Here is a 113,717-nt window from a genome sequence, read left to right on the forward strand (position 1 = left end):
CATGAACCGTGAGCCGAGAGTGACGGATGCCCGTGAAGCGCAAGGAGCAGGGCTGGCCAGCGACGCAGTCGTGTCGGTGACACGTCGAGGAAGCTGGCCAGCCCTGCGACGCAGCGATTCGCGGGCATCCGTCACTTGCAGGCCACGGGCTCGTGAATAGGTCGGGCGAGCCTGTCCGGTTCGCGAAGGGGCGCCGGCCCTCGAGGACCGGCGCCCCTTCGCAGGCCGTCTTCAGGCCGGAGGGTTCAGTGGACGATCACGATCCGGCTCGAGGCGCTCACGCCGCCCTGCCGGGCGTGCACGAGGTAGACGCCGGGCGAAAGCCCCGCCGGGTCGAGCGGGACCGAGGATCTGCCCCGGGCGTCGGCCGCGAGCAGGGTGCGCACGCGCCGGCCGGAAAGATCCAGCAGCTCGACCCGGGCGTTTCCGGCTCCCGGCCAGTCCACCTGCAGGGCGGTGACGCCGCGCACCGGATTCGCCGCGAGCGAGAGGCGGGGGACGCGCGGCGCCGCCGGAGTCCCGACCGCCAGGGTGCTGGACGGTTCGAGGGTCAGGCGCGAGCCATTCGGCACGACGGGCACGGCCGGCACGGTGAGCAGGAACAGGTCGTCGGCCTCGAGGCTGCCGCTCTGCAGGATTTCACCGGTCCCGTAGTCCGAAACGGAATACCGGTAGGTCGTGCGGTTCGAAACGAGGAAGTTCTGCAGCCGCCGCGGCGTCACGTCCACGCGGATGGGCCCGCTGGCGGTCAGGTCGCCGTTGCGCGTGTGCAGCGTGCGCGGGCGCAGCACGATCTGCCAGAGGTCGCGCGTGTCCAGCAGGCTCGAATCGTCCCAGTCCACGAAGCCGTTGATCGTGCCGACCGAGTCGCCGACCGCGGGGTCGCCATCACCCGGATCCGAGTCGGCGCTGCAGTTCGACAGGGCCGGGAAGCTGCGGTCGAGCCGGAAGCGGTAGAGCCGCTTCCAGTCGAGCTGCTCGGGCGACCAGGTCGTCAGGTTCTGGTTGTCGGTGTGGGTCCGCTCGTCCCAGAACCAGGCGCCGCCCGCGCGGTGCGTCTCGAGGGCCTGGAAGAGGGGAATCTTCTCCTGCCACCCGACGACGTGATCGTTCTTGCCCACGAAGCCGAAGACCGGCGAAGCGCCGCGACCCTCGTAGCGCTGGGCAAGGTATCGGCCGTCCATGTACTCGTAGACGGGGGTGCCGTCCACGACCGGCAGGTTGACCGAGATCGGCGACCACATGCGCTCGAACGAGGTGACGAGCGTCGGCTGCGTGTCCTCGGTGAGCCCCGTGCAGGTCTTGGGGATGTTGGCCAGCGAGGCGGCGATCCGGTCGGGATGGTGCCAGGCGAGGAAGAAGGCGAAGGAGCCGCCCATCGAGGACCCCATCGCGTAAACCCGCTCGCGATCGGCACCGAAGTTGGCCAGCCCCCAGTCGAGCAGGTACATGACGAAGCGGTCGGTGTAGTCGAAGACGAAACCGCCGCTCGCGGGCCGGTTGTAGCCCTGGCTCGGGTCGTAGGATCCGTTGAAGCCGAGGTAGAAGGACGAAGCGTCCCATGAGGGCAGGTAGTCGTCGGGGGCGATGACGGTCTCGCCCGGCGTGCTGGTTCCGACCATGGAGTTGAAGTAGCTGCCGCCGTGCCCGTGACCGTGCAGAACGAGCCCACCGCCCGGGGCGCCCGGGATGACGCCGAAATGGCGGGCGTGGCCGTCGGACTCCCAGGTCGCGGGGAACCCGGGGACGTCGTTGCACGACGTGAAGATCACGTAGTCCTCGCAGCGCGGCGCCGCGATCGAGCGCTGCCAGACCGGCCTCGGCACTCCGAGCACCTCCCAGACCGGCAGCACGGTGGTGTTCTGGCCGGGGAAGAAGCTGTAATCGATCGGGAAGATCGAGTTCTCGGCGAGGATGACGTAGTGCGTCAGTCCGGTCTGGGTGGGGGTCGTCACGAACAGACCGCGGGTCAGCGAAAGCTCCGGGCCGGCGCTGTCGGTGTGGAAGGCGAGCGTCTGGCCGAGCAGCGAGGAGATGCGTCGGTCCACGGCGCTCGAGTCGCCGACCGAACCGATCTCCCACGCGTAGCTGAAGAAGTCCGAGGTGGTCCGCACCGCGCCGGCACTGGCGTACACGTGGTACGTCCAGCCGGTGCCCGGCAGGTTGTTCCACGAGACGAAGGTCTGTCCCCGGCGGTTTTCAGCGGAGATGCCGGTGACCTGCAGCGCGTGGGCGGCGCCGGCCATCGTCAGCAGGAGCGAGAGAACCGTGAGCGAGAATGCACGAGCTGGATAGGTTCGCGGCATGGGGGGATCTCGCGGGGGGTTGAGGTGGTGGCGCGATTGTACGCATCTCTGGTCATTCTCCAAACGATTTCTTCACCCGCGCCGGACGAAAACCGGCGACTCGCGGTCCGCGGACTTGTTTCAACGGTTTCATGCCAGTGCCCACTCTTCAGCAGGAGCAATCGCGCCCGACCCGCGCACGCGGGTGCGCCGTCGCTTCGCCCGGCGGGCCGGCGGCGGACCGCCGCGTGCGGGCGGCACGCCTCGTTGCGCCGGCTCCCGCCGCTGAAGCGCATCGCCCCCGCGGGCCGTGGCCGGCGGGGGCGAGGCAAGAAGCGTTCGGGCGCCGCGTCGCGGCGGCGCGATCGCGGAGGTCAGCGCTCGGCGATGCGCATGCCGTAGAACGAGCGCCAGACGAAGAACAGCGCCACCAGCATGGCGACGGCCGAGACGATCGGCGCGATGCCGGGGTTCGACACGCCCATCTCGACGGCGAGCAGGCCGAAGAGGGTGGTGAACTTGATGATCGGGTTCAGCGCGACCGAGGAGGTGTCCTTGTACGGGTCGCCCACCGTGTCGCCCACGACCGTCGCCGCGTGCAGCTCGGTGCCCTTCGCGTCCAGCTCGACCTCGACGACCTTCTTGGCGTTGTCCCACGCGCCACCGGCGTTCGCCATGTACACGGCCTGGAACAGTCCGACGATGGCGATCGAGACGAGGTAGGAGATGAAGAACGTCGGGTTGAAGAACGCGTAGGCGATCGTGATCGAGAAGATCACGATGAAGATGTTGAACATGCCCTTCTGGGCGTACTCGGTGCAGATCCGCACCACCGTCTTGGAGGCTTCGATGTCGGCGGCCTCGGCGGTGTCCAGCTTCATGTTGCGCTTGATGAACTCGACCGCGCGGTAGGCGCCGGTCGTCACGGCCTGCATCGAGGCGCCGGTGAACCAGTACACCGTGGCGCCGCCCAGGATCAGTCCGAGCAGCACGTACGGGTCCAGCAGGTCGAGCGAGAACGTCTGGCCGAGGTCGGCGTAGTGCTTCTGCAGCACGAGGATGATCGAGAACACCATGGTCGTCGCGCCGGCGACGGCCGTGGCGATGAGCACCGGCTTGGCGGTCGCCTTGAACGTGTTGCCGGCGCCGTCGTTGTCCTCGAGGTAGTGCTTGCCCTTGGCGAAGTCGGGCTTGAAGCCGAACTGCTTCTCGATTTCGCCCGCCGCACCCGGCGTGGTCTCGACCTGCGAGAGCTCGAAGATGGACTGGGCGTTGTCGGTGACCGGTCCGTAGCTGTCCACCGCGATCGTCACCGGGCCCATGCCGAGGAGGCCGAACGCGACGAGACCGAACGCGAACACGGCCGGGTAGCTCATGTACGCCGACAGGCCCTGCATCGAGTAGTGGTAGCTCACGTACAGCAGGATCGCGATCGTGAGGCCTTTCCAGAACACCGAGAAGTTGCCCGCGACCATGCCCGACAGGATGTTGAGCGAGGCGCCGCCTTCCTTCGAAGCCGCGACGACTTCCTTGACGTGACGCGAGTGCGAACTGGTGAAGACCTTGGTGAACTCGGGAATAACCGCCGCGGCGATGGTGCCGCAGGAGATGATGATGGACAGCGTCAGCCACAGGTTGCCGCCGAGCCCGCCGAGCATCCACTTCGAAACGGCGAACGTGACGAGGATGGAGACGATCGAGCAGATCCACACGAGGCTCGTGAGCGGCGCCTCGAAGTCCATCTTGTCCTTGCCGGTGTTCTGCGCGCGCGCCACCGCCGCGTTCACGACGTAGGAGGCGACCGAGGTCACGATCATCAGGATCCGCATGACGAAGATCCAGACCAGGAAGAGCGCCTTGTATTCCGGGAGCACCGCCAGGGCGATGAACGAGATGAGCGCGACGCCGGTGACGCCGTAGGTCTCGAACCCGTCCGCGGTCGGGCCCACCGAGTCGCCGGCGTTGTCGCCCGTGCAGTCCGCGATGACGCCGGGGTTGCGCGGGTCGTCCTCCTTGACCTTGAAGACGACCTTCATCAGGTCCGAGCCGATGTCCGCGATCTTGGTGAAGATGCCGCCCGCGATGCGGAGCGCGGCGGCGCCGAGCGACTCGCCGATCGCGAAGCCGAGGAAGCAGGCGCCTGCCATCTCGGCCGGCACGAACAGCAGGATGGCCAGCATCATGATGAGTTCGACGCAGATCAGCATGACGCCGATGCTCATGCCCGACTGGAGCGGAATCTCGTAGACCGGGAGCGGCTTGCCCTTGAGCGAGGCGAACGCGGCGCGGCTGTTCGCGTAGGTGTTCATGCGGATGCCGAACCAGGCGACGCCGTAGGAACCGAGGATGCCCAGGATCGAGAAGGCGATGATGGTCAGCACCTTCGCGGCCTCGAGATGCTGCAGGACGCCGAAGTAGTAGATGATGCAGGCGCCGATGAAGACCTCGAGCACCAGCAGCAGTTGGCCCTGCTTGAGCAGGTACGCCTTGCACGTTTCGTAGATCGTGTGCGAGACGTCGAGCATGAGCTTGTGGGCCGGCATGTTTTTGACCTGCACGAACATCGCCATGCCGAAGGCCATGCCGGCGATGCACACCCCGATGCCGTAGAACAGCAGCGTGCGCTGGCCGGGCTCGAGGTTCGGCAGCTGCAGGTCGAGTTCGCTGGCGAACGCCAGGACGGGGAGAAGCATTCCCGCGAGGAACGCGAGCAGGCCGGGCAGGATCGGTTTCCGCAGGGCGGATCCCGCGGTGCGGAACAGCTTCATCGGATGTGCTCCTCGGGTATTGGTGGGGCTGGCGGCGGGCAGCGCCGCGGGCACCCGCCGCGCCGGGCTTCCGCAAGGGTGCGAATCGGGGAGCGGCCCGCTCGACGGGGGGAATGGTGCAACCGGAGCCCGACGCCGGGTCCGGAAGGCGCGGAAGGATATCCGAAGGCGCGCGCCTGAAACAAGCCGCAAGCCGTGCCTAACGGGTGACAGCCAGCCGTCGAACGAGGTGTTCCCCGCCACGGGCCGCGCGCACGAAGTAAAGCCCCGCACGAACCCGCGACCCGGAGTCGTCGCGCAGGTCCCACGAGAACTCGTGGGTGCCCGCGCCAAGGGGGCGGTGCGCGAGTCCGCGGATGCGCCGTCCGTCGAGTCCGAACACCGCGACGCTGACGGGCGGGCCCTCGCCCGCGGGCACCATGAGGGTGAGTCGCGCGGCGTTCGCGACCGGGTTCGGAACGGGCGGGGAAAGCGCGAATGCGGCTCCGAGATCGCCGACGCCGGCGGTCGAGCGCACGCGCAGCAGGCCCGGCGTGACAGCGACGCTCGGCGAGCCCTCGTTGCACAGGACGTGCTGCAGCGTCAGAGGCATGTCGGTGCCCGGGGTGGCCGAGGGGGATACGGTCAACTCGAGCGTGTTGACCCGCGTGCCGGCCGAGGCGATGGCCGGGAAGCCCGCATTCGCCACGGCGATGAACGACGCGTTGCCGTTCACGAACGGTGCGCCCCAGTAGGGCATCCAGCCATCGGCCCACGATGCCGAGCCGCTGATCACGCCCGGCGTGAAGTCCATGCGGAACTCGATGGCCAGGATTCCGAGTCCGTCCGGCGGCGTGCTCGACTCGATCGGAACGACGACCGTGGCTCCCGGAGGCGCGGTCACCGTGGGCAGCGTGAACTGCAGATCCGCGGCCGCCGCGGGCCCGCGGACCGCGGCGGCGAGGGACAGGGCCATGGCGATGCCCACCGCGAGCCCGCGGTGACCGTTAGCGGCGCACCCGCCGGTGCGGATCGGCGGCAGGCCGGCACCGTTCGTTCCCGGACAGGCGACGCCTGTGCCGCCGGCACAGTTCATCGCACCACCCCGACTTTCCGCGTCAGGCTCCTGCCCGCCGCTTCGAGTCGCAGGAAGTAGAGTCCGGGTCCGACCGCGCGGCCGAGGTCGTCGCGCACGTCCCAGCGCGCCTCGTGCGCGCCCGCCGGCAGGGCCCCGTTCACGAGCGTGCGTATGCGCGCGCCGCCCAGATCGAACACCTCGAGCCGGACGGGCGAGCCGTATCCGGCCGGGGAGGGCAGTGTGAACGGCACGCGGGTGGAGCCGCGCGCCGGATTCGGCACCGGCGCCCCGAGCGCAAAGGCGACCTGCGCCGGGCCGGCGTCGGTCGTGTTGCGCACCTGGATCACGCCGTTCGCCAATTGCGGGCTGGGGTCGCCCTCGTTGCACGTCAGCCCCGAGAGCGTCAGCGCGACGTTCGTGCCCGGCGTCGCCGACGGCGAGATGTCGAACTCGAACGCCGCCAGCGTCGTGCCGGCGTCGTCGAGCGTCGCCGTGCCCGCCGCGGCCGCGGTGATCGAGTTCGGGGTGGAACTCCAGGCCAGCGAGCCGAATCCCCACTCGGACCACAGCGCCGAACTCACCGGCCGCGCCGCGGTGAGCGCCGCGCCCGCCCAGGAAAGCGTCATCTGCTCCGACCAGATGCCCAGCGACCCGACCAGCCGGTCCGAAGTCAGGGGCACCCGGACGGTGGTGCCGGGCGCGCCGGTCACGGTGCCCAGCGTCGCGCGCAGGTCGTACACGCGCAGCATCGTGTTCAGGTCCGCCGAACCAAGCGCATCCTCGGCGCGGACCTGCGTCACGCCGCCGTGCAGCGCGGTGAGCAGGCCGGAGCCGTCAATGCTCGCGACCAGTGGATCCAGCACCGACCACGTCACGGGCGGTGTCGGGGTGCCGCCCAGCGTCATCTGCTGGGTGGCGCCGGCCAGCAGCGTGACCTGATCCGGGTAGACGTAGATCGGCGGCAGCGTCGTGAGCTGGATGTTTCCGTTCGTGGTCTTCGCGGGAAGCGTCTCGTTGAAGATCGCGTCCGAGACGGTGAGCGTGCTGTTCCCGGTCTTGTCGGGCAGGCCGGAGAACTGGACGTAGCACAGGACTCCCGAGCCGCCGAGATCGCTGGTGCCGGCGAAGTCCACGGTGCAGAAGTTGGGGCTCGCACCGAGCACGGGCGTGCCCCAACCGTTCAACAGCGTGCCCGGGGGAGCGCTCACCCCGGTGGCGGCGACGAACGATCCGGTCCACGAGAGCCGGAACTGGCCCGAGCGGATTCCGAGCCCGGCGAGCGAGGTCACCGTGATCGGCACGGACACCGACTGGTTTTCCGGAGCGACGCCGGCCCCCGCCGTGAGCCCCATCCCGCGGATCAGGATGTCGCCCGTGGTCTGGCTCGAATGCAACGCGGCGTCCGTGCCGGTGACCCGCACCGCTCCGGGCGCGACCCCGGTCAACAGGCCGGCGGGGGAGATGGTCGCGACCAGCGGATCCGTGGTCGTCCACGACATGGGATTCGTGACGCTGCCGGAGACGAGGAACTGAAGGGTCTGTCCGCGGACGATCTCGCCGTTGTCGGGAGAGACGTTGATCTGCGGTGTGGCGTTCACGGTCAGCGTGCCGTTCGTCGTGGTCGCCGGCGGCGTGCCCTCGTTGAAGAGCACGTTCGACAGCGTGAGCGCGCTGCCCCCGCCATTGATGAGCGCCGGGTTGATCGTGAAGCGGACGATGACGAGCGTGCCGGCGCCCGCGAGCGGCGCCGTGCCCGCGTCGCTCACCATGATCTTCCCGGTGCCCGCCACGTTCGTGACGTTCCACGCGGGCGCGGTCCAGCCGGCCGCGGACGGCAGCGTGCCGGTCGTGAGTACGTTCACGGCGGTCACGACCGTGTTGTTGTAGCTGAGCGAGAATTGCAGCGAGACGACGCCGAGACCGGTCAGGTCCGCCGTGCTGATGGCGATGTCCACGTTGTCGCCGGCCAGGCCGCTGCCGCTGCCCGCCGTGACGAGCGCCGCGCGGGCGGGGCCGGCGCCGACGGCCAGGGCCGCCAGCGCCAGCGCCGCCGCCAGCGTGAAGACGCGAGTTCGGAGCATGGGATCGATCTCCTCAGGTTCGCGCCGGTCAGCGGACCACGATGAGACGCTGCGTGAAGACGCCTCCCCGGAGGTTCGCGCGGACGAAGTAGAGTCCGGCGGGCACGGCCCGCCCGGCATCGGAGGTGAGGTCCCAGGTCAGCGGGTGGACTCCGGCGGCGAGCGGCCCGTCGTGGAGCGTGCGCACCGCCCGGCCCGTGACGTCCATGACGCGCACCCGCGCCGGCGCGCCGGCGTCGGACGGGGCGATGGCGAGCCGCAGCACGGAGGACTCGCGCACCGGGTTCGGCGACGGCCGCCCGAGGAAGCTGAGCGCCGGCGCCGCCGGCGCGACCGACAGCGTCACGGCGTTCTCGTTGACACGCGCGAACGCGAGCCGCGGCGCCTGAAAGTCCGCCGCTGCGGCCGGGAAGCGCAGCACGGCCACCTCGCCCGCGGTCAGCGGTTCGAGGGCCGCGAGCGCCGCCGCCGCGGCACCCTCGCCGGGCCGCGCCGCCCGCAGCACGCGCTCGCCGTCGGAGGCCGTCACGTCCGCGAGCGAGCCGGCGTCGCCGCCGGCCAGCCGCAGCTCGAGCGCCCAGATCGGCGCGTCGCCGGTCACGGTCACCGGCACGAGCCATTCGTCGCCCTCGCGGCGGGCGTCGCCGAGGGTCACCTCGAAGCGTCCCTGCGCGCGGCGCGCGAACTCGCGGGCCGCCACCACGTCCGCGGCGCGCTGCGCGCCGTTCGCCGCGGCGGGGAACGCCGGGATGACCCCGGCCACGTACTGGAGGATCAGCGAAGCATCGAACGCGGTGACGCCGGCCGCGCCGCTCACGTCGCCGACGAGCAGTTGGAGCGGACTCAGGCTGATGGCGGAAACGGCGTACTGCAGCACGAGCGAGGCGTCGTAGGCGAGCACCTGCCCGTTCAGCGACACGTCGCCGAGCAGCGCGTTCTGGATGCCGCTGGTCGCGAACGGCAGGTAGTCCACGTTGTTGCTGACGATGTCGCCCGTGCCCGCGTTCGTGCCGAGCCCGCACAGATCGGCGGTCGCCGAAGCGTCGTTCGGGCCCGAAGGGGCGCCCCACCAGTTGCCCTCGGCGTTCACGCAGAACGCGGCGCCGGTGTTGTTGATGCCGTAGTAGGTGTTGCCGTAGATCGAACAGCCGTGCACGACCGGATTGCTGGAGCCCTCGACCGAGATGCCCACCTGGTTGTAGGCGAAAAGCGTCGAATCGATCGTCGGCGAGGAATTCACGCAGCGAAGCGCGCCGTAGCTCGAGCCGCTGCCGCCGTAGCGGAAGACGCAGTTGCGGAAGACGACCTGCGGGTCGATCGCGGTGCCGTCGATGGTCGCGTAGTACCAGTCGCCCGGGGCGGGAGCGGTCAGCGAGCCGTCGTTGTTCGAGTCTCCGCCGTAGAAGTCGTCACGGTACGAGGTGAACACGATCAGGCTCTCGGGATCGGTCCGGCCCACGGCGCTGATCGCGCGTTGCACCAGAACGGAGCCGCCGCCGCTCAGCTTCACCTGCACGCCCGGCTGGATCGACAGCGTCGCGCCGAGACCGATGGTCAGCTGGGAATTGAGGAAGTAGGGCATGTTCTCGCGGCCGGCGACCGGGCGGATCTTCCAGAGCACGTCCTGGGCCACGCTCTCGCCGATGACGCCGAGGGCGGTGTACCAGTTGCCCACGAAGGTGCAGTTGTTGAACACCGGGTCGCTGACGATGGACATGAACACCGGCAGCCCGATGCCCGCCGCCCGGGTCGAATCGAAATCGCAGTTGTTGAAGACCGGTGTGGAGGCGCCCTCGATGTAGACGGGTGCCGCCCAGTTCTCGCTGAACTGGCAGTTCGAAAGCGTCGGACCGGCGCTGACGAAGCTGAGGACACCGCCGCTGTAGCTGCCATAGCGGAAGCGGCAATGCTGGAAGCTGTTGGCGACGTCGCTGCTGACCGCCTCCAGCTGGATGCCGTACCACTGGCCGGGTTGCGGCGTGGACGCGGCGCCGTCGTTCATCACGTCCTGCCCGAACGCGTCGTCGGCGAGCGAGGTGAAGACGATCAGGCTGTCGGGCTTGCCGACGGCCGAGATGGCGCCCGAGACGTCGATGTACGTTCCGACCGGGTCGTTGAAGACGCGCCCGAACTTGAGCACCACGCCCGGGTCGATCGTCCACTTCGCGCCGAACGCGATCGTCAGGTTGCCGGCGGGCGCGTAGTTGAGATTCGAGTAGGGGCCGATCTTCGCGACCCTCGTGCGGACGTCCTGGGCGATCGTCTCGGACAGAATGCCGAGCGCGAGGTAGGCGTTGTTCGCGAACGTGATGTGCTGCCCGTACGTCGGGTTGCTGATCAACGACGAGACGATCGGAAGCTGCGTGCAGTTGAGGATCGTCAGCGAGTCCAGCGAGGGCTGCGACGTCCCGGTGAACGTGAACGCCGTGCGGTTCTGGAAGAACTCGAGGCGCGCGAAACGCGGGCCGGCGCTGTTCGTGGTCAGCACGCCGGAGGTCTGCGCGGGGCCGCCGAACTGGAACAGGCAGTAGCGCACGACGCACGACGCGTCCACGGCCGTGTCGTCGAACTGAATGCTGCCCCAGTCACCGGCCTGCGGGGTCGAGGCGTCGGTGGGGGTGGTGTCGCCCGCGATCGCGTCGTCGCGCCTCGAGGTGAAGAAGATGCGGCCCGTCGTCCCGTTCGATCCGACCAAATTGAGCGAACCGTCCACGTCGAACACGACGAACGAACTGGTGGGCTTGAGAACGACCTGCGGATCCACGGTCAGCGTGACCCCGCTGGCCACGGTGATGGTGCCGGTCGGCAGGTACGCGAACGTGGGGCTGGCCGCGTTTCCCACGTTCGGCCGGTACCGGATGCGCGCGTTCTGCGACAGCGTTTCGGACAACAGCGCCAGCGCGTTGTAGCCGTTCGTCGTGTAGGTGTTGTTCGTGCTGATCTGCGGGTCCGACAGCACGCTCATCGCGATCGGCGCGTAGGTGAGGTTGTCGAAGGTGTTCCCGTCGATGATCGGGGCGCCGTCGCCGTCCACGCGGATGCCGTAGGGGCACTTGAAGAAGGAGCTGTTCGTGATTCGCGGGCTGGCGCTGGTCGTCCACACGCCGGGCGGCCAGCCGTCGCCCGTGTAGTAGCCGCCGTACGAAATCCGGCAGAAGTCCAGCACGCAGGTCGCGTCGTTCGACGTGCCGGTGAAGCGGAGGTACTGCCAGTTGCCGGACGACGGCGTCGTCGTCGCGCCATCGCCGTTCGTGTCGGCGGGGTTGCCGTACTGGTCGTCGTACAGCGAGGTGAACACGATGGGCGCGACCGACGTGCCGTCGGCCACCAGCGCGCCATCGCAGACGATGCCGCCGCCGCCGCCCTGATTCTTGATGACGACGCCCGGGCTGATCGTCAGGGTCACTCCGCTCAGGACGTGCAGCGCGCCGTTCATCAGGTAGTACGTGATGTTGGCGAAGCCACCGGTGTTGCGCTGCGGGATCACCGAGTTGACGGCGACGTCCTCGCCGTGGAGTCCGATCGCGGTGATCGCGTTGGCGAGGAAGCTGACGTTCGTGAGCGTCGGGTTCGCCGCGACCGACATCAGGATCGGCGTGGACGAGCAGTTGTTGATCGCCACGTCGCTGATCGCCGGGTTCGAGGTGCCGAAGAGCGCGAGCCCGTGCCCGGCCTCCGAGAGCAGCGTGTTGGAGACGCCGATGTTGTTGTTGGTCATCTGCACCATGCCGCCGGCGTTATTCGTGGTCCCGAACTTGAGCCGGCAGCGCTGGATCGAGCCGGTCGCGCCCTGCGCGAACACGATCTGGCCCCAGTCGCCGCGCGAGGGCGCGGTGATCGAGCCGTTGTTGTTGGTGTCGTTCGGCGAGCCGAAGTTGTCGTCGTGGATCGAGGTGATCGTGATCGTGTCCCCGGCGGCCGCCGTGCCGTTCATCGTCAGGTTGCCACCGCTGCCGACGAGGAACGAGTACGCGGCGATCGGCTTGATGACGACGCCCGGCGCGATCGTCAGGCTGCCGCCCGCATTAATCGTCAGCGAGCCGAGCAGGACGTAGGTGACGTTCGTGATCGGATTCACGCCGACCGTGGCGCCGCGCTTCGTGAGTGAGGTGGCGGTCGCCAGTGTGCCGCCGCGAATGCCAATCGCGTCGTAGCCGTTGTTCGCGGTCGAGAACGCGAGGCTCGAGAACGCGGGGTTGGCCGTGAAGTCGATCACGACCGGCGTGTAGGTCGAGGCTTCGATGCTGGTGCTGTTCAGCGTCGGCGCCGCGGATCCGCCGCAATCAATGCCGTAGGTGGACTTGCGGATCACGCAGTTCGTCACCGGATGGCTGCAGTTGTTGAAGTCGAGTGCGCCGTAGTTCGACGAGCCCGCGTAGCGGATGTCGCAGTAGGTCAGCGCCGAGCTTCCGTCCACGGTCCCGTCCGCGAACACGATGCTGTTCCAGTCGGCGGTCGCCGGCGTCGTGGCGTTGCCGTCGGCGTTCGTGTCGCCGGCCGGGTTGTTGTCGTCCTTGATGGAGGTGAAGTAGATGTTGCTGCCCGCCGTACCCACGGCCTGCAGGGCGCCGTTCACCGCGAGCTGGGCCCCGCCGTTGAACTTCACGACCACCCCGGGCTGGATGGTGAGCGTGACGCCCGCGCCGATCGAGATGTTGTTCATGATGCGGAAGGTCGTGCCGACGACGGTGCCCGTCGGCCCCCAGGTCGTGTTCGCGTTGACGTTCGTGGAGACCTGGACGACCTGGGCGGACGCGGAGGACGCGAGCAACGCGGACGCCGCGGCGAGCATGAGAACGCGAGTGTGGCGCATGACGACTCCGGTTTCGTGGGATCGGGACGAAACGCGCCCCGCAGGATCGGCGTGGATGAGCCCCTGCGGGGAGGGTCTGGGGAAAGCTCCTCGGCATCGGCAGGTGGGAAACGTCATCCGGCCTCTGCGCCTTGCAAGAATCTAACGCCGCGCGCCCGTACTTCATCACAGGGTTTTTTGCGCGATCCGATAATCTGGCCCCTTGAAACCGGCACGCGGTGGCGCGCACGAGGGGCGCAGCGGATTCCAGGGGGAGGGCAGTTGCGCCCGTGGCGGCGGCCCCGATTCGGGCGCGATTGCGGGACGCGATGCGCCGATGAAGACCGGGTCCCCGCCGTTTGGTGGGCGAGCGGTGGCGCGTTAGGCTGCGCGCGACTGTTGCACGACATCACGACGCCGGGTTGAACTCCCGAGGTCCGGCCGCACGGGCGGCCGGCCGAACCCGAACCGGGGCCACGCCATGAGCGAAGCCAAGCCGCAGGTCAGCGAGCAGGAGGCCCGCGCCGTCGCCGAAGGCGCGCGCGAGAGCTCCTGGGAAGCGCCGTCGTTCGTCCGCGAACTGTTCCTGGGCCGGCTCGATCTGGGCCTGGTCCACCCGTGGCCGGAGCCGGATGCCGACGAGCAGAAGCGCGCGGCCGAGTTCCTGGCCGTGCTCGGGCGCTTCGCGCGGGAGCGGATCGACGGCGAGCAGATCGAGCGCGACGCGAAGATCCCCGAGTCGGTAGTTCAGGGCCTGCGCGACATCGGCGCGTTCGGAATCAAGATCCCGCGCGAGTACGGCGGGCTCGGCCTTTCGCAGTTCACCTACTGCCGGGCCATGTCGCTGCTCTCGACCGTCAACTCCTCGGTCGTCGCGCTGCTGTCGGCGCACCAGTCCATCGGCGTTCCCGGTCCGGTCAAGATGTTCGGAACCGAGGAGCAGAAGAAGCGCTTCCTGCCCCGGCTCGCGAAGGGCGCCATCTCGGCGTTCGCGCTCACCGAGGAGGAGGTCGGCTCGGATCCCGCGCGCATGACGACCACGGCGGTGCCGACGCCCGACGGCAGCGCGTGGATCCTGAACGGCAACAAGCTGTGGATCACGAACGGCACGGTCGCGGAGCTGATGGTCGTGATGGCGCGCACGCCCGGCAAGGACGGCCGGCCGGGCCCGATCACCGCGTTCGTCGTCGAGTCGAACAGCCCCGGCTTCGAGGTCACGCACCGGCTCGGCTTCATGGGTCTGCGCGGCATCGAGAACGCGACGCTCAAGTTCACCAACGTGCGCGTGCCGAAGGAGAACCTGCTGTGGGGCGAGGGCAAGGGCCTCAAGCTGGCGCTCATCACGCTCAACACCGGCCGGCTGACGCTGCCCGCGACCATGGCCGCGCTCGGCAAGTGGTGCCTGGGCATCTGCCGCCAGTTCGGCAACGAGCGGGCGCAGTGGGGAAAGCCGGTGGGAAAGCACGACGCCGTCGCGCAGATGCTGGCGAAGATGGCGTCCGACACCTACGCGATGGAGGCGGTCGCGGACCTGGGCTGCCTTCTGGCCGACCGCGGACGAAGCGACATCCGGCTCGAGGCGGCGATCGGCAAGCTGTGGAACACCGACCTCGCCTGGGCGCTGTGCGATGACGCGATGCAGATTCGCGGCGGCCGCGGCTACGAGACCGCGCCGAGCCTCGCCTCGCGCGGCGAGGCTCCGGTGCCGCTCGAGCGGGCGATGCGCGACCTGCGCATCAACCGCATCTTCGAAGGCTCGAACCAGGTCATGCGGCTGTTCATCGCCCGCGAGGCGCTGGACCTCCACCTCACGGTGGCGGGTGACGTCGTGATGCCGAACGTGCCCCTGGGCCGGCGGCTCGCGGGGCTCGTCCGATCGGCGGTCTTCTATCTCGGCTGGTATCCGTCGCGCTGGCTCGGCTGGGGGCGCTGGCCGCAGTACGCGGAGTTCGGGCCGCTCGCGGACCACGTCCGCTGGGTCGAACGCACCGCGCGGCGGCTCGCACGGCAGGTCTTCCACCTGATGGTCGTGCACGGCCCGGCGCTCGAGCGCCGTCAGATGCTGCTCTTCCGCGCCGTGGACGTGGGCGCCGAACTGTTCGCGATGGTGGCGGTGTGCTCGCGCGCCCTCCGCGACACGCGTCGCGGCGTGGGCGCGGGCGGCGCGATGGAACTGGCCGACGTGTTCTGCCGCGCGGCACGGCGGCGTGTCGAGTCGCTGTTCGCGGCCATCGCGGCGAACGACGACGAGCGCAACTACCGCACCGCCCGCGGCGTGCTCGAGTCGCGCTTCGACTGGCTCGAGGAAGGCATCGTCGCCGCGCCGGCGTCCGGGCCCGCGGCCGACCGGCGGGGCACCGCGGCGAGCTGACGGCCGGGGGCGCCGCTCGCGGACGCCGGCGGAGGGCGCCTATGGCGAGGCGGGCCCGGAAATTCCCGCCATTGCCCCGACCGCGCGGGTTGTGCACAATGCCGCCGCACTCGCCAGGGAGGCGGGTGGCTGGGCGGGCCCGCCCCGGGTTCCGCCCGCGCTGGCGCGGCGGCCAGGCTCCGGCTCCAAGCCCAAGGATTTCACGGGACTTAAGGTCGCGACCTCCAGTGGCTTCTTCAATCTCGGACAAACGACAACGCCAGATGCTCGCGGTGCTCCTCGGGGCGTTCGCCGTCCTCGCGACCGCCAGCATCGCCACCTTCCATGTCCCGCTCGAGGGCGAGGCCCCGTGGCGGACCGCGAACGCCTGCGGTCCGGTGGGCGCGGCGCTCGCCTACGGGCTCGTCTGGATCTTCGGGCGCGCCGCGGCGTTCGGAGTGCCGCTGCTCGCGCTGGTGTGGAGCTGGAACCGGCTTCGCAACCGGCCCGCGCCGCCGCTCGTCGCCACGAGCGCGATGGGCGTGCTGCTGGTCTTCGAGATCTGCGCTCTCTTCGGCCTCGCCGGGCTCGACCGCTGGACCTGGGCGGGAGCGTGGGGGCTCGCGGGGGCGCTCGCGCTGCAGGCTTCGCTCGGGCACATGGGCTCCTGGATCACGGCCGGCGCGTTGCTCCTGCTCTCCGTGCTGGCGGCGAGCGAGATGGGCTTTCACTGGATCGGGCGGCTCGCGCACGGACTGGTGCTGAGCCCGGCCCGCGGCCTCGCCGGCGGGATCGGCGGCGCATTCACCCGCTGGCGCGACGCCCGCGCCGAGTCCGCGCGCCGCGCCGCGAAGAGCGGCGCCCGGGAGGCGCGCGGCCGCAGGTCGAAGACGGCCGGCGGCGCCGAGGTCACCGCCTCGTCCGCGCCCGCGCCGAAGATCGACACGCCCGCGTCCGCGCCTGCGGTGCCGGCTGCCGCCGCGACGCAGCTCGAGCTTCCTGCACCGCCGCCCGTCATCAAGAAGGCGGTGGCGCCCAGGCCGCGGCCGCTCGAGGCCGAGCGCCCGACCGGACCCGCGCCGACCGAGGCGCTGCCGCCGCTCAGCCTGCTCGAGCTGCCGAAGCAGCCCGAGGATCTGGTGACGGCCGCCGACCTGACCGCGCAGGCCAACCTGCTCGTCTCCAAGCTCGGGGACTTCGGCATCCAGGGCCGCGTGACCGAGATCCATCCGGGTCCGGTCGTGACGATGTTCGAGTTCGAACCCGCGGCGGGCGTCAAGGTGAACTCGATCGTGGCGCTCGAGGACGACCTGGCGCTGGCGCTGCGGGCCAGCCGCATTCGCGTCATCGCCCCGCTCCCGGGCAAGGGCACCGTCGGGGTGGAAATCCCGAACCCGAGGCGGCGGACGGTGTATCTGCGCGAGGTGCTCTCCTCGCAGGCGTACGACCAGAGCGACGCGGCGCTCAAGGTGCCGCTGGGCGTGGATGTGAACGGTCAGCCGTTCGTGGCCGACCTGACCCGGATGCCGCACGTGCTGGTCGCGGGCTCGACCGGCGCGGGCAAGAGCGTGTGCCTGAACTCGGTCATCACCGGCCTGCTCTTCCAGCACGACCCGTCGTCGCTGCAACTGGTGATGATCGACCCGAAGATGGTCGAGCTGTCCATGTTCAACGGCGTGCCGCACCTGGTCTGGCCGGTCGTGACCGACGCGAAGGTGGCCTCGAAGACGCTGCGCAAGATGGTCGGCGAGATGGAGACGCGCTACAAGCTGCTGGCGGGCTGCGGCGCGCGGAACATCGACACCTACAACGAGCGCGTCGCCGAGGGAAAGCTGCCGCCGCCCGAGAACGGGCAGCGCCCGCCGCAGCGGCTCGGCTACGTGGTCGTCATCATCGACGAGCTGGCCGACCTGATGCTCACCGCCCCGGCCGAGATCGAGGAGCCGATCGCGCGGCTCGCGCAGATGGCCCGCGCCGTCGGCATCCACCTCGTGCTCGCCACGCAGCGCCCCTCGGTGGACGTCATCACCGGCGTCATCAAGGCGAACTTCCCGTCGCGCATCGCCTTCCGCGTCGCCTCGAAGACCGATTCGCGGACCGTGCTCGACATGAACGGCGCCGAGAACCTGCTCGGCATGGGGGACATGCTGTTCCTGCCGATGGGCAAGTCCGAGCCCGTGCGCGTGCACGGCGGTTTCGTTTCCGAGGAGGAGACGGCGCGCGTCGTGGATTTCTGGAGGGCCAAGGCCGCCGCGCTCGCAGCCCCGCCACCCCCGCCGCTGGCGACCGACGTGAACGCGCCGCTGGACGAGGAGGAGGAGGAGGAAGGCGACGGATTCATGGACGACGAGCTCGTGCCCGAGGCGGCGCGCCTCGTGGTCATGCACAACCAGGGTTCCACCTCGCTGCTGCAGCGGCGCCTCAAGGTGGGCTACTCGCGCGCGGGCCGGCTGATGGACCAGCTCGAGCAGCTCGGGGTGGTGGGACCGTTCAACGGCAGCAAGGCGCGCGACGTGCTGGTGGACCAGCACTGGCTGCAGCAGAAGGGGTTCGAGTGACGAAGTCCGGCCGCGCCGGAGCGCCGGCGCTCGCGTTCGTGACCCTGGGCTGCCCGAAGAACACGGTGGACTCCGAACACATGCTCGGCGCGCTCGTGCAGGACGGCTTCCGCACCGTCGCCGACGTGGCCGAGGCCGACGTCGCGGTCGTCAACACCTGCGCGTTCCTGCAGAGCGCGGTTCGCGAATCGAAGGACGCGATCGCCCGCGTGGCCGAGCTCAAGGCGTCCGGGCGGCTGCGGGCGCTGATCGTCACCGGCTGCCTCGCCCAGCGCGCGGGCGCTTCGCTGCTCGAGGAGTTCCCCGGAGTGGACGCGGTGCTCGGCACCGGCCACTGGAAGGACATCGTCTCGGCGGCGCGCCATTGCCTGAGCGGCTCGCGCGAGCGGATCGTCGACACCTCGTATCCGGGCGGCGCCGTGGACCAGCTGACGCCGCGGGCGCTCAGCACCCCGCGCCACATCGCCTACCTCAAGATCAGCGAGGGCTGCGACCACCGCTGCACGTTCTGCATCATCCCGCGCCTGCGCGGAGACCAGAAGAGCCGCACGATCGAGTCGCTGGTCGCCGAAGCGGAACAACTCGCCGCCCTCGGCGTCCGGGAGCTGAACCTGATCGGCCAGGACACGACCGGTTACGGCACCGACCTGCCCGGCCGGCCGGCGCTCGCCGAACTGCTCGCCGCCCTCGACGCGGTGGAGGGGCTCCACTGGATCCGGGTCCAGTACACCTACCCGCGGCTCTGGGACGACCGGCTGATCTCGACCTGGGCGAACGCGCGGCGGGTCGTGCCGTACGTGGACATGCCGCTCCAGCACATCGCGCAGGACCTGCTGCGCCGGATGGGCCGCGCCATGACCGAAACCCAGACCCGCGAGCTGGTGCGGAGGATCAAGCGGGGCATTCCGGGCGTGGCGTTCCGCACCAACTTCATCGTAGGCTTCCCCGGCGAAACGACCGAGCACTTCGAGACCCTCCTGCGCTACGTCGAGGAGGAGCCGTTCGACAACCTCGTGGTGTTCGGCTACGAACGCGAGCCGGAAACGCCCTCGCACGCCATGGAACCGCGCGTCCCGTACGCGACCCGGCGCTCGCGGCGGGCGCGGCTGCTCGCGCTGCAGCAGCGCCTTTCGCACGACCGGCTGACGCGCCGCATCGGCGAGCGGCTGACGGTGATGGTGGACGGTCCCGCGCCCGGGACCGGGCGCGGGGGGCCTTCGCAGTGGGCCGCCCGCACGGCGGGCTCGGCCTTCGAAGTGGACGGTGGAGTGGTGGTGGAGGGGGAGAACCTCGTTCCAGGGCAGCTCGCGACGGTGCGCGTCACCGGGGCGGCCGCCTACGATCTGTTCGCGCGGGTGGAGCGGCCTGCCGAGCCCGCGCTCAACATCCTGCCGTGCTGAAGGGGACCTTCCGGATGCGTGCACGCCTGGCTGCCCTGCTGTTCGCGGCGCTGGCTCTCGGGGCCGTCGCGACGGCCGCCGATGCGAAGCGGTTCCGGTACGCCAGCGGGCCCAAGGCGCCCGCGGACTCCGCGCTCGCGGTCGCGAACCCGTACCTCGATCCCGTGGTGCGCTCGCGCGGCCCGCGTGTGCCGTACACGAACCTGCAGCTCGCCGGCTTCGTCGCCGACAGCGCCATCTCGGCGGGTCTCGCGGGCGCCCCGCTCGAGTCCGGCGTGCGCGTCGTCGTCGCGCCCACGCACGACCACTCGCTGAACTTCCTGATCGAGGACGCACTCGTCGAGCAGCTCACGCGCCGCGGGCTGCAGGTCGTGATCCGCCGCACGCCGATCCCCGACGACAGCCTCGCGACGCTTTTCGCCGGAGCGGGCGACCCGATCGTCGAGTACACGCTCGCCTCGGTGAAGGTCACCTACCTGCGGCTCGTGGGCTTCCTGCCGGGACGGGTGAAGATCGAGCGGCAGGTGCTGGTGCAGGGCACGCTCGGCCTGCGGGAGCCCGTGGGCTCGCGCGTGCTGTGGAGCAACCGTTTCGCGCAGAACTTCGTGGACCGCTTCAGCCGCTCGCAGGTCGCGCTGGTCGAGGACCCGCAGCGCCCCGAACTCAAGGACACGCCGCCGTCGCGGAACGTGGACAAGGTGTTCGAACCGGTGCTGGTCGTGGCGGTCGTCGGCGGGCTGGTCGCCTTGTTCTTCCAGAACCGGCCGTGAGCGGCGGTTCGCTTCGCTCCCCGGAGGGAGGTCGGGTGTTTCGTTCCGTTCGCACCGCGCTCGCGGGGGCCGTGTTCGCGGCGCTGCTGGCCGGCTGCGGCGCCGCTGTCGTGCCGCAGATCATGAACGACGCGAGCCGCCTGCCGCTGGCACGCCAGCTCTACGACAAGGGCGACTACACGCTCGCCGCCCAGGTGCTCTCGTCCTACGCGCAGTCCGGCGCCGGCAACGCGGACATCGACGAGGCGGTCTACCTGCTCGGCCTGACCTACCTGCGCCAGCGGGACTGGGCGAACGCGCAGGTCCAGTTCGAGCGCGTGCTGCGTGAGTACCCCGAAAGCGACAGCGCGTCGTCGGCCTCCTACCAGCTCGGCGAGGCGCTGTTCGGCCAGTCGCGCAAGTCGGACTTCGACCAGGAGTTCACGCTCAAGGCGCTCGGGCAGTGGCAGGAGTTCGAGAAGAGCTGGCCGGCGAGCCCGTACACGTCCCTCGCGCGCGAACGCATCGGCGAATGCCGCGCGCGACTCGCGCGCAAGCTGTGGCGAACCGGCGACCTGTACCTCAAGCAGGCGTACTACGCGCCGGCCAAGCTGTACTTCCGCAGCGTCATCGAGCAGTACTCGGACACCCCCCTGTACGGCGACGCGCTCATCGGCCTCGCGCTCGCCGACGCGCGGCTCGGCCAGAAGGACAGCGCGCTGACCGTGCTGCGCGGCCTCGTCACCGACTTCGCCGGCAAGCCGCTCGGCGAGCAGGCCGGCAAGGCGCTGCGCAAGGTCGAGAAGTGGCCCGCCGAGGGCGATCGGCGGGGGAAGCGGCACCGGATGATCGAGCCCTCGCAGACCCCGGCGCCCGTGACGCCCAGCTCGACCGGCGGGATCTCGGGAACGCCGTGACCGCGGCGCGACGCCCGCGGCTCGCCGGAGTCCGCCGGCTGGGAGTGTTCGGCGGAACCTTCGATCCCCCGCACGTCGGCCACCTCGCGCTCGCCGAACGGGCCCGCGAGGAGTTGCGGCTCGATCGCGTGCTGTTCGTTCCCGCCGGCACGCCGCCGCACAAGTCGGCCGCGCGCGCGAGCGTCGCGCATCGCCTCGCCATGACGCGCGCCGCCGTGCGCGGCAACCCGGCATTCGCGCTGTCCACGATCGAGACCCGGCGCGCGGGCCCGTCGTACACCGCCGACACCCTTGCGGCGATCGCGCGCGCGCACCCGCGCGCCCGGCTGTTCCTGCTGATGGGCGCCGACATGTACGCGACGTTCGACTCGTGGGCGCGGCCGGACGAGATCGCGGCCCTCGCGACCCTGGTGGTGGCGCTGCGGCCCGGCGTGAAGCCGCCGCGGGACTCGCGCGCCGCGACGCGCGGGCGGGGAGTGCGCCGGCTCTCGAACCCGGCCCTCGAGGTGTCCTCGAGCGCCCTGCGGACCGTGGCCGCGCGCGGCCGGTCGCTGCGCTACCTCGTGCCCGACGCGGTCGCGCGCTACGTCGCGAAGCACCGCCTGTACCGGCGGAGCCGATGACCTACCGGCCGGCCGAGTACTGGGAGCGGACGCTCGCGGAGCAGTTCGACCTGCGCGGCACCGGCGAGCCCGGGCTGTCGCTCGCCTACAACCGCGCCTGCTACGCGCTGCGCCGCCAGGTGCTCGACGGCGCGCTCGCCGGCGCCGGGCTCGATCCGAGAGGGAAGCGGGTGCTCGACGTCGGCTGCGGCACCGGCTTCTGGACCGCCTACTACACCGGCCGCGGCGCGAACTACACGGGGCTCGACATCGCGCCGACCAGCATCGCGAAGCTGCGAGCGGCCTACCCGGACGCGCGCTTCGTGCTCGCGGACGTCGGTGAAGCCGAGATCGAGGGCACCTACGACCTCGTCAACGTCTTCGACGTGCTCTATCACGTCACCGACGACGCGAGGTGGGAGTCCGCGTTGACCCGCCTCGCGCGCGCGGTGGCTTCCGGCGGAGCGCTGCTCGTCACCGATCTCTTCAGCGCGCCGGCGGGCCTCGCCGAGCACAACAAGATGCGGCCGCTCGAACGCTACCGCGCCGTGCTCGATGCGAGCGGCGCGCGCTTCGAGCTCGCGCCGCTCGTGCCCACCCACGTGCTGCTGAACCGCCACCTCGGCTTCTGGCGGTTCCTGAACCGGTTCCCCGGCCTGCTGCTGGCCATGGACCGGACGCTGCTCGCGCTGGGCGCGAGACCCGGGCGCGGCACGAACCGCCTGCTGGTGGCGAAGCGCCTCGGGTAGTACCGCCGCGCCCGCGGTGCCGGCGCGGCGCGCACCGCCGCCTCGCCTCCGGGGACCGGGCGCGCCGGGGGGCGGCCCGGCCGACCGCGAACGCGGCCGGTTGACGCCCCGCCATCCCGGCGGCGAGAGTCCCACGCCATGCCCCGCCTCGTCGTCCTCGACGCGCTCGGTCTCGTCTACCGTGCCTACTACGCGTTCATCGGCCGGCCGCTGCGCAACAGCCGCGGCGAAAACACGTCGGCCATCTTCGGCTTCGCGAACACCGCGCTCAAGCTCCGGCGCGAGCTGAGCCCCGACCTGTGGGCGCTCGCGTGGGACGGTCCCGGCCCCACGTTCCGCCACGAGCTCTACCCGGAGTACAAGGCCCACCGGCCGCCCATGCCGGACGATCTGCACTCGCAGCTCGACCCGATCGAACATCTCGCGCGGGCCATCGGCCTGCCGGTGATCGAGCAGTCGGGCATGGAGGCGGACGACGTGATGGGGACGCTCGCGCGCGCCGGCGCGGCGGCCGGTTACGACGTGGTGCTCGTGACGGGCGACAAGGACATGCTGCAGCTCGTGAACGACCGCGTGCTCGTGCTCGCGCCCCAGGGCAAGGGCGACGACCTGAAGGCGATGACGGCCGACGAGGTGCGGGCCCGGTGGGGGGTGGGTCCCGAGCGCATTCGCGACGTGCTCGCGCTGATGGGCGACTCGTCGGACAACATCCCGGGCGTGCCCGGCGTCGGCGAGAAGACCGCGGTGGAGCTGCTGGGCCGCTTCGGTTCGCTCGAGGAACTCTACGGGCGGCTCGCCGAGGTGACGAAGCCGGCGCTCAAGGCCCGGCTCGAGGCGAACCGCGAGCTGGCGCTGCTGTCGCGCGAACTCGCGACCATCCGCACGGACCTCGACCTCGGCCTCACGCTCGACGAGCTCGCCGTCGCGCCCATCCGGCGCGACGAGCTGCTGGCGTTCGCGCAGCACTGGGAGGTGCGCCGGCTCGAGGCGGTCGCGCGCGAGCAGGGGGTCGCGGACGGGGAGGCGGGGGCGCCGGTCGCGGCGCGTCCGGCCGGGCGACGCGGCACGGCCGCCGAGCAGCGCGAGGAGCCGCCGCCGGGGCCGGCTTCGCTCGCCGCGGAGTTCGGCCGTCCCGGCATCGCGCCGCCCGCGACGCCGCTGCCGGCGGTGCTTGTGCGCGCCGCGCAGGGCGACCTGTTCACCGCCGCCGCCGAGGCGGACGGCGGTGTCTCGCTCGCCGCCCTCGAGGCGAAGGTGCACGAAGTCCGCGCGCGCGGGCTGCACGGCGTCGCGGTCGTACCGGTCTTCACCGGCGACGCCGCGCGACACGCCGCCCTGGTCGGAATCGCGCTCGCTTCGCGCGACGGCCGGACGGCCTACCTGCCGCTCGCGCACGAGGCCGGCCCCAACTTCACGCTCGCGCAGGCCCGGTCGTGGCTGGGGATGCTGTTCGCCGACGCCACGGCCGGCAAGGTCGCGCACGACCTGAAGCGCGACACGCACGTGCTGGCCGCCCACCAGCTGCCGCTCGCGGGCGGGGTGTTCGATCTGCACCTCGGCTCGTTCCTTTGCGACCCGGCGCGCGAGCACTCGCTCGAGGCGCTGGCGCGCGACGTGCTCGGCGTCGAGCTGGCGCCGCTCGAACCGGCGGCGCGCGGGCGCGCCCGCACCGGGCCGGGGGCGCTGCCGGTCGGCGTCGTCGCGGACGCAGCCGAACGCCGCGCGGCCGCCTGCTTCCCGCTCGCCGACGCGCTGCGCGCCCAGCTCGAGGCCCGCGAGCAGTGGTCGCTCTACGAGAAGCTCGAGCACCCGCTCATCGAGGTTCTGGTGGCGATGGAGAGCGCCGGCATCGCACTCGACGCCGGCGTGCTCGCCACGCAGTCGGCTTCCGCCGCGGCCGGGATCGCGGAGCTGGAGGCGAAACTGCACGAGCTGGCCGGTGAGCCCATCAACCTCGCGAGCGGGCCGCAGCTCGGCCGGCTGCTGTTCGAGAAGCTGAAGCTGCCGGCGAGCAAGCGGACCAAGACCGGCTGGTCCACGGACTCCGAAGTGCTCGAGGGCCTGGCGGCGAGCCACGACTTTCCGCGCCTGCTGCTCGAGTGGCGCGCGCTCGCCAAGCTCAAGTCCACCTATCTCGACGCCCTGCCGCTGGCGGTGGACCCGGCCGACGGTCGCGTGCACACGACCTTCGAGCAGACCGGCGCCGCCACCGGGCGGCTCGCTTCGCTCGACCCGAATCTGCAGAACATTCCCATCCGCACGCCCCTCGGCCGCGCGATCCGGCGCGCGTTCGTCGCGGCGCCCGGTTGCGAGCTCGTCGGCGCCGACTATTCGCAGATCGAGCTGCGCGTCATGGCGCATCTCTCGGGTGATCCCGGCCTGCTCGAGGCGTTCCGCGCCGGCGAGGACGTGCACGCCGCGACCGCCCGCCGCATCTTCAAGGTCGCCGGCGAAGTTCCGGCGGAGCTGCGCTCGCGCGCCAAGGTCGTCAACTTCGGCGTCATGTACGGCATGGGCTCGCGCAGCCTCGCGCAGCAGATGGGCATCGAGCTCAAGGAGGCGAAGGAATTCATCGACGGCTACTTCACCGCCTACGCGGGCGTGCGCCGCTACCTCGACCGCACGCTCGAGGAGGCGCGCGAGCGGGGCTATGTCCAGACGCTGCTGGGCCGCCGCCGCTGGCTGCCGCAGTTGCGCGGCGGCGGCATGGAGCGCTCGATGGCCGAGCGCGTCGCCATCAACACGCCGATCCAGGGATCGGCGGCCGACCTCGTCAAGCTGGCGATGCTGCGCGTGCACGCCGCGCTCGGCCGCAGCGGCACGGGCGCCCGGCTGCTGCTGCAGGTGCACGACGAGCTGCTGATCGAAGCGCCGGCCGCCGCGGCCGAGCGCGTCGGGGCGCTGGTCCGGCGCGAAATGGAAGGCTGCTTCGAGCTCTCGGTGCCGCTCACGGTTTCGCTCGGGCGGGGTGCGACGTGGTACGACGTGCACTGACCGCGGACGCCGCCCCGTCGGGCCGTGGCGGTCGCGGTCCCGCGAACGCCCCGGCCCGGGGAACGGGGACGCCATGACGCACGCCCCGGAGTCCCGGCAACCCGGGCGGCCCCGCCGCGCGCCGGCTTCCGACGGACTGCTCATCGTCGGCCTCGTCGGCCGCGCCGGCAGCGGCAAGAGCACCGTCGCCGCGGCGCTCGCGGCGCGCGGCGCGCTCGTGCTCGACGCCGACCGCATCGGGCACGAGGTCACCGATACCGATCCGGCGGTGCGCGAGGAAATGCTGAGCGAGTTCGGCCCGGCGGTCTACCTCGACGACGGCCGGCTCAATCGCCGCCTCGTCGCCGCACGCGTGTTCGCCGACGCGCGCGCGCTCGAGTGGCTGAACGGCCTCGTGCACCCGCGCATCCTGCGCCGGCTGCGCGATCGGCTCGCGGCCCTGCCCGCCGAGGGTCACCGCGGGCCGGTCGTGATCGACGCCGCGCTGATGCTCGACTGGGCGTTCGAGCGCGAGTGCGACGCGGTGATCGCGGTCGTCGCGCCCGAGGAGGCGCAGGTCGAGCGGCTGGTGCGCGCACGCGGCTGGAGCGAGGCCGAAGCCAGGCGCCGGCTCGCGGCCCAGCGGACGAACGCGTCCTTCGCGGCCGCCGCCGACGAGGTGATCGACAACCGCGGCAGCGAGTCCGCGCTGGCGACCGCGGCGGCCGAGGCCCTCGAGCGGCTCCGGCAGGCGCGGTCGGGCCGCCTCAATTAGAAGAGGGCGCCGGCCGGGGGTTTCGCCGCCCCCGGGGGTGGTGAGAAGATTGAGCCATGCACGAGCCCGCGACCCGCTCCGGCCCCCTCGCCCGCCTGCGCGCGCGCCTGAGCGCGTGGGCCCGGCGCGCGTTCGGCCGGCCGGCGCCCGGCGGGCCGCGGCCCGCCGGGGCGGAGGATGGGCCCGCGCAGGACGCCGCGTCCGCCCTGGCGCTCGCGCTGGCGGAGCGTTCTCCGGAGGTGCGGCTCGGCAAGCTGCGCGCGGCGCTGGCGCTCTGCGAACGGCTGCCCGGGGCGGCGGGCGACGTCATGGTGATGGAGGCGTCCCTGCACCTGGGCGAGCGGCTGCGCGCGATCGGCGAGAGCGACGAGGCCGCGGCCCACCTGCGCCGGGCGATCGAGCGATCGTTCCGCGTGCCGGATCCGACCGGGCGCCAGCGCCGGGCCGGCGCGCTTTCGCGCCTCGCGATCCTCGATCAGGAATCGGGCGACCTGGCGGGGGCGCGCCGACGCTACGAGGAGGCGCTCTCGCTCGGAGGGGACGCGGAGGGACCGCTGCTGCTGGGCATGCTGACGCAGGCGGCCTTCAACCTCGGGCTGCTGCACAGCGAAACCGGCGACGACGAGGGCGCGGCGCTCGTCTGGGAGCGCGCGATCGAACTGGGTTCCCGCGCGGCGCACCCGAGCGGCTGGGATCCCGCCGGACTCGCCGCCTTCAACCTCGGCCACCTCTACGCACGCCGCGGGGACGCGGCGCGTGCGCGCGAGCGGCTCGAGGACGTCGGCCGCATCACCGAGCCCGGCGGCACGCCGCTCGGGCTCATGGCGTCGGCCAAGGCGGCGCTCGCCCTGGCCTCGATGGCCGAGCGCGAGGGGCTGCTCGGGGAATCGGACGCCGCGCGCCACTACCGACGCGCGATCGAACTCGGCCGCGCCTGCGGGCTCGCCGACGGCGCGCTCGCCGCGGCGCAGGCGGCCATCGGCCTCGGCGAGCAGGCGCTCGCCGCGGGCCGGCACGCCGAGTCGCTTCCGCACTACCGCGAGGCGCAGGCGCTGGCGGCGGACTGCGAGCCGGACGCGCGGGAACGTTTCGAAGTGCTGGCCGGCATGCGCATCGGACAGTCGCTGGGCGAAGCCGGCGAGCGCGAGGCCGCCGCGCAGCATCTCGCGGCCGCGTTCGCGCGGGGCCGCGGGCATGCCGAGGCGTCGGTGCGCGAGCTTGCGGCGCAGGCCGCGTGCACGCTGCACCGGGTGCTGTGCGGACTCGATCGCTGGGAGGAGGCGGGCCGGCTCGCGGCCGAAGCCGAGGCCTTCAGCGCGACCATCGCCACCCCGACGGGCAGGGCGCTGTCGGCCGCGGCGGCCTACGCGCGCGCCTTCGGGCGACTGCACGCGGGCGATGCGAAGGGGGCTCGCGGCGAGCTGGAGGGAATCGCGGCGACCGCCTTCTCGAGCGGCACGCCGGTGGGCGAGCGAATCGGACTCGACGCGTTGCTGCTCGCCGGCCACCTCGACCGGCAGGCCGGCCGGCACGAACGCGCGCTGGAACGATTCCGCGAGGCGGGCGCGAGACTGCGCGAGCGTCACGACCCGGAAGCGGACGCGATGGCGGCGATGGCCCTGGCCAGCGCCGGGCACTGCCTGCTCGCGCTCGAGCGGGAGTTCGAAGCGGGGAACACCTACGAGCGCGCGCTCGCCCGGGGCCGCTCGAGCGGACTCGGGGCCGGACGTGCGGCCGCGGCCAACGCCGCGCTCAACCTCGCCTCGCTCGCGGAAGGCGCGCGGCGGCGGGAACTGTTCGAGGTGGCGGGAGCGCTCGGGCGCTCGAGCGGCACTCCGCTCGGTCGCGAGTGCGCGAAGGCGGCCGAGCGGGGCCTGCGCGAGGGCGAAGGCGGCGGCGGGGACGACAGCGGGGACTGAGCCGCCGCGTGCGGTCCGCTTTTCGCGGCGCGGGTTCTTCGCTAAGGTGCATCGCCCGCGACACCCGCGCACTCCTTCCCGGACCCACGAGCCATGCTGACCTCCGCCGAACTGCGCAAGCGCCTCGAGCAGACCCGCGACCGTCTCGCGGGGCTGCGGAGGTACCTTTGACGTCGAGGGCTGCGCGCGCGACGTGACCGCCTTCGAGGCGAAGATGGCCGAGCCCGGCTTCTGGGACCGGCCCGAGGACGCGCAGAAGGTCGTCGCGCGCCTCAAGACGGCCAAGCGCACGCTGGACGACTGGGGCGGGCGCGATTCGGCGCAACGCAATCTCTCCGAGTTGCTGGAACTGGCCGAGGCCGAGGGCGACGAGGCGATGCTCGGCGAGGTCGAGAAGGAACTCGGGGCGCTCGAGGCGCAGGTCGCGGACCTCGAAACCCGCAGCCTGCTCTCGGGCCCGCACGACCAGCTCGGCGCGATCGTGATCATCCATCCCGGCGCCGGCGGCACCGAGTCGCAGGACTGGGCCGAAATGCTCATGCGCATGTACCAGCGCTGGGCCGAGCGTCGGGGCTACCCGGTCTCGATCCTCGACTACCAGGCCGGTGACGAGGCGGGCATCAAGGACGCGACACTCGCGATCGACGGCGAATACGCCTACGGCTATCTCAAGGCCGAGTCGGGCGTGCACCGTCTGGTCCGCATCTCGCCCTACGACGCGAACGCGCGCCGGCACACCTCGTTCTCCAGCATTTCGGTGCTGCCGATGCTGGACGACACCATCAAGGTCGAGATCGCGCCCGGCGATTTGCGCATCGACACCATGCGCGCCGGCGGCGCGGGCGGCCAGCACGTCAACAAGACGGAGTCCGCGGTCCGCATCACGCACCTGCCGAGCGGGATCGTCGTCCAGTCGCAGGCCGAACGCAGCCAGCACCGCAACAAGGACGCGGCCATGAAGATCCTCATGGCGCGCCTGTTCGTGCTGAAGGAGCAGGAGGCCCGGGCCAAGACCGACGCGCTCGCCGGCCCGAAGAAGGACATCGACTTCGGCAGCCAGATCCGTTCGTACGTGCTGCAGCCCTACACGATGGCGAACGATCACCGCACCGAGACGAAGATCGGCGACGTGCACGGGGTGCTGGACGGCGGCATCGATCCGTTCATCGACGCGTGGCTCAAGGCCCAGCAGCCGAGCAAGGAGAACGCATGATCCCCGGCCACATCTTCCGCGAGTACGACATTCGAGGACTGCACGCGACCGAGCTGACGGACGAGACGGCGGAAGCCGTGGGGCGGGCCTTCGCGACGATTCTGCGCCGCGAAGGCGGCGCACGCGCCGCCCTCGGCCGCGACGTGCGGCCGAGCAGCGTGCGGCTCGCCGCCGCGGCCGAGAGGGGCATGCTCGCCGCCGGGCTGCACGTCGAGCGCGTCGGCACGGTGCCGACGCCGGCGCTCTATTACGCCGTCGCCGCCCGCGGCCTTGACGGAGGCATGCAGATCACCGGCAGCCACAATCCGCCGGAGTTCAACGGCTTCAAGATGACGAAGCGGAAGCTGCCGCTCTACGGCGCCGAGATCCAGCAGATGCGGGAGAGGATCGCTTCGGGCGATCTCGACTTGGGGCAGGGAGGCTGGTCGGACCGGCCGATCCTCGACGAGTACCGCGCGATGCTGATCGAGCGCTGCCGCAGCCCGCGGGGGCTGCGCGTGGTCATGGATTGCGGCAACGGCTGCGCGGGCACCGTGGTGCCGCAGGTGTTCGAGCGCATGGGTCACACGGTGCACCCGCTGTTCGCCGAGCTGGACGGCACGTTTCCCAACCACCTGCCCGACCCGACGGTCCCGGCGCTGCTCGTGGACCTGCAGAAGAAGGTGGCGGAAACGGGCGCCGACTTCGGCATCGGATTCGACGGCGATGCCGATCGCATCGGAGCGGTCACCGGCTCGGGACGCATCGTCTGGGGCGACCAGCTGCTGGCGCTGTTCGCGCGCGACGTGCTCGCCCGCGTGCCCGGGGCCGAGATCATCTTCGACGTGAAGTGCTCGCAGGCGCTGGCGGAGGACATCGCCGCGCACGGCGGCCGGCCCGTGATGTGGAAGACCGGCCATTCGCTGATCAAGAAGCGGCTGCACGAGACCGGCGCCCCGATCGCGGGCGAGATGAGCGGGCACATGTTCTTCAACGAGGGCTTCTTCGGCTTCGACGACGCGCTGTTCGCGGCGGGGCGGCTGCTGCGCTACGTCGCCTCGACCGGCCGGAGCCTCGACGAGCTGGTCGCCAGCCTGCCGCAGTACTGCTCCACGCCCGAGACCCGGCTCGAGTGCCCCGAGGAGCGGAAGTTCCAGATCCCCGAGGAGATGAAGCGGGAGTTCGCCGGCCGCTACCGGGTGATCGACATTGACGGCGCGCGCGTCGAGTTCGGCGACGGCTGGGGCCTGGTGCGCGCGTCCAACACGCAGCCGGTCGTCGTCGTGCGCTTCGAGGCGCGGACTCCGGAACGCCTCGCCGAGATCCAGGCGTCCATGATGGAGCCGCTGCGCCGCCTCGGCGTCGGCGCCGAGAAGGCGCACTGACGTCGCGGCGCGCGTCCCGGCCGCTGCCGCGCGCGTTCTACGCCCGCGATCCGGTGGTCGTGGCGCGCGCGCTGCTCGGCCGGGTGCTCGAGTGTGATCTCGGGCGCGAGCGCGTCGCCGGCCGGATCGTCGAGGTCGAGGCGTATCGCGGCGAAAGCGACCCGGCGAGCCACGCCTTTCGGGGCGAGACGCCGCGCACCCGGGTGATGTTCGGGCCCGCGGGCCACGCGTATGTCTACTTCACCTACGGAATGCACCACTGCCTGAACATCGTCTGCGGACGAACGGGCACGGCGGCCGCGGTCCTGGTGCGGGCGCTGGAACCGCTCGAAGGGCTGGCTCTGGCCCGGGAGCGGCGCGGAATCCGGGAAACCGAACGTCTCATGCGCGGCCCGGGCTGCGTCGCGAAGGCGCTCGGGCTGACGCGCGAGCACAGCGGTCTCGACCTGGTGCACGGCCCCCTGCGCGTGACCGCGGCCGCGCCCGTGCGCACGGGCAGGCGGGTGGTCGCGGGCGTGCGCGTCGGGATCCGGGTCGGGCTCGATCGTCGCTGGCGTTTCTGGCTCGAAGGCCATCCCTGTGTCTCTGGCCCGGGGCGTCCGCGTCGCGGGCGACGGGGTCGCGCGACTCCACCGTTGACACCCTCGCGCGCGCGTCCCTAGTATCCCGCTCCCTGTTCCGCACCGTTCGTTGACCGTGCGTGACCCTCACCGGATGGTGGGCCCGTCCACCGTCCGCACGGTGACGTCCGTCCTCGCGTCCATCGGTTGAAAGGAGTGCCATGAGCCCGTCACGCAGGGTTCTGACGAAAGCGCTTGCCCTCGGCCTCGCTGCCGCCGCCCTCGTGGCCGGAGCCGCGAGGGCCCAGTTCTACGATCCGGCGCTTCGCTCGCTCGACCTCGTGACGGACGTGGCCCGCAGCCCGCGCCTGCAGGGCATGGGCGGACTTTCGCTGGTGATTCCCGATCGCGACAACCGGATCACGCTCTGGGACTTCGCGAACAGCCCGCTCGGCGCCTTCGGCCAGGACTCGACCGGAAGCATGGAGATCCGGCCGTCGGCCGGCTCCGCTTCGGACGTGCACGGCATGCCCACGGGTTTCGGTGAGCGCCAGCATCTCGCCGGCCGCACGACCAGCCTGCAGTTCGAGTCCTTCTACAGGGACCACAAAGCCTCGGCCTACGGCGCGGTGGGCGTGCTGAACTCGCTTCGCAGGGACGCGCCGTATTCCGACGGACTCGAACAGCGGCGGGCCGTGGGCCTGCCGGAGATCATGCCGATCTTCAACGGCGCGTTTCCCTACTTCGGCGGGGGCAGGCTGCGCTACGCGCTGCGTCTTCGCTTCGGCGGCGAGCATCAGCTCGACCAGTACCGCACGATCACGACGAACCCGAACGGCCAGTTCCTGTCCCTGGATGGCACGACCGTGCCCACGCCGGTCTTCTTCGTCCCCGACGAGTACCGCGTGAACACGTCGGGAATCGGAGCAGGGCTCTCGTACGCGCTCGGGACCGGCACCGTGCTGGCCCTGGGGATGGACGCCGTGGATCAGCGGATCAAAGGCTCGAACAACTCCGACCGCTACTCGGCCGAGCGGCGCGAGAAGCGTCCCTACACGATCGGCCAGGCCTCGATCATCGGCCGGCTCGGCGAGGCGATCGAATACGGCGTGGACGGACGCGCCTGGCGGGCGAACTCCGAGGAGAGCTGGTATTTCACGATCTCCGCTGGCGTCGGCGCCGACCCGCTCGTCGGCCGCGGCAAGCTGCTCGAGCGCGAGGAGGAGGGATCCGCGCTCAGGAGCCGCGTGCGCGTCACCGCGGGCAATCTCGAACTGGGCGGCGGCTTCTGGACTCGCGCGAGCAAGGTCGGGATCACCCCGCCGGACAACAGCGATCCGACTTCCTTCAACCGGTTCCTCAACCAGGTCTACTACCGGCAGAACGCCGACTCGCTGGCGATGCCCGACAGCGTCGTCGCCAACGAAATCCGCGAGTACGCCTGGGGATATGGCGTCGGCGCCTCGCTGCGGGGAAGGAAGACCCTCCTGGGCGCCGAGTTCCACTGGTCCAGGGACCTGTACGACGAATGGATTTCCGGACTCGGGCCCAGGTCGCTCGCCTGGGACGTTCGGGCGGGGCTGGAGTACGCGTGCACGAGCATGCTGACGGGCCGGTTGGGCTACGGCTACCGCTGGTGGGACCGGGACGACTTCGTGCGCCAGAACGAGTTCAAGGGAAACTCCGCGAGCATGGGGCTGGGCGTGCACCCGAGCGGCACCTCGTGGAGCTTCGAAGGCGCGTGGACCTTCGCCTGGCACCAGAGCGATTTCGGCGACCCGACCCTGGCGCACGGCACGCGGCAGCGGGTCTCGAGTCAGGTGCGCTGGGACTTCTGATCCGGCGGAACGGGCGCCGGCAGACCCGACGAAAAAACTCGTTGACGTTTGGCCGGGGCTTCTCGATAGTACGTGGCGACCGGGCGGTGGGCACCGCCGCGAACGGTAAACGTTCGTGTCCCCAGGGTGCCCCGATCGCAGGCAGGAGATGGACCGCCGCGACCCTACTTACCGCGCCGACGTCACTCAATGGCTCCGCCGGCCTCGAACGTGGTTCCCGCTCCGCGTGTGGAACCCGCGGCTCGCGAACGAGTTGAACCCGGGAAATGCGTTGACACATTCTTTCGGAGTTGGCACCTTGTGGCGGATTTTTCCAACAACCGTCAAGTGGTCTTCACGATGAGGGTCGAGTCCCATGCTGACTAACGCCGGGCGTATCCTCGTGACCTCGTGGGTCACGGCGTTCGTGCTGGCGCTTGCGCTCCCCGCGCATGCCCAGCAGAAGCCCGCGACCGGCACTCCGGCCCGACCGGCGACTCCCGCTCCGGCCGGCGCGCCGGCCGCCGCGGTCGGAAAGGTCGCGGGGCAGGTGACCGAGAAGGGTCAGCCCGTCGCCTACGCCAACGTGATCATCCTCGGCACGCGGCTGGGGACCATGACCGACGAGAACGGCAACTTCTCGATTCCCGGCGTCGCGGTCGGCAGCTACCAGGTCAAGATGATGGCGACCGGCTACGACCCCGTCATCCAGCAGGTGCAGGTCAACGCCGGCGCGACCTCGACGGTCCATTTCACGGTCGGCGCCCAGAAGGTCGTGAAGCAGATCGACGAGATCGAGGTTCGCGCCGAGAAGCGCATCGACACTAAGTCGTCCAGCACGAAGGCCAGCATCTCGGCCGAGAAACTGCGCGAGATCCCGGTGGACAACCTGAGCCAGGCGATCGCGACCAAGGCCGGCATCGTCGCGCAGGGCGGGGAACTGCACTTCCGGGGCGGCCGGGGCGGCGAGGTGAAGTTCCAGTTCGACGGCGTCGAGGCCACCGATCCCGCGTTCGGCGGCAACGCCGGCATCGCGAGCCTGGCCGTCGCCGGCACCGACGTGCTCTCGGGCGGTTTCGACGCCGAGTACGGCAACGCCCTCTCGGGCGTCGTCAGCGTCAGCACGAAGGAGGGTGGCGAGCGGTTCGGCGGGGAAGTCCGCTGGGACACCGACCGCTACGGCGACCCGACCAAGACCTTCGACAACTTCGACCGGTTCACCTTCGGCTTCGGCGGGCCCACGCCGATCAAGAACCTCACCTACTTCGCGACCTACGAAGGCACGTTCCAGGACACGTACCTGCGCTCGTCGCTGACGAAGCCCACGCGCACGCTGCTCGACTTCATCCAGGTGGGCAACCGGCAGAGCAACCAGGTCAACACGAACTTCAAGCTCGCCTACCGCGCGAATCCCCGGAACAAGGTCACCTTCGAGACGATCAACAACCGCACGATCAGCACGCCGTACAACCACATGTGGAGCCGCCGCGGCTACGTGCAGGTGCTCTACGACACGACGCGCGCGATCGGGCAGCCGGACAGGCTGACCCCGCGCTACGGGGGATGGTCGGCGACCCGCACCGACTCGACCTACCAGTACGTGAACATGCCGGACCACATTCCGACGACGGACGACCGTTTCCAGCAGCTCACGGCGGTGTGGACGAACCAGGTGTCGGACAAGAGCGTGTGGACCAGCCGCCTTTCGAGCCTGACGTTCAACACCCTGTCGTCCGTCGGTCGCAAGGCGCCCTGGGAGTACGACATCCAGAGCCCGTTCTACTGGAGCGGCAACACGGTGTTCGGAACGGAGAACAACCCGTACTTCGCGACGCACGGCGACTACCCGCGGTACCTGAAGCGCCAGACCAACGTCTACAACCTCAAGACCGACTTCTCCACGCGCCGCTGGAAGCAGCACACGTGGAAGACCGGCATCGAGGCGAAGTACAACCGGGTCCAGAACCTCTCGCTGTTTTCGCCCAACTCCGAATCCAACGGCCTGCCGGGCGGCACGCGCTCGGACTTCGTGAACTACAACCCCGAAGGAGCCGCGTACCTGCAGGACCGGTGGGAGTTCGAGGGCCTCGTCCTCAACGCCGGCGTGCGCTTCGACCTGTTCTCGCCCGGCGACCAGATCGAGAGCATCTACCTGCGCAGCGGCCGGCGCTTCAAGCAGCAGTTCAGCCCGCGCCTCGGCATCGCCTACCCGGTTTCGGACCGGGATGTGCTGAGCTTCCACTACGGCTGGACCTACCAGACGCCGACCCGCACGTACATCTTCGAGAACCGCGGCATCAACTCGACCGTGAACGTCCGCGGCAATCCCGACCTCGAGCCGGAAACCAACATCGCCTACCAGGCCGGCGTGCAGCACCTGTTCTCGAAGGACATCTCGGGGACGTTCTCGGTGTTCTTCAAGGACATCTACGGCCTGATCACCGTGCGCCAGGAGCGCGACGAGTTCGGCAACCTGGTGAACGTGTATTTCAACGGCGACTACGCGTCGGCGCGCGGCTTCGAGGCCAGCCTGTCCAAGGCCTTCAGCCACAAGTTCTCGGCCGACATCAGCTACACCTACTCGATCGCCACCGGTGTCGCGTCGGACCCGAACTCGGCGCTGCAGTTCTTCAACGGCGGCCGGCTGTACCTGCCCATTTCCGAGCAGGCGCTCGACTGGGACCAGCGCAACACGGTGAACATCAACGCCACCGTGCGCGATCCCGGCAAGTGGGGCTTCCGGCTCCTGTGGTCGTACGGCTCCGGCTTCCCGTTCACGCCGGCGTTCCGCAACGATCGCCGTCCCGACCCGGTGCTGAACAACTCGCGCCGCCTGCCTTCCGAGTCGCGGCTGACGATCGACGGCGACAAGTTCTACCGGGTCTGGGGCCAGAACGTGACGTTGTTCGTGGACGCGAGAAACGTCCTGAGCGCCAAGAACATCAGCGGACTCAGCCAGGGGGCGTTCCCGAACCCTTACGTCAACGCGGCCGGTGACGACTACACCATCTACTACACCGAGACGGGTCGTGCGGGCGGCGCCTACCTGCAGGACATCAACGGCGACAACGTTCTCGACTGGGTGCCGGTCCGCGATCCGCGGGTCTTCGAGGAAGGCCGCGCCGTGCGCATGGGCATCAGCGTCACCTTCTAGTACCGGGTTTCGCGAAGGAGCGAGAGACACATGAACCGAACCACCCACCGGATCGCGGGCGCGGCGCTCGTGCTGGCCGCCCTCGTGACCGCGGCGACGCCCGCGCTGGCCCGGATGCGCGAAGGCGATCCGGAGTATCAGGATCTCCTCGAGCTCGAAAAGGAATACCAGGTCGGTCCGTACCAGAACGCCACGCCGGGCGGCAAGCCGGGCGCGCGTCCGGCGGCGATTCCCGACATTTTCGGGCCCGGGGCCGTGCTGACGGTCGGAAACGTGTTCATGAAGGTCACGAACTACGGGCTGGTGGGCAATCCGTTCACCAACGTCTCGAGCGACCCCTCCTGCCAGTGGCCGGGGCCGTCGGGAATCGAGTACATGAACTACCTCGGGCTCGCGGTGGCCGCCGTGAATCCGCTCGCCTCCGACCCGACCGCGGTGCGGCGCGTGAGCCTGAACACCGAGTGGCGGCCCGCGACGCTCGATCCCGAGGACCGGATGTACCGCTCGTACGACGGCATCATCAACGGCGGCCGGTTCATCAACGACGACACGGACATCGACCCGCTGACCGGGGACCCGCGAATCGACGAGGATTTCCTCGACGGCCGCGACAACGACGGCGACGGTCGCATTGACGAGGACTTCGGCGCGGTCGGTCAGATGATGTGGTCGTGCGTGATCCGCGACGATACGCAGCAGGCGATCCAGGCGGCCGCCAGCGAGCGCCACGTGCCGCTCGGGCTCGAAGCGCGCCAGTCCGCGTGGGCCTACTCGATTCCCGGATACACCGACTTCAACATCGTCCAGTGGGACATCTACAACCGCTCGGGCCACGAACTCGACTCGGTCTATGTCGGCTTCCGTTCCGACATGGATTGCGGTCCGCTCGAGAAGGCCGACTACTTCTCCGACGACTTCAACATTCCGTTCTACCCGCAGGGCGACTTCTGGGTGAAGACGAAGCTCGACGACGGCCGCTACCAGGGACCGAGTTCGCACGCGCCGCTGGGCGACGACTTTGACGGCCAGCCGCTGTGCCCGCAGTTCAAGGTCCGGATCCAGGGCTTCTCGCTGGCCGACGACGACGGCGACGAGAACAAGACGCCCGGCGCGCCCAGCATCTTCCTGATCAGCCACAGCATCGATCCGCTCGGCATCAGCGGGCCCACCAAGGTCGGCTTCCGTGCGTTCCGATCCTGGACGGGCGGCACGCCGTACCAGCAGGGCGGCAACCCGACGATCGACCAGCAGCGCTTCGAGTTCATGTCGGGCAGCGAGAACATCGATCCGGAGACCGGGTTCATCAACCTGCCGACGGGCGACCAGAAGGGCGACTACACGGACTACTCCTCGATCGGTCCGTGGCGGCACTGGCCGAACAACGGAATGATCAGCGTCGTCATGGGAATCGGCGTCGCCCCGGCGCGGTGGCAGGACGGCTCCCTGCAGCGCTACCTGGCCGCCTACGCGCTCGCCGCCGATCCGACGACGAAGGTGGTGAGCGCCGAGGACACCCCGGCCCTGCTCGACTCCTACTCCGGACTCGCGAACGCCTACGCCGCGCAGGTCGCGTTCGAGGGCAAGTACGACCAGACGCCGTGGATTCCGGTGCCCGACTTCCACGGCCGCGAGTACTGCGTCAAGGCGCCCCCCGGGCAGCTCATCTCGCTTCAGGACTGCCACGACATCGCCCAGCGGCTGGTCGGAGACCGCAAGTACGAGTGCTTCGACATGGACTGCGACTACTGCACCGGCGCGTACGACTTCGCCAAGGGCATCGGCCTCTTCCACCGGACGTGGCTGGCCGAGGCGCCGCCGCCGAGCCCGGCGACGAACCTGTCCGTCGGCTACAACTACTCCGACAACCCGGACCGCCGCTTCCCGCCTGCGGGTGACGGCCAGGTGACGGTCGCCTGGGACAACCTCTCCGAGACGTCGGTGGACCCCAAGTCGGCGCAGTTCGATTTCCGCGGCTACCGGGTCTGGAAGGTTTCGAACTGGCTCCGACCCGTCGGCTCGGCCGGCCCGGCCGAGGACGACTGGACGCTGCTCGCCGAGTACCGGCTCTTCGACTATGCGCCGTCGAACCGATCGGTCGGCCAGTGCCCGCCCGAGAGCGTCACCGCCGGCGTGTGCACCGCGGCCGACACGCTGTGCCCCCTCGTCTTCGTGCCGCAGAAGAACGCCTACGAGCGCATCTGCCTTCAGTACGGCGACCTTTTCAACCGTCAGAACGGCAGCGTGATCCATCCCGACCCGACGGTGCTGTGCAGGGGCTGGCCGGAGTGCCAGACCGCGTCGGGCTGGCTGAACGGGCAGTCCACCGGTCCGACCACGGAGCGGATCAAGTACCCGGTGGGCCGGTATCGGTACGTGGACCGGGAAGTGAAGAACGGCTTCCTGTACTTCTACTCCGTGACCGCCTTCGACTCGACCGGCTCCGGAGACGGAATCACCGAATTGGGCAGTCGTCGCGCCGCGGTCGAAGCCGAAGGCGTGACGCCGCAGGTCCGGTCCGACGTCGTGAACAACGGCAAGAAGGTCTGGGTGGTGCCGAATCCGTACCGGGGCGCGCGGCTGATCAAGGACCGCCCGTCGTCCTGGGACCTGACCCCGAACGCCACCGATCCCACCGGCACGCACATCGACTTCTACGGCCTGCCCCGGGAGGAGTGGCGCATCAAGATCTTCACCGTGTCCGGCGACCTCGTGACCGAGTTGAGCGCCAAGGACGCCGTCAACGAATCCGTCCGCGGCGAGGCCACCGACGACCAGGGCGTGAAGCACCCGGGGTACAACCGGCAGCAGGACACGCCCGACGACGGCCAGGCCCGCTGGAACCTCATCTCGAGGAACGGCCAGGACGTGGTGAGCGGAATCTACCTGTACACCGTCGAAGTGGGCGGTTCCGTCATCTACCGCAGCAAGTTCGTCATCATCCGCTAGCGGCGAGTGCAAGGAGGAAGAATCGTGAAGAGACTGATCGCGGCAGCGGGCCTGGCGGGTTTGTTGGTGCCCGGACTGGCGCTGTCCGCCAACATCTTCGAAAAGGTGGGCACCTTCGACGGGCAGTTCCTCAAGATCGGCGTCGGCGCGCGCGGCGCGGCGATGGGCGGCGCCTTCGTCGCCGTGGCCGACGATGCCACCGCGCTGTATTACAACTGCGCCGGCATCGCGCGCATTGACGCGGACCGTTCGGAGCTGTCGCTGAACCACGCGAACTGGCCGGCCGAGATGAACTTCGACCAGGTCGGGTACGTCTTCCACATGAAGAAGATCCCCGGCGCGTTCGGCCTGCACGCGCGAGCGCTGACCATGCAGCCGATGGAAGAAACCACCGCGTACCAGCCGTACGGAACGGGCCGCACGTTCGACGCGGGCATGATGGCCTTCGGCTTCACCTACGCGCGGTCGTTCACGGACAAGTTCAGCGCCGGCGTGACGGCGAACTTCATCCACGAAGGCCTCGCCGACCTGAGCCAGCAGACCACGTCCTTCGACATCGGCACGCTCTACGACGTCGGCACCGCGGGAATGAAGATCGGCATGGCGATCCAGAACATCGGCTCGCAGATCAAGTTCATCGATCGTGAAGCGCGCATCCCGGGCATCTTCCGGGTCGGCACCTCGGCGACACTGATGTCGTCGTCGGATCAGAAGCTGATCGGCTCCTTCGAGTTCTCGCACCCGCCGGACAACTCGGAGCGCATGAACGTCGGCGCGGAGTATTCGTTCCGCCGCTACCTGTTCGTGCGTGGCGGCTACAACATCAACCACGACACCGAGGCGCTCGCGGGCGGAGTGGGATTCCACTTCCCGGTGTCGGTCGCCGGCGTCGCCGACGTGGACTATGCTTACACCGACATGCAGGACCTCGGCGCGGCGCACCGCTTTTCGCTGAAGTTCCAGTTCTAGAGGCGCCACCACGCGGTGAACATGGCGCCCTCCCGATCCGCTCGCTGGCCGGCGCGCTTCCTTGCGGGAGCGCGCCGGTCGGCGTTTGCGGCCGTGCTGCTGCTCGCGTGCGCCCTGCGCGAGCCGGCGGGAGCCGCCGAACGGATGGAAGGGCCCCCGCCGTGGAGGATCGGCGGCCGGGTCGGCTTCACGCTCGACACCTGCGTCCGACCCGACAGCTCCGGGCTTTCGCTCGACATCCTCCTGCGCGTGCCTCCGGCGACGCTGGCGCAGCTCTCGCGCGACGATTCGGGGGAGGCGAGGCTGCTCGCGGAAGTCCGGGTGCGGGGCAGATACGGCGCCAGGGTCCAGCAGGACTCCCGCGAGTTCCGCATCTTCCCGGGAGACAGCGCGGGTGGGATCGGTCGCGTGCTCGTCCTGCGCTTTCCCGCCGCGAGCGGCCCGTGCCGGGTGACCGCGAAGCTGACGGACCTTCACTCGCACCGACCGGCGCTGCTCCCCGGAAAACCGCACGAGCAGGGCGAGCTCTCGGGGGAATTCGAGGTGCCACGGCCGCAGGAGGGCCGCGACGCCTCGCAGATCGAATTCTTCTGGCCGCGCGTGGGCGAGGCCCAGGGCGCGATCTTCGAGCGGGGGGGGCGTACACGCGTGCCGAATCCCGACCGGCTCTACGGCCTGTTCGCCGAGGAACTCCTCGCCGGCTTCGAGGTGCGGGGACGTGCGGGCGACCTGCGTCCCTGGCACTGGGTGGCCCGCGTCTACGACGCCCGTGGCGGGGGCGTCGCCCAGCGGGAGAGCACCGCGACCGCCGGACGGTTTCTCGACGCCGAGGCGTCGTTCGACCTCTCGGGCGAACCCGCCGGGGGCTACGAGCTCGAGTTCAAGGCATGGCAGGAGGGCGATGCGAAGGCCCTGATGCGACGCGAACGGTTCAGCATCGGCTGGCAGCCGGACACCTGGCTGCGCAGCGCCGCGGAGGCCAACGACGAGGTGCATTTCCTGCTCGAGTCGGGCGCCGAGGAGGAGTTCGTGCGCATGCATCCCGGTGAACAGGAAGCCTATCTCGAAGAGTTCTGGCGAAGGCGCGATCCGACCCCCGAGACGGCGCTCAACGAGGCGCTCGAGACGTTCCGCGCACGAATCCGATACGCGAACGCCAACTTCACGCGGACCGGCCTCGAGCGCGGAATGTTCAGCGACATGGGCCGCGTCTACATCCGTTACGGCGAACCGTCCGAGATCCTCCGGCAGGTCATACCCGCCGGCGAGTCCACGCTCGAGCGCCAGCTGCAGCAGATCCTCGACACCGAGGATCGCCAGCCCACCGACGTGCAGCAGAAAGGACTCGGCGGCGACATGCGGCCGTTCGAGGTCTGGATCTACGAAGGGGACATTCCGCTCCCGCCGGACGCCGACCCGCGCGAGGAAGCACGGGGACGCTCCCGGCGGCGCCTGCTGTTCCTGTTCGTGGACGAGCAGGGCACGGGAATCTACCGGCTGCGCTACTCGACGGAGTAGCCCTCGCGGCCGCGAGAGGGACCGGCGACCCGCCGTGTCCCTGGATCGCCGCGCAACCGGGGCGTCCCTTGACCCTCGAGCCGGAGCTTGGGCATAGTCCGCTCGCGTTCATCCCGGCGCCGTGAACGCGGCCCGCCAGCGGTCGCGAGCACGTTGCCGACCCTGGCGTCGTAAGGGCCGCATGGCCCGGCGCGACCCGCCGTCTCCCCGGGGTGCGACCGGCTCGATCCGGCGCCTTCGTCGCGGCCCGGCGGGAGCGGGCTCGCGCCGCCGCGCGGCTCCCCGGCACCGCAGCAATCGCATCCGGCAAGGTCCCCTGCAGCGGGCAGGCCGCCGCTCGCACTCCCAAGGAGAGCTCCATGGCCCTCAAAGTCGCCATCAACGGTTTCGGTCGAATCGGACGCCTCGTGGTCCGGGCCGCCGTCGCCCGCAAGTCACCGATCGAATTCGTGCACGTCAACGACCTCACCGACGCGAACACGCTCCAGCACCTGCTCAAGTTCGACACCGTGCATCGGGTCTGGCACGGCATCCCGAGCCAGTCGGCCGACGGCCGGCTCCACCTCGGTTCGGCCGCCGTTCCGGTGACCGCCGAGAAGGACCCCTCGAAGCTGCCATGGGGCGCGCTCGGCGTGGACATCGTGCTCGAGGCGACCGGCAGGTTCACGGACCGCGAGAAGGCGGCGGTGCATCTGGCGGCGGGCGCGAAGTCCGTGCTCGTTTCGGCGCCCAGCAAGGGGGCGGAGCTGACCTTCGTGATGGGCGTCAACGACAGCCTGTACGACCGCTCGAAGCACCGGATCTTCAGCATCGGCTCGTGCACGACGAACTGCCTCGCGCCGGTGGCCAAGGTGCTCAACGACACCTTCGGCATCGAGCACGGCTTCATGACCACCATCCACGCGTACACGAACGACCAGAACATCCTCGATCTGCCGCACAAGGACCTGCGCCGCGCGCGCGCCGCGGGGATGAACATGATTCCCACCTCGACCGGGGCGGCCAAGGCGATCGGCGAGGTGCTGCCCGAGCTCAAGGGCCGCCTGGACGGCCTTGCCGTGCGCGTGCCCGTGCAGGACGGCTCGCTCGTGGACCTGGTCGTCAAGGTGAAGAAGACCACGACCAAGGAAGAGGTCAACGCCGCGATGAAGGCGGCCTCGCAGGGCGCCCTCAAGGGCTACCTCGAGTACTGCGAGGACCCGATCGTCTCGAACGACGTCATCGGCAACGCCGCCAGCAGCGTCTTCGATTCGCTGTCCACGAACGTCATGAACGGCGATCTCGTGAAGGTGATGTCCTGGTACGACAACGAGTGGGGCTTCTCGAACCGGGTGGTGGACGCGCTGCTCAAGATGGCGTGAGGAGGTGAGGCCCATGGCCGTCACGAACACGGCGTTCGCCAAGAAGTCCGTCCGGCATCTCGACTGCGCCGGCAGGCGCGTGCTCGTTCGGGTGGACTTCAACGTCCCGACGAGGGGCGACGAGGTGACCGATGACACCCGCATCGTCGCGGCGCTGCCGACGATCCGCTACCTGCTGCAGAAGGGCGCGCGGGTCGTGCTGATCTCGCACCTCGGCCGCCCGAAGGGCGGACCGGATCCGAAGTACTCCCTGAAGCCGGTGAGGACGCGTCTCGAGCGGTTGCTTCGCCAGCCGGTGGCGTGGGCCGACGACTGCGTCGGACCGGCCGCCGAACAGGCGTCGCGGGCGCTGCAGGACGGCGGTGTGCTGCTGCTCGAGAACCTGCGCTTTCACCCCGAGGAGGAAAGGAACGATCCGGCCTTCGCAGGGCAGCTCGCGCGGCTCGGCGACAGCTACGTGAACGACGCTTTCGGCACGGCGCACCGGGCGCACGCGTCCACCGAGGGCGTGACCCGGTTCCTGAAGCCCGCCGTCGCCGGGTTCCTCATGCAGCAGGAGCTCGAGTATCTCGGCAGGGCGCTCGAGCGCCCGGCGCGCCCGTTCGTGGCGGTGCTCGGCGGCGCCAAGATCTCGGGCAAGATCGACGTGCTCACCGCGCTGCTCGGACGCGTGGACCGCCTGCTCGTGGGGGGCGCGATGATGTTCACGTTCCTCAAGGCGCAGGGGCTCCCCGTCGGCCGCTCGCTCGTCGAGGACGACCGGCTCGAGACGGCGGGCGCCGTGCTCGCGCAGGCGAAGGCGAAGGGAGTGGACCTGGTGCTGCCGGTGGACTGCGTCGCCTCGACCGCGCCCGACGGCACGGCGCCGGGTGTGCCGAAGGCCATCAGCGCGCTGGCCGCGGATGAGATGGGCGTGGACATCGGGCCCGAGACGGTGAAGCTCTTCGCCGAACGGCTGCGCGACGCGCGAACGGTCGTGTGGAACGGCCCGATGGGCATCTTCGAGGTGCCGGCCTTCGCGGCGGGCACGCTCGGCGTCGCGCGGGCGATGGCCGGCCTGAAGGAGCAGGGGGCCGTGACCGTGGTCGGCGGAGGAGACTCGGTCGCTGCCGTGCAGGAGAGCGGGCTCGGCGAGAAGTTCTCGCACCTCTCGACGGGCGGAGGCGCGTCGCTCGAGTTCCTGGAGGGCAAGGTGCTGCCGGGCGTCGCCGCGCTCGAGAACGAGGGGGCCTGATGTCCGCCGCATGGCCGCGCCGGCCACGTCTCGTCGCCGGCAACTGGAAGATGAACCTGCTGCCGGCCGAGGGGGCCGCGCTGGCCCGCGAGCTGATCGCGCTGCGCGCCGCCGATCCGGTTTCCGCCGCGTGCGCCGTCGCGATCTGCCCGCCGTTCACGGCGCTCGCCGCCGTGGGCGAGGCCCTCAAGGGCAGCGGCATGCACCTCGGCGGGCAGAACGCGCACTGGGAAGCCCGCGGCGCGTTCACGGGTGAGGTTTCCTGTCCGATGCTTGCGGCGCTGGGCTGCCGCTTCGTCGTGATCGGGCACAGCGAACGACGTCACGCCATGGGCGAGACCGACGAGCAGGTGGCGAGAAAGCTGCGCGCGGCGCAGCGCGACGGGCTGATGCCGATCGTCTGCACGGGCGAGCTGCTGGACGAGCGGGAGTCCGGCCGCACCGCCGAAGTGCTGGTCCGACAGATCTCCGCTGCCTTCGTGGGGCTGACGCCGGAGGCGGCGCGCGCCACGGTCGTCGCCTACGAACCCGTCTGGGCCATCGGCACCGGCAAGGTGGCGACGCCGGGACAGGCGAGCGAGGCCCACCGGGTGATCCGCGCGACGCTCGACCGCGTCGTGGGGGCGGAAACCGGGAACGCGGTCGCGATTCTCTACGGCGGCAGCGTCAACGCCGGCAACGCCGCGACCCTGTTCGCCGAGGAGGAGATCGATGGAGCGCTCGTGGGAGGGGCCTCGCTGGAGGCGGCGGGTTTCTGGAAGATCGTGGCCGCCGCCTCGTCCCGGGCCTGACCGCGGGGCGCCGATCGCTCGCGGAGGACGTCGCCGGCGGTTTTGACGACCTCCGGCACGGCTGCTAGATTCTCCGCCCGCTTCCCGCGCCACGGCGGCGCGGAACCAGGAATCCCTCTCCAGAGGTCGGCATGTACGGCGTCGTACTCGCGCTTCACCTCATCGTCTGCCTCGCGCTCGTCGCGGTCGTCCTCGTCCAGTCGGGTCAGGGGGGCGGGCTCGCCGGCGGCGCTTTCGGCGGCGCAACGCAGACGGTCTTCGGCGGCCGCGGGGCCACGGACTTCATCACCAAGGCCACCGTCTGGCTGGGGGTGACGTTCTTCGTCACCTCGCTGGTGCTGGCCAAGATGACGACCGGGACGGTCAGCAGCGGCGCGAAGCGAAGCCTGATCCAGCAGCAGGCCCGCAAGGCGGCCCAGTCGGCTCCGGCGGCGGTCCCGTCGTCCCCGGGCGCGACGCCGGTGCCGGGGGCGGCTCCGTCGGGCGGGGCGCCTGCGCCGTCGCCGGCGGGCGGCTCGCGCTGACGCGCGGCCCGCGGGAGAACATCCGTGCCCGGGTGGTGGAATTGGTAGACACGTACGTTTGAGGGGCGTATGGGGAAACCCGTGCGAGTTCAAATCTCGCCCCGGGCACCATCAGGAGATCGGCCGGGCCTCGCGCGACGCGCGGGGCCCGGTGCGTTTTCGAGGGAGCGGTCATCGCTCCGACGCGCGGATTCCCGGAATGAGGAGACGCCCGCCGGGGTACGAGGGGCGGGCGTCGGGTCGGGACGGGAGGTGCGAATGCCGCTAGGGAAGAATTTCCTGCACGTAGCCTTCCATCGTCTCGCCGTCGATGTAGCCGACGACGCGACGAACGATCTCGCCCTTGCGGTTGATGAAGAACGTGGTCGGGATCGAGCGAATCGGGCCGTAGGCGTCGAGAACTTCGTCGTTGGCCATCGCGATCGTGAACCGCACGCCCAGGTCCCGCGCGAAGCGCCGCACCGGTGCCGGCCCGGTTTCGTCCACCGACATGCCGATGACCGCGAGTCCGCGTTTGGCGTAACGCTGCTGCATGCTGCTCAGGTGCGGCATGCTCGCCCGGCACGGGGCGCACCATGTGGCCCAGAAGTCCACGATGACGGGCCGGTTCCGGTAGTCGGAGGAACGCACCGCACGCCCCTCCACGCTCTTGACCGAGAAGGCGGGAGCGTGGTTGTCGCCGGCGCCCGCGGGCACCGCGAAAGCGCCGATCGCGAGCAGGACGGCGAGGCCGATGGATTTCGGGTGGGGGAGCGCTGGAGACCGCACGGCGTGTCCTTTCGCTGCGATGACGACGATGTGTTCGGCCGTTCGACACACGACTCTAAACCCTCGCGAGGGTGTCGCACGCCCGGGAGCGGCGAAATTTTCAGGCACTTGACCGCCGCGCGCTTCGTCGCGGGGTTCGCGGGTGTCTCGCGGGTCCGCGCGAGTCGCGCGTGTGCGCGGTGTGAATGCCCGCCGCCCCGAGCCGCGCTTTGCTCTGGGTGCCGGCGGCGCGCTGTGCTAGCGTGCCGACGCTCTCCCGACACCACCCCGACCGGCCCGCTCGGGTCCGGACCGACTTCACAAGGAAGGTGAAGCCGATGGAAATGTCCTTCGTCGTTCTGCAGCTCGGGGGCGGGGTCCGCTCCACGATCCCCTCGCTGATCGCGCACGCGAGCCTGTTCTCCAAGGGCGTGTTGCTGCTGCTGCTGGTCATGTCGGTCTATTCGTGGGCGATCCTCTGGGACCGGCTGCGGCTCTACGCGACGGCCCGGCGACAGGACGCCTCGTTCCTCACCGCGTTCCGCCGCCTGGGCGACGCCGCCGACTGCCGGCTCGTGGCCGAGCAGCATCCGGCCAGCGTCCTGGCGCGCACGGCGCTCGCCGGCCAGAAGGCGCTCGAGCAGTACTCGTCCGAGCACATGGGCCCCGCGGCCCGCTGGGAACTCGCGCAACACGCCATGGACCGGGCCGCCAACGAGGAGGTGGCCTCGCTCGAACGCCACGTCGGCTTCCTCGCGACCACCGGCAGCGTGGCGCCATTCGTCGGCCTGATGGGCACCGTGTGGGGCGTCATGGTGTCGTTCGTGAACATCGGCGCCCAGGGCTCGGCGACGCTCGTGGTGGTGGCGCCCGGCATCGCCGAGGCGCTGATCGCGACCATCGCCGGCCTCGCGGCCGCGATTCCGTCGGTCATCGGTTACAATCATTGCCTCGGCCGGCTGCACGAGGCGGGCAATCGCGCGTCCTCCTTCACGGCCGAGTTCCTCGCCGGCAGACTCGGAGCGCAGCTCAAGTGATGGCCGCCGGGGGTGGCCGGCGCCGGCCGATGGCGGAGATCAACGTCACGCCGCTGGTGGACGTGGTGCTGGTCCTGCTCATCATCTTCATGGTGACCGCGCCCTTCCTCTCCGGCGGGCTCGAGATCGACCTGCCGAAGGTCTCCACGCGCGGACTCGACGTGCACGAGGGCCTGATCGTCAGCATCCGCAGGGACCTGACGCTGGCGGTCGGGGAGAAGGTCGTGCCCGCGCGCGGCTTCGAGGCCGCCCTCGTGGCCGCCCGCGCCGCCGAACGCCCTGTCTTCCTCAAGGCCGACCAGGCCGTGCCCTACGGAACCATCGTCGAGTACATCGCGCGCATGCGTCGCGCCGGCGTCTCGCAGCTCGGCCTCGTCACCGAACCTCCGAGGACGCCGCGATGAAGAGCGCGGTCGCCGGCTCGGCCGCCGTGCACCTCGGGCTCGCCGCCGTCGTGCTGCTGTGGCGCGCGGGTGGCACGGTGCTCGTGCCCGGCCCCGACGTCGTCCAGGTGTCGCTGGTGGACGCCTCGCTGGCCGCCGCCCCCGCGGCGGCGGCGGCCCCGGCCGCGACGCGGCCGGGCGAACGGGCGCCGACCGACGAACCGGGCGTGCGCATCGAAAAGCCGAAGAAGCGCGAGCCGCGCAAGCCTGAGGACGCGCTCCCACCCGCGCCCGCGCGGCCGGCCACCCCCGCGCCGGCACCGAAGGTGGCGCTGCCCTACGCCGACGTCGGCGGCGGAATGCGCGGGCAGGTGGCGGTGGACGCCAGCAACTTCGAGTTCGCCTACTACCTGCAGCAGGTGCGCGTGCTGATCGCGCGCAACTGGACGCCGCAGCCCGGCCTGCCGCCGGGCACCCGCGCCGAGGTCTACTTCCGGGTCTCGCGCGACGGTTCGATCACCGCCCCGGTCGTGGAGCGGCCGAGCGGCAACGATTACTTCGATCAGTCCGCGCGCCGCGCGGTGCTGGTGACCGGTCACCTGCCCCCGCTGCCGCTGGGCTGGGCGGGCGCCGACCTCGGCATTCACTTCGGTTTCGAATACTCGGGAGACTGATGCGAACCTCTCCGTTCGCGATGCTGTCGCCGTGGGTCGCCCTGCTCGCGCTCGCCTCGGCGGCGCTGGCGCAGGACGTGCGCCTCGACATCCGCTCGGGCGCCTCGAGCCGGCTGCCCATTCGCTGCCTGCCCCTCGCGCCGGCGGGCGACCGCGACGCGCGCACGAGCAGCGTTCAGGCGGACGAGGTGCTGGCCTCCGACCTGCAGGCGTCCGCGGTGTTCCAGGTGGCGAAGGCCTGGGACCCGGGCGTGCTCGCGCCGCCTCCCGCCCAGGCCGACATCGGCGGCAAATGGACCGTCAACGGCGCCTCCGTTCGCCTGGCGGGCGAGGTCGTGGACGCGACCAGCCGCAAGGCGATCCTCACGCGCGAGTACCGCGGTCCGCTCGCGCGCTGGCGCGAACTCGTCCACCGGTTCGCCGACGACATCGTGATGCAGTTCACCGGCGAACCCGGCGTCGCCTCGACGAAGATGGCGTTCGTCGCCCAGGAAGGCCGCGCGAAGGAACTTTGGGTGATGGATGCCGACGGCTGGGGCGCCCATCCGCTCACCGCGGACGGCTCGATCGTGCAGTCGCCGGCCTGGGCGCCCGACGCCTCGCTGCTGCTGTTCACTTCCTATCGGGGCGGGACGGGGCCGCAGCTCTGGGTGCTGTCGCCGGAGCAGCGCAAGCCGTTCCTCGTCTCGGGCCGGCCCGGGCTGAACACCAGCGGAGCCTACTCGCCCGACGGCCAGAGCATCGCCTGCACGCTGAGCCGCGACGGCAACGCCGAAATCTACCGGCTCGACGCCCGCGGCGGCTCCCCGCAGCGCCTGACGGATTCGCGGGGAATCGACACGTCTCCCGCGTGGTCGCCCACCGGGCGCGCGATCGCCTTCACCTCGGACCGCTCCGGCCAGCCACAAGTCCATGTCATGGATGCCGACGGCAGCAACGTGCACCGCTTGACGTATGACGTGAGCTACACCGACTCTCCGGCCTGGTCCCCGAAGGGCGACCGGATCGCGTTCGTGACGCGAACCGGCGCAGGCTTCGATATCTGGATGTGCCGACCGGACGGCAGCGGCGCGACGCCGGTGGTCACCGGCGGCAGCAACGAGAACCCGCGCTGGTCGCCTGACGGCCGGCACCTCGTTTTCACGTCGAACCGCGACGGCAGCCGTTCCCTGTGGGTCAGCGACATCGACGGGGCGGAGCCGAGGAAGCTCGACACTGGAGGCCGCAAGGCATTCTCACCCGCATGGTCCCCTCGCATCACCGGCGAGGTCCGGCCCTGAGGCCCGCCATGCATCGCCCGAGAAGGAGTTCCCGCATGCGTCTTGCCCCGATCCGCTTCGCGGCCCTCGCCCTGATGGCGGCGGCCCTCCTCGCAGCCGGTTGCGCGAAGAAGACGACGCCGGTCCAGACCGCCCCCGTTCCGCCGTCCACGACGCCCGCGCCGACGCCTTCGACGCCCGCGCCCGTGCCGACGCCTCCCGCGCCTTCGACTCCCGCCGCCTCGATCTCGGACCTCGCGACCGTGCACTTCGCGCTCGATTCCTCGGCGCTCGACGACGCGGCACGCGCGATCCTGGACCGCAACGCCAGGCTGCTTCGTGACAACGCCGACTGGACCGTGACCATCGCCGGCAACTGCGACGAACGCGGAACCGTCGAATACAACCAGGCGCTCGGAGAGCGGCGCGCCCTCGCGGTCCGCGACTACCTGATCGCCGCCGGCGTGCCGGACTCGCGACTCAAGACGATCTCCTACGGCAAGGAGATGCCGGTGGACGACGGTCACGACGAGGCCGCCTGGGCGAAGAATCGCCGGGCGGATTTCTCTCGGTGACGCCCGCCGGGGCCGCGGCTCCCCTCCGGCGTGGCGCGGGCGCGATCGCCGTGCTCGTGCTGCTCGGTTCGTCGGCGCTGACCCCGGGCTGCTATACGACGCAGCTCGGGCTGCTGCGCTCGGGACTCGACAGCCTGCGAGCGCAGGTGGACACGATGCGCGCGAACGACGCGGTCGCGGCCCGCCTGATCGAGGACACGCGGCGTGAAGTCGGGGAGCAGCGCGACCTCGTCCTCAGCGCGCAGGCGCGGCAGTCGTCCACACAGCGCGACCTGGCGGACCTGGTCTCGCGGCTCGAGGGACGTCTCGACGAGGTGCTGAGCCGCGTGACGCGGGTGAGCGAGCGGTCGGGAGCCTCGCGCCCGCCCGTGGCTCCGCATCCGGATGCCGGCAGCGTGCCTGCGGCCGGCGGAACGGCTGCGCCGGGCACGCCGGCGACCTCGGCGCCGGCATCGCCCTCCGGGCCGAGCCCCTCGCAACTCTTCGACCTCGCGACCCGCGATCTCACCGAGGGTCGCTACCCGCTCGCGCTGCAGGGCTATCGCGAGTTCCTCGCGAAGTTCCCGGACACCGAACTCGCGGACAACGCGCAGTACGGCGTCGGCGAATGCTTCTTCGCGCAGGCGGCGTTCGACAGCGCGGCGGCCGAGTACGCGAAGGTCGGGGAACGCTGGCCGCAGGGGGACCGCGCCCCGGCGGCGCTCTACAAGCTGGCGCTCAGCCAGGAGCGGCTCGGCCGCTCAGCCGACGCGCGCGCGACGTTCGAGGATCTCGTCAAACGCTTCCCGGCTTCGAGCGAAGCCGGGCTCGCCCGCGACCGCATTGGCGCCTCGCGCCGCTGAAGGGCACGGGCGTCGGAACCGCGCGCGGCGCGCTCGCGCCGCGCGCCTTTCCGTCCTGACGCTCGCGGTGTTCGCCGGCGCCGGCCCGGCCCGCGCCGCCGACCTGCCGGCCGACACGCTCACCGGCCGGATCGTTCGTCGCGTCGAGGTGCGGGCCTTCGAGATCTTCGATCCGCTGCCGGCCGGCCGCCTGCGCGGGCTCTACGCGCTGGCGAATCGCCTGCACGTGCGCACCCGGGAGTCCACGATCCGCACCGCGGTCGTCGCCCGCCCGGGAGCGCGCTGGTCCGCCGGGCGGCGGGCCGAGAGCGAGCGACGCCTCCGGGCGCTGGACTTTCTCGTGCCCGACTCGGTGGTGGCAGTGCCCGTCGCCGGCTCCGCGGATTCGGTGGACGTCCTCGTGACCACGCACGACAACTGGACCACGAGTCCCGAGGCGACGCTCGAGAGCGGCGGCGGCCAGCGCTACGGTTCGCTCGCGTTCACCGAGCGCAATCTGGCGGGGCTCGGCATCACCGTGACCGCGACCTACCGCGAGGAGCCCGCGGGCATTTCGCGCTTCCTGTGGGTGGAGGACCCCGCCATCGCGGGCACGCACTGGAGGGCGCGCTTCCTCACCGGCAACGGCGATACGGGCAAGCGCAACGGCGCCGAGTTCGGACTGCCGTTCTGGGCCGACGACGCGCCGATCACGGTCGGTGGGGCGTGGAGCCGCGAAGTCTCGCAGGCCCAGCTCTGGTCGCGTGGCGAGGAGGTCGCGCAGGTTCCGCTGCGCGAGGAGATGGCCGAGGCGCGCTGGGGAACGGGGCGCCGCGCGGCCGACGGAACGGTGCAGCGATTCGTGGCGACGTACCGCGCCTACGATCGGCGCCTCGGCGTGAGCGTCCTCGAGCCGGACGCGCCGGCGGAGTTCGGCGGCTCCGAGGAGGAGCTGCGCCTGCGCCGGCTGGAGGGGGAGGTGACGCTCTGGAGGCCCGACTTCCGCGTTCGCCGAGGCGTGGACTTCATGGATCGCGAGGAGGATTTCGACCTCGGCACGCTCACGCAGGTCGGCGTGGGCGTCGCGCCGCGCGCCTTCGGAAGCGGCGCGGACGAAGGCTGGCTCTACGGCCGCCTCGGCGCCGGGGTGGATCGCGGCCCCGCCGGATTCGGGCTCGCGAGCACCGAGTTTCGCACCCGCGTGCGTTCGGGGCTGCGGGAGTCCTTCGCCCGCGTGCGCGTGCGCTGGATCGTGCAACCCCGGCCGGGCGCCGCGCTCGTCGCGGCGGTCGAGGGGGCAGCGGGCCGGCGCATGCCCCGCAACTTCCAGTTGAGCGCCGGCGGACTCACCGGACTGCGCGGTTTTCCGGTGCAGGAAGTCGCGGGAACGCAGCTGTGGCGGGCCAACGCCGAGGCCCGCTGGACGCTGAGGCACGCCGTCCTGCAACTCGCGACCTTCGGCGGGGCGGTTTTCTGGGATACGGCGCGCGCCTACGGCCCGGGGTCGGGCGGCGAGAGCTGGCACCACGACGCCGGCTTCGGCCTGCGCGTTTCGCTGCCGCACTCGGCCCTGAACGCGGTCGCGCGATTCGACATCGCCTGGCCGATCGCGCCGGCCGTGGACGGCCGGCGCGGGCCCGCCTACTCTTTCGGCTCGGGTCAGGCCTTCTAACGGCACGCGAGGTGACGCCATGAACCTGAGCGCCGTCCCGCTCACGATTCCCGCCGACTGCAACGTCGTCGCGGGGCAGTCGCACTTCATCAAGACCGTCGAGGATCTCGCCGAGATCGTGGTCACGACCGTCCCCGGCGCCCGGTTCGGCCTCGCGTTCAACGAAGCCTCCGGCCCGTGCCTGATCCGCACCGAAGGCAACGACGAGGAACTGGTGTCGGCCGCGGTGGACAACGCCTCGCGGGTCGGCGCGGGGCACACGTTCTGGCTGCTGCTGCGCGGCGCGTACCCCATCAACCTGCTGCCGGCGATCAAGCAGTGCCAGGAGGTGTGCGCGATCTTCTGCGCGACCGCGAATCCGGTTCAGGTGCTGGTGGCCGAGACGGAGCAGGGACGGGGGGTCGCCGGCGTCGTGGACGGCGGAGGGCCCCGGGGAATCGAGGATGCGTCCGCGAGACAGGCGCGCCGCGAGTTCCTGCGGAAGATCGGCTACAAGCGCTGATGCTGCGCTTCGGCACCTCGGGCATTCCGCGCTCCAGTGTCCGTCCGGGCACGGTCGCGGGCATCGCCCGGGCCCGCGAACTGGGCCTCGATCACCTCGAGATGGCGTGGGTCAACGGCGTCCGGATGTCGGACGAGTCCGCGGACCGCATCGCCGAGGCCTCCCGCACGCACGACGTGAGCCTGACCGCGCACGCGCCTTACTACGTGAACCTGTGCGGCGAACCCGAGGTCGTCGAGCGAAGCCTCGCGCGCCTGATCGAGACCGGGCGGCTCGGCTCCCGTTGCGGCGCGCGGTCCTATTGCTTCCATGCGGGCTTCTACGGCAAGCTCGGCGAGCGGGAGGCCGGAACGCGCGTGCGGCGCGGGTTGCGCGCGGTCACGGCCGCGCTCCGCAGACTGGACGCCCGGATCGACGTGCGCACCGAACTCACCGGCAAGGCGTCGCAGGCCGGGTCGCTCGACGAGGTGCTGGCGTGGAGCGCGGCGGTCCCGGGCGTGCAGCCGTGCGTGGACTTCTCGCACCAGTACGCCCGCGGGCTGGGAAAGCACAACCACTACGACGACTTCGCGGCCACGCTGGTCTCGATCGGGGAACGGCTGGGTCGCGCGGCCCTGGAGCGGCTGCACGTGCACATCTCGGGCATCCAGTACGGACCGAAGGGCGAGCGCCGGCACGAACCGCTGCGCGAGACCTCGTTCCGCTGGCGGGAACTGCTCAGGGCCCTGAAGGACCTGCGCGTCTCGGGGTGGGTGGTCAGCGAATCGCCCGCGATGGAGGACGACGCCTTGCTCCTGCAGAAAACCTACCGGAGGCTCAAGTGAGCGGAGACGTCAGGTCGGCGCCCGTGGTCGTCATCGGTTCGGGCTGCATCGGGGCGGCGATCGCCTACCACCTCGGGCTTCGCGGCGTGAAGGGCGTGGTCGTCCTCGAGCGCGAGCTGCAATCCGGCGCCGGCTCGACCGGCAAATGCGCGGGCGGGATCCGCCAGCAGTTCTCGACGGCGGTGAACGTCCGGCTCGCGCAGCAGTCGGTGAAGGCGTTCGAGACGTTCGCCCGGGACATGGAAACCGGCGAGACGTTCTGGCCGGTCGGCTACCTGTTCCTGCTCTCCGACGAAGCGCAGTGGCGCGCGTTCCAGGCGCAGGCGGAGTTCCAGCGCTCGCTGGGCGTGCCGACGCGCACGCTGGCGCCCGCCGACGCGCTCGCCCTCGTGCCCGAACTGAACCTCGACGGCGTGCTCGGGGCGACCTTCTGCCCGACCGACGGGCTCGGCGACCCGCACATGATCACCCACGGCTTCGAGTCGCAGGCGCGCGCGCGCGGGGCGAAGTTCCTGTTCGGCGTCGAGGCCACGGGGCTCGTCATGGACGGCGGAAGGGTGGCCGGAGTGCGGACCTCGCAGGGCGAGATCGCCACTCCCATGGTCGTGAACGCGGCCGGCGCGTGGGCCGCGCGAGTCGCGGCGTGGGCGGGTGTCGAGCTGCCGGTCGCTCCCTACCGGCGTCACTGCTTCACCACCGCGCCTCTGCCGTTCGTGCGCGACACGCTGCCCATGATCGTGGACATGAAGTCGGGCGTGTACATGCACCGGGAAAGCGGCGGCCTGCTGCTCGGCCTGGCCGACCGGAACGAGCCGCCGTCGTTCGACCAGAGCGTCAACTGGGATTTCCTGGAATCGGTCGTCGAGCCGGCGATGACGCGCATCCCGGCGCTCGAGGCGGCCGAGATCAACAACGCCTGGGCCGGCCTTTACGAGACGACGCCGGATCACAACGCGATCCTCGGTCCGCCCGAGGGCGTCGCGGGACTGATGCTCGCCAACGGCTTCAGCGGCCACGGATTCATGATGGCGCCGGCCGTGGGCCGGCAGCTCGCGGAATGGATCGTGGACGGCCGCCCGAGCCTGGATCTTTCGGACCTCGCCCTCGAGCGCTTCCGCACGCAGCGCACGCTGGCCGAGGCCAACGTCATCTGACATGGCGCTGCGCAACCGCACCCTGAACCTCGGACCGCTCGAGAACAACACGTACGTGCTCACCTGCCCGGCGACGCTCGAGACCGCCGTGGTGGACGTCGGCTTCGAGCCGGAGGCGGTGGTCGAGCTGGTCCGGCGGGAGGGGCTGAGCGTGCGCTGGCTGCTCGGCACGCACGCGCACTACGACCACGCCGCGGGCATGCTCGCGGTCCAGCAGGCCGTCGGCGGAATCTACGCCCTCCATCCGCTCGACCGGCCGCTGCTCGAGGCGCTGTCGCTGCAGGGCGAGATGTTCGGTTTCCCGCCCGCCGAGCCCGCGGCGATCGGGCATGAACTCGTGGACGGCGAAGCCATCCGGATCGGCGAGGAGCTGCTCGAGGTGATCTTCACGCCCGGGCATTCTCCCGGACACTGCGCCTTCCGCCAGGGCCCGATCGCGTGGGTCGGCGATCTGCTCTTTCGCGGCTCGATCGGGCGCACCGATCTGCCCGGCGGCTCGTTCGAGACGCTCGCGCGCTCGATTCGCGAGCGGATCTTCCCGCTCGGCGACGAGGTCGCGTGCCTGACCGGTCACGGACCGGCCACGACCGTCGGCGAGGAACGCCGGCACAACCCGTACGTCGGCGAAGCGGCGGGGCAGCCGTGAGCCGGCGCGACGACCTGCCCGTGAACCTGCGCATCGATCCGGGCGCATGGATCGCTCCGGGTGGCATCGTGGTCGGCGAGGTGACCCTGCGCGCGGGCGCGAGCGTCTGGTTCAACAGCGTCCTGCGGGGAGACACCGCTCCCATCGAGGTCGGCGAGTGGACCAATATCCAGGACAACTCGACCGTTCACGTGGACGAGGGGATGCCGGCCCTGATCGGACGGCGCGTCACCATCGGGCACCGCTCGATCGTCCACGGCTGCGTGATCGAGGACGACTGCCTGATCGGCATGGGCGCGGTGGTGCTGTCCGGGGCCCGAATCGGCACGGGCTCGCTGCTCGGCGCCGCGGCGCTGGTCAAGGAGGGGCAGGTGATTCCCGCGGGTTCGCTCGCGGTCGGCGCGCCGGCGCGCGTTCTCGGCCCCGTGAACGACGGCCATCGCGCCGCGATCGCCGAGGGCGCCCGGCACTACGCGGCCCTGGCGCGGGCGTACGCCGCCAAGGGTTTCGCGCGTCCCCACCCGGCCGCGCACGACCCGCTCGGCACCGCAAGCCCCGTGCACGGACCGATGTCCCGTTCGGAGTGGGGAGGACTCGTCATGACCCTCGCGGAGTCGCCCGGGTGGGTGGGGGAACGCATGGCCGGCCGGCAGGCCGACTTTCTCCGCGCCCGTCCCGCGCCGGAACGCTGGAGCGCTCACGAACTGGTCGGGCACCTGCTCGACGCCGACGTCGAGGTCTACCACCCGCGTCTCGAAGCCCTGCTCGGCGAGGAGCTTCCGGCGTGCCCGGCGGTGGACCTGGAGGGGGCCGCCCGCGTCGCGGCGTACGCGCCGGCGGCGACCGCGGAGTTGCTCGATCGCTGGCGCGCCGCGCGGACGCTGCTGGTCGCGCGCCTCGCGCCGCTCGGGCGCGCGGAATGGGCGCGGGCGGGCGTGCACTCGCTGCGCGGCCCGTTCACCGTCGCGACCATGGTGCGCGAATGGGTCGAGCACGATCTCTCGCATCGGCGCCAGCTCGCCGCGGCGCTCGGGCTGACGCCGTGATTCTCGCGCCCGGGCGGCTCGACCCGCCGGCCGACCGACTGCTGGCCGCCCTCGCGGCGGCCGGGGAGGAGGTCGTGACCGGGCCGGCGCGGCTGCCCGCCGGCGAGACACCCGTGACGATCGCGATTTCGACCGGCCCGTTCGTGTTCGACTACGTCGGCGTCGTCGCGGCGCTCGGCGGGCGGTCGTTTCGCGCGCTCGTCCTGTCGCGGCTGGGCGCCCACCCCGACGCCCGCTCGAACGCGCTGCGGCGGCTGTGGCGGCTCGAGGAACACGTGCGCGGCGGTGGCGCGCCGACGCTGACGCTGCGCTTCGCGCCCCTGCTCGGGCCGGCGACGCCGCTCTGGCGGCGGCTCCGCTCGCGGCCTTCGCTTCCCGGGGACGGGCGAATGCTGCTTCAGCCGGTCGCCGAGGCGGACGCCATCGAGACGCTGCTTCGCGCGCTCGACGGGCGCGCGGCATGGAGCGGCTGGTACGAGGTCGCGGGGCCGGCGGTGTGGAGCCTCGCCGAGCTGCGCGAGCTCGCCTCCACCGCCGGTCCCGCGAGCGACCGGGGCGGGTGGGAGCCGCCCCTCGACGAACTGGCCGAACAGCGCCTCGCCGAGTGGGAGCCCTGGGCGTCCCACTTCGGCATCGCGCCCACGAGCGTCGAAGCCGGAGTCGCGGAGCCCGTGTCGTGACCCCCCGGCGCGGCAAAGGGCGGACCCACGCCCCATCGCGGACGCGGCGAACCGGGGTCGCAGCGGGCCGCGGCCCGCGTCTCGGCGTCGTGCGTCCGCCCGAGCATGCGCCGCACCAGGCCGCGCCGCGGGCCGTCGGCTGCGCGATCGTCACCGTCAGCGACACCCGCCGCGGGGCGCTCGACCGCAGCGGCGCGCGGGCGCACGAGCTCATCGAGCGCGCCGGCTTCGAGGTGATCCGCCGCGCCTGGGTGGCCGACGAGCGCGGGGCGATCCGCCGCGTGGTCGCGGCCCTGCTGAAGCTGCGCACCGTGGACTGCGTGATCGTCACCGGCGGCACCGGGATGGCGAAGCGCGACGTGACCCCGGAGGCGCTGAGGCCGCTCCTGCAGCGGGACCTGCCGGGCTTCGGCGAGCTCTTTCGCGCCCGCTCGACCGAACAGGTGGGCGCGGCCGCGTGGTTTTCCCGTGCCGGCGCCGGTGTCGCGAACGACCGCCTGCTGGTGATGCTTCCCGGCTCGACCGCCGCGGTCGAACTGGCGCTCGAACGAATCCTGCTTCCCGAACTCGCACACGCCGTACGACTGCTCGGCCGCTTCCCATCCGGAGCCTGAACCATGTCCATCAAGCCCGACCACTGGATCCGCAGGATGTGCCGTGAACACCGGATGATCGAGCCGTTCGAGGAGAAGCTCGTGCGCGAAGGCGTCGTCTCGTTCGGCCTGTCGTCCTATGGCTACGACATCCGCGTGGCGGACGAGTTCAAGATCTTCACCAACCTGAACTCGACGGTCGTGGACCCGAAGCAGGTGGACCCGCGCAACATGGTGGACTTCAAGGGCGACGTCTGCATCGTTCCGCCCAACTCGTTCGCGCTCGCGCGCACGGTCGAGTACTTCCGCATGCCGCGGAACGTCCTCGCGATCTGCCTGGGCAAGAGCACCTACGCGCGCTGCGGCATCATCACGAACGTGACGCCGTTCGAGCCCGAGTGGGAGGGCTACGTGACGCTCGAGATCTCGAACACCACGCCGCTGCCGGCGAAGATCTACGCGAACGAAGGCCTTGCGCAGGTGCTGTTCTTCGAGTCCGACTCGCCGTGCGAGGTCTCGTACCGGGACCGGGGCGGCAAGTACCAGAAGCAGGTGGGCATCACCCTGCCGAGGCTGTAGCGGCGGGGAAGGAGGGCGCGCGCGGGGCCGCGAATCGGCGGCGGGCGCGGCCGCACCGTCTTGCGCCGTCCACGGGCCGGGGCTAGTCTGCCCGCAACTTCAGGCGGCATGGCACCACCCCAGCGATGGAGCCCTTCGATGATCAAGGAGCTCGCCACGGGACTCGGCATCACGCTCGGGTACCTCGGCAAGAAGCCCTTCACGGTCCAGTACCCGGACGAGAAGCTCGAGATGTTTCCGCGCTTCCGCGGCCTGCACATCCTGGCCCGGCACGAGGATGGCCTCGAGCGCTGCGTCGGCTGCGAACTGTGCGCGGTGGCCTGCCCGGCCGACGCGATCTTCGTGAAGGCCGCCGAGAACGACCCGGCGAATCCGGCGTCGCACGGCGAACGTTACGCCGAGCGCTACGAGATCAACATGTTGCGCTGCATCTTCTGCGGCATGTGCGAGGAGGCCTGCCCGGAGGACGCGATCTGGCTCGAGAAGGACTACGAGCTGGCCGACTACAAGCGCGACGCGTTCATCTACACGAAGGACGAACTGCTCGTCCCGATGGAGAAGTCCGGCTACCTCCCGACCCGCTGATCGCCCGGAAATCCGCGATCCCGGCCGGATCGTCGCTCCCGGTCGCCCCCGCGGCGCATCGCCCGGAATCAGCGCGGAAGCTGGGCCAGAAGCTTCTCGGCCAGCTTCGGCCATGCCCACGGTTCCGCGCTCGCGGGACCTGCCGACGCGAGGCGCTCGCGGAGCGCGGCGTCCGCGAGCACGCGCCGCAGCGCGCGGCGCAGGAAATACGGGTGACGCCAGGCGAGGAGCGCGTTGTCGCCCTCGCGGGCGAAATCGCGCGTGCCGCTGCGCGTGCACACCAGGGCGCAGCCGCAGGCGAGCGCTTCGAGCGCGGTGTTGCACCAGCCGGCCTTGCGCTCGGCGGCGGCGAAGACGTGCGAGGACTGATAGAGCGCGACGAGTTCGTCCTGCGTGGGATTCAGGACGAAGCGGGCGTTCGGGGGCAGCGGAGCGCCGTCGCGGGGATCCTGCCGGTTGTGCGCGTCCACGGAGTCGAACAGCACGACTTCGAACGGCGGCAGGTCGCGCAGGCCGCGCAGCGCCGCCAGCAGGAGGTCGGTGCCCTTCTTGGCGCGCGAGCGGCGGCCATTGAGCAGCACTCGCAGCGGCGTCGCGGCCCGCCGGGCCGGATCGGGCCGGAACTGCGTGGTGCGGATGCCGCCGGCCCCGTCGATCACCTCGCGCCGGGCGCGACGCCTGAGGGCGGCGCGCAGGGCGCCCGAGTTGGCCGCCAGCGCCACGGCCGGATCGCCCACGGCCCGCGAAATCCCCGCGTCGCCCTCGAGGACGCAGTAGTAAAGGTGCGTCCTCGAGGCGCTGGCCCGGAAGGCGTCGTAGGTGTGGGCGTCGGCGCAGATCGCGAGATCTGCGACCGCGCCGGCCGCCGCCGCGAGGGGCGCGATTCGGCCCCGGAAGGCGAGCCAGGCAGGCGGGGAGCCGTCGGAGTGGAAGAGCGAGACGTCGTGACCGAGGGCGACCCACTCGTTGCCGAGTTCGAGGAATCGGCGGACGCCGCCGAACACGCCGACATGGGGCAGGAAGAGGGCGATGCGCATCGGGCCGGCACGCTAGCCGATGTTCGCGGCCGGGTCGATCCATGGCGCACGCTGCCGGCGTCCTGCCGGGCGGCAGGCCATGGGGATTCGGCCGCCGCCGGCCGGGCTGAAACAGGACCGAAGAAAGGTCTTGACGCTTTCTGGTCATGGCGCGACCGTACGCCCGTCCGCACTTCGACTGGCTAAGGAGCTCGTCTTTCGCCGGCCCGTCGACGCAGGGTGTTCGCCCCCCGCCCTCATCCGCGCCGCCTCGCCCAGGGTTTCCGGGCAAGTGCCCTTGACGCGCGGAGCGCTGTCCGCGCAATGACCATCCCGCCGCGCGCGCTCGGGATGGATGGCTTCCACTCTCCCCAATCCCCGGCCGCTCCGTGCCGGAAGGAGGAATGCCATGGCTCACGCGATCTCCCCGATTCGAACCATGACCGCGCTTGCACTGGCCGCCGTGCTCGTCGCACCGGCCCTTGCCGCGGAGGCGCCGCAGGCCGGTGGCGCGCGCCTGGATGCGAAGGCGGCCGTGCCGGCCGTCCAGGATCTCGCGCGTGCGCCCCGCACGCCCGAGGATCTGGCCCTGGCCGACGTGCGAAACGCGACGCAGGCCCGCGTCGCCGAACTGCTCGTCTCCATGAAAGGGCTGCAGGACGGCCCGGCTCTGCGGGCGCTGCAGCTCAAGGTCGTCGAGTTGAAGCGCGAAGGCGACCTGCAGTTCCTGCGCACCAAGGCGCAGTTCGCAAGGCAGCGCGGCGACCTCGGGGCCGCGCAACTGCTCGAGGCCCGGATCCTGGCGATCACGAATCCGCCGGCCCGCAGGGCCCCGGCCCTGGTCAGCCGTCCCGCGCCCGGGGCGACACCGACGGAAGGAGGCCGGCCGTGACCCGCCTCCGCGCGATGCTCGTGGCCGCGCTCGGGCTGCTCCTCGCGGCGCCCGCGCTGGCGTACATGTTCGAGGCCCCGCTCGAGGAGATCGTGGCTTCGTCGGACCTCGTCGTGAAGGGCCGGGTGACGGGCCTGCAGAGTCGTTTTCTCGATTCCTCCACGCGCTTCATCGTCACCGACGTGACGCTGTCCGTGGACGAAGTGTGGGCCGGCACGATGGGCGCGGGTCGCACGGTCACGTTCACCATCAACGGCGGGGAAGTGGGCGAGATCGGGATGAGACAGGAGCACCAGCCCGTCTTCTCGCAGGGCGAGGAAGCGCTCGTCTTTCTGCGCGCCGGAACGGACGCGCGACTGGCGGTCAACTACGCGGAACAGGGGAAGTTCACGGTGCGGGGCGAGCAGGCGGTCGGCTTCAAGCAGATGCCGATCGCGCTGAAGAGCCTGCGCGGGGACGTCGCCCGGCTGAAGCCGGCCCGTCCGCGCTGACCATCCACCCTCACCCCTGCGCCGGAGGACCGCCATGAATCGCACCCGACTCACGACCGCGATCGCGCTGCTGCTGGCGCTGCCAGCGCTCGCGCTCGCGCAACCCAACATCACCGGCATTTCGCCGGGCAAGACCTCGGCAAACACCGGCGCCACGGTGGACATCACCGGCACCGGATTCGGCGCTTCGTTCGCCGACGTCGCCTTCTTCCCGGGAGGGGGAGCGGCGACGCCACTCGCGCTCATCCCGGGTGGCATCCGCGTCCGCGTTCCGGCCACCTGGAGCGGCGGCGTGCAGGTGCAGGCCGCCGGCGTCGGACCGCTCAGCAACGCCTTCAATCTCGACATCAGTTTCAGCTGGTCCGGCCAGTACTGGCCGGGCGGCAGCCTGCCGTTCACCTGGTTCCTGAACAACGCCGCGGCGCCGGGGTGCACGTTCAATGACACGCGCGACGCGCTCATCGACGGCTACAACGCCTGGACGTGCGCCTCGGGAGTGTCGATGAGCTACGGCGGTGGGACCGCCCTGGCCGTGACGGCCTACGACGGCGTCAACTGCCGGTACTGGTCGAGCTCCGGCTGGAGCTCCGGCACGGTCGCGGTCGCCAACTGGTGGTACAACTCCACGACCAACCAGACCCTCGAAGCCGACATCGCGTTCAACAGCCAGCACTACACCTGGAGCACGACCGGGGCCTCGACGGCCATGGACGTGGGCAACGTCTGCACGCACGAGGAAGGCCACACCATCGGCCTGCTCGACATGTACGGGTCGGCGGACTTCCCGCACACGATGTACGGCTACGTGGCCAACGGCGAGGTTCTCCGGCGCACACTGCACACGGACGACGCGCTGGGCGCCGAGTGGATCTATCCGCACGCTCGTCCGAACCTGACGGCGGCGACGCCCGCCGGCTGGTGGGGGCCGGTCGTGCCGCGGATGCTCGCCGACGCCAACGGCAGCTACGCACCGCTGCCGGCGACGCTCACGGGCAACGCGACGTGCTACGTGAACACCGCGCTCACCAACAACGGCGGCGACTGTGCCGCACCCTCCAACAACAACCAGCTGCTCCTCGACGAGGAGGCCTACTACAACATGTGGTGGAACGGCGTCCTCGGCGCGGGGTTCGCGTTCGGAGGCTGGACGAACTGGGGAATGTACGTGCGCGGCGGGCGGCACACGCTCCGCTGGGACCTCGACACGGGCCAGGAGACGCTCGAGTCGAACGAGTTCGACAACACCTATCGCGAGCAGTTCGTCTGGAGTCCCTACGCGCTGTCGGACATGACGCCGCTCGCGCGCACGGTGCCGCCGCCCCGCGGAGTGATGGCCGATGACAACTGTGACGGCTTCCAGTTCACGGGCAACTATTGGGGGGCGGTCGGCGTCATCCCGGTTTCGTCGGCCGAGGATTTCGACGTCGAACTGTTCAACGACTATGCCGGCAGCACGGCCGGCTTCAGCAACGAGCTGGCGGTGTCTCCCGCCGGCTCGGGCGGCACCGACTTCGTGCTCGTGAACGGGAACGTCGTCGGCTACGGCGCGACGCTGCAGGCCGGCGTCCTCCGCTTCACTTCCGGAGCGGTCAACAACTACATCGTCGAGCAGGCCAATGCCTACGGAAACTCGACGATCACGCCGGGCACGCTCTACGGCTCGACGGTGACCTCCGGCTCCGTGAACATGGGCGCCTACCAGATCCTCAAGGTGCACGAGGTCTACCTCGCAAGCGCGGGCACGGCGTACACCTTCACGCTTCACAACCTGAGCGGCACCGCCGACCTCAACCTCAGCCTCTACGATCGGGCCGGCAGCTACTTCGGCCGGTTCAGCTACCTGGCCATAGGGCAGGCCAATCCCGGCGGCATGGACGAGAGCTTCACGTACACGCCTTCCGCCTCGGGCTACTATGGCGTCGTCGTGTGGAAGGGAGGCTCGGGAGACCTCGGCCTCGCGAACGACTACGAGCTGATCGTTGGACCGGCACTGTCGAACCTGAGCACGACGGTCACGCCCGGCGGCTGGACCGCTCCGGCCGTGCCGCGCAACGACGCGATTTCGCCCGGCGTCGTTTCGCCCACGCTGGACGGCAACACCGGCAACACGTACATCAGCTACTCCGTGCACCAACTGGGCCCCAATCCGACCCCCGGCGGTCAGCTCGACCTCGACATTGACGACTGGTGGACGATCACGGCGGGCCTGCCGAATCCGGCGGCGGTGAGCATGTACTACGTCGCGGCGTACGGGCCGCTGAACGTTCGCGGCGGCCGGCACACGCTCTCGGACGTGGTGGACCGGCCGGGCACGGTTCCGGAGAGCGACGAGACGGACAACGTCTCCTACTCGCAGTTCGTGTGGAGCCCGCTGCTCGTGGGCAAGCACGCCCCGGTCGTGCGCGCCATGCCTCCCGGCTACGGTCCCGGGTGGCTTCCCAACTGCGACGGGCTGAGGTTCGACCCCACGCCCACCTATCTGGCGTGGGTCTCGAGCGTGGCGGCGTTCAGCCCGGGGGACGACTACGACAACTATGTCTTCCGGGACTACGTGGGCAGCACGTCGGGATTCAGCGATCTCGCGGGAGCGTCCTACTGGGGCGGCAACGCGACGGACTTCGTGACCGGCCATCACACGGCCTGGCGGCCCTCGATCTACCCCGCGACGGTCAGCTTCTACGCGGGCGGGGGCGGTGGCGTCTACAGCGCCGACATGAGCGACGACGCCGGCCGTTTCGCGACCCCGCCCGCCTCGTACGACGACGTCCCGCTCGCGGAGAACCGCCTGGCGGACGTCTATCAGTTCAACCTGACGCCCGGGACGACCTATTACATGCTCCTGCATCGCAAGTCGGGAAGCGACGAGCTGCAGTTCGAAGTCTTCCCTCCGACGCCTGGCGCCGTGTGGTCCCGGGGTACTGGAACGGCCTCGCTCACCATGGACACGGACGACGACACGCTCGCGTTCGCACCAACCGACGCGGGCTGGCACAACGTCGTCGTCTTCCGCACCGACGGCACGGAGGCGGCGACGCCGCTCACCTACCTGCTGTCGGTGGGCGCGAACGTGACCGTGGACGTGCCGCTCTCGGAGCCGCAGGGGAACCTGGGCTTCCTCGGCGCGGTGCCGAACCCGGATCGGAACGGGGCCAACCTGGTGTTCTCGTTGCCCGATGCCGGACGGGTACGGCTCGAGGTCTTCGATCTCACCGGACGCCTGGCCTGCGTGGTCACCGACGAGGAATGGAGCGCCGGCAGGCACTCGCTGCGGTGGGACGGGCGCAGGTCGGATGGCCGGGTGGCGACTCCCGGACTTTACTGGGCGCGATTCCAGTCGAGCGGTTCGAGCTTCGCCCGCAGGTTCACGCTCGTTCGCTGACCTTCGTTCCGATTCGTTCACGGCGGCCGCCCGCGTCACGCGCGGGCGGCCGTCGTGCATGAGGTTCAGCGGTGGAGCCCGGTGTCGCGCGCTGGAACCGCACGCGTTCCGGTCCGAAACGACGAACGTTCCGTGAAGCAACGACCCGCACGCCGTCCGGGCGTCCGACGGAGCGGCCGGCATGCGAAAAACCCGCGGTTTCCGCGGCGCTGACGCGCGTCCGCGCGCGTCAGACGGCGCGTGGCACGGTCGCTGCTGTGGTGACCGGTGAACACGACGCGCGGCGGGGACGCCCCGGAGCCCCGCGCACGCGTGAAGCTTCACCTCACAACCACAGGAGAGAGCCATGACGCTCGTCCGCTTGATTCCCAACCGCAACCGCGGCCTCGTTCCCTTCCGCGGCGACTTCGACTCCGTATTCGACGGCTTCTTCGGAAACCGGCCGTTCTACTCGTCCCCGACCCTGGAGAGCCTGATGGCGCCGCCGGTGGACGTCGAAGAGACCGCCGAGGCGTACATCTTCCGCGCCGACCTGCCGGGCATGACCGAGAAGGACGTCCGCGTGAGCCTCGAAGGCGACACGCTGACGCTGCGCGGCGAGCGCAAGCGCGAGGCCGAGAAGACGAGCGGCGACGTTCACCGCACCGAGCGCGTGTTCGGCGTCTTCGAGCGCTCGTTCACCCTGCCGGCGCCGGTGCGCGGCGAGCAGGTGAAGGCCAGCTACCGCAACGGCGTGCTCGAGATCCGCGTTCCCAAGGCGGAAGAGGCGCGCGCGCGTGAAATCGAGGTGCACGTCGGCTAAGCTGCCGCGCGTGCGAACGAACGACCACGGCCACGCGGGCGCCTTCCGGCGCCGCGTGGCCCGAACACGGACACGACAGGGGGAGAAACGAAATGGGTAAGGTCATCGGCATCGATCTGGGCACCACGAACTCGTGCGTCGCGGTCATGGAAGGCGGCGAGCCCAAGGTCATCGCCAACGCCGAGGGCTTCCGCACGACGCCGTCGGTCGTGGCGTTCTCGAAGTCGGGCGAACGCCTCGTCGGACTCGTGGCGCGCCGCCAGGCGGTGACCAATCCCCGGAACACGGTGTACTCGATCAAGCGGTTCATGGGCCGGCGCTTCGAGGAAGTGGGCGGCGAGCGCAAGCTCGTTCCGTACGAGGTCGTCCCGGGCCCGAATGGCGACGCGCGCGTGAAGGCGGGCGAGGGCGAGTATTCGCCGCCCGAGATCTCCGCGATGATCCTGCAGAAGATGCGGCAGACGGCCGAGGAGTACCTGGGCGAGAAGGTCACCGAGGCGGTCGTCACGGTGCCCGCCTACTTCAACGACTCGCAGCGCCAGGCCACGAAGGACGCCGGCCGCGTGGCGGGCCTCGACGTCAAGCGCATCGTCAACGAGCCGACGGCGGCGGCGCTCGCCTACGGCCTCGACAAGAAGAAGGACGAAAAGGTCGCGGTCTTCGACCTCGGCGGCGGAACTTTCGACATCTCGATTCTCGAGATCGGCGACGGCGTGTTCGAGGTGCGCTCGACCAACGGCGACACGCACCTGGGCGGCGACGATTTCGACCAGAAGATCATCGACTGGCTCGCCGAGGAGTTCCGCAAGGCGGAAGGCATCGACCTGCGCAAGGACCCGATGGCGCTGCAGCGGCTGAAGGAGGCCGCCGAAAAGGCCAAGTGCGAGCTGTCGGGAACCCTGCAGACGGATGTGAACCTGCCGTTCATCACCGCCGACCAGAACGGCCCCAAGCACCTCAACCTGACGCTGACGCGGGCGAAGCTCGAGCAGATCGTCGCGGATCTCGTCGAGCGTTGCCGCGGCCCCGTCGTGCAGGCGCTCAAGGACGCGGGCCTGCAGCCGTCGCAGATCGACGAGGTCGTGCTGGTGGGAGGCTCGACGCGCATGCCGCGCGTGCAGGAGCTGGTGAAGGAGATCTTCGGCAAGGAGCCGCACAAGGGCGTCAACCCCGACGAAGTCGTCGCGATCGGCGCGGCGATCCAGGGCGCCGTCCTCGCGGGCGACGTTCGCGACGTGGTGCTGCTCGACGTGACGCCGCTCTCGCTCGGCATCGAGACCCTCGGCGGCGTCATGACGACGCTCATCACGCGCAACACGACCATCCCGACCAAGAAGAGCGAGACGTTCTCGACCGCCTCCGACAGTCAGCCGTCGGTCGAGGTGCACGTGCTGCAGGGCGAACGTTCGATGGCGGCGGGCAACAAGAGCCTCGGTCGGTTCCATCTCGACGGCATCCCGCCGGCGCCTCGCGGCATGCCGCAGATCGAGGTCACGTTCGACATCGACGCGAACGGCATCCTGCACGTCTCCGCGAAGGACCGGGCGACCAACAAGGAGCAGAGCATCCGGATCGAGGCCTCGAGCGGTTTGAGCGAGGGCGAGATCAAGAACATGGTCCGGGACGCCGAGTCGCACGCCGACGAGGATCGCCGCCGCAAGGAGGTCGTCGAGTCGCGCAACCGGGCGGATTCGCTCGCCTACGAGGCCGAGAAGCAGCTCAAGGAAAACGGCGACAAGCTGGACGCCGAGACCCGCTCCGACATCGAATCGAAGGTCGCGGCGGTGAAGGACGCGCTCAAGGGCGAGGACGCCGCGCCGATCACGTCGGCGAGCGAGGCGCTGCAGGCGGCCCTGCACGCGGCGGCGGCGAAGCTCTACCAGCAGGCCGGCCCGGCCCCCGGCGCGGGCGCGCCGGAGCCGCCGCAGGAGGCGAAGAAGAAGGGTGACGGTGGGGACGGGGCGGTGGACGCCGACTACGAAGTCGTCAACTAGTCGGTCGGCGAGATCCGAAAGCACGACGGGCGGCGGTGGGCATCCCACCGCCGCCCGTTCCATTTCGCCTTCCCGTCACAGCCGGACGATCTTCGCCGAGCGACGTCCCTTCAGGGCGTTGCGCGTGTCCACCACGGCCTTCGACCAGGCGAGCACCTTGGAATACTTGAAGGCCTTGTGCGCCGTGGCGATCACCGCGCAGTCGTAGCGCCGAAGGCTCGCGGCCGTGAACGGCACGCTGCGCATGGTCCCGCCGGCGAAGCGGATCGAGGACACGAACGGATCGCAGTACTCGATGCGGGCGCCGCGCTCGCGCAGCTTCTCCATGATGTCCAGCGACGGGCTCTCGCGCACGTCGTCGATGTCCGCCTTGTAGGCGACCCCCAGCACCAGCACCTTCGAGCCGCGGATGGCGCGGCCGCGCTGGTTGAGCGCTTCGCCGACGAGCTCGATGACGTGGTCGGGCATGTGGCCGTTCACGTGTCCGGCGAGTTCGATGAAGCGGGCCTCGAAGCCGCTCGCCCGCGCCTTCCACGACAGGTAGAAGGGATCGATCGGGATGCAGTGTCCGCCCAGCCCCGGGCCGGGAAAGAACGGCATGAAGCCGAACGGCTTGGTCGCCGCCGCCTGGATGACCTCCCAGACGTCGATCTTCATGCGCTTGCACATCAGCGCCAGCTCGTTGACGAGCCCGATGTTGACGCTGCGAAACGTGTTCTCGAGCAGCTTCACCATCTCGGCGACCTGGGTCGAGGAGACCGGGACGACCGTCTCGAGCCGCTGCTGGTAGAGCTTGACCGCGACCTCGGTGCAGGCCGGCGTGACGCCGCCCACGACCTTGGGGATGTTGCGGGTCTGGAAGTGCGGGTTGCCCGGATCCACGCGCTCGGGCGAGAAGGCGAGGAAGAAGTCCTTTCCGACCTGCAGGCCGGTTTCCGCCAGCATCGGCAGCACGAGTTCGTCCGTCGTGCCCGGATAGGTGGTGCTCTCGAGGATCACCAGCATGCCGCGGTGCAGGTGGCGGCGGACCTGCTCGGCGGCGGCGACGATGTACGAGACGTCCGGGTCGCGCTGCTTCGAAAGCGGCGTGGGCACGCAGATGTTGACCGTGTCGCAGCGGCGCAGGACCGAGAAGTCGGTCGAGGCGTGCAGCAGGCCCTTGCGGACCAACGCCCGCACTTCGGCGGTCGGGACGTCCTGGATGTACGACCGGCCCTGGTTGAGCTGGCGGACCCGGCTCTCGTCAATGTCCACGCCGAACACCTCGAAACCCGCCTGGGCGAGCTCGACGGCGAGGGGCAGGCCCACATAACCCAGACCGATGACACCCAGCCTGGCGGTGCGTTTTTCGAGGCGATGGACGAGATTTTCGGCCGCATTGCGGCCACGGGTACTGCGGTGGGGTCGAGTCATGGCGGACGACGCTAACAACGGCCATCGGGAGCGTCAATCGGCGGCGGATCAGGGGCGTCGCGTCAGGAGTCACCCGACCGCGTACCGGTCCGGGCGGAGCGAGGCGGCCGGGTGCGGCCCGTGCGACGCCCACTTTCGCGCTTGACCGAACGCGAGCGGTCGTCCGACACTGCGGCCCGAGAGGCGTCCTGTCTTCGCCGTGCACCTGCGATCTCTGCCACCCCTTGGATGCGAAGTGGACGTGCCGTCGCTCGGGGGTGCCCCCGGTGGTCGTATCACGGGCAGTACGGGTGCCTCTTTCTTCTTGCCCGCGCCGACTTCCGCTATCTTTCGCGGCGCTTGCACCCGACCCGTTCCCACCGCCTGCTCGCGCGCTACCTTCTGGATGGCGCCACCCACTACGGTCTCGAGGACGGCCCGCGCTACCTGCGGCTGACCGGTCCGCCGTGGCTCGGAGGCGTTCCCGCGGGCCCGCTGGACGATGCGGCCCGATGCGAGCGACTCACGCCCTGTGAACCGACCAAGATCGTGTGCGTCGGCCTGAACTATGTCGAGCACGTGCGCGAGAGCCTGACCGTCGTGCCGGGGGCGACCGAGCCGCCGAACGAGCCCCTTCTCTTCCTGAAGCCGCCGAGCAGCGCGCTTCCGCCCGGCGGGACGATCCGCTGGCCCGCCGGGGTCGAGCGGCTCGACCCCGAAGGCGAGATGGCGCTCGTGGTCGGTCGCCGGGCGAGCGCGGTGAGCGAGGCCGATGCGCTCGGGTGCGTCGCGGGGGTCACCGCGTTCAACGACGTCTCGGCCCGCAACTGGCAGAAGGGCGACGGTCAGTGGACGCGCGCCAAGGGACACGACACGTTCGCGCCGTTCGGACCGGGCATCGCGCTCGGCCTTTCGCCGCTCGACCTGGCGCTGGAGCTGCGGGTGAACGGCGAGACCCGGCAGAAGACCCGAACTTCGGCCATGCACTTCGGACCCGCGTTCCTCGTCCACTGGATCTCGCGGCACTTCACGCTCGAGCCCGGGGACGTGATCGCCACCGGAACCCCGGCCGGCATCGCGCCGCTCTCGCCCGGCGATCGCATCGAGCTCGAGCTGGAGGGGGTCGGCGTGCTGGTCAACAGGGTGGGGGGGCGCGAAGCGTGAGCGCCGTCGCGCTGCTGGTCGTCAACGCGCGACCGTGGCCCGCCGCGCTTCGGCCGGGCTCCGACGCGGTGCTCGTCGCGGGCGGCCGGATCGCGGCCCTCGGCCGCGCCGCCGAACTCGAGGCGCTCGCCGCCCGCTCCGGCGGGGCGCGGCGACTGGATGCGCGCGGCGCAAGCGTCACCCCCGGCTTCGCCGACGCGCACCTGCATTTCGTGCCGTGGGCCCGCGCCCGCCGGCAGGTGGACTTGAACGGCGCGCGGACGCGCGCCGAGGCGCTGGAGCGCGTGGCCGCCGCGCTGGCGGCCGACCCGGGCGCCCTGCCGCTCGTCGGGCGCGGCTGGGACGCGGCCGGCTGGGAAGCAGGACCGCATCGCGAGGCGCTCGACCGGCTGGCGCCGGACCGGCCGGTGCTCCTGCACAGCCACGATTTCCACGCTCTGTGGGTCAACACCGAGGCGTTGCGGCGCGCCGGCGTGTCGCGCGCGACCCCGGATGCTCCGGACGCGAGGTTCGTCCGGGACGCCTGCGGCGATCCGACCGGGGTCGCGCGCGAGAACGCGGTGCGCGCCTTCACGGCGCTCGAGGACGGGGCGGGTCCGGTCGTGACGGACACGCTCCTCGACGAGGCGGCCGCGGCGCTGCACGCCGCGGGCATCACCTGCGTGCACGACTACCAGAGGAACGAAGCGGACTTCGCACGCATGCGCGCGCTGGCCGGCCGCCGGCGGCTGCGCGTCCTCCAGCACTTCGGTCCCGAGGGAATGGAAACACGGGCGGCGTCCGGACAGTCGAGCGGCGCCGGGGACGCGTGGTTCCGCCTCGGGGGCCTCAAGCTGTTCGCCGACGGCACGCTCGGCTCGCGCACGGCCGCGCTGCTTTCGCCCTGGGACGACGTTCCGGGGACGGGCATGGAGATCCTGACACGCGAGGAGTTGCTCGCGCTGGTCGCGCGCGCGGCCGATCTGCGCTGCACCGTCGCGATCCACGCGATCGGGGATCGCGCCGCGCGCCATGCGCTCGACGCGATCGAAGCTTCGCTCGCGCGCCTTCGCGCGCTGCCGCTGCCGCCGCGGATCGAGCACGTGCAGCTCCTCGATCCGGCGGACCACGGGCGCTTCGCGGCGCTGGGCGTCGTCGCGAGCCTGCAGCCGCAGCACTGCGTGAACGAGACCGCGGCGGCGCGCACCGCGTGGGGCGCGCGCTGCGCGCACAGCTACCCGTGGGCGAGCCTGCTGGCGAGCGGCGCGGGCCTGGCCTTCGGCTCGGACGCCCCGGTCGAGCCGCCGCTGCCGTGGCTGGGCCTGCACGCCGCCGTGGCCCGCACCCACCCGGATGGAACGCCGCAGGGCGGGTTCTTCCCGGCCGAACGGCTGACGCTCGATCAGGCGATCGGCGCCTACACGGCCGGGGCCGCCGCGGCCGCAGGGCTCACGGGCCGGCTGGGGACGCTGGACCCGGGAGCGGAGGGCGACCTCGTGGTCTGGGATCGGGACTTGTCCGCCGCGCCGTGGGCGGGGATTCTGGCGGCCCGGCCGGTCGCCACCGTGCTGGCCGGCGAAATCGTGTATGACTCCACGCAGGCCGCGTCCGCTCCGGGTTCGCCGGGGGCCGCGGCCGGAGGACGCCCGCCCGCATGACCCTGGCCCACGCGACCCTGCCGGACGCCGAGCTCGTCAATCTCGCGCGCGACGGCGACACGCGCGCCTTCGACGAGCTCGCGCGCCGTTATCAGGACCGGGTCTTCCGGCTGTGCTTCAAGATCCTCCGCCACGAGGACGACGCCCTCGAGGCCGCGCAGGACGCCTTTCTCTCGGCCTACAAGGGCCTGGCTCGCTTCAAGGCGGAATCCACCTTCTCGACCTGGCTCTACCGCGTCGCGACCAACGCCGCCCTGATGAAGTACCGCAAGCGGCGCGACGGGCACGTTTCGTACGAACAGTCGCAGAGCGTCATCGAGGATCTCGAACCGATGGCGATCGCGGACTGGTCCGAGCAGCCGCTCGACCGGCTGCTCGACGCCGAGACGCGCGAGATCCTGAGCCGCGAAATGGAGCGCCTGCCCGACAACGAGCGCGAGGTGTTCGTCCTGCGCGACATCATGGAGCAGTCGAACGAGCAGGTCTCCCGCGAGCTCGGACTTTCGATCGCGGCGGTCAAGTCGCGCCTGCATCGGGCGCGTGTCCACCTGCGCGACCGGGTCAACCGCCACTTCCGCGACAAGCTCGCGCGCAAGCCGCGACCGTGACGGCTCAGCGGCCCGCGAACCAGAACAGCAGGATGCCGGCCGCCAGCACCGTGCGGTACGCGAAGAACACGCCGAACCCGGTGCGCCGCAGCATGCCGAGCAGCAACCGGATCGCCAGCACGCCGAAGATCGCGGAGGTGACGACCCCGATCGCGAGCGTGGAGGCGGGCAGGCCCGGCGGCATCTCGCGCGCCTCGAGCAGCAGCGCGCCGAACGTGATGGGCGTCGCGAGCAGGAACGAAAAGCGGGCGGCGGAGACGCGCGAGAGCGCCTGCACGCGGCCCGCGGTCATGGTCACCCCCGAGCGCGAGACGCCCGGAACGAGCGCGAGGCACTGCGCGAGCCCCATGCCGACGGCCTGCGCCCAGGACGGCGTACGGGTCTCGCGGCCCGGCGCGAGGAAGCGGTCGGAGAGCCACAGCAGCAGCCCGAACACGAACAGCATCACGGCCTGCAGCGGGAGCAGGCGAAGGTGCGCTTCGGCGGCCGAGCCCAGCAGCTTGCCGACGATCGCCGCGGGGACGGTCGCGACGATCAGCTTCGCCCACAGCAGCCGCGCTTCCCGCGCCGCTTCGGGCTCGCGCGAGAAGGCCTCGCGCAGCAGGGTCATCCAGTCGCTCCAGAAGGCCACGACCAGCGCGAGCAGGGTTCCGCCGTGCAGCGCGACGTCGAACGCCAGGCCCCCGTACGGCCAGCCCAGCAGGGTCGGGATCACGTACAGATGGGCGCTGCTCGAGACCGGCAGCAGTTCGGTGAGCCCCTGCACCGCGCCGAGCACCGCGGCCTGCAGGGGCGTGTACACGACGGGAGTGGCCACCGCGGTCGCGAGCATGGCGCGGGACGCTAGCACGCGGGTCTGCGCGTGACCAGCCCGGGCGACGTGATCGACGCCTCTCCGGAGCCTCCGCCCGACACGACACGACGCGTCGCGAAGGACGCGGGACGGGTCGGAGCGGCGACGATGCTGTCGCGCCTCCTCGGGCTGGTGCGCGACCAGACGATGGCGGCGCTGTTCGGTGCGGGATTCGCGAGTGACGCCTTCAACGCCGCGTTCCGCATTCCCAACCTGCTGCGCGACCTGTTCGCCGAAGGCGCGATGTCGGCGGCCTTCATCCCGACCTTCACCGAGGCGGAGGCGAAGCGCGGCGCGAACGAAGCCTGGGTGCTCGGCCGCCAGGTGATGTCTTCCCTGCTCCTCGTGCTGCTCGCGCTGTGCGTGCTCGGCTGGGCCTTCTCGGCGCCGTTCATGGACCTGCTCGCCGGCGGCTTCGCCCGTGAGCCCGGCAAGCTGGACCTGACCGCGTGGCTGTTCCGCGTGATGCTGCCGTTCCTGCCGCTGGTGGCGATGTCGGCGGTGGCGATGGGCATGCTGAACGCGCGCGGCGTGTTCGGCGTGCCGGCGCTCGCGCCGGCGCTGCTCAACGCCGGCATGGTCGTCTTCGGGCTGGCGCTCATGCCGGCCTGCCGGGCGATCGGGCAGCCGCCGATCGTCGCCATGGCGATCGGCGTGGTGCTCGGAGCGGGGCTGCAGTTCGCCTTCCAGCTGCCGTCGCTCCGCCGGCAGGGGTTCCGCTTCGCGCTCGAGTGGCCCACCTGGCCTCCCGGCGTCCGCCGGATCGCGATGCTCATGGGCCCCGCGACCATCGGCCTCGCCGCGACCAACGTGAACGTCATCGTCGCATCGCGCATCGCCAGCTCGTTCGTCGAAGGCACCGTCACCTGGCTCTACTGCGCGTTTCGCCTCATGCAGCTGCCGATCGGCGTCTTCGGCGTCGCGCTCGCCACGGTCAGCATGCCGGCGCTCTCCCGCGCCGCGGTGGACGGCGACCTCGGGGCGCTCAAGTCCACGCTCTCGGCCGCCACGCGGCTGGTGCTCGTGCTGACCATTCCCGCGGCGGTGCTGCTCGCGGTGCTCGCCGAGCCGACGCTCGCCGTGCTGTTCGAGCACGGGCATTTCCACGCCGCCGACACGCTGCATACCGCCGAAGCGCTCGTCTTCTATTGCCTCGGCCTGCCCGCGTTCGCCGCGATCGGCGTCTTCTCCCGCGCCTTTTACGCGCTCGGCGACACGCGCCTGCCGATGTTCGCGAGCCTCGCGGCCGTCACGGTCAACCTCGCGCTCAACCTGTTGCTCGTCGGTCCGCTTCGCTTTCTCGGCCTCGATCACCGGGGCATCGCGCTCGCCGCTTCGCTGGCGGCGTTCGCGAACCTCGCCCAGCTGGTGTACTGGCTGCGTCGCCGGATCGGCGGCTTCGGCGGCCGGCAGGTTCTCTCGACGCTGCTGCGCGTGCTGGCCGCCGCCGGCTTCGTCGGTGGCGTGCTGGCTCTGGGCATGCACGTGCTCGGCCCGCGCTGGCGGCACGGACACCTGACCGAGCTGGCGACCGTGGGTTGCGGCCTGGCGCTCGGCGCCGGGCTTCTCTGGCTGGCGCTGCGCGCCGCGCGCGTCGAGGAGCTCGCGGTGATCGAGGGCCTCGTTCGCTCGCTGCGCCGGCGATTCGCGGGCGGGCGCTGAGATGCCGGCCCTCCCGGGGCGTCCGGCGGGCCGGTCGTCGCCCGGCCTGCGCTCGTTGTGCTCTTTCGCGGCGGCGATGACCCGGCGGGACTTCGAGGTCGCGCGCGCGGCCGTCGCGGCGGCCCGACGCGGCGGATCTCGTCGCGTGGCGGCCGAGGAGGCCGCGCTGATGCTCACGCTTCACGCCGGGTTCCCCGCGGCGCTCGAAGCGCTTCGCGTGCTGAACGAAGCATGGCCCGGCCGTGCGCGTGCCCGGAGGGAGGGAAGCGTCGCGGACTGGCGATCGCGCGGCGGGCGGTTGTGCCGGCAGGTCTACGGTCCGGCGTTCGCCAGGCTGGTGCCCGCCGTACGGGCGCTGCACCCGGACCTCGCGGTCTGGATGATCGAGCACGGCTACGGCCGGGTGCTCTCCCGGCGGGGGATGTCCGCGCGCGATCGCGAGCTGGTCGCCGTCGCGACGCTCGCCGCGCTCGGCTGGGAGCGTCAGCTGGTCAGTCACCTGCTCGGGGCGCTGCGGGCGGGCGGTACGGAGCGCCAGATCGCCGTCGCGCTTCGAGCGGGACTTGTGGGCGCGGAGGACGAACGGCGCGCCTCGGCACGCTCGGCCTGGCGCCGCGTGGCCGCGGCCGACCCGCGCTGGCGCGCCCGCCGGACTTCGCGGCGCGTCTGACGGGCCGGGAGCGCGCCCAACGGCGCCGCGGCGCTCCCGTCGCCCGCGGCACTCCCGGCTGGCGGTGCATGAACGGCGCGGGCTAGGATGCCCGCCTCATGCCCTCGCCCTGCCGTCCCTCGGCGTCCGTCCACCGCTGTCCCGCGGAGCGCGTCCGGTGAAGTCCGGCACGCTCGCCGCCCGCGCGCGGCTCGCGGGCCGTCCCGGGACGCCCACCGAACGGCTGTTCGACCCGATCACGCACGACCTGCTGACCGGTGGGCCCGTTGCCCGTGAGCGGTTCGCGCGCGTGTGGACCGATGGTGCGGCCCTGCGCTCGCTGGCGGCGACCAAGCGCGCCCCGCTCGACCCCGCGCTCGCGCGCGACATGACGGACTACCATCGCCGCCTCGGCGCCTCGCAGGCCTCGCTCGCGAACCTCGAACGGCTCGTGCGTGGCGAGGCGGTCGCGACGGTCGCGGGCCAGCAGCCCGCGCCGCTCGGCGGCCCGCTCTATTCGCTGCACAAGACCTCCTCGGCGGTCGGCCTCGCCGCGGTCGTGCGCTCGCGCGCCGGCGTGCCGGCCGTGCCGCTGTACTGGATGCACGGCGAGGACTCCGACTTCGCCGAGATCCGGCACGTCTCGGTCAGCGACGCGGCGCTCGCGGTTCACGACTTCGCGCTTCCCGACACGGCCCACGCCGAGGGCGGACTGGTCGGAGACATCCCGCTCGCTCCGCTCGCCGAGATCACGGCCACGGCCCTCGCGCGCTGGGAGGGACTCGCCGGTGCGGCGGACGCCGGCGCGCTCGCGCGGCGCGCGCTCGACCCGGCGCGCGATCTCGGCGAGGCGACGAGCGCGCTGCTGCTGGCGTTGTTCGCCGACCAGGGCCTGGTGGTGATCGATCCGCGGCTGCCGGCGTTTCGCGCTGCCGCCCGCGCGGTGATCGAACGCTACCTGGCGAATGCCGACGCCCTGCACGCCGCCGCGAACGCCGCCGGTGCGCGCCTGCAGGCGCTCGCCGGGCGCAGGCCGCTCGACGCCGGCGCGCTCGAGTCGTTCGTGTTCGAGATCGAGGGCGGGCGCAGGCGCAAGCTCTCGGCCGCGCAGGCGCGATCGCGCGCGGCGTCCATGACGCTCAGCCCGAGCGTGGCGCTGCGGCCGGCGGTCCAGGACGGCGTCTTTCCCACCGTTGCGATGGCGTGCGGACCCGGCGAAATCGCCTATCTCGCCCAGCTCCGGGAAGTGTTCGAAGGCGTCGGGGTGACGCCGGCGCTGGTCGTGCCGCGATTCGGCGCGACCTGGCTGCCCCCGGAGGCCCTCGAGCTGGCGGAGGCCGCGGCCACGGAAGCCTGGGACGTCGTGGCGGGCGCCGACGCCGTGGTCGCGCGCGTCGCGCAGCAACGGGTGCCGGCCGAACTCGAGGGCGAGCTGGTGCGGGCCCGTGCGGCCGCGCTCGAAGGACTCGAACGCTTCGCCGGCTCCTCGCGCGCGCTGGATTCGAGCCTGCCGCAGATGGTCGAGTCCGCGCGCGGCAAGGTGGACTACCAGTTCGCGCGCCTTCACGAGGGCCTGATCGGAAAAGTGCGCGCCCGCCTGGATCGCGAGCATCCCGCATGGCGGCGCCTGCGCTACGTGCTGCTGCCCGGCGACCGCCTGCAGGAGCGGCGCCTCGCCACGCTCGAACCGGTGGCGCGCCGCGGCGCGGGGGTGGTCGCGGAGCTCTGCGAGGTGGCCGCCGAGCACGCCGCGCGGGCCGCCGAGGGCGTGCACGAACACTGGCTGCTGGAGGCCTGATGCCGAGCGAAGCGCTGTTCTTCGGGGCGCATCCGGACGACATCGAGTTCTCGTGCGGCGGCCTGGCCGCGCTGCTCGCGAGCCACGGGCACGCGGTCGGTCTCGTGGACCTGACGCGGGGCGAGCTGGGCACGCGCGGCGACGTCGCCGTTCGCGAGCGCGAGGCGGCCGCGGCGGCGCGGGCGCTGGGCGTGGGTTCGCGCGAGTGCCTCGGGCTTCCCGACGGCGGGCTCGACCGGCACGATCGCGCGCAGCTGGCGGCCGTGGTCGGCGCGATTCGCCGCCACCGGCCGTCGCTGGTCGTCGCGCCGCACCGCGCGGACGCCCACCCCGACCACGTCGAGACCTCGCACCTGGTCACCCGCGGCTGCTATCTCGCGGGCCTCGCGAAGTTCGCCCCGGGAGAGCCGCGCTGGCGGCCCGCGCGGCTCCTGTACGCGCTCTATCGCGGCGAGACGCCGCCGACGCTGATCGTGGACATCACGCCCGTCTGGGAGGCGCGCGTGGCGGCGATCGCGGCGCACGCGAGCCAGCTCGATCCGGCCGCGGGCGAGCCCACGTACCTGACCTCGCCCGGCTTTCTCGCCGAGGTCGAGGCGCGAGCGAGGTTGTTCGGCGTCGCGGGCGGTTGCACGTGGGCCGAAGGCTACCGCGTTCGGGGCCCGCTCGCGCTGCGCGACGCGCGCGCGTTGCTCGGCCCGGCGGAGCGGGTCGGATGACGCCGGCGAGCGAGCGGAAGAAGCCGCGGCGCACCGCGCGTCCCCGGCGGCCGATGCGGATCGGCATCAGCTGCTACGCGCACTTCGGGGGCAGCGGGGTGGTGGCGAGCGAACTCGGCCTCGAGCTCGCCAAGCGAGGCTACGAGGTGCACTTCATCGCCTCGCGCCTGCCGTTCCGCTTGCGGCAGTTCGAGTCGAACGTGTTCTTCCACGAATCGAGCCCGGCCTACTACCCGGTGTTCGAGGAAGCGCCCTCGAACCTCGCGCTCGCCGCCAAGATGGTCGAGGTCGCCGAGAACTATTCGCTCGACGTGCTGCACGTGCACTACGCGATGCCGTTCGCGACCAGCGCCTACCTGGCGCGGCAGATGCTGCTGCCACGCCAGCTCGGGGTGGTCACGACGCTGCACGGCACCGACATCACGGTCGTCGGGGCGGAACCCGCCTATTACCGGGTCACGCGGTTCGGGATCGAGTCCAGCGATCGCGTCACGGCCGTCAGCCGGTATCTCAAGCAGCGGGCCGAGGCCACCTTCGGGACCCGGCGGCCGATCCAGGTGATCTACAACTTCGTGGACCCCGAGGTGTTCGCCCCCCGCAGGAGCGGCCGGCTGCGCCTGGCCGGACCCGGGACACGCGTCATGATGCACGCCTCCAACTTCCGCGCCGTCAAGAATATACCGGTGGTGATTCAGGTTTTCGCCGAAGTCCGGCGGCAGATCCAGGCCAAGCTGGTCATGGTCGGCGACGGCCCCGAGAAGCCGGCGGCCGAGCAGCTGGCGCGCGAGCTCGGCGTGCACCGCGACGTGCTCTTCCTCGGCAATCAGGACTGCATGGAGGAGTTGCTCCCACTTGCCGATGTATTCGTACTGCCGAGCTCGTCGGAGAGCTTCGGGCTCGTGGCGCTCGAGGCCATGAGCGCCGAGGTGCCGGTCATCGCTTCGAACGCCGGCGGGCTGCCCGAGGTCGTGGAGCATGGGTTCACGGGATTTCTGCACGATCCCGGTAACCTGGGCGGCTACGTCGAGTCGGCGCTCAAGCTGCTCGGCAACGAGCGGTTGCGGCGGACGATGGGGCGGAGGGGGCGGCGCGTGGCGCGCGAGCGTTTCGGCGCCGACGAGCGCGTGCAGGAGTACGTCAAGGTCTACGAATCGCTGCGCTGAAGGTCGGAGGATTCCCGATGCTCGGAGCGCGCAGGCGCATCGCACTGCTGGCCGAGGGCCACTTCGCTCCGATGGACGCGAAGACGGCCGTCGGAGTGCTGCGCTACCGTCCGGACGAGGTCGTGTGCGTGATCGACTCGACGCGCGCCGGTCGGACGGCGGCCGAGTGCGTGGGCGTCGGCGGGGACCGCCCGGTGGTCGCGGACGTCGAGTCGGCCGCGGCCCGCGGAGCCGACACACTGCTCGTCGGCATCGCCCCGCAGGGGGGCGGCCTGCCCGACGACTGGCGTTCACCGATCGCCTCCGCACTCGCCCGCGGCTGGGACGTGCTCGCCGGATTGCACGCGTTCCTCGGGGACGACCCCGAGTTCGCGGCGCTGGCCGCGGCGAACGGCGCGCGCATCCTCGACGTCCGCCGCCCGCCCGCGCGGCGCCCGATCGCCGCCCGTCGCGCCACCCGCTGCGGCGCGCTCGTCGTGCTGACCGTGGGCAGCGACTGCAACGTCGGCAAGATGACCGCGGCGCTCGAGGTCCAGGCCGAGCTCCGCCGGCGCGGCGTGCGCGCCGCCTTCGTCGCGACGGGTCAGACCGGCATCTTCGTCGCCGACGAGGGGGTGGCCGTGGACGCCGTGGTTTCGGACTTCGTCGCCGGCGTGACCGAGGACCTGGTGCTTGCGGCGGCCCGGGACGCGGACGTCGTCCTGGTCGAGGGACAGGGCACGCTGTTCCACCCCGGCTACTCCGGGGTCTCGCTCGCGCTGCTCCACGGCGCCTGCCCGGAGGCGCTGATTCTCTGCCACGAGGCCGGACGCACGCTGCTGCGCGCCGCCGACGACGCCGAACCGCTGCCGATCCGGCCGCTCGCCGAGCTGGTGGCCGAGCACGAACGCGTCGCCGGCTGGATGCGCCCCGCGCGCGTCCTCGGAGTGGCGCTCAACACGCGCGCGCTCGCCGAGGACGAGGCGCGCCGCGCCGTGGCCGGCGCCGGTCGCGCGACCAGCCTTCCCGCCACCGACCCGGTGCGCTTCGGTGCGGCACCGCTGGCCGACGCCGTCCGCCGTGCCCTCGAGGAGCGAGCGATCCGTGCGCCTGGTCGTTGAGACGCTCGAGCTGCGGACGCGGCACGAGTTCCGGATCGCGCACGGCGCGCACCGGAACTACCGCAACGTGCTCGTCCGGCTGGAGCACGATGGGATCTCGGGCCTCGGCGAGGGCTCGGCGTCGCATTACTACGGCGAGTCGCACGAGACCATGCGGCTCGCGCTCGAGACCTGGGCGCCCTTGCTCGGCGACGACCCGTTCGCGCTCGACGCGATCGGGGCGCGGCTCGACGCCGCGCTCGCCGGGCACGGCGCGGCGCGCGCGGCGCTGGAGATGGCGCTGCACGACTGGATCGGCAGGAAGCTCGGGTTGCCGGTGTGGAAACTGCTCGGGCTCGACGCCGCGGCCGCGCCGATCTCGTGCGTGACGCTCGGCATGGCGGGGCCCGAGGAGATGGAACGGAAGCTCGAGGAGGTGCTCGACTTTCCGGCGATCAAGGTCAAGCTCGGCGCGCCGGGCGACGTCGAAAACCTGAAGCGCGTGCGGAAGCGTTATTCCGGCCGCCTGCAGGTGGACGCCAACGCGGCATGGACGGCGGCCGACGCGGTGCGGGTGCTGCACGAGATCGCGCCGCTCGGCATCGAACTCGTCGAGCAGCCGGTCGCGCGCGGGGACCTCGAGGGCCTGCGCCGCGTGCGCGAGCGGAGCCCCATCCCCGTGTTCGCCGATGAAAGCTGTCACCGGCTGGCGGACGTCGGTGTGCTGGCGGGATGCGTGGACGGCGTCAATCTGAAGATCATGAAGACCGGCGGCCTGCGCGAGATGCTGCGCATGGTCCACGCCGCGCGCGCGCACGGACTGAAGATCCTGCTCGGCTCGATGATCGAAAGCAGCCTCGCGCTTTCGGCGGCGGCGCAGCTCGCGCCGCTCGCCGACTATCTCGACCTCGACGGTCACTGGCTGCTGGCCGACGATCCGTTCCAGGGCGCGCCGGGAGAACGGGGCGCGATCACGCTCTCGCAGCAGCCGGGGCTGGGCGTACGGCCCGCCGGGGCGGCCCGATGAGCCTGCGCCTCCGGCTGCTCGTCGGCCTCACGACGCTGGCCGCGCTCGCGGTGCTCGGCACGAACGTTCCGCCGATGCTGCGCGTGGACTGGGGGCACTTCGTCGCCTGGACGGTGATCTGCCTCGTTTCCGAGACGATGTGGACGCAGAACCTCTCCGGCGCCGGCACCTGGAGCCTCGCGGCCGCGGCCTGCCTGTCCACCATCGTGCTGTGGGGCACGGGTGCGGGCATCTGGATCGGGGCGCTGAGCACGCTGATCGCCGACCTGTTCGTCGCCCGCAAGGAATGGGTCAAGGCGGCGTTCAACACCGGCCAGATCGCGCTGACCGCATGGTGCGCAGGGCTGCTGTTCGACGTGCTCGGCGGGCGCGCCGCGCTGCCCGTCGCCGAGGGCGGCGCGCAGCTCGTGCGCGGCTCCGCTCCGACGCTGGCCTTCTCGTTCGTGGCGCTCGCGGTGACGTTCTTCGCGGTCAATCGCGCGATGGTGGCGCTGGCCGTGGCGTGGTCGGGGGAGCGCACCTGGTGGCGGGTGCTGCGCGAGGACTGGCTGTTCGTGGCCCGGCTCGAACTCGACGCGTCGTCGTTCATGCTCGTCCCGCTCATGGTCATCTCGTACATCGCCATCGGCTACCCCGGCGTGCTGCTGTTCTTCGCCCCGCTCTTCATGCTGCTGCAGTCCGACCGCCGCTACCACGAGCTGCGCAGGGCCGAGGAGCACAACCTGCGCAACGCCCGGTTCGCCGCCAAGGGCGAGCTCGCGGCCGGCATCGGCCACGAGCTCAACAACCAGCTCGTCGCCATCACGGCCCGCGCGCAGATGCTGCTCAAGGACGCCGAGCGGCAGCGCTTCGACGGCGCCCCGCGTCATGCGCAGATCATCCTCGACCAGTCGCGGCGCATGGGCGCGCTCGCCAAGGGACTGATGGACTACACGCGCAACGAGGTGAACGCGGAGCTGCTCGACCTCAACGCCCTGCTCCTGTCCACCATCGAGTTCGTGAAGGGCGACAAGCGCTTCCGCGCCGTCGAGTGGGAAGTCGAGCTGGACTCGGGGCTGCCGCACCTGCGCGGCGACATCGGCCAGATCCAGGGCGTGTTCATCAACCTGTTCGTGAACGCGGCGGACGCGATGTCGTCGCAGGAGTCGCGGCGCGCGATCAGCGTGCGCACGGCACTCGACGACCGCACGCATGCGGCGAGCGTCGTGGTGGCCGACACGGGCCCCGGCATTCGCCCCGAGCATCTGCCGCACATGTTCGAGTTCATGTTCACGACCAAGCCCGAGGGCCATGGGTTCGGACTCTCGACCTCGCATCGCGCGATCGAGAACCACGGCGGCCGCATCACCGTCGAAAGCCCGGAGGGCAGCGGCGCACGCTTCGCCATCTCGCTGCCGCTTCGCGGCCCGTGGGGCGCGAGCTGAGCCACGGTCCGGCGGCGCCGGCGCCCGGTCCCGGGGGCGCGCGCGCCCTCCGGCCACTCGAAGCGACCGTCCGCCGCGTGGATTTCGCGGGCCTCTCGCTCGCCGCCGAGCGCGGCGAGCCGTTCGACGCCACGGTGCGCGGGCGCGTGATGGGGCGCCGCAAGTCGCTCGGCAACGCGGTCGTCGTCGGCGACCGCGTGCGGCTGGCGTGGGAGGGCGGGCGCGCGGTGGTCGTGGGGGTCGAGCCGCGCCGCAACGCGTTCTCGCGGCGCGCCGCCGGCGGGCGTGACGAGGAGCAGGTCGTCGCGGCGAACCTGGATCAGGTGGTGATCGTGACCGCGCTGCGCCGGCCCGAGTTTCGGCACGGCTTCGTGGACCGCGTGCTCGTGCAGTCGCTGGTCGCGGGCCTGCCGGCGCTGCTGGCGCTGAACAAGACCGACCTCGGAGACTCGCGCGAGGCCGAAGCGCTGCTCGCCGACTACGCGCCGGCCGGCGTCCCCGGGCTGCAGTTGTGCGCGAAGTCGGGCCGGGGCGTCGAAGCCCTGCGCGAGGCCTGTCGGGGGCGGCGCTCGCTGTTCGTCGGGCACTCGGGCGTCGGCAAGAGCACGCTGCTCGACCGGCTGGCGCCCGGCCACGAACTGCTCGCGGCGGAGGTCAACGAGCGCACCGGCAAGGGCCGGCACACCACCACCGCCGCGCTGCTGCTGCGGCCCGCGCCGGACCTGGAGCTGATCGACACGCCGGGCGTGAGGGCGTTCGCGCTCTGGGGCGTGGATGCGGGAACCCTGGCGGAGTATTACCCTGAGTTCGGATCCCTTCGCGCCGATTGCCGGTTCGCGGACTGCCGTCACGATCGCGAGCCGGGCTGCGCGGTGCGTGCGGCGGTCGAGCGCGGCCTGGTGCACGAGCACCGGCTCGCGTCGTTCCGCAAGCTGAGGGAGGAGCTCGAGGGAGGTCGGTGGTGAAGGCGGAAGGGAGCTTCAATCCGGCGCTCGAAGCGCTCGAATGCTTCGATTGCGGTGTGGCCTGCGACCTGACGGCGCCGCGCGCGACCTGCCCGGCGTGCGGCCGCCCGCTGGTCGCCCGCTACGACCTCGCCCGTGTGCGGGCGACGACGCCCCGCGACGGCCTGGCGGCGTTCGGCACCGACCTGTGGCGCTACCGCGCCGTGTTGCCTTTCTCGACGACCTTCGCGCCGGTGCGCCTCGGCGAGGGGGGCACGCCGCTGCTGCCGCTCGCGCGCCTGGGCGAATCGCTCGGCGTCGCCGAGCTGTGGCTGAAGGAGGAGAGCGGCAACCCGACGCAGTCGTTCAAGGCCCGCGGCCTCGCCCTGGCGGTCAGCGGGGCGCTCGCGTTCGGCGTCCGCGGCATCGCCCTGCCGAGCGCCGGCAACGCCGGCTCCGCGGCCGCGGCCTACGCCGCGGCCGCGGGGCTGCCGTGCCGGGTCGTCATGCCGGAGGACACTCCCGAGGCGTTCGTGCTCGAGACGCGCGCGTTCGGCGCCGAGCTGCGGCTCGTGGACGGGACGATCGCCGATGCGGGCCGGCTGCTCGCCGAATGGGCGCCGGCGCCGCAGTGGTGGAACGTCTCGACCTTCAAGGAGCCGTTCCGGCTCGAGGGCAAGAAGACGCTCGGCTACGAGATCGCCGAACAACTCGGCTGGCGGCTGCCCGACGTGATCCTTTATCCCACGGGTGGAGGCACGGGCCTGGTCGGCATGGCGCGCGCGTTCCGCGAGCTGGCGTCGCTCGGCTGGACCGAGGGCCCGATGCCGCGGCTGGTTGCCGTGCAGGCGGCGGACTGCGCGCCGGTCGTGCGCGCCTTCGAGTCGGGAGCGGCCCGCGTCGCTCCCTGGGAAAACGCGCGCACCGTGGCGTCCGGCCTGCGCGTGCCCTCGCCGTTCGCCGACACGCTGATCCTGGCGGCGATTCGCGACAGCGGGGGCACGGCGGTCGCGGTTCGCGACGAGGACCTGCTCGACGCGATGCACGAACTGGCCGGCAGCGAGGGCGTCCAGGCGTGCCCCGAAGGCGCGGCGACCCTGGCGGCGCTGCGGCAGCTGCGGCGCAGCGGCGAAGTGGGGGCGGCCGAGCGCGTCGTGATTTTCGACACGGGAAGCGGGCTCAAGTACCCGGAGGCCTGGCGGCTCGCGCTCACGAGACGCGACGCGGTGGCGGAGGTGGCGCGGTGAGACGCCTACCCGGAGCCGCGATGGTTGCGGCGATCCTGCTCGCGATCGGGACGCCGGCGCCATGCACCGTCCGAGCCGCGGGGGGTGCCGACGCGCCCGCCGTCCGTGTCGTCGCCGCGAGGCTCGACGGCCCGGTCTCGCCCGTGATGGACGACGTGCTGCGTAGCGCGCTCGAGCGCGCCGCGCGCGAGCAGGCGGCGGCCGTGCTGCTCGAGATCGACACGCCGGGCGGACTGGAGTCGAGCATGCGCGACATGATCCAGAGGCTGCTGGCGAGCGAGGTTCCGGTCATCGCGTGGGTGACTCCTTCCGGGGCGCACGCCGCCTCGGCCGGCGTGTTCATCGTCATGGCCTGCGACGTGGCGGCCATGTCGCCCGGCACCAACATCGGCGCCGCGACGCCGATCTCGATGAGCGGCCCGATGGACTCGACGCTCGCGCGCAAGGCGACGAACGACGCCTCCGCCTTCGCCCGCACGATCGCAGCGCAACGGGGTCGCAACGTTCGCTGGGCCGAGCGCGCGGTGCGCGAGGCGGTCGCGGCGAGCGAGACCGAGGCGGTCGCCGAGAGCATCGTGGACTTCGTGGCGGGCACGCAGGCGGAAGTGCTCGCGAAGGCGGACGGCCGCCCGTGGCGTCGCGGCGATCTCGTCCGCACGCTGGACCTGAAGGCGGCCGTGGTCACGCGGCTCGATCCGGACTTTCGCCAGCGCCTGCTCGGCCACATCGCCGATCCGAACATCGCCTACATCCTGATGATGCTCGGCTTCTACGGACTGATCTTCGAGCTGCAGAACCCGGGCGCCATCCTGCCCGGGGTGGTCGGGGGCATCTGCCTCGTGCTGGCCTTCTTCGCGCTCTCGACCCTGCCGGTCAACGCGGCGGGCGTCGCGCTCGTCGTGCTCGGACTTGCCTTCCTGCTGGCCGAGATCAAGGTCGCGAGCCACGGCATGCTGGCGATCGGCGGGACGCTGTCGCTGGGCCTCGGCACGCTGATGCTGTTCCGCTCGGGGACCGTGCAGGTCTCGCTGCCGCTGGTCGTGGCCGGCACCGCGCTGACCGCGGGATTCTTCCTGTGGGTGATCGGCGCCGGGCTGCGGGCCGGACGACGCAGGGTGACGACCGGCGCTCCCGGCCTCGTCGGCCAGCGGGGCGTTGTCGTCGGGAAGATCGACGTCGCGGGCATGGTCCGCATCGGCGACGAACTGTGGAGCGCGACGGCGGACGAGGTGCTCGAGACGGGCGCCGCGGTCGAAGTCGTATCGGTGTCGGGATTGCAGCTGTCGGTCCGGCGGCTGCGAAGGGAGGGGTGAGCATGCCTACGGCGATCGTCTTCATCGTCCTGGTGATCTTCGTCGCGTTCTCGATTCTCGCCAACGCGGTCCGTGTCGTGCGCGAGTACGAGCGGCTGGTCGTGTTCCGGCTCGGGCGGCTGATCGGCGAGAAGGGACCGGGCCTGGTGCTGCTGATCCCGGTCGTGGACCGGGCGGTCAAGGTCGGGCTGCGCACCGTCACGATGGACGTGCCGCCGCAGGACATCATCACGCGCGACAACGTGACGGTGAAGGTGAACGCCGTCATCTACTTCCGTGTTATGGACTCGCAACAGGCCGTCGTCCAGGTCGAGAACTACCTGTACGCGACGAGCCAGATCGCGCAGACGACGCTGCGCTCGATCCTCGGTCAGCAGGAGCTGGACGAGCTCCTCTCCGAGCGCGAGAAGCTCAACATGGCGCTGCAGCAGGTCATTGATCGCCAGACGGAACCGTGGGGCGTCAAGGTCACCACGGTCGAAGTCAAGAACGTGGATCTGCCGCAGGAGATGCAGCGCGCGATCGCCCGCCAGGCCGAGGCCGAGCGCGAACGCCGCGCCAAGGTGATCAACGCCGAAGGCGAGTTCCAGGCGGCGGCGCGGCTCGCCGAGGCGGCGGCCGTCATCGCCCGCGAGCCCGCGGCGATGCAGTTGCGCTACCTGCAGACGCTCTCGGAGATCGCCACCGAGAACAATTCGACGACGATCTTCCCGATTCCGATCGACCTGCTGCAGGCGCTCTCGAACTTGGCCGCGCGCAAGGGCTAGGCGTTCTCGGACGGCACCTGGCCGCGGGAGCGACGCGTCGTGAGGATTGCCGTCACCGGCGCGAGCGGGTTTCTCGGGCGCCCGCTGGTGGCGCGCCTCGCCGGCGCCGGGCACGAAGTGGTGCGGCTGGTCCGGCGCGCGCCGCGGTCGGCCGACGAACGCGCCTGGGATCCCGTCGCCGGAGTCCTCGACCGCTCCGCCCTCGCCGGGGTCGAGGCCGCGGTGCACCTCGCGGGGGCGGGCCTCGCGGACGGCCGGTGGACGGCCGCGAGGCGCACCGCCATTCGCGGCAGCCGCGTGGACTCGACGCGGCTGCTGGCGGAGACGCTGGCGGGTCTCGCGCCGCGCCCCCGCGTGCTGATCTCCGCCTCGGCGATCGGCATCTACGGCGATCGTGGTGAGGAATGGCTCGAGGAATCGAGCGCGCCGGGCGCCGGATTCCTCGCCGGGGTCGCGCGCGAGTGGGAGGCGGCGGCCGCACCCGCGGCGCACGCCGGCATCCGTGTGGCTCATCCGCGCACGGGAATCGTGCTCGCGCCCCACGCGGGGGCGCTCGCGGCGCTGCTGCCGCTCTTCCGGCTCGGGCTCGGCGGGCGGCTGGGTTCGGGGCGGCAGTGGTGGAGCTGGGTCGCACTGACGGATGCCGTTGGTGCGATCGTCCACGCGCTGGCGGACGACCAGGTGCGCGGTCCGTTCAACCTCGTCGCGCCGGCTCCGGTGCGCTGCCGCGCGTTCGCGAGCGCGCTCGGCCGTTCGCTCCGGCGGCCCGCGCTGCTGCCGGCGCCCGCGTTCGCGCTGCGGGCGTGGCTCGGCAGGGCCCGCGCCGACGAACTGCTGCTCGCAAGCCAGCGCGTCCTGCCCTCGGCGCTCGCGCGGAGCGGCTTCGAGTTCACCTCGCCAGACCTGGACGACACGCTCGTGCGGCTGTTGCGATCGTCGCCCGGGAAGTGACCGGGGGCCCCGACGGCGCGTTGCTCATGGGTCCACGCGGGGCTCCGGGCAGCGGTGCGCACGCGGCGTCTTTTCCCGCTTGTCGGGAGCGCGCCCGTCTGGCTAACCTGCTGGCCGTGACCGCCCTTCCGCGCAAGCTGCTCGCGATCGCCGCGTGCCTGGTGCTCGCCGGATGTTCGTCGTCGCCCGCTCCCGGTCCGCTGACGGCGCCTCCGCCGCTGCCTCCCCGCGTCGTTTCGGGCGCGCCCGACACGGCGGGCGTGTCGGTCGGCTCGCCGAACGCGCTCTACCGATTCCGCTTCAAGCAGACCGAGCCGGGAGGGGACTTCAACTTCCGCGACCGCGACCTGACCTTCTATTTCCGGCCGACGCCGACCGCGCTTTATTTCCGGATCGAGAATCTGCAGGGCCGGCCGGTATGGATCAACTGGGACAACAGCCGGTTCCTCGACGTCAACGGCCGCACCGGCAAGGTGGCTCACAGCACGACCCGCTGGAGCGACCGTTATTCGCTGCAGGCCCAGACCCAGGTTCCGGGACAGCAGCAGTACAGCGATTACGTGTTCCCGATGGACGACCTGACGGACCCGGGCTCGACCGGCGGCGAGGACCAGCAGCCGCACCGCCCCCTGATTCCCGAGGACCAGAGCGCTCCGATGTACACGGGCCGAAGCTTTGGCGTGGATCTCGAGTTCCTCGTCGAGGACCGCCCGCGCACCTACACGTTTCGATTCCAGGTCGCGAGCGTCATTCCGCGCTGAGCCCCGGCGGCCCGGGGCGCCTCACGGGGCTCCGGAGCCGCTTTGACAGCGGGCCGCGAACGGGTCTAGAAACTCCAGTTCCACGGCCCTCCGCAGGCCCGCGCAGCCGCTCGCTTCCTACTTCCAACATGGATCGACCCCGATGACGACGAACGAGAACCCGACACCGCCCGAGACGACCCCCCCGGACACCGAGGGCGACTTCGAAGCCTCGTCCGCCGAGTTCGCGAAGGCGCTGCAGGAGTTCGAGCGTCGCCAGAGCGGGGCCGAGTCCGTCCCGATGGCCGAGACGCAGCCGGCGGTCGGCGAGCGCCTGAGCGCCAGGGTCGTCTCGGTCGGCGAGAGCCACGTCCTGCTGGACTATGGCGGCCGCAGCGAAGGCGTCGCCGAGACGCCGCAATTCCGCAACGAGGACGGCTCGATGGGCATCATTCCCGGCGACCAGCTCGAGTTGTACGTCGTCGAGAGCGGCGAGCAGGTCGTGCTGGCGAAAGCGGCCACCCCCTCGAAAGCGGGTGGCGCGAGGGCCGAGCGCGTGGCCGCGCTGGCCGCGCTTCGCGAAACGATCGACGCGGGTGTCCCCGTGACGGGCAAGGTGACGGGCACGAACTCGGGCGGACTGGTGGTGGACGTCGGCGGTGTACGCGCGTTCTGCCCCGTTTCGCAGATCGAGAACGGATTCTGCGCCGACCCGGGCGTCTACGTGGGTCAGACCCTCGAGTTCCTGGTCGCTTCGGTCGAGGAGGGGCGCGGCAGCGCCGTGCTCTCGCGCCGCAAGCTGCTGCGCCGCTCGGAAGAGGCCAGCGGCCGGCAGTTGCTGTCCGAGCTCAAGCCCGGCGACGAACGCGAGGCGGTCGTGCGTCGGCTCGAGCCTTTCGGCGCGTTCGTGGGCCTGGGCGGCGTGGACGGGCTGGTGCACGTTTCCGAGATCCGCCACGAGCGGACGAACCACCCGAAGGAAGCGCTCAAGGTCGGCGAGCGGGTGAAGGTGAAGGTGCTCAAGATCGAGACCGGTAAGGACGGCAAGCCGCGCATCGCGCTCTCGATCAAGGCGGTGTCGCCCGACCCGTGGGAAGGCGTCACGGAGCGCTTCAAGCCCGGCGAACGCGTCAGCGGAACGGTCGTGCGTCTGACCGATTTCGGAGCGTTCATCGCGCTCGCTCCCGGAATCGACGGACTCGTCCACGTCTCCGAGGTCGCGTCGCACCGCATCGCGACGGTCAAGGACGCGCTCAAGCGCCACCAGGCGGTCGAGGCCATCGTGCTGTCGGTGGACGCCGACAAGCGCCGCATCGCCCTGTCGGTCCGGCAGGCGCTCGAAGCCTCGCTGCCCCCCGCGCGCACGCCGCAGATTGGAGAGACCGTCGAAGGTCGCGTCGGCAACGTGGTCGCCTTCGGGGTGTTCGTGGACCTGCCGGAGTTCGGCCCTCGCGCGAGCGGTCTGCTGCCGCGTGAGCTGAGCGGTCACGCCGGCGAGGCGGAGATGAAGGAGCAGTTCAAGATCGGCCAGCCCGTGCGCGTCGAAGTGATCGAACTGCGCGAGGGCAAGATCCGCCTCGGCCTCGAAGGCGGGCCGCGCCCCGAGCCGCGCGCCCCGCGCGCTCCACGCGCCGAACGCGAAGGCGGCGGGCGAAGCGGACGGGGCGAGCGTGGCGGACGGGAGAGGAGCGACCGGCCGCGGCGCGAAGGTCCCGGGCGCGGAGCCCGGGAGGAGCGCCCGAACATCGTGTCCTCGACCGTTCCGGCCAACGAGCCGACCACCATGGCGCTCGCGCTGCGCAAGGCGATGGAGGACGCCCGGCGCAAGGCGGAGGGTCAGGGCCGGTAGGTCCGATCGTTTCCGAAGGGTGCCTGCGGGGCCCGCGAACGCCGTCGTTCGCGGGCCCCGCGCCGTTCATGCGGCGGAGCCGCGCCCCTCGATGACGGTGAAGCTCCGGCGGCCGCGTCGCAGTCGCCGCGCGAGAGCGTCCGCCCCGGCGGCCGCGTAGAGCGCGATGAGCGGCTCGACCGGAACGCGCATGCGCAGCGCGCCCCAGTAGACGACCGCGAGGGCGGTGAAGAACGCGATGGTCACCGCGGGCAGCGACAGGAACAGCCGCTTGCCGCCGAGCAGCGTGACGACCAGGCCGGCGAGCGCGAGCGGGAAGGCGAACAGCGACCACAACAGCAGCGGGTCGGCCATGGCGAGCAACCGTCCGAGCGGCGAGTCCGCGCGGCTCCAGGTGCCCGTCGATCCGCCCTCGCGTGTGAGGCGCCAGAAGCGCGCGAGCTTGGCGGCGGCGGCGGCGGGCCACTGCGCGACGCGTTCGCGCAGGAACTGCTTCGCGAGCCGACCCGAGAGCCGGTCGGCCCCGACCTCCGAAAGTCCGCGGTAGCGGCTCGCCCACGGCTCGACGTGGTAGAGGCTCTCGGCGCCGCCGAGGCGCGCGGGGTCGTCCCAGATGCGCGGGTTGTTGGCGTCGAACAGCGCCCGGCCGCCGCCCGTCGTGACCGGCACGAACGCCTTCAGTTCGATCGCGTTGCGGATCGTCCACGGCCCGACCGCCAGCGCCACGCCGGCGAACAGCAGCGCGACCTGGCGCAGCCGGTCGCGGCGCGTCACCGTGAGCCCGAGAGGAAACCAGGCCCACAGCGCGACCAGCAGCGGCAGGGGCAGCGAAGTCGGACGCGCGAGCGCCGCGATTCCCCACACCAGGCCCGCGCCGAGGGCGCGGGCGGGCCGCGGCGTCTTCACCCATTCGGCGGACAGGTGCAGGGCGATCAGCAGCAGCAGCGCGAACGTCGTTTCGGTGAGCAGGTAACCCGAGAAGAACACCAGCGGCGGGCACAGCGCGGCGAGCCAGCCCGCCCAGCGCGCGACGCCGCCGCCGAATGTCGCGCGGGCGTAGCCGGCGAGCACCGGGGCGATGAGCGCCCCGATCGCGCACTGCAGCAGCAGCGCCGCGAAGAAGTCGTGACCGACGCCGCGGTACACGAGGCTCGTCAGCCACGGTACGAGCGGCGGTCGGAACGCGGTGGGATGGGGCCCCGCGGCTCCGTTCAGGGCGAACCCCACCCCGCGGGCGAGGTTCCACGCCAGCGTGTCGTAATCCGCCGAATCGGCGTAGGGAACGGGCGAGCGGCCGTTCGCGAGCAGCGTGTAGGCCGCGCGCACCGCGAATCCGACCGCGAACAGCCACAGCGGCTCGAGCGGCGGACGCCGCCGGGGACCGGCGGGCCGCAGGGGCCGCCGGGCGGCCGGATCAGGGGGGACGCGCTGGAGCATGAGGGAACCAGTCTAGCCGCGGCCGCGTCCCCGGCGCGACTCGCATGCCCCGGACGGCGCGGCCGTGCAGGCTGCAATGCTGTTCCTCCGGCCGCCGCGGGGCGCGTCGCATTCGGGCCCGATTGCCGCGCAATTGGCGTGCACCTGCGCCGGCGCGGGGACGACGCCGGACTGGCAGCATCGTTGCTCAGTTCCTGCCTCGGAGGATCCCGATCGTCGGGAGCTGTCCGCAGGTGCACCGGCACGGGCGAGGCGAAGACCGCGTCCGGCCGGGCCACAGGGAAGAGGAGACCCCGAATGGACCACTACATCCCCAAGCGCCGCGTGCCCGTCACGCTCTGGTCGAACGACCGCGAACGCGCGGAGGGGCACGTGTTCCTGGACCTCGACCCTTCCGGCAACAGCCACCAGACGGTGCTGGCGAAACTCAATGAAGCGTCGCGGTTCCTGCCGGTCGCCGTCGGGCCGCAGGGGCTCATCCAGCTCTACAACAAGTCCCGGCTGGTCCGCGTCACGACCGGTCCGGACGTGCTCCAGAGCGACGTTTTCAACCGCGGCTTCCTGCCGTGGCGTGAGGAGGAGGCGGACGTATGGCTGTCCGACGAAACATCGGTTTCGGGACGAGTGTGGATGCCTCTCGAGCGTCCCACGCAGCGCATCTCCGACTTCATGAACCAGCGGGGCTGGGAGTTCTTTGTGCTCCTCACCGGCCGGGACGTGCAGCTGGTGAGTTCCGCGGCGGTGGCGCGCATGGCGCTTTCGGAGAGCGCCGAGGCACCCCTGGACTTGCCCGATTCCCGGATCGCCGGCCTGAAGTGGCCTGATCCTTCGATGTTCGCCATGGGGCTGATGGAGGGTCGTGCATGAGCGCGTGTCCCCGGCGCCCGCAGGCGCGGTTCACGTCGTGAGCTTCACCCTGCCCGCGTGAGGCGGGCCGCAGGCGGACCGCAACGGCTTCCGCCAGTGACCGGCGACCGGAGATTCGGACGATGTTCCGACCCGGTCGCCGGTTCGTTCGCGTCCCGCGCCGCCTTGCCCGGTCTGCGTGCGCGGGCTACGGTCGCGGCCATGAAGACCTTCCGCGTCGCGTTCGCGCAGGGCCGCCCGGCATTCGGCCGCACCGAGGCGAATCTCGAGAAGGGCCTCGCGCTGGCGGCCACCGTGGATGCCGACCTGGTCGTGCTCCCGGAGCTGTGGTCCACGGGCTACGTCTTCTCGTCGCATGCCGAGGTCGCCGCCCTCGCCGAGGACGCGCGCACGGGCGCCACCGCGAAGGCGCTCGCGTGGGCGGCGAAGCGCGAGAAACGCCACTACGTCGCCGGCTTCGCCGAGGCCGCGCGCGGCCGCTTCTACAACAGCGCGATGCTGGTCGGACCCGGTGGCGTCCAGGCCGTCTACCGCAAGCTCCACCTGTTCGAGCGCGAGCAGGAGTGGTTCGAGCGCGGGGATCTGCCGCTCGGGGTCCACCGCGTGGGCCCGGCGCGCGTCGGCATGCTGATCTGCTACGACTGGCGTTTTCCCGAAGCCTCGCGCGTGCTGGCCCTGAAGGGCGCCGACGTCATCGTCCACCCGAGCAACCTGGTCTTCCCGCACGCGCAGCAGGCGATGCTGACCCGCGCGCTCGAGAACCGGGTGTATGTCGTGACCGCGAATCGGACGGGCACCGAGCGCCGGCGCGGCGGAACCGTGCCGTTCACCGGGCGCAGTCAGATCGCGGGACCCGACGGGCAGCCGCTCGCGCGCGCGAGCCGGACGGGCGAGGTGGCGGCAGCCGCGGACGTGGACCTCGCGCGCGTGCGCGACAAGCGGCTGACGCGCAGGACCGCGTTGTTCTCGAACCGCCGGCCCGAGCACTACGCCGCGCTCACCGGCGGCCGCGACCTCGCCTACCCGCCGGTCCGTGCCGTGCCCCGCCGCAGGAGAGGGCGGGCATGACGGCCGAAGGCGGGGCCGCGCGCGAAGCGGAGCTCGCATCCTTCATCGAGTCCCTGGTGGCCGAGCTGGCGCCGCTCGAACGCGAGCACAACGACGAGTACTGGAAGCTCGCGACCACCGGGGGCGACGAGCACCTGCGCCGCTGCGCCGAGCTCGACTCGCGCATGCGGCTGGCGTTCGCCCGGCCCGAGTCGTACGCGCGGCTGCGGCGCATCGCCGCGGCCGGGCCGCTCGCCGATCCGCTGCTCCAGCGCCAGCTCGAACTGCTGCTCGCGGCGCACCGCTCGAAGCAGATTCCGCCGGCGATGATCGAGCGGCAGGTGCTGATCGAGAAGCGGCTCGAGGCCGTCTTCACGAACTTTCGCGCCGAACTGGACGGCCAGCCCGTCTCCGACAACGCCCTCGTCGAAGTGCTGACGCGTTCGGAGGACGTCGCGCGGCGACGGCGTGCCTGGACGGCGGGCAAGCAGGTGGGTGCCGCGGTCGAGGCCGACCTGCTCGAGCTGGTGCGGCTGCGCAACGAGGGCGCGCGGCTGCTGGGGTTCGCGAACTACCACGTCATGAGCCTCGAGCTCGACGAACTGCCGCCGGAGTGGCTCTTCGGCCTGCTCGACCGGCTCGAGCGCGAGACGCAGCCGCTGTGGAACGAGTACCGCGGCGCGCTCGAGCGCGGTCTCGCGGAACGCTTCGGGTGCTCCGTGTCCGAACTTCGCCCGTGGCACTACGCCGACCCGTTCTTCCAGCAGGCGCCGGCGGCGGGGGCGGACCTTTCGCCCTTCTACGCGCGGCAGGACCTCGAGGCGCTGACCGAAGGGTTCTTCCGCGCCTGCGGTTTCGAGATCGCGCCGCTGCTGCGGCTCGCCGATCTGCACGAGAGGCCGGGCAAGAACCAGCACGCGTTCTGCATGTCCGTGGACCGGGGCGACGACATCCGCGTGCTGTGCAATCTCCAGCCCGACGAGAAATGGATGGGCACGATGCTGCACGAGTTCGGGCACGCGATCTACGACCAGTGCGTGGACCGCTCGCTGCCCTGGCTGCTCCGCACGCACGCGCACATCCTCTCGACCGAGGCGAGCGCGATGCTGTTCGGGCGGCTGTCCCGGAACCCGGCCTGGCTGAGGCGCTGGCCCGGCGCCGACCCGGCGGAGCTGGCGAAGCAGGCGGGCCCGGTGGCGCGGGCCGTGCGCGAGCAGCTGCTCGTCCAGACGCGCTGGGAGCTGGTGATGATCCACATGGAGCGGGCGCTGTACGCCGATCCGGAGCAGGACCTGCGGTCGCTGTGGTGGGACCTCGTCGAGCGCTTCCAGGGCGTCCGGCGCCCGGAAGGGCGGGACGCGCCGGACTGGGCGGCGAAGATCCATTTCAGCATCGCGCCGGCCTACTACCAGAACTACCTGCTCGGCGAGATGGTGGCCTCGCAGCTGCAGGAGACGCTGCTCGAGCGCGTGCTCGGCGGCGGCCCGGACCGCTGGGAGCGGCTGAGCGGCGATCCGGCCGTCGGCGCGTTCCTGCGCGAGCGCTACTACGCGCCGGGACGGCGCTGGACGTGGCGCGAGCTGATCGTGCACGCGACCGGCCGAGAACTCGACACGGCGCCGTTCGTCAACGACCTCTCGGGCTGGACAGCGTCCGCGTGAGCGCTTCGCCGCTGCCGCTCGAGGGGCTCGTGGTGCTCGACCTCTCGCGGGTGCTGGCCGGGCCGTACGCGACGCAGATGCTCGGGGATCTCGGCGCCGACATCTGGAAGATCGAGCGCCCGCGGGTGGGCGACGAGACGCGGGCCTGGGGACCGCCGTTCGTGGGCGGGCAGTCCGCCTACTACCTGTCCGTCAACCGCAACAAGCGTTCGGCGGAACTCGACTTTCGCGACCCGGGGCACCGCGAAGCGCTGCGGCGGGCGGCTCGGGCGGCCGACGTGGTGGTGGAGAACTTCCTGCCCGGCGAGCTCGCACGCTTCGGTCTCGACGCGCGCACGCTGCTCGCCGACAAGCCGGAGCTGATCGTCTGCTCGATCACGGGCTACGGGCAGGACGGGCCGTATGCCGCGCTGCCCGGCTACGACGCCGTGCTGCAGGGCTTCACCGGGCTTCAGAGCGTGACCGGCGAAGCCGACGGACCGCCGCTCAAGGTCGGCGTCGCGCTGGTGGACGTCGCCACCGGCTCGCATGCCGCCGCCGCCATCCTCGCCGCGCTCGTCGGCCGCCTTCGCGGCGGGGCAGGCGCCCACCTCGACGTGCCGTTGTTCGAGGTGGGCGTCCATTCGCTCGTCAACGTCGCCCAGTCGGCGCTCGCCACCGGCCGGCCCGCGCGCCGCCACGGCACCGCGCACCCGCAGATCGTGCCCTACCAGACGTTCGCGGCGGCGGACGGCCTGTTCGTGCTCGCGGTCGGCAACGACGAACAGTGGCGCCGGCTGTGCTCGATGCTCGGCGAGCCCGCGCGCGGCGACGACCCGCGCTGGGCGCGGAACCCGGAGCGCGTGCTGCATCGCGCGGAGGTGGTGGACTGGTTGCGCGGTGTGTTCGCCGCGGCGCCGCGCGAGGATTGGCTGCGGCGCCTGGCGGACGCCCGCGTCCCGGCCGGCGCGGTTCGCGAGATGGACGAAGTGATGCGCGATCCGGCCCTGGCCGCGCGCGACTTCGTGCGCCCGGTGCGGCTGGCGGACGGCGCCGAGACGTCCCTGATGGCTCTGCCGTGGCGGATCGGGGCGGAGCGGCCGCCGCTGCGCCTGCCGCCGCCGGCACTCGGCCAGCACACCCGGCAGTTCCTCGCGCGCTTCTCGGGCTGAGCCGCACGCCGCCCGCGCGTCCGCGCCGCCTTGCGCCCGCGCGCGCGACGAGGCATTTTCGCCGCATCCCGACGCGACCATCGGTTCTCCTCTCCAGGGTCAGGATCCCGCAATGTCCGAAAGCACCTCAAGACCACGCGGCCTCGACGGCGTGGTCGCCGCGCAGACCCGCCTGAGCCACGTGGACGGCCAGAACGGCCGGCTGGTGATCGGCGGCTACGAACTCGACGAACTCGCCGGCAAGGCGACCTTCGAGCAGGCCGCGCACCTGTTGTGGACCGGCACGCTGCCGACCGCGGCGGCCGCGGCCGAGCTGACCCGCGAAATCGCCGCCCGACGGCCGCTGCCGGCGCCCGTGCTCGCGCTCGTTCGCGAAGCCGTCGCCCGGAGCGCGCCGCCGATCGACGCGCTGCGCATGGCCTCTTCGGCGATGTCGCTCGACGTTCCGAACCCCGCCGACATCTCGCCGGCGGCCGACGTCGCGAACGCGAAGATGCTGGTCGCGCGCTTTCCGACGGTGGTCGCGGCCTGGATCCGCCTGCGCTCGGGCGCCGAGCCCATCGCGCCGCGTGCCGACCTGCCGCTGGCGGCGAACTTCCTCCACATGGTGACCGGCCGCGAGCCCGATCCGATCGCCGCACGTGCGCTCGACACCTACTGGGTCACGGTGATCGACCACGGCATGAACGCCTCGACCTTCGCCGGGCGCGTCATCGCCAGCACGCGCTCGGACATGATCAGCGCCGTCACCGGCGCGATCGGGGCGCTGAAGGGCCCGCTGCACGGCGGCGCGCCGGGTCCGGTGCTCGACATGCTGCACGAGATCGGCACGGCCGCGAACTGCGAGCCGTGGGTGCGCGCGCGGCTCGCCGCGGGGGAGCGGATCATGGGATTCGGGCACCGCGTCTACAAGGTGCGCGATCCGCGGGCGCAGGTCCTGAGCCGCGTCGCCGAACAGATGTCCGGCGCGCAGCTCGAGGATCGCGAGCTCTTCGACCTGGCGCGCGCGTGCGAGCAGACGATCGTGCGGGTGCTCGACGAGGTGAAGCCGGGCCGCAACCTGCGGACCAACGTCGAGTTCTTCACCGCGCTCGTGCTGCAGTCCCTCGGCCTCAAGCCGGAGACGTTCGTGGCGCTTTTCGCCTGCGGGCGCGCCGCGGGCTGGGCCGCGCACGTGATCGAGCAGCACGCCGAGGATCACCTGATCCGGCCGCAGTCCGAATATGTCGGGCCCCGGGGCCTGACGATTCCCGGTTAGCGGCGGCCCGCAGTCCCGCGCCGCCGCGCTTCACGCCGGGCGGGGCGGTGTGCGAGACTTTCGCGCGATGAAGAAGGCCCTGGGACTCGCGCTCAGCGCGCTGATGCTGTTCCTCGCGGGCTCGGCCTGGCTGGCGTTGTACCCCGCGGTGCCGGCCGACCTCGGCGGGGTGAGGAGCCTGGACGCCGGGGCGCGACGCGTGCGCATCCCGGTCGGCGAGGACGATCACCTCGACGGCTGGCTCGTTCCCGGCTCGAACCGCGCCGTGATCGTGCTCTGCCCCGGCTACGCGCGCGACCACCGGCGCGTCTGGCGCTACGCGCATTTCCTCGAGCCCGACGGCTACACGCTCCTGGCGCTCGATTTCCGCTCCTCGCGCACGGAGCGGCGCCGTCCGACGACGCTCGGCGCCTACGAGCGGCAGGATCTCGACGCCACGCTCGCGTGGATCGCCGCGCAGCCGCGCTGGAAGCGCGCCCGGGTGGGCCTGTTCGGCGAATCCCTCGGCGGCTCGACCGCGCTCGCGGCGGCCGCGGGCGACAGCGCCGTGGACGCGGTGGTCGCCGACTGTCCGTTCGCGACCGGAGAGATGGCGATTCGCGACGGCTTCGCCTGCCGGCTCGGCCTGCCGGCCTGGCCGCTCACCGACCTCGCGCTGCTGCTCGGACGTGCCGTCACGCGCCACGATCTGGGTGCGCTCGACACGCGCCGCTCGCTCGCCGAACTCGGCGCTCGACCGGTGTTGCTCATCCAGACCTCGCTGGGCGACCGATTCGCGCAGGACCAGGTGCGCTCGCTCGAGAACGCCGCCGGTCCGGGGGTCGAGGGCTGGACGGTGGACGACAGCCGGCACACCGAAGTCTGGCTTCGACACCGGCGCGAGTACGAGTCGCGCGTGCGGGCGTTCTTCGCCCGGCACCTGCTCGGCTCGCGGATCGTGACGCTCGAGCGCGTTCCAGCGGGCGCGGCGGTCGCACGATGAGCGCGGTCGTCCGTCTCGGCACGCAGGGCTGGTCCTACGACGACTGGAAGGGCGTCTTCTACCCGCCCGGCGCGAAGCAGGAGGACCGGCTGCCGTTCTACGCCGGGATCTTCGACACGGTCGAGCTCGACACCACCTTCTACCATGCGCCGCGCGCGACCATCGCGCGTTCGTGGGAGCGCAACACGCCCGCGGCGTTCCGCTTCGCCGCCAAGGTGCCGCGGGAGATCACCCACGACCTGCGCCTGCACGAGGTGGGCGAGCGGCTCGAGCAGTTCGCGCGGGCGATGGAGCCGCTGGGGGAGAAGCTCGGACCGCTGCTCGTGCAGATGCCCGCGGACTTCGAACGCGGCGCGGAGACCGAGCGCGATCTCGCGAAGTTCCTCGCGGGCGTCTCCGAAGGCCTGCGAGTCGCGCTCGAGTTCCGGCACGCCTCGTGGCACGCGCCGGCGATCCCCGAGCTCTTGCGCCGCCACGGCGCGGCGCTGGCGTGGACGGAGTGGCGGGAGCTGCCGCGGCGGACCGACGTGACCGCCGACTTCCTCTACCTGCGCTGGCTCGGGGACCGCAGGGAGATCGAGACCTACGATCGCGTCCAGGTGGATCGCGAGGATTCGTTCCGCGCCTGGGAGGCGGACCTGCTGCGGGTCTTCGGCGAGGTCCGGGAGGTCTACGGCTACTTCAACAACCACTGGGCCGGCCACTCGCCGGCGAGCGCGAACGAAATGAAGCGCCGGCTGGGTCTGCCGCACGTCGAGCCGCGCGAGCGCTGGCCGCAGGGCGAGCTGTTCTGAGCGGGGCGGGCCCGCCGGGACGGGCGGTGCGCGGCGGACGTCAGTGCGACGGACCGCCGGCTCCCGGCCTGCCCTTGACGCCTTCGAGCGCCTTGATCGCGGCCGAGCGCGAAGCGTCGATGTCGGCCTCGGGGCCGGACAAGTAGAGCCTGCCGAACGCCCCGAACAGCGAGGCGTCCACGAGCTTCACGTGCGCGGCCTTCAGCGCCTCGTTCGCGGCGAAGGCGATGTAGCCCGCCGGCTCGCATTCGAGGATGAAGAGGGATTCGCCGGCGATGAGCATGTCGCCGTAGCGCATCTTGTTGATGACCTGCGCATGGTACGGCTCGACGGCGCGGATGACCTGGTCCGAGACGACGCGCGGCTTGACCCGGTCGTGCTCGGCCACGCCGAGGTGGGCGAGGACCGCGGCGCCGGCGTCGAGCACCTGGCCCTTGTCGCGGTGGTGGATCTCGAGCAGGCCGAACGCGCGCTCGACCACCATGATCGCGGGTGTCGCCCGGGTGGCCTTGAGCGCCACGTCGGTGATGCGATTGATGATCAGGCCGGGCGCGGTCTCGATGAGCATCGAGGCGTCGTGCGGAACCGGCAGGAAGCCGCGCGCGGTCGTGCCGATGAAGGCGGCCAGCTGCGGCTGCAGCGAATCGAGGAAGACGTAGGTGCGAAGGGTGACGTCGGCCATAGGGGCGCCACCGTACGGCCCGGGCGGGCCGCGGGTCAATCGCCCGCGCTTAGCCCAGCTCGCCGAGCCGCTGCCAGAGCGAATCGACCTCGGCGCGCAGGCGTTCGTACTCGCCGACGAGCGACTTCGAGCGCGACGCGTCGTGATACAGCTCGGGGTCGGCGAGCTGGTTCTCGAGCTCCCGGATCCGTGCCTCGCGCTGCTCGATGTCGCGCTCGAGCCGCGCGACTTCCTTTTCGCGCTGCTGCCGCTGCGATCGCGCCGTGCGCGACGCCTTCCGATCCGCCTCGCGCGCCGCGGCTCCGGCTCCGGCGCCCGCCCGGCCGCGGACCGCCGTCGCGGGTTTCGTCGCCGCGCCGGCTCTCGCGGCCGCGGGCTTCGCCGTCTCGACCGGTTCGGGCGGCGGACCGGCCGCGCGCGCGATACGTGCCGCCTCGTAGTCGTCGTAGCCGCCCGGGTAGAGCACGACGCGGCCTTCGTGGACCTCGATCACCCGGGTCGCGACGCGGGCCATGAGCGAACGGTCGTGCGTGACCACGACGAGGGCGCCGGGGTACTGCTCGAGCGCGTCCTCGAGCACCTCCTTGCCCGCCAGGTCGAGGTGATGCGTGGGCTCGTCGAGGAGCAGCAGGTTGGTGGGCAGCAGCAGCAGCCGCGCGAGCGCCACTCGCTGGCGTTCGCCGCCCGACAGGACGCGGCAGAGCTTGAACACGTCGTCCCCCTGGAACAGGAAGCTGCCGAGCAGGCTGCGCAGCCTCGGGCGCCAGGCGTCGCTCGCGACCTCCTCGACCGCGTCCAGGACGGTGTGCGCACCCTCCAGGGTCTCGGCCGCGTGCTGCGCGAAGTAGCTCATGCGGGTGAGCGGCGTGTCCTCCCGGAGGCCCTCGCGCGGCTCGAGCTGGCCGGCCAGCATGCGCAACAGCGTCGTCTTGCCCGCCCCGTTGGGGCCGACGATCGCGAGCTTCTCGCCGCGCGTGACCTCGACGCTGGCGTGCGACAGCACGTCGCGGGAGTCGTAGCCGAACGAGGCGTCGCGCAGCTGGACGAGCAGCCGGCCCGAGTGGGGAGGCGCGGGGAAGGAGAGCCGCAGGCGGCCGGCGCGCCGGGGCAGGACGACGCGCTCGGCCTTGAGGCGTTCGATCTGCTTGCGCTTGCTCTGCGCCTGCGCCGCCTTGGTGTTCTTGGCGCCGAAGCGCTCGACGAACCGCGAGAGCTGCTCGATCTTCGATTCGAGCTGGGCGTTCGTCGCCGCCGCCTGCTCGCGTCGCAGCTCCTTTTCCTCGAGGTAGCGCGTGAAGCCCATGGAGTAGCCGGTCAGCGTGCCGTGCTCCAGCTCGCGGACCTCGCTCGCGACCCGGTCGAGGAACACGCGATCGTGCGAGACGACGATGAGCCCGCCGTGAAAACCGTCGAGGTAGTCCTCCAGCCACTCCATCGCCGGCAGGTCGAGATGGTTGGTGGGCTCGTCCATGATGAGCACGGTCGGGTCGGCGAGCAGCAGCGCCGCGAGCGCCGCGCGCATCCGCCAGCCGCCCGAGAACTCGGCCAGCGGCCGATCCTGGTCGGCGACGGAGAATCCCAGCCCGCCGAGCACGCGCCGCGCCTCCGGCTCGAGCCGATGCTCGGCGTGCAGCTCGAGATGGTGCTGGAGTTCGCCGGAGCGCTCGAGCAGACCCTCCAGCTCGGGATCGTCCGCGGCGATGCCGGACAGGCGCGCGTGGATCTCGTCCAGCTCCTCGCGCATTCCGAGCAGCGCGCGGTGCGCCTCGAGCGCGCGGTCGAGCACGCTGCCGGTGAAGGTTTCGGCCGCCTCCTGCGGCAGGTAGCCGATGCGCGTGCCCTTCGCGAGCACGCGCGTGCCGCTCTCGGGCGAGTACTCTCCGAGGATGACCCGCAGCAGCGTGGTCTTGCCCGCGCCGTTGGGGCCGACCAGCGCGCAGCGGTCCCCGGGTGCGATCACCCAGTCCAGCCGGTCGAACAGGACCCGCTGGCCGATCGAGTAGCGCAGGCCCTGCAGTTGGATCAATCCGTACTCCCGGGCGGCGTTGACGGTCCCCGAGGGGGACCGGGATAATGTCCGTGGCACGGTCTCCGAGGCCCTTGCCGGACCACGACCGCACGGCTTCCGCATCTCGACAGAGGGGCGCCCCCTGAAACTCCTCTTCCGGCTCGCACGACGACGGATTCTGCAGCCCTGCGCCGCGCTCGCGGCGCTGCTGGCGCTGTCCGCGTCCGTCCCGGCTCCCGCGGGCGCCGCCTACATGATCCTTGGCGGCGGCATCCGGCCGAAGGACTTCTCGCTCGTGAAGCAGGGTGGCTATTACCACCTTTTCTACATCCGCAACAACACCGCCCTGCCGGCCGAGCAGACCGAGACGGACTTCGGGCACTCCGTCTCGACGGACCTCTACCACTGGACCCAGCTTCCGAACGCCCTGGGCGTGGACCTCGGAGAATGGGACAACGCGCACCTGTGGGCGCCGTCCGTGTTCCAGCACGACGGGCTGTGGTGGATGTTCTACACGGGGGTCAGCGACTGGCCGGGGGAGTTCGAGCGGACGCAGCGGATGGGCGTCGCGGTGTCCTCCGACCTTTCGAGGTGGCAGCATTACGAACCGGTGTTCGACGCTTCGATGACCAGCTGGGCCTGGTGGAACCAGCTGGATCCCGGCCCGGCGTTTCGCGACCCGTTCGTGATGCCCGACCCGGCGGCGCCGGGCCACTGGCTCATGTACTACACGGCCTCGTACGGGGCCGACACGGCGGCGACGGTCGTCGGGGTCGCGGGCTCCGACGGCGACCTCCTGCAGTGGCACGACGTCAAGCCGCTGCTCATCACCTGGCGCGCGTACACGTACAACCAGCTCACCGAATCGCCGCACGTGTTCGAGCACGCCGGTCTCTGGTACCTGCTGCTGACGAGCAGCGCCGGCCAGCCGCTGTCGCTCTACACGTCGCCGGACCCGATCGCCGACCCCGGGCAGTGGACCTACCGCGGGCGGCTGAGCGCCATGCTGGGATTCGACACCAGCACGTGGTTCGCGTCGGAGTACTTCCGCGACGGCACGCGCGAGTACCTCTGCTTCGTGAACGGCGACCGCATCGAGATCCGGCAGATCCAGTGGAGCGGGTCGTGGTCGTTCTCGCTCGTCCAGCCTCCTCTGCTGCACGTTGTCAACATGGACTGGGTTTCGCCGAACGTGCCGTCGGGGGAGCAGGCGACGCTCAAGACCGTGATGACCAATCCTCTCAGCGGTCTGCTCGACTTCGAGACGCTGGTGGTGGATTCGAGCGGGATCGAGACTCCCGTGCCTCCCGAGAGCCTGGGATTCAACCGCTCGCCGCGGGTCTGGTCGGACACCAGCTACGTGGTCTGGATCGCACGGCGCTGGCCGCGCGTACCGGACGACGACACCACGACGGTCAGCCGATTCCGGTTCCGCTGCTCGGACCAGACCGCCGCGAGCGGCATTCTCACGGTGCGCGCGCCGCGGCCCGCCGCGCCGCCCGACACCGCGAATCCCAACCTGCCCGAGTTGCCGGCGCCGCCCGACCCGGACGGCTGGATGGCGCGCGGCTCGCTGATGCGGGCCCTCTCGGGCGCGCCGCTGGGCTCCGGCCCCGCGCTCTCGATCGATCTGCCCGCCGCGGCCCGGGCGCGGGTGGACCTGTACGACCTCGGCGGGCGGCGCGTGCGCACGCTCGCCGATCGAGTCCTGCCGGCCGGCGTCACGGTGCTGCGCTGGGACGGCCGGGACGGAGCGGGGACGGCCCTGCCGAATGGGCTGTACTTCGCCCGCCTCACCGCCGCGGGCCGCGTCGCACGGACGCGGCTGCCGCTGCTGCCGCGCTAACGCGAAAGGTTTTCCGGGTTCAGTCCCTCGAGGTCCTTCACCACGAAGCGACCGTCGTGGCGCACGCGTTCGCCGTCGAACCAGACCTCGCCGCCGCCGTACTCCGGCCGCTGGATCAGCACCAGGTCCCAGTGGATCTTCGAGCGGTTCCCGTTGCCGGCCGTCTCGTAGCTCTGGCCGGGAGTGAAGTGGAGCGAGCCCGCGATCTTCTCGTCGAACAGGGTGTCCTTCATGGGCGTGAGGATGTGCGGGTTGAAGCCGAGAGAGAACTCGCCGATGAAGCGTGCGCCTTCGTCCACGCCGAGCAGCGCGTCGAGCTTGTCCTGGGGATTGCCCTTCGCCTCGACGATGCGTCCCTTCTCGAAGCGGAATTCGAGTCCGTCGTAGGTCGTTCCGAGGTACAGCGAGGGCGTGCTGTAGCGGATCGTGCCCTCGACCGAGTCCCGGACCGGGGCGGTGAAGCACTCGCCGTCGGGGATGTTCCGCTCGCCGTGGCAGGAGACGGCGCCGATGCCCTTGATGCTGAACGTCAGGTCGGTGCCCGGGCCGGTGAGGCGCACCCGGTCGGTCTTCAGCATTCGCTCGCGCAGCGGCTGGATCGCCTCGCGCATGCGGGCGTAGTCCACGTTGCAGACCCGGAAGTAGAAGTCCTCGAACGCGGCCGTGCTCATGTTCGCGAGCTGCGCCATCGCGGCGTTGGGGTAGCGCAGCACGACCCACTTCGTGTGGTTCACGCGGTAGTTCAGGTGCACCGGTTGCGCGACCCGCTGCTGGTAGAGCGCCATCCTGTCGGCGGGCACGTCCGAGAGTTCGCTGACGTTCTCCGCGGCGCGGATGCCCACGTAGGCCTGCACCGCCTTCATCTGGTGCAGCTCGAGCCCGGCCTGCACGTCGAGTTGCGCCTCGGTGGCCGCGAGGAGCTGGCTGCGGATGACGGCGTTGCTGCGCAGCGACACGATCGGGATGGCCCCGGCGCGCTGGATTTCCTCGACGAGGTCGATGACGAGACCGTCGGCGAGGTCGAACGCTTCGACCAGCGCGACCTCGCCGGGCTGGAGCCGGGTGGAGTGGCGCACGATGAGTTGCGCCAGCTGCTGCGTGCGATGGTCGCGCATGAGGCGATCTCCGGTCCGGATTCGGTCGTGCGTTCCTGTGGGACTTCCGTGACGGACGAACGCTAGCACAGGGGCGCTCGGGCGTGCGTCGTCGCGGCAGGGCACGTCGCGGATCCGCTGGTGGCGTTCGCGCGCGCACGAGTCACGAGCCGCAACTTCACGGTTCTCGAACATCGCGGGCGTCACCCGCGACATCTACGATACGGACGCCCGCCGGGTGGACCCTCGCAGGATCGGCTGTCTATACTGGCGCGACCTTCGCTGCACGTGCGTCGCCGGCCGGAATGGCCGGTCCATCACCCCGGGGGAACGACATGGCGGATTGGGACGTCATCGCCAAGCAGCGCCTGACGGAGGACTGGGCCACGCTGCGCGCCGCCTACCTGCCGCTCAACCAGGCGATGCGGCGCACCGTCGAGTTCCTCGACAAGGGGGGCGGCACCTTCGACGAGCTGCTCACCGTGGTGCGTGAACGCGTCGAAGGCTCGCTTCACAACCTGACCGCCCTCGCGAATCGCCGCTCGCCGTGGGTGCGCCTCGAGGCGATCCGCAATCTTCGCGTGCTGGCGACCGGCGTGCGCGGCGCGGCGGCCGACGACCCGCGCGCGCTGCTGCGCTACCTGTTCGCGCTTTCCGAACTGCTCGGCAACATCTGGCGGGACGCGCCGACCGACGCCCGCGTGGCCGAGAATCTGGTGATCGAGGGACCGCTCGACTTCTGGTTCGGCTGCGACTGCTGCGCGGTCGGCAGGCTCCGGCCGGCGGGACCCGATGATCCGCCCGACGTGCTGCGCGGTCGTGAGGTGCAGATCGTCTGGGAGGTGGACGCGCTGTTCGCGTGGACGCTCGACGAGTTCGAGGACTATCTCGCCAGCGAGCGCTACGCGCTGCCCACGACCCCGCGCATCGCCGCGACCGAGGACCTCGGCCTGCCGGTGGTGGACATTCCCGCCGAGGCGTTGCGGCGCGAGCGCGAACTGTTCGAGGGTCAGGGAGGCGGACTTTACGGAGCGGTGGATCTCAAGTACTTCGAACTCAGCTAGTTGCCCGCCCTGTCTTAAGGCGGGTTCGAACCCGGTCGCGCACTCGGTCCGGAGGGCTTCCGGACCACTCCCTTCCTCAATGTGGAGGCTCATTCATGAAGCGAATCGTCCTGTCGTTCGTCGCGGTCGTCGCGGTTCTCGGCGCGTCCCTGGCGCTCGCCGACGGCATGGCCAAGGGCAAGGCCGGCAACTGGAAGGGTGAGGTGCTGGACGCGGGCTGCTACCTTGGCCACGGCGCGATGGGCGAGAAGCACAAGGAGTGCGCGCTGCGCTGCGCGCGCAACGGCATGCCGATCATGCTCATGACCGCCGACGGCAAGGCCGTGCTGCTCACGCCGAACCACGACGACGGCGATCCCTACGAGAAGCTCAAGGGCTGGGCGGGCTCGGTCGTCGAGGTGACCGGAACGATGAGCACGCGTGGCGGCGTCACGGGCATCGACGTGACCGGCGCGAAGCTCGCGGCCGCCAAGTAATCCGGAAGGCGCGCGCCCGGCCCCTCGGGGTCGGACGCGCGCGCCGTCCCTTCCCTGCTCGTGCGCAATCTCGTCCGGGCCGTCCTGCTGGCCGCCGTCGTCGGCGTCGTCGGGTTCGCGATCGTCGTACGCGCGGACCTGCCGGCGGCCGAACGCGGCCGCCGCCTCGCCGAGCGGTCCGGCTGCTTCAGCTGCCACGGCCCCGGCGGAATCAAGGGGGTCGCGAATCACGGCCGCAGCGATCTCACGGTGCCCGGCTTCGAGGGTGACGTGATGATGTTCGCGAAGAACGACGAGGAACTGCGCGAGTGGATCCGTGACGGCGTGACCGCGCGCAAGGCGAAGAGCGAGTCGTGGAAAGCCGCCAGCGCACGCGGCGCGTTGCGCATGCCGGCCTACGGCGACCGGTTCGGCCGGCGGGGCCTGGACGACCTCGTCGCCTACGTGAACGTGATGGCGGGCAATCCCGAGCCGCAGGATTCGCTCGCCCGCGCGGGCCTGGAGCGCATCGAGGCGCTCGGCTGCATCGGCTGCCACGGCCCGGGCGGACGCCTCGCGCCACGGAATCCCGGTTCGCTCAAGGGGTACGTGCCCTCGTGGGACGGACGCGATTTCGCGGAGCTGGTCCGCGATCGCCGCGAGTTCCACCAGTGGGTGGCCGACGGGGTGAGCGACCGATTCAAGCGAAACGCGCTCGCCATGCACTTCCTCGAGCGCGCGAACCTGCGCATGCCCGCTTTCAAGGACCACCTGCAGCCCGGCGACGAGGATGCCATCTGGGCCTACGTGCAATGGCTGCGGCGCACTCCTCATTGAGGAGCTCCGCCCGCGCGAGCGGGTCCGTTCCCGGCCCGGCACGCGCGGAAGCGCGGCGCACGCGCTTGCGCGCGCCACGACGGCGCGGGTAATCTCGCGCGCCGCGCGCCGTGGTGGCGCGCCGGTTTCCGCACGACCTTCGGGAGATCCATGACCGCCTACAAGCACCGGCTGCGCCGCAAGCGGGCCAAGCAGGCCTCGCGCAAGAAGGCCGACAAGGCCGCCGCCGCGAAGAAGAAGCGGCGCTAGCGAGCTGCTCGCCGCGCCGGATCGGCCGCGCGCCGCCTCAGGCGGCGTCGCTGGCTGGCGGTCGCGGCTTCCCGTCGGCGGGCCGCCGCAGGGTGGCCGACGGGCGAGGCGAGGGCCCTGCCTCGTGCACGCCGCCGGCGCCGGCGGCCTTCGCCGGGGGCCCGGTGCCCGCCGGCCCGGACGCCGGGCGCGGCATCGTCCCCGAAGGGCGCGGCTGCACGCTCGCGGGAGTGAGCCCCATGGCCGGCGAATCGGCGCCCGGGACCGCCGCCCGCGGACTGCGAGCCTGGATCTCGGCCAGCACCCGCTGCGCGAGGGACTCCGCCTGCGGTCCGGCCTTGATCTCGTCGGTGCTCGCGGAGATCACGAAGATGCGGTGGTTGTTGCCGCCGGCGTCGGAGGGGAACAGGAAAAATCCGTCGCGATCCGGCGACCACGAGAGCGTGTACCCGCAGACGAACTCGTCGTCGCGAAAGCGCACCGCGATCTTGCGTCCCTGCGCCGTTTCGGCGGGACCTTCGACGAAGCCCCGCAGGTCCTGCCGCGAGGAATCGCCCTCGAGCGAGCGCACGAAGAACAGCGCCTTGAGGTGCCGGCAGCGCAACTCGACGATCTCTCCGGTGCCGTGCACTTCGATGTGGAAGCTGACGCGGTTGGGCGAGAAGTCCCGCGTGACGCCCTTGAGGACGCGCCCGTCCAGGTAGCGGGCCACCACCTTGTTGTCGATGTCCAAGCGGGACTCCCTGCCGAGGACGAGGGGGCGCGGCGATCCGGTGTCGGGGCGCCGCCGGGCTCGCCGCTGTTTTCGGCCGCCGGAGCGTGCGGCTTGACCGCGCGCTGCCGCCGCCGGAAGCGCCGGCCTGCGTGCCCGGCCGCGAGGACCTGGCACCCGGCACCGGCTTGCCCGGCCGTGGCCCGTTGTGGGACGTTGCGCCATCGCGCTTCCTTCAACCCGAGAAACCCACGAGGGACCCCGTCATGGCTCGATTCGCCCTCCTGCTGCTGGTCGCGGCCTTCACCTTCGGCTGTGCGAGCGGCGGCGGTTCGAGGACCGCGGCCTCCGAAGGCGCCCCTCCGGCGGGCTCCGCTGCGGCCCAGGCCGGAACGGCTTCCACGGCCGGCAAAGTGCACCGGCTCGCCAGCGGGCTCGTGTACGAGGATCTCGCGATCGGCAACGGCAAGATGGCGGATCCCGGCCTGCAGGTCAGCGTGCATTACACCGGCTGGCTCACGGACGGCACCAAGTTCGACAGCTCGCACGACCGGAACCAGCCCTATCAGTTCACCCTCGGCCAGGGCGAAGTGATCCAGGGCTGGGACGAGGGCATCAAGGGCATGCGGGTCGGTGGCAAGCGCAAGCTCACGGTCCCGCCCGACCTCGCGTACGGCTCGCGCGGGGCCGGCGGCGTGATCCCGCCCAACGCCACGCTCGTCTTCGAAGTCGAGCTGCTCGGCGTGCGGTGATCGCCGCGAGCGGTCGCGCGGGGCGGGCGGCGACGGGGCGCCGGTCGTGATTGCGGACCACGGCCTCGAGGTCGTCGAACGCCTGCGCGAAACGCTCGCACCGTCGGGCCCGTGGCAGGCCGCGCACGACCGCGGCTTCAGCTGGTGGCCGTCGGCATTCTCGCAACGTGTCCACGCCGGCCCGGTCGAGCTCGCGGGCGGCGCGCGCGTCTGGCGTGTGCGCGTCGAGATGCCGCTGCTGCGCGCAGTGGAGGGAGGCGCGGCCGGCTTCGCCGTGCTCGCTCGCTGGAACGCGCTGCGGCCGGGTCTCTCGGCGCTGCGCTGGAACGGCGACGACCGGACCCTCTCGCTGCACGCCTCCGCGCTCGTGCGCGCGGGCGACGAGGCGCGCGCGGCGAACGCGCTCGCCGTCGCGGCGCTCTTCCAGATGGCGGACGCCGCCCGGGACGCGCAGGCGCTCGCCCGCGAACTCGGCGCCGTGACGGGGGAGTCGGCGCCGCCGGGCGGTGTGCCACGCACCGCGCCCGACCCGCTCGTCGAAGGCTGGCGGCGCGTCGCCGAGCACGGAGCCGGCGCGGGCCCGTTCACGCGCGAGCGCCTCGACGGCGTCGCCGCCGTCGATGCGCCGCCCTGGGAGCGCGTGCACGTGGACGACTCGGGGCTCCATGCGGAGATCGCCTGCGCGCTGCCGGGCGAGTCCCCCGCGGGCAGCGCACCGGGCGCGGGCGTCGCGCTGCTCCACCTGCTCGGCTCGCAGCCACATCCCGCATACGGCGCGGGGCTGGTCGCGGCGCTCTCGCTGCCGCCCGAGGCGGAGCCGGTCCCCGAGCGTGCCGTCTCGACCGCCGCCCTGCTCAACGAGGCGGAGGCCCGCGAACCGGGCGACTTCGACACGCTGGGGGCCTGGTGCGTGCACCCGCAGGCGGGCCTCGCCTTCGTGAGCTTCTGGCCGGCGCTGCTCGATGAGTCCGGGCTGGCCGAACGCCTCGCCCGGGAGGCGGGCCGGCGGGCCCGCTGGGCGCGCGACTTCCTCGCCCGGGCGCACGCGCTGAGGCCGGAGCCCTCGGGCTCCTGACGCGCCGGGCACGTCGGCGCTCACGTTCGTCGGCGAGTGCTCGTTCCGGCCGGGAAGGTGCGTGCTACCGTGCCCACGTCGGTGTCGCCCTTCCCGCCGGTGGCGGCATCCCACCCGACGACGGAGGAGTGTTCATGACCCGCCCACTGATTTCCCGGTCGCTCGCGCGCCTCGCGTTCGTGATGCTCCTTTCGGCGGCACTTCCGCCGGGGGCCGTGCCGGCCGGAGCGGCTTCGGCGCCGGCAGGGGCGCGGCCCGCGGAGCCGTCGGCGTCGCAGTTCAAGGAACTCACCTTCCGCGCCATCGGGCCGGCGTCCATGGGCGGGCGCATTTCGGACTTCGCCGTCTCCGAGCAGCAGCCGGCGACCGTGTTCGCCGCCACCGGCACCGGCGGGCTCTTCAAGTCCACGAACCTCGGCACGACGTGGAGCGCGGTCTTCGAGAAGGAAGCGGTCGCGTCCATCGGCGCCGTGGCGGTGTGGCAGAAGAATCCCTCGATCGTCTGGGCCGGAACCGGCGAGGCCAACAGTCGCAATTCGTCGTCGTGGGGCGGCGGGGTCTACCGCTCGACGGACGGCGGCGCGAACTGGAAGTGCGTCGGGCTCGAAGCGACCGCCTGCATCGGGCGCATCGTCTGCGATCCCACCGACAGCAACACGGTGTGGGTCGCCGCGCTCGGGCGGTTGTGGGGCGAGAACCCCGAGCGCGGAGTGTTCCGCACGCGCGACGGCGGACGCACGTGGCAGCAGGTCCTGAAGGTGGATGCGCGCACCGGCGCGGTGGATCTCGCGATGGACCCTTCGAACCCCAGGGTCCTTTACGCGGCGATGTACGCCCGGCTGCGCACGCCCTGGTCGTACTCGGGGAGCGGCGAGAGCGGCGGCATCTGGCGCAGCACGGACGGCGGCAGCACCTGGCGCAAGCTCGGCAACGGCCTGCCCAAGCGCACGGGGCGCATCGGTCTCGACGTCTGGCGCAAGAACCCGAGGGTCGTGTACGCGGTCGTCGAGTCGGACGAAGGCGGCCGGCTTTCGGAGTTCGAGGATGCCAGCCGCTCGGGCGGACTGTTCCGCAGCGACGACGCGGGCGAGTCGTGGAAGCGCATCAGCCCGTTCGCGCCGCGGGCGTTCTACTTCAGCCAGGTGCGCGTGCAGCCCGACGACAGCACGCGCGTCTACCTGCTCGGGACGGACCTGTACTGGTCCGACGACGGCGGGGTCTCCTTCAAGGCGGGTGGAGCGCGCAACCTGCACCCGGACTGCCACGCGATGTGGATCGACCCCGCCAACGGCCGGCACGTCCTGCTCGGGACCGACGGCGGCATCTTCCAGAGCTTCGACCGTATCGCCAGCTGGCAGTTCGTGGACAACCTGGCCATCGGCGAGTTCTACAACGTGGCCTTCGACCTTCGCGAGCCGTTCTACCGCATCTACGGCGGACTGCAGGACAACCAGACGTGGGGTGGCCCGTCGCGGACGACCTTCGAGGCGGAAAACTTCGGCGGCGGCGCGACGGGCGGAAGCGGCAACGATGCCTGGCATCTGCTCGGCGGCGGCGACGGCTTCCACGTCGCCGTGGACCCGACGAACCCGGACCTCGTCTGGTACGAGTCGCAGGGCGGCCAGCTCGTGCGGCAGGATCTCGCGAGCGGCAGGGAACGCTACTGCCGGCCGTCGAACGGCGAAGGCGAGCCAGTGTTCCGCTTCAACTGGAACGCGCCGTTCCTGCTCTCACCGCACGATCCCTCGGTGTTGTGGCTCGGCGGGCAGTACGTCTTCCGCCTGACCGACCGCGGCGAGCGCTGGGAACGCGTCAGCCCGGATCTGACGACCGCAGACCCGGCGAAGATGGTGTCCGGCGGATCGGGCGCCGAGACGTACTGCACGATCGTTTCGCTCGCCGAATCGCCGGTGAAGGCCGGGATCGTGTGGGCGGGCACCGACGACGGCAAGGTGTGGGTGACCTCGAACGGCGGCGGCACGTGGACCGACCTGACCGCGAACCTGCGGGGCGTGCCGCGCGGGCTGTACGTGAGCCGCATCGAGGCCTCGCCGCACGACGCCCGCACGGCCTTCGTCTCGATCGACGGACATCGCTCGAACGTCCTGGCGCCCTACCTGTTCGTCACCCGCGACCTGGGACAGAGCTGGACGAGCCTGGCCTCGGACCTGCCGAAGGACCAGCCCGTGAAGGTGGTGCGGCAGGATCCCGGCAACCCGTCGTTGCTGTTCGCAGGGACCGAGTTCGGGCTCTACCTGTCGTTCGACGGTGGCCGGCGCTGGCTGCCGTGGAGGAACGGCCTGCCCACGGTGGCCGTGGACGACATCCAGATTCACCCGCGCGATCGCGACCTGATCGTCGCTACGCACGGGCGCAGCCTGTACGTGCTCGACGGGATCCAGCTGCTCGAGCACTGGAGCCCTTCGGCGCTCTCGGACTCGGTCACGTTCGCCCCGCCGCGCACGGCGTGGGCCTACTACCCGCGCCCGCTGGGCGGCCGCTGGGGGCAGCGGAACTTTCTCGCCCCGAATCCGCCGTTCGGCGCCTGGTTCGACTACTTCCTGCCGCACGAGATCGAAGGAGGCGTTTCGATCGCCGTGACGGATTCGGCCGGTCGCGCGGTGCGGACGCTGACCGGCCCCGGCGGCGCGGGATTCCATCGCGTCGTCTGGGACCTTGTCGCCGGCGAACCGCGCGAGCGGATCCAGCGCCCGGAGTGGTCCGGTCAGCCGCAGTACGCGCCCGCCGGGAGGTATCGGGCGACGCTCACCGCCGGCAAGGCCGCTCCGCGAGCGCAACCGTTCGAGGTCCGGGGATTGCCCGGCGTCTACAAGACCGGGCTCTAGCCCGACCGATTCATGAGCCCATGGCCTGCAAGTGCCGGCTGCCCGCGAATCGCTGCGTCGCAGGGCTGGCCAGCTTCCTCGACGTGTCACCGACACGACTGCGTCGCTGGCCAGCCCTGCTCCTTGCGCTTCACGGG

General features: G+C 71.3%; 88 protein-coding genes and 1 tRNA gene. 75 read left to right on the forward strand and 14 right to left on the reverse strand.

All coding sequences use genetic code 11. The features are described 5' to 3' along the window. Positions 1–245: 245 nt before the first annotated feature. The 5 genes from IT347_05910 to IT347_05930 form a co-directional block, all read right to left on the reverse strand. Positions 246–2,306 carry a T9SS type A sorting domain-containing protein gene (locus IT347_05910; GenBank protein MCC6349110.1) on the reverse strand — a complete coding sequence of 687 codons (2,061 nt, stop codon included), beginning with the start codon at positions 2,304–2,306 and terminating at the stop codon, positions 246–248. A gap of 353 nt (positions 2,307–2,659) precedes the next feature. Beyond that, positions 2,660–5,053 (reverse strand): sodium-translocating pyrophosphatase, encoded by a 2,394-nt coding sequence (locus IT347_05915; GenBank protein ID MCC6349111.1) that lies wholly within the window; start codon positions 5,051–5,053, stop codon positions 2,660–2,662. A 199-nt stretch (positions 5,054–5,252) separates the two neighbouring features. Next, complete coding sequence (locus IT347_05920; GenBank protein MCC6349112.1) at positions 5,253–6,008, reverse strand: hypothetical protein; 756 nt, start codon at positions 6,006–6,008, stop codon at positions 5,253–5,255. A 116-nt stretch (positions 6,009–6,124) separates the two neighbouring features. Next, positions 6,125–8,191: an Ig-like domain-containing protein gene (locus tag IT347_05925; protein ID MCC6349113.1), complete on the reverse strand. Its 2,067-nt coding sequence runs from the start codon at positions 8,189–8,191 to the stop codon at positions 6,125–6,127. Between the two features lie 28 nt (positions 8,192–8,219). Beyond that, on the reverse strand, positions 8,220–13,004 hold the full coding sequence (locus tag IT347_05930; GenBank protein MCC6349114.1) for a right-handed parallel beta-helix repeat-containing protein: 4,785 nt from the start codon (positions 13,002–13,004) through the stop codon (positions 8,220–8,222). 460 nt (positions 13,005–13,464) lie between these two features. Between IT347_05930 and IT347_05935 the strand changes: the two genes are divergently transcribed. From IT347_05935 to IT347_06045, 23 genes are all read left to right on the forward strand, one after another. Continuing rightward, a complete protein-coding gene (locus IT347_05935) occupies positions 13,465–15,354 on the forward strand; it encodes an acyl-CoA dehydrogenase family protein (GenBank protein MCC6349115.1) in 1,890 nt (629 codons plus the stop codon). A 263-nt stretch (positions 15,355–15,617) separates the two neighbouring features. Beyond that, entirely contained in the window at positions 15,618–17,891 is a 2,274-nt protein-coding gene (locus IT347_05940; GenBank protein ID MCC6349116.1) for a DNA translocase FtsK 4TM domain-containing protein, read from the forward strand. After that, positions 17,888–19,291 (forward strand): 30S ribosomal protein S12 methylthiotransferase RimO, encoded by a 1,404-nt coding sequence (rimO, locus tag IT347_05945; GenBank protein ID MCC6349117.1) that lies wholly within the window; start codon positions 17,888–17,890, stop codon positions 19,289–19,291. Before IT347_05940 ends, rimO begins: the two co-directional genes overlap by 4 nt. A 14-nt stretch (positions 19,292–19,305) precedes the next feature. Then, positions 19,306–20,061, forward strand: coding sequence for a hypothetical protein (locus IT347_05950; GenBank protein ID MCC6349118.1), 756 nt, complete (start codon positions 19,306–19,308; stop codon positions 20,059–20,061). A 35-nt stretch (positions 20,062–20,096) separates the two neighbouring features. Continuing rightward, positions 20,097–20,957 carry an outer membrane protein assembly factor BamD gene (bamD, locus tag IT347_05955; protein MCC6349119.1) on the forward strand — a complete coding sequence of 287 codons (861 nt, stop codon included), beginning with the start codon at positions 20,097–20,099 and terminating at the stop codon, positions 20,955–20,957. Beyond that, positions 20,954–21,580 carry a nicotinate-nucleotide adenylyltransferase gene (locus tag IT347_05960; GenBank protein ID MCC6349120.1) on the forward strand — a complete coding sequence of 209 codons (627 nt, stop codon included), beginning with the start codon at positions 20,954–20,956 and terminating at the stop codon, positions 21,578–21,580. The genes bamD and IT347_05960 overlap by 4 nt, the downstream gene beginning before the upstream one ends. Beyond that, positions 21,577–22,308 (forward strand): class I SAM-dependent methyltransferase, encoded by a 732-nt coding sequence (locus tag IT347_05965; GenBank protein ID MCC6349121.1) that lies wholly within the window; start codon positions 21,577–21,579, stop codon positions 22,306–22,308. The genes IT347_05960 and IT347_05965 overlap by 4 nt, the downstream gene beginning before the upstream one ends. A gap of 138 nt (positions 22,309–22,446) precedes the next feature. After that, positions 22,447–25,302 carry a DNA polymerase I gene (gene polA / locus IT347_05970; GenBank protein MCC6349122.1) on the forward strand — a complete coding sequence of 952 codons (2,856 nt, stop codon included), beginning with the start codon at positions 22,447–22,449 and terminating at the stop codon, positions 25,300–25,302. A gap of 73 nt (positions 25,303–25,375) precedes the next feature. After that, complete coding sequence (locus tag IT347_05975) at positions 25,376–26,056, forward strand: dephospho-CoA kinase (GenBank protein ID MCC6349123.1); 681 nt, start codon at positions 25,376–25,378, stop codon at positions 26,054–26,056. 56 nt (positions 26,057–26,112) lie between these two features. Beyond that, positions 26,113–27,975 carry a hypothetical protein gene (locus IT347_05980; GenBank protein ID MCC6349124.1) on the forward strand — a complete coding sequence of 621 codons (1,863 nt, stop codon included), beginning with the start codon at positions 26,113–26,115 and terminating at the stop codon, positions 27,973–27,975. A 193-nt stretch (positions 27,976–28,168) separates the two neighbouring features. Further along, the gene (gene prfB / locus IT347_05985) at positions 28,169–29,188 is read left to right on the forward strand and encodes a peptide chain release factor 2 (protein ID MCC6349125.1); all 1,020 of its coding nucleotides are present in this window, start codon (positions 28,169–28,171) and stop codon (positions 29,186–29,188) included. Then, positions 29,185–30,552 carry a phosphomannomutase/phosphoglucomutase gene (locus IT347_05990; protein ID MCC6349126.1) on the forward strand — a complete coding sequence of 456 codons (1,368 nt, stop codon included), beginning with the start codon at positions 29,185–29,187 and terminating at the stop codon, positions 30,550–30,552. Before prfB ends, IT347_05990 begins: the two co-directional genes overlap by 4 nt. Continuing rightward, entirely contained in the window at positions 30,549–31,214 is a 666-nt protein-coding gene (locus IT347_05995) for a DNA-3-methyladenine glycosylase (protein MCC6349127.1), read from the forward strand. Before IT347_05990 ends, IT347_05995 begins: the two co-directional genes overlap by 4 nt. A 119-nt stretch (positions 31,215–31,333) precedes the next feature. Beyond that, positions 31,334–32,950 carry a hypothetical protein gene (locus IT347_06000; protein ID MCC6349128.1) on the forward strand — a complete coding sequence of 539 codons (1,617 nt, stop codon included), beginning with the start codon at positions 31,334–31,336 and terminating at the stop codon, positions 32,948–32,950. Positions 32,951–33,305: 355 nt separating this feature from the next. Further along, the gene (locus IT347_06005; protein MCC6349129.1) at positions 33,306–36,083 is read left to right on the forward strand and encodes a TonB-dependent receptor; all 2,778 of its coding nucleotides are present in this window, start codon (positions 33,306–33,308) and stop codon (positions 36,081–36,083) included. Between the two features lie 30 nt (positions 36,084–36,113). Beyond that, positions 36,114–39,029, forward strand: a complete 2,916-nt coding sequence (locus tag IT347_06010; GenBank protein ID MCC6349130.1) for a hypothetical protein — start codon at positions 36,114–36,116, stop codon at positions 39,027–39,029. 24 nt (positions 39,030–39,053) lie between these two features. Beyond that, positions 39,054–39,998 carry a PorV/PorQ family protein gene (locus IT347_06015; GenBank protein MCC6349131.1) on the forward strand — a complete coding sequence of 315 codons (945 nt, stop codon included), beginning with the start codon at positions 39,054–39,056 and terminating at the stop codon, positions 39,996–39,998. 21 nt (positions 39,999–40,019) lie between these two features. Then, complete coding sequence (locus IT347_06020) at positions 40,020–41,516, forward strand: GWxTD domain-containing protein (GenBank protein ID MCC6349132.1); 1,497 nt, start codon at positions 40,020–40,022, stop codon at positions 41,514–41,516. Between the two features lie 359 nt (positions 41,517–41,875). Beyond that, entirely contained in the window at positions 41,876–42,877 is a 1,002-nt protein-coding gene (gene gap, locus IT347_06025; protein MCC6349133.1) for a type I glyceraldehyde-3-phosphate dehydrogenase, read from the forward strand. Between the two features lie 13 nt (positions 42,878–42,890). Beyond that, the gene (locus tag IT347_06030) at positions 42,891–44,111 is read left to right on the forward strand and encodes a phosphoglycerate kinase (protein MCC6349134.1); all 1,221 of its coding nucleotides are present in this window, start codon (positions 42,891–42,893) and stop codon (positions 44,109–44,111) included. Beyond that, positions 44,111–44,902 carry a triose-phosphate isomerase gene (locus IT347_06035; GenBank protein MCC6349135.1) on the forward strand — a complete coding sequence of 264 codons (792 nt, stop codon included), beginning with the start codon at positions 44,111–44,113 and terminating at the stop codon, positions 44,900–44,902. The genes IT347_06030 and IT347_06035 overlap by 1 nt, the downstream gene beginning before the upstream one ends. A gap of 131 nt (positions 44,903–45,033) precedes the next feature. Next, positions 45,034–45,426, forward strand: a complete 393-nt coding sequence (gene secG / locus IT347_06040) for a preprotein translocase subunit SecG (protein ID MCC6349136.1) — start codon at positions 45,034–45,036, stop codon at positions 45,424–45,426. Positions 45,427–45,452: 26 nt separating this feature from the next. Continuing rightward, positions 45,453–45,537, forward strand: a tRNA-Leu gene (locus IT347_06045). Positions 45,538–45,690: 153 nt separating this feature from the next. Here IT347_06045 and IT347_06050 read toward each other — a convergent pair. Continuing rightward, the gene (locus IT347_06050; GenBank protein ID MCC6349137.1) at positions 45,691–46,194 is read right to left on the reverse strand and encodes a TlpA family protein disulfide reductase; all 504 of its coding nucleotides are present in this window, start codon (positions 46,192–46,194) and stop codon (positions 45,691–45,693) included. Positions 46,195–46,517: 323 nt separating this feature from the next. Between IT347_06050 and IT347_06055 the strand changes: the two genes are divergently transcribed. The 15 genes from IT347_06055 (at position 46,518) to nuoI (ending at position 59,203) form a co-directional block, all read left to right on the forward strand. Next, the gene (locus IT347_06055) at positions 46,518–47,210 is read left to right on the forward strand and encodes a MotA/TolQ/ExbB proton channel family protein (protein ID MCC6349138.1); all 693 of its coding nucleotides are present in this window, start codon (positions 46,518–46,520) and stop codon (positions 47,208–47,210) included. Next, positions 47,210–47,614, forward strand: a complete 405-nt coding sequence (locus IT347_06060; GenBank protein MCC6349139.1) for a biopolymer transporter ExbD — start codon at positions 47,210–47,212, stop codon at positions 47,612–47,614. The genes IT347_06055 and IT347_06060 overlap by 1 nt, the downstream gene beginning before the upstream one ends. Further along, positions 47,611–48,267, forward strand: coding sequence for a TonB C-terminal domain-containing protein (locus IT347_06065; GenBank protein MCC6349140.1), 657 nt, complete (start codon positions 47,611–47,613; stop codon positions 48,265–48,267). The genes IT347_06060 and IT347_06065 overlap by 4 nt, the downstream gene beginning before the upstream one ends. Continuing rightward, entirely contained in the window at positions 48,267–49,547 is a 1,281-nt protein-coding gene (locus IT347_06070) for a PD40 domain-containing protein (protein ID MCC6349141.1), read from the forward strand. Before IT347_06065 ends, IT347_06070 begins: the two co-directional genes overlap by 1 nt. Before the next feature lie 35 nt (positions 49,548–49,582). Next, positions 49,583–50,101, forward strand: a complete 519-nt coding sequence (gene pal, locus IT347_06075; GenBank protein MCC6349142.1) for a peptidoglycan-associated lipoprotein Pal — start codon at positions 49,583–49,585, stop codon at positions 50,099–50,101. Then, positions 50,098–50,943 carry a tol-pal system protein YbgF gene (gene ybgF, locus IT347_06080; protein ID MCC6349143.1) on the forward strand — a complete coding sequence of 282 codons (846 nt, stop codon included), beginning with the start codon at positions 50,098–50,100 and terminating at the stop codon, positions 50,941–50,943. The genes pal and ybgF overlap by 4 nt, the downstream gene beginning before the upstream one ends. A 67-nt stretch (positions 50,944–51,010) precedes the next feature. Beyond that, on the forward strand, positions 51,011–52,594 hold the full coding sequence (locus tag IT347_06085) for a hypothetical protein (GenBank protein ID MCC6349144.1): 1,584 nt from the start codon (positions 51,011–51,013) through the stop codon (positions 52,592–52,594). Between the two features lie 19 nt (positions 52,595–52,613). After that, the gene (locus IT347_06090; protein ID MCC6349145.1) at positions 52,614–53,096 is read left to right on the forward strand and encodes an adenosine-specific kinase; all 483 of its coding nucleotides are present in this window, start codon (positions 52,614–52,616) and stop codon (positions 53,094–53,096) included. Beyond that, the gene (locus tag IT347_06095) at positions 53,096–53,920 is read left to right on the forward strand and encodes a TIM barrel protein (GenBank protein ID MCC6349146.1); all 825 of its coding nucleotides are present in this window, start codon (positions 53,096–53,098) and stop codon (positions 53,918–53,920) included. The genes IT347_06090 and IT347_06095 overlap by 1 nt, the downstream gene beginning before the upstream one ends. Continuing rightward, on the forward strand, positions 53,917–55,074 hold the full coding sequence (locus IT347_06100; protein MCC6349147.1) for an FAD-binding oxidoreductase: 1,158 nt from the start codon (positions 53,917–53,919) through the stop codon (positions 55,072–55,074). The genes IT347_06095 and IT347_06100 overlap by 4 nt, the downstream gene beginning before the upstream one ends. A 1-nt stretch (position 55,075) precedes the next feature. Then, the gene (locus tag IT347_06105) at positions 55,076–55,720 is read left to right on the forward strand and encodes an MBL fold metallo-hydrolase (protein ID MCC6349148.1); all 645 of its coding nucleotides are present in this window, start codon (positions 55,076–55,078) and stop codon (positions 55,718–55,720) included. Further along, positions 55,717–56,766, forward strand: a complete 1,050-nt coding sequence (locus IT347_06110) for a DinB family protein (protein MCC6349149.1) — start codon at positions 55,717–55,719, stop codon at positions 56,764–56,766. Before IT347_06105 ends, IT347_06110 begins: the two co-directional genes overlap by 4 nt. Before the next feature lie 460 nt (positions 56,767–57,226). After that, on the forward strand, positions 57,227–58,060 hold the full coding sequence (locus IT347_06115; protein MCC6349150.1) for a MogA/MoaB family molybdenum cofactor biosynthesis protein: 834 nt from the start codon (positions 57,227–57,229) through the stop codon (positions 58,058–58,060). Positions 58,061–58,063: 3 nt separating this feature from the next. After that, positions 58,064–58,618, forward strand: a complete 555-nt coding sequence (locus IT347_06120) for a dCTP deaminase (protein ID MCC6349151.1) — start codon at positions 58,064–58,066, stop codon at positions 58,616–58,618. A 138-nt stretch (positions 58,619–58,756) separates the two neighbouring features. Then, positions 58,757–59,203, forward strand: a complete 447-nt coding sequence (gene nuoI / locus IT347_06125; protein ID MCC6349152.1) for an NADH-quinone oxidoreductase subunit NuoI — start codon at positions 58,757–58,759, stop codon at positions 59,201–59,203. Positions 59,204–59,271: 68 nt separating this feature from the next. Here nuoI and IT347_06130 read toward each other — a convergent pair whose 3' ends face one another. Then, a complete protein-coding gene (locus IT347_06130; protein MCC6349153.1) occupies positions 59,272–60,240 on the reverse strand; it encodes a glycosyltransferase in 969 nt (322 codons plus the stop codon). 418 nt (positions 60,241–60,658) lie between these two features. On the opposite strand from IT347_06130, the gene IT347_06135 reads away from it, so the two are divergent. The 5 genes from IT347_06135 (at position 60,659) to dnaK (ending at position 67,777) form a co-directional block, all read left to right on the forward strand. Continuing rightward, complete coding sequence (locus IT347_06135; GenBank protein MCC6349154.1) at positions 60,659–61,111, forward strand: hypothetical protein; 453 nt, start codon at positions 60,659–60,661, stop codon at positions 61,109–61,111. After that, complete coding sequence (locus tag IT347_06140) at positions 61,108–61,602, forward strand: hypothetical protein (protein MCC6349155.1); 495 nt, start codon at positions 61,108–61,110, stop codon at positions 61,600–61,602. Before IT347_06135 ends, IT347_06140 begins: the two co-directional genes overlap by 4 nt. 34 nt (positions 61,603–61,636) lie before the next feature. Next, positions 61,637–64,981 carry an IPT/TIG domain-containing protein gene (locus IT347_06145; GenBank protein ID MCC6349156.1) on the forward strand — a complete coding sequence of 1,115 codons (3,345 nt, stop codon included), beginning with the start codon at positions 61,637–61,639 and terminating at the stop codon, positions 64,979–64,981. 346 nt (positions 64,982–65,327) lie between these two features. After that, positions 65,328–65,783, forward strand: a complete 456-nt coding sequence (locus IT347_06150) for an Hsp20/alpha crystallin family protein (protein ID MCC6349157.1) — start codon at positions 65,328–65,330, stop codon at positions 65,781–65,783. A 92-nt stretch (positions 65,784–65,875) separates the two neighbouring features. Further along, positions 65,876–67,777 (forward strand): molecular chaperone DnaK, encoded by a 1,902-nt coding sequence (dnaK, locus tag IT347_06155; GenBank protein MCC6349158.1) that lies wholly within the window; start codon positions 65,876–65,878, stop codon positions 67,775–67,777. Between the two features lie 75 nt (positions 67,778–67,852). Here dnaK and IT347_06160 read toward each other — a convergent pair whose 3' ends face one another. Continuing rightward, positions 67,853–69,190, reverse strand: coding sequence for a nucleotide sugar dehydrogenase (locus IT347_06160; protein MCC6349159.1), 1,338 nt, complete (start codon positions 69,188–69,190; stop codon positions 67,853–67,855). 228 nt (positions 69,191–69,418) lie between these two features. Between IT347_06160 and IT347_06165 the strand changes: the two genes are divergently transcribed. The 3 genes from IT347_06165 to IT347_06175 are packed head-to-tail and all read left to right on the forward strand — an operon-like array spanning position 69,419 to position 72,578. Further along, positions 69,419–70,333 carry a fumarylacetoacetate hydrolase family protein gene (locus IT347_06165; GenBank protein ID MCC6349160.1) on the forward strand — a complete coding sequence of 305 codons (915 nt, stop codon included), beginning with the start codon at positions 69,419–69,421 and terminating at the stop codon, positions 70,331–70,333. Then, positions 70,330–71,970 (forward strand): amidohydrolase, encoded by a 1,641-nt coding sequence (locus tag IT347_06170; protein ID MCC6349161.1) that lies wholly within the window; start codon positions 70,330–70,332, stop codon positions 71,968–71,970. The genes IT347_06165 and IT347_06170 overlap by 4 nt, the downstream gene beginning before the upstream one ends. After that, a complete protein-coding gene (locus IT347_06175) occupies positions 71,967–72,578 on the forward strand; it encodes a sigma-70 family RNA polymerase sigma factor (GenBank protein ID MCC6349162.1) in 612 nt (203 codons plus the stop codon). The genes IT347_06170 and IT347_06175 overlap by 4 nt, the downstream gene beginning before the upstream one ends. Positions 72,579–72,582: 4 nt before the next feature. Here IT347_06175 and IT347_06180 read toward each other — a convergent pair whose 3' ends face one another. Further along, the gene (locus IT347_06180) at positions 72,583–73,428 is read right to left on the reverse strand and encodes an undecaprenyl-diphosphate phosphatase (protein MCC6349163.1); all 846 of its coding nucleotides are present in this window, start codon (positions 73,426–73,428) and stop codon (positions 72,583–72,585) included. 111 nt (positions 73,429–73,539) lie between these two features. On the opposite strand from IT347_06180, the gene murJ reads away from it, so the two are divergent. From murJ to IT347_06255, 15 genes are all read left to right on the forward strand, one after another. Then, entirely contained in the window at positions 73,540–75,093 is a 1,554-nt protein-coding gene (gene murJ, locus IT347_06185) for a murein biosynthesis integral membrane protein MurJ (GenBank protein ID MCC6349164.1), read from the forward strand. 169 nt (positions 75,094–75,262) lie between these two features. Next, positions 75,263–75,763 carry a carboxymuconolactone decarboxylase family protein gene (locus IT347_06190; GenBank protein MCC6349165.1) on the forward strand — a complete coding sequence of 167 codons (501 nt, stop codon included), beginning with the start codon at positions 75,263–75,265 and terminating at the stop codon, positions 75,761–75,763. Positions 75,764–75,920: 157 nt separating this feature from the next. Further along, the gene (gene bshC / locus IT347_06195) at positions 75,921–77,540 is read left to right on the forward strand and encodes a bacillithiol biosynthesis cysteine-adding enzyme BshC (protein MCC6349166.1); all 1,620 of its coding nucleotides are present in this window, start codon (positions 75,921–75,923) and stop codon (positions 77,538–77,540) included. Further along, positions 77,540–78,259 (forward strand): bacillithiol biosynthesis deacetylase BshB1, encoded by a 720-nt coding sequence (bshB1, locus tag IT347_06200; GenBank protein ID MCC6349167.1) that lies wholly within the window; start codon positions 77,540–77,542, stop codon positions 78,257–78,259. The genes bshC and bshB1 overlap by 1 nt, the downstream gene beginning before the upstream one ends. Before the next feature lie 53 nt (positions 78,260–78,312). Beyond that, complete coding sequence (bshA, locus tag IT347_06205; GenBank protein ID MCC6349168.1) at positions 78,313–79,422, forward strand: N-acetyl-alpha-D-glucosaminyl L-malate synthase BshA; 1,110 nt, start codon at positions 78,313–78,315, stop codon at positions 79,420–79,422. A 17-nt stretch (positions 79,423–79,439) separates the two neighbouring features. Then, positions 79,440–80,522, forward strand: coding sequence for a DUF1611 domain-containing protein (locus IT347_06210; GenBank protein MCC6349169.1), 1,083 nt, complete (start codon positions 79,440–79,442; stop codon positions 80,520–80,522). Continuing rightward, positions 80,506–81,528: a dipeptide epimerase gene (locus tag IT347_06215; protein ID MCC6349170.1), complete on the forward strand. Its 1,023-nt coding sequence runs from the start codon at positions 80,506–80,508 to the stop codon at positions 81,526–81,528. Before IT347_06210 ends, IT347_06215 begins: the two co-directional genes overlap by 17 nt. Further along, positions 81,525–82,952, forward strand: a complete 1,428-nt coding sequence (locus tag IT347_06220; GenBank protein ID MCC6349171.1) for a HAMP domain-containing histidine kinase — start codon at positions 81,525–81,527, stop codon at positions 82,950–82,952. Before IT347_06215 ends, IT347_06220 begins: the two co-directional genes overlap by 4 nt. 77 nt (positions 82,953–83,029) lie before the next feature. Further along, on the forward strand, positions 83,030–83,917 hold the full coding sequence (gene rsgA, locus IT347_06225) for a ribosome small subunit-dependent GTPase A (protein MCC6349172.1): 888 nt from the start codon (positions 83,030–83,032) through the stop codon (positions 83,915–83,917). Next, entirely contained in the window at positions 83,914–85,143 is a 1,230-nt protein-coding gene (locus IT347_06230) for a threonine synthase (GenBank protein MCC6349173.1), read from the forward strand. The genes rsgA and IT347_06230 overlap by 4 nt, the downstream gene beginning before the upstream one ends. Further along, positions 85,140–86,456 carry a nodulation protein NfeD gene (locus IT347_06235; protein MCC6349174.1) on the forward strand — a complete coding sequence of 439 codons (1,317 nt, stop codon included), beginning with the start codon at positions 85,140–85,142 and terminating at the stop codon, positions 86,454–86,456. The genes IT347_06230 and IT347_06235 overlap by 4 nt, the downstream gene beginning before the upstream one ends. A gap of 2 nt (positions 86,457–86,458) precedes the next feature. Next, positions 86,459–87,223, forward strand: coding sequence for a slipin family protein (locus IT347_06240; protein ID MCC6349175.1), 765 nt, complete (start codon positions 86,459–86,461; stop codon positions 87,221–87,223). Positions 87,224–87,262: 39 nt separating this feature from the next. Next, positions 87,263–88,174 (forward strand): TIGR01777 family protein, encoded by a 912-nt coding sequence (locus tag IT347_06245; protein ID MCC6349176.1) that lies wholly within the window; start codon positions 87,263–87,265, stop codon positions 88,172–88,174. A gap of 116 nt (positions 88,175–88,290) precedes the next feature. Continuing rightward, positions 88,291–88,935, forward strand: a complete 645-nt coding sequence (locus IT347_06250; GenBank protein ID MCC6349177.1) for a hypothetical protein — start codon at positions 88,291–88,293, stop codon at positions 88,933–88,935. Between the two features lie 142 nt (positions 88,936–89,077). Further along, positions 89,078–90,763 carry a S1 RNA-binding domain-containing protein gene (locus tag IT347_06255; GenBank protein MCC6349178.1) on the forward strand — a complete coding sequence of 562 codons (1,686 nt, stop codon included), beginning with the start codon at positions 89,078–89,080 and terminating at the stop codon, positions 90,761–90,763. Positions 90,764–90,829: 66 nt separating this feature from the next. Here IT347_06255 and IT347_06260 read toward each other — a convergent pair whose 3' ends face one another. After that, positions 90,830–92,200, reverse strand: coding sequence for a glycosyltransferase family 39 protein (locus IT347_06260; GenBank protein ID MCC6349179.1), 1,371 nt, complete (start codon positions 92,198–92,200; stop codon positions 90,830–90,832). 297 nt (positions 92,201–92,497) lie between these two features. On the opposite strand from IT347_06260, the gene IT347_06265 reads away from it, so the two are divergent. From IT347_06265 to IT347_06295, 7 genes are all read left to right on the forward strand, one after another. Next, positions 92,498–93,067 carry a hypothetical protein gene (locus tag IT347_06265; protein MCC6349180.1) on the forward strand — a complete coding sequence of 190 codons (570 nt, stop codon included), beginning with the start codon at positions 92,498–92,500 and terminating at the stop codon, positions 93,065–93,067. A 201-nt stretch (positions 93,068–93,268) separates the two neighbouring features. Next, entirely contained in the window at positions 93,269–94,135 is an 867-nt protein-coding gene (locus IT347_06270) for an acyltransferase (protein MCC6349181.1), read from the forward strand. Then, complete coding sequence (locus IT347_06275) at positions 94,132–95,775, forward strand: M3 family oligoendopeptidase (GenBank protein ID MCC6349182.1); 1,644 nt, start codon at positions 94,132–94,134, stop codon at positions 95,773–95,775. Before IT347_06270 ends, IT347_06275 begins: the two co-directional genes overlap by 4 nt. A gap of 11 nt (positions 95,776–95,786) precedes the next feature. Next, positions 95,787–96,926 carry a CoA transferase gene (locus tag IT347_06280; GenBank protein MCC6349183.1) on the forward strand — a complete coding sequence of 380 codons (1,140 nt, stop codon included), beginning with the start codon at positions 95,787–95,789 and terminating at the stop codon, positions 96,924–96,926. Positions 96,927–97,038: 112 nt separating this feature from the next. Next, positions 97,039–98,184 carry a citrate synthase/methylcitrate synthase gene (locus tag IT347_06285; protein ID MCC6349184.1) on the forward strand — a complete coding sequence of 382 codons (1,146 nt, stop codon included), beginning with the start codon at positions 97,039–97,041 and terminating at the stop codon, positions 98,182–98,184. Between the two features lie 67 nt (positions 98,185–98,251). Continuing rightward, positions 98,252–99,166: an alpha/beta fold hydrolase gene (locus IT347_06290; GenBank protein ID MCC6349185.1), complete on the forward strand. Its 915-nt coding sequence runs from the start codon at positions 98,252–98,254 to the stop codon at positions 99,164–99,166. Next, complete coding sequence (locus tag IT347_06295; protein MCC6349186.1) at positions 99,163–99,960, forward strand: DUF72 domain-containing protein; 798 nt, start codon at positions 99,163–99,165, stop codon at positions 99,958–99,960. The genes IT347_06290 and IT347_06295 overlap by 4 nt, the downstream gene beginning before the upstream one ends. 40 nt (positions 99,961–100,000) lie before the next feature. On the opposite strand, the gene IT347_06300 is transcribed toward IT347_06295, so the two are convergent. Continuing rightward, positions 100,001–100,642 carry a hypothetical protein gene (locus IT347_06300; protein ID MCC6349187.1) on the reverse strand — a complete coding sequence of 214 codons (642 nt, stop codon included), beginning with the start codon at positions 100,640–100,642 and terminating at the stop codon, positions 100,001–100,003. A gap of 49 nt (positions 100,643–100,691) precedes the next feature. Continuing rightward, the gene (locus IT347_06305) at positions 100,692–102,668 is read right to left on the reverse strand and encodes an ABC-F family ATP-binding cassette domain-containing protein (GenBank protein MCC6349188.1); all 1,977 of its coding nucleotides are present in this window, start codon (positions 102,666–102,668) and stop codon (positions 100,692–100,694) included. A gap of 235 nt (positions 102,669–102,903) precedes the next feature. On the opposite strand from IT347_06305, the gene IT347_06310 reads away from it, so the two are divergent. Beyond that, a complete protein-coding gene (locus IT347_06310) occupies positions 102,904–104,496 on the forward strand; it encodes a family 43 glycosylhydrolase (GenBank protein MCC6349189.1) in 1,593 nt (530 codons plus the stop codon). Here the strand turns inward: IT347_06310 and IT347_06315 are convergent. Further along, positions 104,493–105,611, reverse strand: coding sequence for an aminopeptidase (locus IT347_06315; protein ID MCC6349190.1), 1,119 nt, complete (start codon positions 105,609–105,611; stop codon positions 104,493–104,495). The two genes, IT347_06310 and IT347_06315, sit on opposite strands and share 4 nt — an antisense overlap. A 314-nt stretch (positions 105,612–105,925) precedes the next feature. Between IT347_06315 and IT347_06320 the strand changes: the two genes are divergently transcribed. From IT347_06320 to IT347_06330, 3 genes are all read left to right on the forward strand, one after another. Continuing rightward, on the forward strand, positions 105,926–106,654 hold the full coding sequence (locus tag IT347_06320) for a hypothetical protein (GenBank protein MCC6349191.1): 729 nt from the start codon (positions 105,926–105,928) through the stop codon (positions 106,652–106,654). Positions 106,655–106,749: 95 nt separating this feature from the next. Continuing rightward, positions 106,750–107,130: a hypothetical protein gene (locus IT347_06325; GenBank protein MCC6349192.1), complete on the forward strand. Its 381-nt coding sequence runs from the start codon at positions 106,750–106,752 to the stop codon at positions 107,128–107,130. A gap of 60 nt (positions 107,131–107,190) precedes the next feature. Beyond that, entirely contained in the window at positions 107,191–107,946 is a 756-nt protein-coding gene (locus tag IT347_06330) for a c-type cytochrome (protein MCC6349193.1), read from the forward strand. Between the two features lie 286 nt (positions 107,947–108,232). Here IT347_06330 and IT347_06335 read toward each other — a convergent pair whose 3' ends face one another. Further along, positions 108,233–108,928 (reverse strand): hypothetical protein, encoded by a 696-nt coding sequence (locus IT347_06335; protein ID MCC6349194.1) that lies wholly within the window; start codon positions 108,926–108,928, stop codon positions 108,233–108,235. Positions 108,929–109,173: 245 nt separating this feature from the next. On the opposite strand from IT347_06335, the gene IT347_06340 reads away from it, so the two are divergent. From IT347_06340 to IT347_06350, 3 genes are all read left to right on the forward strand, one after another. Beyond that, positions 109,174–109,659, forward strand: coding sequence for an FKBP-type peptidyl-prolyl cis-trans isomerase (locus tag IT347_06340; GenBank protein ID MCC6349195.1), 486 nt, complete (start codon positions 109,174–109,176; stop codon positions 109,657–109,659). Between the two features lie 46 nt (positions 109,660–109,705). Continuing rightward, positions 109,706–110,734, forward strand: coding sequence for a hypothetical protein (locus IT347_06345; protein ID MCC6349196.1), 1,029 nt, complete (start codon positions 109,706–109,708; stop codon positions 110,732–110,734). Positions 110,735–110,868: 134 nt separating this feature from the next. Next, the gene (locus IT347_06350) at positions 110,869–113,580 is read left to right on the forward strand and encodes a hypothetical protein (GenBank protein ID MCC6349197.1); all 2,712 of its coding nucleotides are present in this window, start codon (positions 110,869–110,871) and stop codon (positions 113,578–113,580) included. Positions 113,581–113,717: the final 137 nt, after the last annotated feature.

Source organism: Candidatus Eisenbacteria bacterium (genome assembly GCA_020847735.1).
Lineage (GTDB): Bacteria > Eisenbacteria > RBG-16-71-46 > RBG-16-71-46 > RBG-16-71-46 > CAIXRL01.

Coding starts and splice junctions, on each gene's coding strand:
- IT347_06350 (MCC6349197.1), top strand. CDS start 110,869: ATGACCCGCCCACTGATTTCCCGGTCGCTCGCGCGCCTCGCGTTCGTG.
- IT347_05975 (MCC6349123.1), top strand. CDS start 25,376: ATGACGCACGCCCCGGAGTCCCGGCAACCCGGGCGGCCCCGCCGCGCG.
- IT347_06340 (MCC6349195.1), top strand. CDS start 109,174: ATGGCTCGATTCGCCCTCCTGCTGCTGGTCGCGGCCTTCACCTTCGGC.
- IT347_06315 (MCC6349190.1), bottom strand. CDS start 105,611: ATGCGCGACCATCGCACGCAGCAGCTGGCGCAACTCATCGTGCGCCAC.
- IT347_06135 (MCC6349154.1), top strand. CDS start 60,659: ATGACCGCGCTTGCACTGGCCGCCGTGCTCGTCGCACCGGCCCTTGCC.
- IT347_05950 (MCC6349118.1), top strand. CDS start 19,306: ATGCGTGCACGCCTGGCTGCCCTGCTGTTCGCGGCGCTGGCTCTCGGG.
- IT347_06290 (MCC6349185.1), top strand. CDS start 98,252: ATGAAGAAGGCCCTGGGACTCGCGCTCAGCGCGCTGATGCTGTTCCTC.
- IT347_06285 (MCC6349184.1), top strand. CDS start 97,039: ATGTCCGAAAGCACCTCAAGACCACGCGGCCTCGACGGCGTGGTCGCC.
- IT347_06265 (MCC6349180.1), top strand. CDS start 92,498: ATGGACCACTACATCCCCAAGCGCCGCGTGCCCGTCACGCTCTGGTCG.
- IT347_06035 (MCC6349135.1), top strand. CDS start 44,111: ATGTCCGCCGCATGGCCGCGCCGGCCACGTCTCGTCGCCGGCAACTGG.
- gap (MCC6349133.1), top strand. CDS start 41,876: ATGGCCCTCAAAGTCGCCATCAACGGTTTCGGTCGAATCGGACGCCTC.
- IT347_06270 (MCC6349181.1), top strand. CDS start 93,269: ATGAAGACCTTCCGCGTCGCGTTCGCGCAGGGCCGCCCGGCATTCGGC.
- IT347_06240 (MCC6349175.1), top strand. CDS start 86,459: ATGCCTACGGCGATCGTCTTCATCGTCCTGGTGATCTTCGTCGCGTTC.
- IT347_06255 (MCC6349178.1), top strand. CDS start 89,078: ATGACGACGAACGAGAACCCGACACCGCCCGAGACGACCCCCCCGGAC.
- IT347_06020 (MCC6349132.1), top strand. CDS start 40,020: ATGGCGCCCTCCCGATCCGCTCGCTGGCCGGCGCGCTTCCTTGCGGGA.
- murJ (MCC6349164.1), top strand. CDS start 73,540: ATGCTGTCGCGCCTCCTCGGGCTGGTGCGCGACCAGACGATGGCGGCG.
- bshA (MCC6349168.1), top strand. CDS start 78,313: ATGCGGATCGGCATCAGCTGCTACGCGCACTTCGGGGGCAGCGGGGTG.
- IT347_06000 (MCC6349128.1), top strand. CDS start 31,334: ATGAGCCCGTCACGCAGGGTTCTGACGAAAGCGCTTGCCCTCGGCCTC.
- pal (MCC6349142.1), top strand. CDS start 49,583: ATGCGTCTTGCCCCGATCCGCTTCGCGGCCCTCGCCCTGATGGCGGCG.
- IT347_06145 (MCC6349156.1), top strand. CDS start 61,637: ATGAATCGCACCCGACTCACGACCGCGATCGCGCTGCTGCTGGCGCTG.
- IT347_05910 (MCC6349110.1), bottom strand. CDS start 2,306: ATGCCGCGAACCTATCCAGCTCGTGCATTCTCGCTCACGGTTCTCTCG.
- IT347_06165 (MCC6349160.1), top strand. CDS start 69,419: ATGCGAAGTGGACGTGCCGTCGCTCGGGGGTGCCCCCGGTGGTCGTAT.
- secG (MCC6349136.1), top strand. CDS start 45,034: ATGTACGGCGTCGTACTCGCGCTTCACCTCATCGTCTGCCTCGCGCTC.
- IT347_06295 (MCC6349186.1), top strand. CDS start 99,163: ATGAGCGCGGTCGTCCGTCTCGGCACGCAGGGCTGGTCCTACGACGAC.
- IT347_06175 (MCC6349162.1), top strand. CDS start 71,967: ATGACCCTGGCCCACGCGACCCTGCCGGACGCCGAGCTCGTCAATCTC.
- polA (MCC6349122.1), top strand. CDS start 22,447: ATGCCCCGCCTCGTCGTCCTCGACGCGCTCGGTCTCGTCTACCGTGCC.
- IT347_06320 (MCC6349191.1), top strand. CDS start 105,926: ATGGCGGATTGGGACGTCATCGCCAAGCAGCGCCTGACGGAGGACTGG.
- bshB1 (MCC6349167.1), top strand. CDS start 77,540: ATGCCGAGCGAAGCGCTGTTCTTCGGGGCGCATCCGGACGACATCGAG.
- IT347_06115 (MCC6349150.1), top strand. CDS start 57,227: ATGGAGCGGCTGGTACGAGGTCGCGGGGCCGGCGGTGTGGAGCCTCGC.
- IT347_06210 (MCC6349169.1), top strand. CDS start 79,440: ATGCTCGGAGCGCGCAGGCGCATCGCACTGCTGGCCGAGGGCCACTTC.
- IT347_06055 (MCC6349138.1), top strand. CDS start 46,518: ATGTCCTTCGTCGTTCTGCAGCTCGGGGGCGGGGTCCGCTCCACGATC.
- IT347_06105 (MCC6349148.1), top strand. CDS start 55,076: ATGGCGCTGCGCAACCGCACCCTGAACCTCGGACCGCTCGAGAACAAC.
- IT347_06030 (MCC6349134.1), top strand. CDS start 42,891: ATGGCCGTCACGAACACGGCGTTCGCCAAGAAGTCCGTCCGGCATCTC.
- IT347_06190 (MCC6349165.1), top strand. CDS start 75,263: ATGCTCACGCTTCACGCCGGGTTCCCCGCGGCGCTCGAAGCGCTTCGC.
- IT347_06090 (MCC6349145.1), top strand. CDS start 52,614: ATGAACCTGAGCGCCGTCCCGCTCACGATTCCCGCCGACTGCAACGTC.
- dnaK (MCC6349158.1), top strand. CDS start 65,876: ATGGGTAAGGTCATCGGCATCGATCTGGGCACCACGAACTCGTGCGTC.
- IT347_05935 (MCC6349115.1), top strand. CDS start 13,465: ATGAGCGAAGCCAAGCCGCAGGTCAGCGAGCAGGAGGCCCGCGCCGTC.
- IT347_06310 (MCC6349189.1), top strand. CDS start 102,904: ATGATCCTTGGCGGCGGCATCCGGCCGAAGGACTTCTCGCTCGTGAAG.
- IT347_06260 (MCC6349179.1), bottom strand. CDS start 92,200: ATGCTCCAGCGCGTCCCCCCTGATCCGGCCGCCCGGCGGCCCCTGCGG.
- IT347_06300 (MCC6349187.1), bottom strand. CDS start 100,642: ATGGCCGACGTCACCCTTCGCACCTACGTCTTCCTCGATTCGCTGCAG.
- IT347_06220 (MCC6349171.1), top strand. CDS start 81,525: ATGAGCCTGCGCCTCCGGCTGCTCGTCGGCCTCACGACGCTGGCCGCG.
- IT347_05920 (MCC6349112.1), bottom strand. CDS start 6,008: ATGGCCCTGTCCCTCGCCGCCGCGGTCCGCGGGCCCGCGGCGGCCGCG.
- IT347_06325 (MCC6349192.1), top strand. CDS start 106,750: ATGAAGCGAATCGTCCTGTCGTTCGTCGCGGTCGTCGCGGTTCTCGGC.
- IT347_06275 (MCC6349182.1), top strand. CDS start 94,132: ATGACGGCCGAAGGCGGGGCCGCGCGCGAAGCGGAGCTCGCATCCTTC.
- IT347_05925 (MCC6349113.1), bottom strand. CDS start 8,191: ATGCTCCGAACTCGCGTCTTCACGCTGGCGGCGGCGCTGGCGCTGGCG.
- IT347_06160 (MCC6349159.1), bottom strand. CDS start 69,190: ATGACTCGACCCCACCGCAGTACCCGTGGCCGCAATGCGGCCGAAAAT.
- IT347_05980 (MCC6349124.1), top strand. CDS start 26,113: ATGCACGAGCCCGCGACCCGCTCCGGCCCCCTCGCCCGCCTGCGCGCG.
- IT347_06070 (MCC6349141.1), top strand. CDS start 48,267: ATGCGAACCTCTCCGTTCGCGATGCTGTCGCCGTGGGTCGCCCTGCTC.
- IT347_06095 (MCC6349146.1), top strand. CDS start 53,096: ATGCTGCGCTTCGGCACCTCGGGCATTCCGCGCTCCAGTGTCCGTCCG.
- IT347_06130 (MCC6349153.1), bottom strand. CDS start 60,240: ATGCGCATCGCCCTCTTCCTGCCCCATGTCGGCGTGTTCGGCGGCGTC.
- IT347_06150 (MCC6349157.1), top strand. CDS start 65,328: ATGACGCTCGTCCGCTTGATTCCCAACCGCAACCGCGGCCTCGTTCCC.
- IT347_05965 (MCC6349121.1), top strand. CDS start 21,577: ATGACCTACCGGCCGGCCGAGTACTGGGAGCGGACGCTCGCGGAGCAG.
- IT347_05940 (MCC6349116.1), top strand. CDS start 15,618: ATGCTCGCGGTGCTCCTCGGGGCGTTCGCCGTCCTCGCGACCGCCAGC.
- IT347_06060 (MCC6349139.1), top strand. CDS start 47,210: ATGGCCGCCGGGGGTGGCCGGCGCCGGCCGATGGCGGAGATCAACGTC.
- IT347_06010 (MCC6349130.1), top strand. CDS start 36,114: ATGAACCGAACCACCCACCGGATCGCGGGCGCGGCGCTCGTGCTGGCC.
- IT347_06005 (MCC6349129.1), top strand. CDS start 33,306: ATGCTGACTAACGCCGGGCGTATCCTCGTGACCTCGTGGGTCACGGCG.
- nuoI (MCC6349152.1), top strand. CDS start 58,757: ATGATCAAGGAGCTCGCCACGGGACTCGGCATCACGCTCGGGTACCTC.
- IT347_06120 (MCC6349151.1), top strand. CDS start 58,064: ATGTCCATCAAGCCCGACCACTGGATCCGCAGGATGTGCCGTGAACAC.
- IT347_05915 (MCC6349111.1), bottom strand. CDS start 5,053: ATGAAGCTGTTCCGCACCGCGGGATCCGCCCTGCGGAAACCGATCCTG.
- IT347_06065 (MCC6349140.1), top strand. CDS start 47,611: ATGAAGAGCGCGGTCGCCGGCTCGGCCGCCGTGCACCTCGGGCTCGCC.
- IT347_05990 (MCC6349126.1), top strand. CDS start 29,185: ATGATCCCCGGCCACATCTTCCGCGAGTACGACATTCGAGGACTGCAC.
- IT347_05930 (MCC6349114.1), bottom strand. CDS start 13,004: ATGCGCCACACTCGCGTTCTCATGCTCGCCGCGGCGTCCGCGTTGCTC.